Here is a 112,227-nt window from a genome sequence, read left to right on the forward strand (position 1 = left end):
CGTGCTCGGCCAATTGGTCGAGCAGGCGCGCGGCGCCAACACCGATATCGCGCAGGCGATCGGGCGCCTGCGGCAGGCGCGCGAGGCGCTGGTGCAGAGCCGCGCGTCGCTGCTGCCGACGCTGTCCGGGTCGGCAGGCTACCAGCGCAACGAGAACCTTCGCGGCGGTGGCCGCTCGTTCACCCTGCCCGACGGCACCGTGGTCGACACGGGTGGCGGCGGCACCAACAGCTTCTCCGCTGGCCTGTCGGCAAGCTATCAGGTCGGCCTGTTCGGCGAGATCCGCCGGACGGTGGAGGCGAGCCGCGCGCAATATGAAGCGAGCGGGTTCGACTATGCGACCGTGCTGCTGAGCGTCGAAAGCGAGGTCGCGCGCAACTACGTGCTGGCGCGCGCCTATCAGGCGCAGCTCGCCAATGCGCGCGCCAGCCTGGCGATCCAGGACGACAATCTGGAGATTGCGGGGTTCCGCGTGCAGGCGGGCCTCGTTTCGTCGGTCGATGTCGAACAGGCGCGCAGCCAGCGGGCGCAGACCGCGGCGAGCGTGCCGCAGATCGAACAGCAATATGCCGCCGCCGTCGCGCGGCTGGGCGTGCTGACCGGGCAGGCGCCGGGCGCGCTGCGCAGCGCGCTCGCGGCGCCGCGTGCCATTCCGAAAGGGCCGGCGAGCGTCGGCGTCGGCATTCCCGCCGATGCGCTGCGCCGCCGCCCCGACGTGCGCAGTGCTGAGCGCACGCTGGCCGCCGCCACCGCGCGGATCGGCGTCGCCAAGGCCCAGTTGTACCCGGCGCTGGCGATCACCGGGAACATCAACAGCAACGCGACCAGCCTCACGGGGCTCGGCGACGCGATTACCGGCGGGCTGTTTGCAGGGCTGACGCAGGCGATCTTCAACGGCGGGCGGCTGCGTGCGCAGGTGCGCAGCAACGAAGCGGCGGCGGATACGGCCTTCGCCAATTACAAGGGCGTGGTGCTGCTGGCGCTTGAGGATATCGAGAATGCCATCGTCGCGCTGGATTCGGCGCGGCGGCGCGAGACGCAGTTCGCGATCGCCTATGATGCCGCCAACGCCTCGGCGATCCTGAGCCGCAGCCAGTATCGCACCGGGCTTACCGACTTCACGACGCTGAACCAGCAGGAAGCCGCGTTGCTTTCGGCGCAGAACGGCCTGACGCAGGCGCGGTCCGATCAGGCGACGGCGCTGATCGCGCTGTACGATGCGCTCGGCGGCGGCTGGGACCCCAGCGTCGTGCCGCAGGCGCCCGAGCGCGGCGCTACCCCCATTTTCGCAACGGAACCCCGCTGATGGCCGACGCACAGCTCGACGATTTCCTCGGCGTGAAGCCGGTGCCGGTGTGGCGCCGCTATCTGAAATGGGGGCTGGTCGCGATCGGCGTGGTGCTGCTCGCGCTGCTGCTGAAGAGCTGCTTCGGCGGCAAGGCGGAGGCGGGCTATGCGACGCAGGGCGTGGAGCGCGGCAACCTGACCGTTACCGTCTCCGCGACGGGCAAGCTTGCGCCGACCAACCAGGTGACGGTCGGCTCGCAGCTGTCGGGCCTCGTCACCAAGGTGGTGGTCGACGTCAACGATCGCGTTCGGGCTGGCCAGCCGCTTGCGCTGATCGACCCGCAACAGATCGACGACCAGATTCGCCAGCAGCGCGCGCAGATTGCCGCCAACCAGGCGCAGGTGAACCAGGCGCAGGCGACCGTCGCCGAAAGCCGCGCGCAGCTCGCCCGCCTCGAAGAGGTGTACAAGCTGTCGAACGGGCGCGTACCGTCGGGCACCGAACTCCAGTCCGGCCGCGCCGATTACCAGCGCGCGATCGCAGCGCTGAAGACCGCGCAGGCGAACGTCAGCGCTTCGCAGGCGTTGCTCGCGCAGAGCCAGACGCAGCGGCAGCGCGCGATCATTCGTTCGCCGGTCAACGGCGTGGTGCTCGCGCGCCAGATCGATCCGGGCGCGACCGTCGCCGCCTCGTTCAACACGCCGACGCTGTTCGTGATCGCCGAAGACCTGTCCCAGATGAAGCTGGAGGTCGCGATCGACGAGGCGGACGTCGGCGAGGTGAAGACCGGGCAGAAAGCGACCTTCACCGTCGACGCCTTCCCCGGCCGCACCTTCCCTGCGACGATCAGCCGCGTCGATCTGGGATCGAACCTGACGGTCAATTCGGCGAGCTCCACCGCGACGACGGCGACCGCCGCCTCGTCGAACCAGGTGGTGAGCTATGCCGCCGACCTGACAGTCGCCAACCCGTCGTTGCAGCTGCGCCCGGGCATGACCGCGACCGCGGATATCGTGACGTCGGACAAGCAGAACGTGCTGCTCGTCCCCAATGCGGCGCTGCGCTTCAAGCCGAGCGACGGCGCGTCGGCTGGCGGATCGAGCGGCGGCATCGCCGGATCGCTGACCTTCCGCCCGCGGCGCGACCGGCCGGAACGGACTGCAACGCTGGGCCGCGGTGCGACGCAGACGGTCTACGTCAAGGGCGCCGACGGCCAGCCGCAGCCGGTGCAGGTGACGACCGGCGACACCAACGGCACGATGACCGAGGTGCTGAGCGGCGACCTGAAGCCGGGGCAGCAGGTGATCACCGGCCAGCTGGCGGGCAATGGCGACAAAGCCGGCGGATCGCGGCGCGGTGGCGGTGCGGGCGGTGGCCGTCGCGGGGGCGGGGCCGGTGGGCAGTAACTCGCCACACCGTCACCCCGGACGTGTTCCGGGGTCCACCGGGCAGCGGGGGCAACGCTTGAGCCTCCAGCCATTCCCCTCGCCGCGGAGTGGACCCCGGACCGAGTCCGGGGTGACGGCGGAGTGGGGGCTGCGTTTCGCGACCCATTGCCCGGGATGGTATCGGGGAGCGGCCCATGGCTGACCCGCTCATCTCCCTCCGCAACGTCACCAAGGTCTATGGCACCGGCGCGACGCAGTTTCAGGCGTTGAAGGGTGTCGACCTCGACATCCAGGCGGGCGATTTCGTTGCGGTCATGGGGCCGTCGGGGTCGGGCAAGTCGACGACGATGAACATCCTCGGCTGCCTGGACGTGCCGTCGGGCGGGACCTTCCTGTTCCGCGGCCACCATGTCGAAACGCTGGATCGCGACCAGCGCGCGCTGCTGCGGCGGCGCTACCTGGGCTTCGTGTTCCAGGGGTTCAACCTCTTGAGCCGCACCAGCGCGCTGGAGAATGTCGAGCTGCCGCTGCTCTATCGCGGCGAGGACAAGAAGACGCGGCGCGAGCTGGGTATGGCGGCGCTGGAGAAGGTGGGGCTCGATCGCTGGTGGGATCATACGCCCGCGGAACTGTCGGGCGGCCAGCAGCAGCGCGTCGCCATCGCGCGGGCGATCGTGACGCAGCCCGACGTGCTGCTCGCCGACGAACCGACGGGAAACCTCGACAGCGAACGATCGGTCGAGATCATGGAATTGCTGACCGACCTCAATCGTACCGCCAACATCACCGTGCTGATGGTGACGCACGAACCCGACATGGCGGCGTTCGCGCGGACGGTCGTCCACTTCAAGGACGGGCTGGTCGAGCGGATCGAGGCGCAGCACCGACAGGGCGAGGCGGTGGCATGACGGTCCCTCTCCCATCGGGAGAGGGAGGGAGCCGGCCGGAGGTCGGCGGAAGGGTGAGGGCGCTTGGGCGCAGGCGTCACGCTCCCACCCTCACCCCGCGCCGCCGACGGCGGCTTGCCCCTCTCCTGACGGGAGAGGGGAAGAAGGATCATCAATGCTAGGCACCACCTTCATCCTCGCGATCCGGTCGATCCGGCGGCATCTGCTGCGCTCGTTTCTGACCATCCTGGGCATCGTGATCGGTGTCGGCGCGGTCGTCACGATGGTGACGCTGGGCAAGGCGACGACGGCCGCGGTGCAGCAGCAGATCAGCGCGCTGGGCAGCAACGTGTTGCAGGTGCGGCCCGGCCAGGGCTTCGGCCGGGGTGGCGGCGGTCCGCCGCCGCCGCCGTTCAAGGTGCCCGATGCGGACGCGATCGCGACGCAGATCGCCGGCGTCACCGCAGTCGCACCGCAGACCAACGCCAGCGCCACCGCCATTTACGAAGGCGCGAACTGGTCCACCACGATCAACGGCACCACGCTGGCGTTCAACACGGTGCAGCCGTGGCCGCTGGCATCGGGGCGTTATTGGACGCGGGCGGAGCAGGAGGCGGGCAAGGCGGTGTGCCTGATCGGCAATACCGTGCGCAAAAACCTGTTCCCGTCCGGTAATGCGGTGGGCACGCGCATCCGGCTGGGCAATGTCAGCTGCGACGTCATCGGCGTGCTGACGACGCGCGGGCAGGGTGGCTTCGGCGATCAGGACGACGTGGTCGTCATGCCGATCAAGACGGTGCAGCGCCGCTTCGTCGGCAACGACGATGTGCGCGTGATGCTGGTCGGCGTCGATCCGGCCTATTCCAGTGCGACCGTGCAATCGTCGATCACCGCGCTGCTGCGCGAGCGCCGCCACCTGACCGGCGCGCGGCCGGACGATTTCAACATCTTCGACACCAAGCAGATTTCGGACACATTGACGGGCACGACGACCTTGCTGACCCGCATCGTAGCAGCGGTGGCGGCGATCAGCCTGGTCGTCGGCGGGATCGGCATCATGAACATCATGCTGGTGTCGGTGACCGAGCGCACGCGCGAAATCGGCATACGCCTGGCGATCGGCGCGGTGGCGCGCGAGGTGCTGCTGCAATTTCTGGTCGAGGCGGTGGCGTTGTCGTGCCTGGGCGGGATCGTCGGACTGATCATCGCGCAGGGCGTGATCCTGGCGCTGGTGCCGCTGATGCAGGTGCCCTGGACGTTCGATCCGCAGATCAACCTGATCGCGTTCGGCATATCCGCGGTGATCGGCGTGGTGTTCGGCTACTTCCCGGCGCGGCGCGCGGCGGCGCTGAACCCGATCGACGCGCTGCGCCACGAATGACGCGCGCGGCAACATGGACAAGATGAACGCCTGAATGGGTTGGGATGGGTTGCGTCCGACGCCGTCGCGGGGGCGAACCCGTCAACCTTCGTCATTCCCGCCTCCGCGGGAATGACGACTGGGTGAGGGGCGGGGAGCTACGCCGCTGAGTGTATCGTCACCCCGGACTTGATCCGGGGTCCCGCTATTTCCAGGTGTCGAAGAAGAAGCGGGACGCCGGGTCGAGCCCGGGGTGACGGGGAAGGTGCGGGTGCCTTACGGCCGTCGTAGGCGCGTGTAGGTTTCGGGGGCACCGACCAGCGCGCGGAGCCGTTCCAGTTCTTCGGGGGTATCGACGTCGATCAGTTCGGCAGGCGTCGTGACGACATGCTTGCCGCCGCGGACCATATCGCGGGCGCCCTGATCGCCCTCCAGAGCGAGGAGCGCGTCGAAGCGGTTGCGGCCGAAGACGGCGGGGGGCTTGGGGCTGATGCCGTCGCTGGAGGCGACGACGGCGTCGGGCCCGTCCGCGGCCTCGAGCAGATGCCAGATGTGCGTGGCGGTGACGCGCGGCATGTCGGCGAGCGCCACGACCACCGCCTGCGCGCCATGCGCCCGCGCGCAGTCGACGCCGAGCGCGACCGATCGACCCAGCCCAAGTGCGGGATCGTCGTTCCGCACGGTCGTATAGCCGTGCGCGGCATAATCGCATTGCGCCTTGCCGACGACGGCGACGCGTTCGCGGAACGGCATATCTTCGAGCGCGACCGCGACGTGCAGGCCAAGCGCGCGGCCGAGGAAGGGTTCGTCGAGCTTGCTGCCAAGGTCACCCATCCGCTGCGAACGACCGGCGGCGAGCAGCACAAGCACGCAGTCTTCAGCGGCGATCATGGAACGCCCCCACCATCGCCGCGGCGATCGACAGTGCGATTTCCGACGGGCCGATCGCGCCGATATCGATGCCGACGGGCGCGTCGATCCGGTCGATCTGCGCCGTGCTGAGCCCCTCCGCGGCCAGCCGTTCGCGGCGGGCGGCATGGCTGCGGCGGCTGCCGAGCGCGCCGACGTACGGCGCGTCGGTGGCGAGCGCGGCGATCAGCGCGGGATCGTCGATCTTGATGTCGTGGCTCAAGGTGACGACGGCGGTGGCGGGGCCGGGTTTCAGCGCGGCGATCGCCTCGTCGGGCCAGCGGTCGTCCAGCGTTACACCGGGAAAGCGCTCTTCGGTGAGGAAGCGCGCGCGCGGGTCGATCACGGTCGTCGCGATGCCGAGCGTCGTCGCCAGCGCGGCAAGGCTCTGCGCGATCTGCACCGCGCCGACGATCAGCAGGCGGCGCGGGGGATCGTAGCGGTTGACGAACACTTCGCCGGTTTCCTGCGGCCTGAGATCGCTGTGGCCGGTGGCGAGGTCGGTGGTGACGGTCAGCGCCTCACCGCGGTCGCGCGCGTCGGCGATGCGATCGAACAATTCGGGGTCGAAGCCGGCGGCGGAGACGGGCTGCACCATCACCGCGATCTCGCCGCCGCAGGGCAGGCCGACTTCCCAGGCTGCGGCATCGGCGACGCCGTAGCGCTTCAGCTGGAAGGGCGCGCCGGCGATGACGTCGGCGGCGGTCTGCAAAATGTCGCTTTCGACGCAGCCGCCCGACACCGATCCTTCGAACCGGCCGTCGCCATGGACGAGCATATGGCTGCCCTTGGGCCGCGGCGCGCTACCCCAGGTGGAAACCACGGTGGCGAGGGCAAGCGGTTCGCCTTTCCATTCGCGCGCGGCGGCGAGGACGCTGTCGTTTTCGGCCATGGTGTTGCGGTTCCTGCCTAGCGGTGATCGTGAGAGGTAAGGTTCATAGAAAGGCGCTTGCCACCTTCACTTCGTCACCCCGGACGTGTTCCGGGGTGACGGTGTGTGTTGGGCGGCTGGCAGTGGCAGGGCGGCGGCGTTTTCGGCCATATCATCTTTCCTTCAGTCCTCCCTCGCGTCAGCGGGGGAGGAGTTAGAGGGGTGGCAACCCCGGCAGCAGCGTGTCCAGCGTCACGGGGACGTCGCGCACCCGCACGCCGGTCGCGTTGTAGATGGCGTTGACCACCGCCGCGCCGGCGCCAGAAATGCCGAGTTCGCCGACGCCCTTCGCGCCCGCCGGGTTGGCGCTGTCGTCGATCTCCTCGACGAAATGCACCTCGATCTGCGGCACGTCGGCGTTCACCGCGACGTGATATTCGCCGAAGTCCGGGTTGACGAAATGGCCCGAGCGCGGGTCGACGACCGCCTCTTCGCTGAGCGCATAGGCGATGCCCCACACCATGCCGCCGATCAGCTGGTTCGCGGCAGTCTTGGCGTTGAGCACGCGGCCGACGTCGAACACGCCGAGCATGCGGCGCACGCGCACCTCACCGGTGATCGCATTGACCGCGACCTCAACGAAATGCGCGCCATGGCTCGCCTGGCTGGTGCGCTGGCTTTCCTTGCCGGGGGCGGTCTTGCCGCGGGCGACGATCGGCTCCCCGCGCAGCAGGTCGGGCAGCGCGACGCTGCGGCCGCCGGCAGTGACGCAGCCGTCCTTCAGCGTCAGGTCTTCGGGCGCGGCGTTCATGCGGCGGGCGAGGTCGCTGAGGATATCCTCGCAGGCGAGCGCCGCCGCGGCACAGGCGCTGCCCGCGCCGAACGATCCGCCCGAGCCGGCGCTGGGCGGCAGGTCGCTGTCGCCCAGGCGTACCTCGACCGCGGCGACGGGCAGGCCGAGCATCTCGCCGACGGTCTGCGCGAGGATGGTGTAGGTGCCGGTGCCGATGTCGGTCATGTCGCAGGCGACGACCGCGCGGCCGTTCGCCTCCAGCCGCACTTCGGCTTCGGCCTTGACGGTGAAGTTGCCGCGTAGCGCCGCGGCCATGCCATGGCCGATCAGCCATTCGCCCTCACGGCGCGCGCCGGGCGTGCGGTTGCGAGCTTCCCAGCCGAAGCGGCGCGCACCCTCGTCATAGCAATCGAGCAGGCGGCGGGTGGAGAAGGGCTTGCCGCTGACCGGGTCGACGTCGGGTTCGTTGATCCGGCGCAGCTCGACCGGGTCCAGCCCCAGCCGTTCGGCAAGCTCGTCCATCGCGCATTCGACGGCGAAGGTGCCGATCGCCTCGCCCGGTGCGCGCACCGCGCCGGTGGCGGGCAGGTCGAGCCGGACGAGGTCGGTGCGGAAGCGCCGGTTTGCGCCGCCGTACAGCGGCAGCGAGCCGAACGGGATGGGTTCGAGGAATCGCGCGTCGTCGTTCTGCGCGGCGACGCCTTCGTGGGCGAAGGCGGTAATGCGGCCATCCTGCGTGGCGGCGATCCGCATGCGCTGCGTCGTCGCCGAGCGGTGGTGGACCAGATAGGCGGTCAGCGCGCGGGGGAGCGCGACCTTGACCGGACGACCGGTCTTTTGTGCGGCGATGGCGGCGAGGATCACCTCCGGCCCGACGCCGGTCTTGCCGCCGAAGCCGCCGCCGACGAAGGGGGCGAGGACGCGGACCTTGTCCGTATCGAGGCCCAGCGCTTTCGCGATGGTGGTGCGCGCGGCGCCGATCACCTGATTGCTGGTGCGGACGGTGAGCGTGCCATCCTGCCACCAGACGGTGCTGGCATGCGGTTCGAGCGCGGCGGGAAAATGGACGGGGGTGGTGTAGGCGAGGTCGACCGTCACCGGCGCCTCGGCCAGCGCGGCGTCGAGGTCGCCCTTGTCGATCGCGGGCAGGAAGCCGAGGTCGTGGTCTTGCTCGACCGGCTGCTCCGCCATGGCGAGGCGGGCGGGGGCCTCTTCCACAGATACGACGACGCGGCTGGCGGCGTCGCGCGCGATCGCCTGATCCTCGGCGACGACGATCGCGACGGGCTGGCCGTAATGGAAGATCGTGTCGGTGCCGCTGTGCGCGGCGCCTTGCGAATTGCTGCCGCCGGTGACCATGCGCGGGTCGTCGTGGATGACCGCGACGACGCCGGGCATCGCCTCTGCCGCCGACGCGTCGATGCCCGTTACGCGACCGCGCGGCACCGGCGCGCCGACGATCGCGGCATAGAGCGTGCCGTCGGGCGCGTCCTCATAGGCGTAGGTGGCGGTGCCGCTGACCTTCGCTGGCCCCTCGATCCGCGCGATCGGCGCGCCGAGCACACCCTGCTGCCCATGCGCCAGCCCGTGTGGGCGATACGCGCGGTCCATCGTCATCTCGTTCATACAGGCTTCTGATCCTTGCCCGGGACCGGGTGAGGGCGAGTGTAAGGTGTTGGGCGGGTAGGGGAAAGGGTAGCCCTTTCATACTTCGTCACCCCTCCCGTCATTCCCGCGAAGGCGGGAATCCATAACCTCTGACAATCGCGAAAGAGGCGCGACGGTAGCGCGTCTGGATTCCCGCCTTCGCGGGAATGACGGTTGGGGTTCGGGGCGGCGGAATCACACCGCCGGCAGGCCCTCCAGCAATTTATCGAGCGTCACCGGGAAGTCGCGGACGCGCACGCCGGTGGCGTTGTAGATCGCATTGCCCACCGCGCCCGCCGCGCCGCAGATACCGAGTTCGCCGATGCCCTTCGCGTGGAGCGGGTTCGCCTGGATGTCGCGTTCGGGCAGGAATTCGACCTCCAGCTGCGGCACGTCGGCATTCACGGGGACGTGATATTCGCCGAGGTCGCGGTTGACGATCTTGCCGTTGCGCGGATCGTGGACCAGCTCTTCCGACAGCGCGCAGCCGATGCCGAAGGTCATGCCACCCAGGCATTGCGAGCGCGCGGTCTTGGCGTTGAGGATGCGGCCCGCGGTGAAGACGCCGAGCATCCGCTTGACGCGCACCTCGCCCGTCACCGCATGGACCGCGACCTCGCAGAAATGCGCGCCGTAGCTCGCCTGGTTGAAGGTCTTTTCCTGGCGGCCCGGGCTGACTTCGCCGGTCGCCTCGATGCCGTCGCCGACCAGCTGCGCGAGCGGCACGCTGCGATTGTCAGCGATGACGCGACCGTCCTTCAGCGTCATCGCGTCTTCGGCGACGCCCATCGCCTTGGCGATCTTGGCGCGCAACGCCTCGCAGGCGAGATAGACCGACGTGCCGGACGATCCCGCGCCCCACGACCCGCCCGACCCCGCGCCCGGCGGTGCATCGGTATCGCCGAGGTGGACGCTGACGTCCTCGATGGGCAGGCCGAGGATCTCGGCGGTGATCTGGCCCAGGATCGTGTAAGTGCCGGTGCCGATGTCGGTCATGTCGGTTTCGACATGCGCCTTGCCCTGCCCGTCGATCGAGACCTTGGCGGCGGACTTCATCAGCATGTTCGACCGCGCGGCGGAGGCGACGCCCATGCCGTACAGCCAGTCGCCGCGCCGATCGGTGCCGGCGGGCTTGCGGCTCGACCAGCCGAATGCTTCCGCACCCCGCTCCAGACAGGGGATCAGCGAGCGGGAGGAATAGGGGATGTTCTTTTCCGGATCCTTTTCGGGCTCGTTGCGGCGGCGCAATTCAATGGGGTCGATGCCCATCTTTTCCGCCAGTTCGTCGATCGCGCCCTCCAGCGCGATCAGGCCGACCGCCTCGCCCGGCGCGCGCATCGACCCCGCCAGCATCCAGTCGAGCCGGACGATGTCGTGCGTGATCCGCCGGTTGTCACCGGCATAGAGGAAGTGCGTCGCCATGCCGGTGGGTTCGAAGAAGTCCTCGCCCGGCAGGTTGCTGACCAGCGTCTCGTGGCCGATCGCGGTGAGCTTGCCGTCGGCGGTCGCGCCCAGCCGCATCCGCTGTTCGGTGTTCGAGCGGCGCACGGTCGCATCGAACACCTGCTGGCGCGCCATCACCGCCTTCACCGGGCGGTTCAGCCGCTTGGCGGCGATCGCCGCCGCGACGCTTTCGGGGGCGATGCCGAGCTTCGAGCCGAAGCCGCCGCCGACATAGGCCGCGACGATCCGCACCTTGTCCGCCGACACGCCCAAAGCCTTGGCGAGCTGCTGCTTGTCGGACGAGGGCATCTGGTAGGCGCCGTACAGCGTCAGCGCGCCGTCTTCCCACACCGCCAGGCTGGCATGCGGTTCCATCGCGGCGGAATTCTGCGAGGGCGTCGTGTAGGTGACGTCGACGGTGAAGGCGGCGTCGGCCATGGCCTGGTCGATATCGCCCTGATCGTGGTGCGGCGGGATCTGCTGCGGCTTGGGCTCTTCCGCCTCGCTCTTGTGCGCCTCGAAATCGTAGCGGCCTTCCGCGGCGTCATATTGCACATCGACGTGCAAGGCGGCGTCGCGTGCGGCCTCATAGCTTTCGGCGATGACGATCGCGATGATCTCGCCGTGATAGGCGACATCCTCGACGCCCTGCGTCGGCGCGGTCGTCTCGCCGCCCTGCTGGGGATTACGGATGAAGCTGGCGTAGTCGGTGATGACGTCGATCACGCCGGGCAGCGCCTTGGCGCGGCTTGCGTCGAGCGACGTGATCTTGCCCGCACCCACCGTCGCGCGGACGAGATAGCCGTACGCGACGTTGTCGAGCGCATATTCCGCCGCATAGGTCGCCTTGCCCGACACCTTCTTTGGGCCGTCGATCCGGTCGATCGGCTTGCCGATCACGTCCTGCGACGAGGTGTCGAGCAAGCTGTCGGGATGGCTTGCATTCATGGTGAGCGAATTGGTGTCGCCCTTGCCGAAACCGAACATGCCTTATTCTCCCGTCAGGTCGCGAAGCGTGGCGACGAGCACCCGGCGCGTCAGCGGGATCTTGAAGTCGTTCGAGCCATAGCCCTTGGCATCCGCCAGCAGCGCATCGGCGGCGGCGTTGAACGCGACGTCGGACGGCGCCTGGCCGATCAGCGCGGCCTCCACCGCCGGGTTGCGCCACGGCATCGGGCCGAGGCCGCCGAAGGCGAGCGATGCAGACGCGATCTTGCCGTCCTCCACACTCACCACGCCGGCAATCGACACGATCGCAAAGGCATAAGACGCGCGGTCGCGCACCTTGCGGTAGACCTGCTTGCCCTTGGGCGGCGCAGGCAGTTCGATGTGGGTGATCAGTTCGCCCGTCTCCAGCACCGTCTCGATGTTCGGTGTGTCGCCGGGCAGGCGGTAGAAATCGTGGATGGAGATACGGCGCTTGTCGCCGTCGGGGCGCTGCGTGATGATCGTCGCATCGAGCGCGCGCATCGCAACCGCCATGTCGCTGGGGTGCGTCGCGATGCACTGCTCCGACGTACCGAGCACGGCGAGGATGCGGTTGAACCCGCCGATCGCCGAACAGCCGGTGCCGGGCTCGCGCTTGTTGCACGGCATGGCGGTGTCGTAGAAATAGTAGCAACGCGTCCGCTGCAGCAGGTTGCCGCCCGTGGACGCCTTGTTGCGCAACTGGCCGCTGGCCCCGGCGAGCAGGGCGCGGCTCAGCACTTCGTACTTGGCGATGACGCGGGGGTCGGCGGCGAGGTCCGAATTGGGCACGAGCGCGCCGATCGTCAGGCCGCCGTCCTCGCGCTCTTCGATCTCGCCCAAGGGCAGTCGGCTGATATCGACCAGCTTTTCGGGCGTTTCGATCTGCAGCTTCATCAGGTCGAGCAGATTGGTGCCGCCCGCGATAAACTTGGCGCCGGAGCTGTGCGCGTCGCGCACCGCGGCATCGGCGCTGTCCGCCTTGGCATAGGTGAAGGTCTTCATGCCTCTGCCTCCGCCTTGGTGTTGCTATGGCGCAGCGCGACATCGACCGTGCCGTTCGCCTCCGCCACTTCGCGGATCGCATCGACGATGTTGGGATAGGCGGCGCAGCGGCACAGATTGCCGCTCATCCGTTCGGAGATTTCGCCATCGTCGAAGCGCGGCGCGTCGAGGTCGCCGGTGACGTGGCTGGGCCAGCCTTTCTTCACCTCGTCCATCATGCCGACCGCGGAACAGATCTGGCCCGGCGTGCAATAGCCGCACTGATAGCCGTCGTGGCGGACGAAGGCGGCCTGGAGCGGGTGGAGGTCGTCGGGCGTGCCGAGGCCCTCGATCGTCACGATCTCATCGTCCTGGTGCATCACCGCGAGGCTGAGGCAGCTGTTGATGCGGCGGCCGTTGACCAGCATCGTACATGCACCGCACTGGCCGTGATCGCAGCCCTTCTTGCTGCCCGTCAGCCCCAGATGCTCGCGACACAGGTCGAGCAGCGAGGTGCGGATATCGGGCTCCGCCTGATAGGACTGCCCGTTGATCGTGAAGTGCATGGAAACCCTCGCAGTTCGGGGGTGTCGCACCCCTGTCAGATTAGGGCCGTAACGCTCTGGGTCATGATGGTTTCCGCTTTGCGAATCGCTCTCACCGGGATGCTGCTGGCATCCGTTCCCGCAACCGGGCAGGATAGTCCCATGACGCATGCTCCCCTGTCGTCGCCGCCCCTGTCGCCCCCAATCGTGATCGCGCACCGGGGGGCAAGCGGATCGCGCCCCGAACATACGCTGGCCTCGTACGAGCTGGCGATCGAGCAGGGCGCTGATTTCATCGAGCCCGACCTAGTGCCGACCAAGGACAATGTGCTGGTCGCGCGCCACGAAAATGCGATCGGTGGCACCACCGACGTCGCGCAGCATCCCGAATTCGCCAGCCGCAAGACAACCAAGACGATCGACGGCCAGACGCTGACCGACTGGTTTACCGAGGATTTCACGCTCGCCGAATTGAAGACGCTGCGCGCGAAGGAGCGCCTGCCGCAGCTGCGCCCCGGCAATGCCGCCTATGACGGCAAATATCAGGTGCCGACGCTTGCCGAGATCATCGACCTCGCCAAGCGCCGGTCGAAGGAATTGGGGCGGACGATCGGCATCTATCCCGAAACCAAGCATCCGACCTATTTCGCCAGCATCGGCCACCCGACCGACGTCCTGCTGGTCGAACAGTTGCGCAAGGCGGGGTGGCAAGACGCCAGCGCGCCGGTGTTCATCCAGTCGTTCGAGGTCAAGAACCTGCAACGCATCCACGCGATGACCGGCATCCGCCTGATCCAGCTCGTCGCGGGCGAGGGGGCGCCGGCAGATGGCGCCGCGCCCTCCTATGCCGCGATGCTGACGTCCGCGGGGCTGAAGCAAATCGCGACCTATGCCTTCGGCATCGGTCCCGACAAGGCGCAGCTGTGGACGGACAAGACGGCGACCATGCCCTCCACGCTCGTCGCCGATGCGCATGCCGCGGGCGTCCGCGTCCACCCCTGGACGTACCGCGCCGAAAACGCCTTCCTGCCGCCGCGCTTCCAGCGGGGGACGGACAAGGCCGCGCATGGCGATATCGCGGGCGAAATCACGGCGGGGCTGGCGCAGGGGATCGACGGATTCTTCACGGATTATCCGCTAATTGGCGTAGAGACCCTTCGGTCGGCCAAGGATCATCCGTAAATGCGTATCGCCCCTGTTTCCTGCGTTGTTCTGATACCCTTAGCGCTCGCCACCACCGGCTGCGTCAGCACCGCCGCCACGATCGTGAAGGCGCCGTTCAAGGTCGCCGGCAAGGCGATCGACTGGACGACGACCAGCCAGGACGAGGCCGACCGCAATTACGGCCGCAAGATGCGCAAGCAGGAAGCAAAAGAGGGGCGCGAACGCCGCAAGGCCGCGGAGCAATGCCGCAAGCATCCCGACGATCAGGATGCTTGCCGCTATTCCGGGTATCGCGCGGGGTATTGAGGGGGGGGCGCTCCTTTCGTCACACCGTCTTGCGACACGCCCCTCCCGTGATCCCGGCGAACGCCGGGATCCACGAACACGGGCGACGGATGGTGCCCTGTAACAACGGCGTTCACCGCAACCATGGATCCCGGTGTCCGCCGGGATGACGAGAGTGGGGGAGTCGGCGCCTGAGCCCCCCACGTCCGTCATTCCCGCGAAGGCGGGAATCCAGAACCTCTAACGGTTGCGATGGAGCCGCACGGTCAGCCAGTCTGGATTCCCGCCTTCGCGGGAATGACGGGTGGTGGTGGGCAGGTCGTTCCCAAACGTCTCCTTACCGATCCTGCGCCACCGCGCCTTTCGCCAGCGCCGCGGCCACGGCGATCATCACCTCCGGATGGATATGCACGCCCAGGTGGCCGCTGTTCACCTGCACCGCCTCGGCGCTGGGATCGTGGCAGATGAAGCCGTTGACGAAGCCGTCGTGCGGGCTCCAGATCGCGGTGCAGGGCACCGGTAGCGGGGCGGCGATCGCTTCGCTGCGGGCGATGACGGCAGGGTCGTCGACGCGCTCGCCCGTCGCCCATTCGAACGCACGCCAGACGTTGGTGGCGCGGCCCCAGCCGGCATAGGGCGAGCTGACCGTCACCACGCGCCGCACCAGATCCGGCCGGCGATGCGCGACCAGCCGTGCCATGATGCCGCCGAGGCTGACGCCGACCAGCGTCACCGGCCCGTCCTCAGCCTCTAGCGCCTCGACCCGTGCGATCAGCCGCTCGGCCTCCGCGCCGACGCTTTTCACGCCCAGGTTTCGGCCCAGCCCCCAGCCTTCGGCGCGATAGCCGAGGCCTTCGAGGAAGCGCCGCAGCACCAGGCTGGAGCCGTCGGCATCGAACAGGCCGGGCAGGATCATCACCGTGCCGCCCGCGCCCTGCGGCACCGCGGCGAGCGCGGCGGCGTGGCGCCAGCGGGTCGCGAGCATCCAGGCGACGCGCGGCACCTCGCTCGCTGCGAGCGCCTTGGGCGGGGGCGGGGGCGCGTCGAAGCGGTCGCCGAAGCGGGCGTGCGACGGCGGTTCGCTGCGCCAGCGGGCGAGGCCCGTCTGCAACCGGCTCAGAACCATGACAGCACCGTGATCGGGAAGGGCGTCCAGCGCCCGACCCGCACGCCCGCGTTCGCCAGCGTCGCGCCGACCCAGGCGTTGCAGGTACGCCGCGCGCTGTAATGGCCGGTGCCGGCGTAGAAGACGTCGTTCGCGCCATAGCCGCGGAAGCTGCGGCGGACCGGCGCGGCGCTGGCGCGGATGCCGGCTGCCAGTCGGCGATATTCCTCGGGTCGCAGCGTCACAACGCGGATGCCATCGCTAGGTGCGGGCGCTGGCACGTGTTCGACGTGGAGCAGCGTCGCGTCGCTGCCGATCGCGGCGTGCAGGATCGTCGCCAGCCGCACGTCCGCCCACGTCGGCGTATCGAGGAAGAAGGTCCGTTCGCCCCAGCCGATCGCGATATGGTCATAACGGGCATAACGCGGATCGGCGAGGTCGGCTCCCGGCGCCCAGTCGCGCCAGTCGATTCCGGCCGCGACCTTGGGCAGCACCAGCGACACATGCACGCCGTTCGATTCGAGATAGACGGGTATGCCGCGCGTCGGCGGCCGCCAGCCGGCGTTGGCGGGGATCGCCCCACCGATCATCCCGGCGCCGGCATAGCCCGCGACGACGACGGCCAGCACGGCAAGCGCCACGAGCAGCCCCCGTCCCATCCGTCGTATCGGCGCATATAGTATCATCCGAAACCTTATGTTACGCCGTCGTCATGGCCACAGACACGCACGCGCTCGCTTCGCCCCCCACCGATGCCGCCGCAGACTGGACGATCCCCCAGAACTGGCAGCATTACACGGCGGAGGAGCATGCGACCTGGGATACGCTGTTCGCGCGCCAATCCCAACTGCTTCCCGGCCGTGCGTCCGACGCCTATCTGCGCGGGCTGGACGTGCTGAAGCTGTCGAAACCGGGCATCCCGGATTTTGAGGAACTGTCCGAACGGCTTATGAAGCTGACCGGGTGGCAGGTGGTGGCCGTCCCGGGGCTGGTGCCGGACGATGTTTTTTTCGATCACATGGCGAATCGCCGCTTCGTCGCGGGCAATTTCATCCGCCGGCCGGACCAGCTCGACTATCTGCAGGAACCCGACGTCTTCCACGACGTGTTCGGCCATGTGCCGATGCTCGCCGATCCGGTGTTCGCCGATTACCTGGAGGCGTACGGCCGCGGCGGGCAGCGCGCGATGCAGCATGATGCGCTGAAATACCTGGGCCGGCTGTACTGGTATACGGTGGAATTCGGGCTGATTCAGGAGCCGGAAGGCCTGCGCATCTATGGCTCGGGCATCGTGTCGAGCTATGCGGAAAGCCGCTTCGCGCTGGACGATCCCAGCCCCAATCGCATCGGCTTCGATATCGCGCGCGTGATGCGGACGGAGTATCGGATCGACGATTTCCAACAGAATTACTTCGTCATTCCGAGCTTCGACGAACTGCTGCGCGTGACGGTCGAGACCGACTTCGCGCCGTTGTACGAAACGCTGAAGGCGCAGGACGACATCCCGGTCGCGGCGATCGTCGACGGGGATGAGGTACTGACGCACGGCACGCAGGCCTATGCGCGGGGGAAGGCGGGCTGAGCGTTCCAGTCCCGTCATTCACCGTGGAGGTGGAAATAACGCGCAGGCCGGGGAAGATATTCAGTCAGCCGGCAATTCCTCCCCCGCCAGGGCGCATCGGGATGAACGGCCCCCGGCCGTTCAAGATCATGCCGGGTGCATGATCGACCCGAGGCGGTGGCATGCCGCAGGCATGACGGAGGGGGAGGGCTGGGTCACGCCCTGTTACCAGAGGCGTTCCTTTCCGCCCCCTCCGTCACCGCCGGCGGCGGCGCCACCTCCCCCTGGCGGGGGAGGAATGGACATGTTTCGATCGGCCGTTCATCCGCCCTTCGTGAACCCACGAGAATAGTCCCGCCTTCGCGGGGATGGCATTGGGTGGGGGAGCCGTTTCCCCATGAAACCCGTCACCCCGGACGTGATCCGGGGTCCCGCTCTTAGCAGGCCGCGGAAGAAGCGGGATCCCGGCTCAAGGCCGGGATGACGGAGGGGTCAGAGGTCCAGCGCCCAGCCGTCGCGGCCCTTGGGGTCGAAGGGCGCCGTCGGCACGTAGCGCTCCGCGCCGGCGGTGAGGCGCAGGACGGTCCAGTCGCCGCGGCGGTCGATCGCGTCGAGCGTGCAGCCGCAGGCGACATAGGCCTCAACGACGGTGTCGCGCTGCGTTTCCAGCAGGCCCGCCAGCACGATGGTCGCGTGCGGCGCGGCGATCGCGGCGAGTTCGGGCGCCATCGACACCAGCGGCCCCGCCAGGATGTTGGCGATCACGAGATCGTAGGGCGCGGCGGCGTCGATATCGGGGTGGCGCGCGCCATCGGCGACGAACAGCGTCACCGCGTCCGCGGCGATGTCGTTCAGCGCGGCATTGTCGCGCGTCACGTCGACCGCGACGGGATCGATGTCGGTCGCGACGACCAGCGCGTCGGGCCACAATTCGACCGCGGCGAAGGCGAGCAGACCGGTGCCGGTGCCGACGTCGATCGCGCGGGTGAAGGTCTTGCCCGCCACCGCCAGGCCATCGAGCATGGCGAGGCAACCGCTGGTCGTGCCGTGATGGCCGGTGCCGAAGGCCTGCCCCGCATCGATCAGGAAAGCCCGGCCGCCCGCGGGCGCTGCGACGGGATGCGCGCTGGTGTGGACGACGAAGCGGCCTTCGCGGATCGGCTCGAGCCCGGCCTGGCTCATCGCGATCCAATCCTCGTCGCCCAGCTGCGTGACCACCGGATCATGGCCGCTCGCGCTCGGCACCAGAGCGTGGATCGTCGCGAGCATCGCCGCATCGGGCGCATGCTCGACATAGGCGTCGAGCCGCCAGCGTTCGACGTCGTCCTCCACCTCTTCGGTGGTCATCAGCACCGCATCGATCGCGAGATCGGACGCGCTGTCGATCGCTTCCGCCTCGGCGCGGGTGCAGGGCAGGGTGATCCGCCAGCTCGTGCCGTGGGACTCAGCGGACATAGGAGGCTCCATTGATGTCGAGCACCGCGCCGGTCATCGAAGCGGGTGCCTCCAGCGCACAGAAGCGGGCGAGCGTCGCCACCTCGTCCGGGTCGGCGACGCGGCCCAGCGGAATGTCGGCGAGCAGTTTGTCGCCACCGCGGCTGGCCAGATAGTCGTCGGCCATGCCGGTCATGGTAAAGCCGGGGCAGATGGCGAAGGCGAGGATGCCGTCCTTCGCATAGGCGCGCGCGATCGTCTTGGTCATCGCGACCATGCCCGCCTTGGCCGCGGCATAATGCCAGTGCGCGGGGCTGTCGCCGCGAAAGGCGGCGCGGCTGGCGATGTTGACGATGCGGCCGCCGACCTTCCGGTCCTGCCAGTGCAGCACGGCGAGGCGGCACAGTTCGGCGGCGGCGGTCAGGTTGATGCGTTGCGTCCGTTCCCAGTCGGCGACCCAGTCGTCGGACGCGCGGTCAAGCGGATTGGCCTCAAACACGCCGGCATTGTTGATCAGCACGTCGATGGTGCCGCCCGCGCGGGCGAGCGCGGCATCCCACAGCGCGCGGGGGGCGGCGGGGTCGGCGAAATCGGCGGCGATGTCGGCCCCGCTGCCGGTGGTGGTCGCCTGGCCGATGACGGCATGGCCGCCGTCGCGGAGCGTCGCAAGGATGCTGGCGCCGATGCCGCGGCTCGATCCGGTAACGATGATGGTCATGGCCGCGGCCCTAACCGGCGGTGGCCGGGCGGGCAACCATCGGCAACAGGCGCGGAAATCCCGCGTCAGCCCACGCTGGCGGAGAAGCTTTCGGCGGAGCGTTGCAATTGCGCCAGCCGGTCGCCGACCTCGCTGAAGCCGGCGCCCAGACACACGATCTCGCCGACGACGGCATGCGTGTCGTCGCGGATCGTGTCGACCGTCGCCGCCATCGTGTCGGCGGCGAGCGCGCCTTCGTCGATCGCGGCGGTGATGGTGTCGACGGTGCGCGCCTGTTCCTCCATCGCGCTGCGGATGCGGAGCGCCGAGTTGCGCGCCGCATCCACCGTCTGGCGGATGATGATGTTGGTTTCGACGGTGGACCGCGTCGCCGCCTGGATCGCCGCGATCTTGGCGGCGATATCGTCGGTCGCGCGCGCGGTCTGGTTGGCGAGGCTCTTCACCTCCTGCGCGACGACGGCGAAGCCGCGGCCGGCATCGCCCGCCCGCGCCGCCTCGATCGTCGCGTTGAGTGCAAGAAGGTTGGTCTGCCCGGCAATATCGCGGATCAGGCCCAGGATCGATTCGATCGATTTGGCGTGATCGGACAGCGTCTCGCTGGCGCGCACCGCATCGACGGCATGCTCGCTGGCGCGCGTCGCGATGCCGGCGGCGGCCTCCACCTCGGTACGGGCGCTGTCGATCGCATGCGTCAGGCCGGCGGCGGTCTGCGCGGCGCTGCGCATCGCCAGCGCGGTTTCCTCGGCATTGCTGGCGACGATCCGCGCCTTTTCCATGACGGTGCGGGTCGATGTGGAGGCCGCGTCGGCCTGCACGCGGATACGCGCACCCAGCGCCACCGCCGATTCGATCGAGACGGCGATGCTTTCGCGGAAGGCGGCGGAGCGTTCCTGCCGTTCGCTGCGCGCCTCGTTCTCATGAACCTCGGCAAGATAGCCCGACATCAGATCGGCCTCGACCAGCGAGATGCGCTGCACCGCATCGCACATGCGCAGCAGGCGCGGCGTGTCGCCCGTGCAATAGCCTTCGAGGATCCGGACCGTGTGGCTGTGCGAATGGGCGAGCGCCGCCTGCAGGCTGGGCAGGGGGACGTTCGATCGCATGCACTGGTCGGCATGGCGGTGGGCGATCTTCACCCAGCCGTCGTCGAACGGGGCGCCATATTTCAGCCGGGCATAGTCGATGCTCTCGCGCATCCGGCGCTCCAGCCGATCGCCATGGAACAGGTGGCGGACCGATTGCGTCGCGGGCAGCGACAGATACTGGTCCCAGAAACAGCGCGCGATGTCGCGATAATCCGCCTCCGACAGCAAGGCGCAAATGTCGCGCGAGGTGTCGGCGAGCGTGCCGTCCCAGTCATATTCGCCCAGATGGTCGACGATGCGGCGTTGCATGATGCTGTCAGCCCCTCGGCGATCGGAGCGACGGAATGGCACGGGCCATCAGGCGGCGACCTTGGCGACGAAATCGCCGGCGCTGCTCTTCAGCGTCTGCAATCGCCCGTCGAGCCTGTCGAAGCCGCGGCCCACGCCGTCGATCTCGGCGGCGACGGTTTCGGTGTCCATGCGGATCGTGGCGATCGTGCTCGCCATCGAATCGGCGGCGAGCGCGGTTTCGTCGACCGCGGCGGTGATCGCGGTGACGGTCTGCGCCTGCGCCTCCATCGCGAAGCGGATGCGATCGGCCGATTCCTGCACCTCGGTCACCGTCGTGCGGATGCTGGCGTTGGTTTCGACGGTGGATTTCGTCGCCGACTGGATCGAGGCGATCTTGGCGGCGATGTCGTCGGTCGCGCGCGCGGTCTGGTTGGCGAGGCTCTTCACCTCCTGCGCGACAACGGCGAAGCCGCGGCCGGCGTCACCGGCGCGCGCCGCCTCGATCGTCGCATTTAGCGCCAGCAGGTTGGTCTGGCCGGCGATGTCGCGGATCAGGCCCAGGATCGATTCGATCGATTTGGCGTGGTCGGACAGCGTTTCCGACATGCCGACCGCATCGGTCGCCTGGCGCGAGGCGCGGCTGGCGATCTCGGCGGCGGCCTCCACCTCGGTCCGCGCGTCCTCGATCGCGCGGATCAGGCCTGCGGCGGTCTGTGCCGCCTCGCGCATCGCGACGGCGGATTGTTCGGCGGCGGCGGCGACCTCGCTGGTCTTGCCCAGCATGCCGCGTGCCGAGCCGGAGCTGCGCTCCGCCTGCGCGCGCAAGGTGCGGCCTTCGACGGTCGCGGTCTCGACAGCGTCGGCGATCCCTTCGCGGAAATCGCCCGCCAGCCGCTCGCGCGCCGCATGGGCGCTATAGCCGGCAAAGCCCGCGAACAGCGCGACGGTCAGCTCGGTTTCCATGCCGAACAGCCGCATCAGTGCGTCCACCAGTCCGGTGCGGTGCATCGTGTCTTCGGGCAGGCGCTTCTTCAGCGCCTTCAGGACGGCGCGATCGCTGGCGCAGGACATGGCGAGCAATTCCATCGTCTCGACGCCCGCGGCATAGGCGGCGGCGACCGAGCGTTCGAGCGATTCGACCCAGGCGATCCCTTCCAGATGGCAGAAGCGGTTGCGCAGATAGGCCACGCCCGCCGCGCGGCGACGCTCGCCTTCCATCGGCGTCCAGGTCGGCGCGCCCGGATTGGCGGCGCGCCAATGATCCCAATAGGCATCGACGATCTCGCCCGCATCGGGTTCGATGATCGTCCACAATTCCCGCGCCTGCGCGACCAATGTGTCGTCGCCGCCGTCGAACGCCTTGATTCGACTCGGCAGGTCGATCCTGGCGGCGATGCTGGCCGGGGGCGGCAGGGCGATGTCGGGCAAAGCTGAAGTCTCCGGCGAACGAGCGACGTGCCCGGTAAACGGGCCTCTCGACCGTCGTGCCGACCGCCCAAGTGGTTAATGCTCCGTTAGGAGCGGATGCTATGGGTTGCATCGGCGAACGCGTGGCCTAATAGGCACTGCAATCGATCTTGCCCGAGGACCGTTCATGGCATCCCGTACCCCGGCGCGCCCGCGCAGCCCGCATCTTTTCTCGGGCTTTCTGAAGCTCCACTACAGCTGGGGGCCGCATATGCTGGTCTCCATCCTCCATCGCGCGACGGGTTCGGGGATGGCGACGGTCGGCACGGTGCTGCTGGTGTGGTGGCTCGCCGCGATCGCGGGCGGGGCGGAAAGCTACGCGACCTTCCGCGACGTCTTCACGACGGACGCCGGCAACCTGAACATCCTGGGCTGGATCATCGGCGTCGGCATGACCTGGGCGTTCTTTACGCACGCGCTGAACGGCATCCGCCACCTGGTGATGGACGCGGGCGCCGCGTTCGAACTGAAGCGCAACAAGATGTTCAGCATGATCGTCATCGTCGGCGGCGTGGTGCTGACCGCGGCCTTCTGGCTCTACCTGGGGATGAAGTAATGGGTTCGGGCACCAGCATCGGCCGCGTCCGCGGCCTCGGCAGCGCCAAGGAAGGCGCGCATCATTGGTGGCGCCAGCGCGTCACCGCGGGATCGAACCTGTTCCTGACGCTCTGGTTCGTCTTCTCGCTGCTGCGCCTGCCGGGCTATGACTATGCCAGCGTCCACGACTGGCTGCGCAACAGCTGGGTCGCGGTGCCGATGATCCTGCTGATCGTGTCGGTCTTCTATCACTTCCGCCTCGGGCTGCAGGTGGTGATCGAGGATTACCAGCACGGCGAAAAGCGCGTCGCCTATATGATCGCGCTGAACTTCTTCACGGTCGCGACCGCCGCGATCGCCATCTTCGCGATCCTCAAGGTCGCCTTCGGAGCTGCGGCATGAACGCGCCTGCCTATAAGATCATCGACCACACTTATGACGCCGTCGTCGTCGGCGCGGGCGGTTCGGGCCTGCGCGCCGTCATGGAATGCGCGCAGAACGGCCTGAAGACCGCCTGCATCACCAAGGTGTTCCCGACCCGGTCGCACACCGTCGCGGCGCAGGGCGGCATCGCCGCGAGCCTCGGCAACATGGGCCCGGATCACTGGACCTGGCACATGTACGACACCGTCAAGGGGTCGGACTGGCTCGGCGACCAGGACGCGATCGAATATATGGTCCGCGAAGCGCCGGCGGCGGTGTACGAGCTGGAACATGCCGGCATGCCCTTCAGCCGTACCGACGAAGGCCGCATCTACCAGCGCCCGTTCGGCGGCATGATGCAGAACATGGGCGAAGGCCCGCCCGCGCAGCGCACCTGCGCCGCGGCGGACCGTACGGGGCATGCGATGCTCCACACGCTCTACCAGCAGTCGCTGCGCTACGACGCCGACTTCTACGTCGAATATTTCGCGCTCGACCTGATCATGGAAAACGGCGTGTGCCGCGGCGTGATCGCCCTGTGCATGGAAGACGGCAGTATCCACCGCTTCCGCAGCCACAACACGGTGCTGGCGACGGGCGGCTATGGCCGCTGCTATTTCTCCGCGACCTCGGCGCACACCTGCACCGGCGACGGCGGCGGCATGGTGCTGCGCGCCGGTCTGCCGCTCCAGGACATGGAGTTCGTCCAGTTCCACCCGACCGGCATCTACGGCGCGGGCGTGCTTATCACCGAGGGCGCGCGCGGTGAGGGCGGCTATCTGACCAATTCTGAAGGCGAGCGCTTCATGGAGCGCTATGCCCCGTCGGCGAAGGACCTGGCGTCGCGCGACGTCGTGTCGCGCTCGATGGCGATGGAGATGCGCGAAGGCCGCGGCGTCGGCAAGAACGGCGACCACATCTTCCTGCACCTCGACCATATCGATCCCAAGGTGCTGCACGAGCGCCTGCCGGGCATCACCGAGACGGGCAAGATCTTCGCCGGCGTCGACCTGACGCGCCAGCCGCTGCCCGTCACGCCGACCGTCCATTACAACATGGGCGGCATCCCGACGAACTTCCACGGCGAGGTCGTCAACCTGGTCGACGGCAATCCGGACACGGTCGTCCCCGGCCTGTTCGCGGTCGGCGAGGCGGCGTGCGTGTCGGTCCATGGCGCGAACCGCCTCGGCTCGAACTCGCTGATCGACCTCGTGGTGTTCGGCCGCGCGACCGGCAAGCGCATCGCCGACATCTGCAAGCCTAACACGACGCACAATCCGCTGCCCAAGGGTTCGGAAGAGCTGTCGCTGACGCGCCTCGACAAGTTCCGCAATGCCGCCGGCGCCACGCCGACCGCGGAAATCCGGGGCAAGATGCAGCGCACGATGCAGAAGCATTGCGCGGTGTTCCGCGACAACGCGCTGCTCAGCGAAGGCCAGGCGCTGATGAAGGACATCTACGCCTCGATGCAGGACGTGCAGGTCAACGACCGCAGCCTGATCTGGAACACCGACCTGATCGAGACGCTGGAGCTCGACAATCTGGTGGCGCAGGCGCTGGTGACGATCGATTCGGCGGCCAACCGCAAGGAATCGCGCGGCGCGCACGTGAACGAGGATCACCCGGATCGCGACGATGCGAACTGGATGAAGCACACGATCGCCACCTTCACCGGCTGGGGCGGCGTCGGCGGCGCGACTGCGATCGATTATCGCCCGGTCCACGACTACACGCTCACCGACGACGTCGAATACATCAAGCCGAAGAAGCGGGTGTATTGATCGGGTTAGGCCGGGCGCGACGACAGGGTCGCGCCCGGCCTTACCCGTCATGAGCCACGTCATCCCCGCGAAGGCGGGGATCCATAACCTCTAACGCTGGCGATCAAGCCGCACCGTCAGCCAGTCTGGATTCCCGCCTCCGCGGGAATGACGAGCGTGGAGGGCAATGCCCCCGCTCAAACCCCCATCACCAACGGCGCATGCCGATCGACCAGCACCGCGCTCGCGGCGTTGAGCCCGACCAGCTCCACCACCATCCCATGGCTGCGCATCTTGGCGACGACGTCGTCCAGCGCCGCGACCGCCGTCACGTCCCACAGATGCGCGTGCGTCAAATCGATCCGCACGCGCGCGGCGCTGTCGCGCAGGTCGAACCGGTCGGCGAACATTTCGGCGCTGGCGAAGAACACCTGCCCCGACACGGTGTAGACGCGCGTGTCGGTGCCGGCGTCATAGGCGACGTCGACGCGCATCATCCGCATCACCTTGAACGCGAAGAACACGCCACTCAGCAGTACGCCGACCGCGACGCCCGCCGACAGATCGTGCGTTGCCACCGTCACTGCGACGGTCGCGAGCATGACGACGCCCGACACCTTGGGATGGCGGGCAAGATCGCGCAGCGATCCCCAGGAGAAGGTGCTGATCGACACCATCACCATGATCGCGACCAGCGCCGCGACCGGCACCTGCGCGACCCAGGGGCGCAGCGGCACCATCACGACGAGCAGGAACACGCCCGCGACCAGCGTCGACAGCCGCCCGCGCCCACCATAGCGGACGTTGCCGACGGTCTGGCCGATCATGCCGCAGCCGGCGATGCCGCCGAACAGTCCCGCGGCGACATTGGCGAGGCCGAGGCCGGTCGCCTCGCGCGCCTTGTCGCTGCCGCTCTCGGTCAGGTCGTCGACGACGCGCGCGGTCATCAGCGATTCGAGCAGGCCGACCGCGGCCATCGCCAGTGCATAGGGCGCGACGATGGCGAGCGTGCGCCATTCGATCGGCACCGCGGGCAGCGCAAAGGCGGGCAGGGCGTCGGGCAGGCGCCCAAGGTCGGCGATCGTGCGCAGCGGCATCGGAAACGCGACGCTGACGGCAGTCAGCACGACGATGCAGATCAGCGGCGACGGAATGACGGTCGTCACCCGCGGCGTGAGGTAGATGATCGCGAGGCCGAGCCCGATCATCGCATAGGTGTGCCAGTCGACGCCGAGCAGCTGCGGCACCTGCGCCGAAAAGATCAGGATCGCGAGCGCGTTGACGAAGCCGGTGCGCACCGACTGCGACACGAAGCGCATCAGCACGTCGAGCCGCAGCAGGCCGAACAGCACCTGCAACAGGCCCGCGAGCACGGTCGCGGCGAGCAGATAGGGCAGGCCATGCGCCGTCACCAGCGCGGCCGCGACCAGCGCGACCGAACCGGCGGCGCCCGAGATCATGGCGGGGCGCCCGCCGAAGATCGCGATCACGATGCCGATGACGAAGGAGGCGAACAGGCCGACCTGCGGGTCGATACCGGCGACGAAGGAAAAGGCGATGACCTCTGGGATCAACGCGAAGGTGCCGACCATGCCGGCGAGGATGTCCCGGCGCGCGGCGGCGGCGCCGCTATACCATTCGGCGCGGTAGCGGGCGAAATCGAAGGTCATGTAACAAGGGTCCGTATCGACCGCGCAAGGTGAGGCATCACCGACAAAGGCAATGGTGTGAAGTGGCGCGGTATACGTTGTCCGGCGGATCGGCGGCCGGAATAGCCACCCGGAATTGCACCGGGTCCATGCGAATGCGGCGCGGTTAGCGCGAACTGCGTCGCGATGCAAATCCGGGGCGATGCAAATCCGGGACGATGGGGAGGATGGGGGACGGCGGCGGGATCGCCGCGGCCGCCCCATTCCCTCCGTCACCCCGGACTTGGTCCGGGGTCCACTCCGCGGCGAGGGGGGAGGCTGGAGGCGCGAACGCTCCCCCGCGGCCCGGTGGACCCCGGACCAAGTCCGGGGTGACGGATCGTGTGTAGGGCGACAGGAATGAGTCGCCGCCAAAGCGTGTTGGACGCCGGTCACAACCCGGTCGGCGCATCTCCTTGCCCACCAACCGGAAATCCCGCCGCCCGACCCACCCCCTGTCCTATTCCCCAAAACCATGATCCTCCCGCACGGTCACAGCAGGGGAGCGCATTATGACCATCCATGCCCTTATCGACCGGTTGATCGCCCGTGAGGGCGGCTATGTCGATCATCCCGCCGATCGGGGCGGCGCCACCAATTGGGGGATCACCACCGCGGTCGCCCGCGCCAACGGCTGGCAGGGGGCGATCCGCGATCTGCCCCGGGCGCGTGCCGCCGAGATCTACGAACGCGTCTATTGGCGGGGGCCGGGCTTCGACCGGATCGCCACGCGGGCGCCCGTGCTGGCGGGCGAGCTGTTCGACACCGGCGTCAACATGGGGACGGCGACCGCGATCGGCTTCCTCCAGCGTGCGCTCAACGCGCTCAACCGCGGGCAGGCCGATTATCCCGACCTCGCCGCGGACGGGGCGGTGGGCGCGCGAACGCTCGCGGCGCTCGATGCCTTTCTGGCGCGGCGCGGCAAGGCGGGGGAGGCGGTGCTGGTCAAGGCGATCGATGCCTTGCAGGGCGAACGCTATGTCACGCTCGCCGAGCGCCGCCCCGCCAACGAAGCCTTCCTGTACGGCTGGCTCGCGGGGCGCGTCTCGTGACGCCGCGCCAGCCGGTTGGGGAGGATCCGGGGGTGCGGCGTGCGCGCCCCGCCTTCCTCTACGTGATGTATGCGCTGATCCTGTGGACCATCCCGATGAGCCTGATCGCCGCGATCCGGCCCGATGTCGCGATCGCCATGGCGCGGGGGGCGGGTGCGTACCTCAATGCCATTCCTGAACCGCTCTACGCGCTCTTCGGTACGGGCTACCTCGGCTACACGGCAGCGCGGGCGTGGGGGAAGGCGAAGGGGGTGGAAAGGTGATTCACGCTAAGACGCTAAGACGCGAAGGAGAAGGGTGATTCACGCGGAGACGCGGAGACGCGGAGGTGTTGCGCTCAACGCGAAGCGTCTTTCACCATCACAGACCCGTATCGTCGAGGGCCGCTGGCGCGGCGAGCCTTCTTCTTCTTCTCCGCGTCTCCGCGTCTCCGCGTCTCCGCGTGAACCCCCTCTTCGCGGCTTCGCGTGAACAGCCCCCTTTGCACCCCCGGTGCGCGATCCTACATCGCGGGCCATGAGCGGGAACGATCCACACGCCATGCCGGTCTGGCATGGCACCACCATTTTGTCCGTCCGTCGCAATGGCAAGGTCGTCGTCATCGGCGATGGCCAGGTCTCGATGGGCCAGACGGTCATGAAGCCCAATGCGAAGAAGGTCCGCCGCCTCGGCAGCGAAGGGCAGGTGATCGGCGGCTTTGCCGGCGCGACCGCCGACGCCTTCACGCTGTTCGAACGGCTGGAGGCGAAGCTGGAGCGTCACCAGGGCCAGCTGATGCGCGCCGCGGTCGAGCTGGCGAAGGACTGGCGCACCGACAAGTACCTGCGCAACCTGGAAGCGATGATGATCGTCGCGGACAGGGACGTCACGCTGATTTTGACCGGCAACGGCGACGTGCTGGAGCCGGAAAACGGCGTCGCGGCGATCGGATCGGGCGGCAATTACGCGCTCGCCGCCGCCCGTGCGCTGGTCGATTACGAACAGGACGCCGAGACGATCTGCCGCAAGGCGATGGCGATCGCCGCGGAGGTCTGCGTCTACACCAACGACCGCACGACGATCGAAATGCTCGACAGCGCGAGCTGAAAAACACGCGCATCCGTGTGACTTTTGTGACCTTTCAGATCGCCAGATTCCGGCGAACAGGCAGATAATGAACGAAAATCTTACCCCCAAGGCGATCGTCGCCGCGCTCGACGCCCATATCATCGGCCAGGCCGACGCCAAGCGCGCGGTCGCGGTCGCAATGCGCAACCGCTGGCGCCGCCAGCAGCTCTCGCCCGACCTGCGCGATGAGGTGACGCCGAAGAATATCCTGATGATCGGCCCCACCGGCTGCGGCAAGACCGAGATCAGCCGTCGCCTGGCGAAGCTGGCCGATGCGCCGTTCGTGAAGGTGGAAGCGACGAAGTTCACCGAGGTCGGCTATGTCGGCCGCGACGTCGAACAGATCGCGCGCGACCTGGTCGAGGAAGCGATCCGGCTGGAGAAGGAACGCCGCCGCCTCGCGGTGAAGGACAAGGCGGAGGATGCGGCGATGAAGCGGCTGCTCGACGCGCTTGTCGGCAAGGACAGCAGCCAAGCGACGCGCGAAAGCTTCAAGCAGCGCTTCGCCGACGGCCATCTCGACCAGACCGAGATCGAGATCGAGCTGGAACAGGCGCCGTCGATGCCGTTCGAGGTGCCCGGTGGCGCGCCGCAGATGATCAATCTGACCGAGATGATGAAGTCCTTCGGCGGTGGCCAGCAGTTGAAGCGCCGCAAGCTGACCGTGCGCGCGGCGTGGGACAAATTGGTCGAGGAAGAGGCCGACAAGCGCCTCGACCAGGACGAGGTCAGCCGTACCGCGCTGGCCGACGCCGAGGCGAACGGCATCGTCTTCCTCGACGAGATCGACAAGATCGCGGTCAGCGACGTCCGCGGCGGTTCGGTGAGCCGTGAAGGCGTGCAGCGCGACCTGCTGCCGCTGATCGAGGGCACGACGGTCGCGACCAAATACGGACCGATGAAGACGGATCATATCCTGTTCATCGCCAGTGGCGCGTTCCACGTCGCCAAGCCGTCCGACCTGCTGCCCGAATTGCAGGGTCGCCTGCCGATCCGCGTCGAGTTGAAGGGCCTGACCGAAGCCGACTTCATCGCGATCCTGTCCGACACCAAGGCGTCGCTACCGGCGCAGTACAAGGCGCTGATCGCGACCGAGGGCGTCGACGTCACCTTCACCGACGACGGCATCGCCGCCATCGCCCGCATCGCCGCCGAGGTGAACGGGCAGGTCGAGAACATCGGCGCGCGCCGCTTGCAGACGGTGATGGAAAAGCTGCTGGAAGAGGTGAGCTTCGACGCCGAGGACCGTAGCGAACCGGTGACGGTGGATGCGGCCTATGTGGAGAAGCAACTGGCCGGCATCGCGCGCAATACGGACCTGAGCCGGTTCGTGTTGTAACCGGGACGACGCCGCACCCACCCCGTCACCCCGGACTCGTTCCGGGGTCCACCGTGCCACACGGGGGCGGTCAAGCCTCTAGCCGTCCCCCTCGCCGCGGAGTGGACCCCGGACCAAGTCCGGGGTGACGGCGGATGTGGGATAGGCGCATCCCGCACCCCGCGATCCGCCCGGAATGTGAGCAGGTGAAACCATCCCCCGGATGGTTTCAGCCGGGCCGTTGGCCCGGCAACCTGCTCACCCCTCCCGCGCCAACGCCTTCAGCCGATACAGCGTGTCCAGCGCCTCGCGCGGCGTCAGCGCGTCGACGTCGAGCGCCTCCACCTCCGCGCGGATCGCGTCGCACGTCTCTTCCTCCACCTGCGCGGCGGCGGCGAAGAGCGGCAGGTCATCCAGCCCCGCAGCCAGACCGCCGGTCTTCGCCCGGCTCGCCTCCAGCTTGGCGAGCACCGCCTTCGCCCGCGCCACCGTCGCCGGCGGCATGCCCGCCAGCCGCGCGACGGCCAGGCCGTAGCTGCGATCCGCCGGCCCCGTCGCCAGTTCGTGGAGCAGCACCAGCTCGCCCTTCCACTCGCGCGCGCGGACGTGGTGCAGGGTCAGCGCGTCGCAGCGTTCGGCAAGGCGGGTCAGCTCGTGGTAGTGCGTCGCGAACAGGCAGCGGCAGCGATTGTCCTCGTGGATCGCCTCCACCACCGCCCAGGCAATCGCGAGCCCGTCATAGGTTGAGGTGCCGCGCCCGACCTCGTCGAGGATGACGAAGCTTTGCGGTGTCGCCTGCGCCAGGATTGCCGCGGTCTCGACCATCTCGACCATGAAGGTCGATCGGCCGCGTGCCAGATTGTCCGACGCGCCGACACGGCTGAACAGGCGATCGACCAGCCCCAGCGTGGCGCTGGTCGCGGGCACGAAGCTGCCTGCCTGCGCCAGCACGGCGATGAGCGCGTTCTGGCGGAGGAAGGTCGACTTGCCGCCCATGTTGGGGCCCGTGACCAGCCACAGGCGGGAGTCGGGCGACAGCGTACAGTCGTTGGCGACGAAGCGCTCGCCGGCCTTGGCGACGGCGGCCTCGACCACCGGGTGCCTGCCGCCGACGACGTCGAAACAGGGATGATCGGCGATCGTGGCGCGCGCCCAGCCGCCTTCGGCCGCGCGCTCGGCAAGGCCTGCGGCGACGTCGATCCGGGCGAGCGCATCGGCGGTCGCGGCGATCGCCTCGCGCTGCGCCAGTGCCGCGGCGGTCAGCTCTTCCAGATGCGCCGCCTCAGCGGCGAGCGCATGCGCGCCGGCCTGCGACACCTTGGCCGCGACCTCGTGCAGCGCGGGCGTGTTGAAGCGCACGACGCCGGCCAGCGTCTGGCGGTGGGTGAAGCCGCTATCGGGTTGCATCAGCGCGTCGGCCGATCGCGCCGGCACCTCGACGTGATAGCCGAGCACGTTGTTGTGGCGGACCTTCAGCGTCGCGATGCCGGTTGCGGCCTTCATCTCCGCCTCCAGTGCCGCGATCGCGCGCCGCCCGCCCGCGCCGGTATCGCGCAGCGCGTCGAGCGCATCGTCATAGCCCGCCGCGATATAGCCGCCGTCGCTCGCCTCGATCGGCGGCGAGGGGACGAGCGCGCGGCGGAGCAGGTCGATCAGCGCGCCATGGCCGCGCAGCGCAGGCGCGATCCGGCGGAGCAACGCCAGCGGTGCGTCGATCTGGCCCAGCCGTTCGCCGAGGTGCCACGCGCCGTCCAGCCCGTCGCGCAGCTGCCCCAGATCGCGCGGCGAACCGCGCCCCGCTGCCAGCCGGCCGATGGCGCGCCCGATATCGGGCAGTGCCCGCAGCGCCGACCGCACCTGCTCGCGCTGGCCGGCCTGATCGTGGAAATGCTGCACCAGATCCAGCCGCTCGTCGATCGCACGGGCGTCCATCAGTGGTGCGCCAAGATCGCTCGCCAGCGCCCGTGCGCCCGCGCCCGTCACCGTCCGGTCGATACAGTCGAGCAGGCTGCCCTTGCGTTGGCCGTTGGTGGTGCAGGTGAGCTCCAGGCTTTCGCGCGTCGCGGCGTCGATCGCCATCGTCTCCGCGGCGCGGGCCAGCTGCGGCGGGCGGAGGAAGGGCAGGGCGCCCTTCGCGGTATGCTCCAGATAGGCGACGAGGCCGCCCGCCGCCGCCAGTCCTGCGCGGGAGAAGCTGCCGAAGCCGTCGAGCGTCGCCACGCCGAACAGCGCTTTCAGCCGCGCCTCCGCGCTGCCGCTGTCGAAGCCGCCGCGCGGCCGCAGGCTGGTCGCCGCGTCCGCATGGTCGCTGGTTTCGGAGGCCACCACCTCGGCCGCACCCAGCCGTGCGAGTTCCGCACCCAGCGCGTCGGCCGAACAATCGATCACCACGAACCGCCCGGTCGACACGTCCGCCGCCGCCAGCGCCACCGCGCCCGCCGCCTCGCCGATTGCGACGCACCAATTGTCGCTACGCGCGTCGAGCAGCGCTTCCTCGGTCAGCGTGCCGGCAGTGACGACCCGCACAATCGCGCGGTTGACCAGCGCCTTGCTGCCGCGGGCCTTGCGCGCCGCCTCGGGGCTTTCGGTCTGTTCGGCAATGGCGACGCGGTGGCCCGCCTTGATCAGGCGCTGGAGGTAGGCGGTCGCGGCATGGACGGGCACGCCGCACATCGGCACCTTCTCGCCGTCATGCTCGCCGCGGGCGGTGAGGGCGATGTCGAGCACCTGGCTCGCGATGCGCGCATCATCGAAGAACAATTCGAAGAAGTCGCCCATGCGGTAGAACAGCAGGCAATCCTCCGCCTCCGCCTTCAGGCCGAGGTATTGCGCCATCATCGGGGTGGGGGTGGTCATGATTCGTCAGTCGGCATCGGGTTGGCGTGCGCCATGCCGGATGGCGAGGATCGTGACCAGATCGCCGTGTACGTCGTAGCGTAGAATATAGGGCGGCACGTTCGTCATCTCGCGCTGACTGCCACCCGCGGGACGCCCGCGATGGGGGAAGTCGGCAAGGCTCTCGCCAAGGTTGAACAGCCGCGTACCGATCCTGTCCGCAGCCTGCGGATCGAACTGTTCGATATAGGTGATCGTACCGTTCAGGTCTGCGAGCGCCGCTGGGTCCCAGACGACCTCAGCCATTCTGGTCGTTGAGCCAGTCCTCGAAAGTCTTGCGACCGGGCTTGCCCCAGGTCAGCAGCCATTGTCCGACGACGACGTGCTCGACCGGAGCGCCCGCGGCGCACGCTGCCTTGGCACGCGCAAAGTCGCTCGCGTCCGGAATGCGGCGCGGTCGGGGGACGATGTCGGCCTCGTGCTTCATGCCGCGATCATACCTGCTCCGCCTTTGGGTTGAAAGCCTGTGCCGGAACGGCCAAGAGCCGTAGCGTCCTTCCCCGGCAGCGAGGTCCCCATGTCCGACACAGCGTCCGTCCAGTTTTCCGAGCGCGAGGCGCTGCTGTTCCATTCGGAGGGGCGCCCGGGCAAGATCGAGATCATCGCGTCCAAGCCGATGGCGACGCAGCGCGACCTCGCGCTTGCCTATTCGCCCGGCGTTGCGGTGCCGGTGCAGGCGATCGCCGACGATCCCGCCACCGCCTACGATTATACCGCCAAGGGCAACCTCGTCGCGGTCATCTCGAATGGCACCGCGATCCTCGGCATGGGCAATCTCGGCGCGCTGGCGTCCAAGCCGGTGATGGAAGGCAAGGCGGTGCTCTTCAAGCGCTTCGCCGACGTCGACTCGATCGACATCGAGCTGAAGACCGAGGACGTCGACCGGATCATCGATGCGATCGAACTGATGGAGCCGAGCTTCGGCGGCATCAACCTGGAAGACATCAAGGCGCCCGAATGCTTCATCATCGAGCAGACGTTGCGCGAGCGGATGAACATCCCGGTCTTCCATGACGACCAGCACGGCACCGCGATCATCTGTGCGGCGGGGCTCATCAATGCCTGCCTGCTGACCGGGCGTCGGCTGGACGAGGTGAAGGTCGTGGTCAACGGCGCGGGTGCCGCGGCGATCGCCTGCACCGAGCTGATGAAGGCGATGGGCGTGCGCCACGACAACGTCATCATGTGCGATCGCGAAGGCGTGATCTATCAGGGCCGCGAGGACATCAACCAGTGGCAGTCGGCGCATGCCGCCGCCACCGACCGCCGCACGCTGACCGAGGCGCTGAACGGCGCCGACGTCTTCCTGGGCCTGTCGGCCGCGGGTGCGCTGAAGCCCGAGATGGTCAAGGACATGGCGAAGGCGCCGATCATCTTCGCCATGGCCAATCCCGAACCGGAAATCCGCCCCGAACTCGCCAAGGCGGCGCGCCCCGATGCGATCATCGCCACCGGCCGGTCGGACTATCCGAACCAGGTCAACAACGTCATCGGCTTCCCTTTCATCTTCCGCGGCGCGCTCGACGTGCGCGCGACGGGCATCAACGATGCGATGAAGATCGCCGCCGCCAACGCCATCGCCGAACTGGCGCGCGAGCGCGTGCCGGAAGAGGTGGCGATGGCCTATGGCGTGCAGCACAGCTTCGGCCCCGAATATATCATCCCGGCGCCCTTCGATCCGCGGCTGATGGAGCTGGTGCCCTCCGCCGTCGCCAAGGCGGCGATGGATTCGGGCGTCGCGACCAAGCCGATCCTCGACATGGAGGCGTACCGCCAGCAGCTGCGCGCGCGGCTCAACCCGACGACGTCGGTGCTCAGCCTCGCCTATGAAGGCGCGCGGGCGCGGCCGAAGCGCGTGCTGTTCGCCGAGGGTGAGGAGGAAGTGGTGCTGCGCGCCGCCATCGCCTTCAAGGAGGGCGGCTATGGTACGCCGGTGCTGGTCGGCCGCGACGACGTGTACGATCGCCTGAAGGCTTTGGGTGTCTCCAACCCGCAGGAATATGAGGTTCACAACAGCCGCCATTCGCCGCTGGTGCCGAAGATGGTCGACTTCGTGTACAACCGCTTGCAACGCCGCGGCTATCTGCGCCGCGATGTCGAGCGGATGATCAACCAGGATCGCAACGTCTTCGGTTCGGCCTTGCTCCAGCTGGGCGAGGCGGATGCGATGATCACCGGCATCACCCGCACATGGGCGGAGTCAATGCGTCAGGTGAAGCGCGTGATCGATCCGGAGGCGGGGCGCACCCCCTTCGGCATCCACGTCCTCGTCGGGCAGAGCCACACCGTCTTCATCGCGGACACGACGGTGAACGAACGGCCGACCGGCGAACAGCTCGCCGACTTCGCCGAACAGACCGCGCAGGTCGCGCGCCGCATGGGCCACGAACCGCGGGTCGCGATGCTGAGCTATTCGACCTTCGGCAATCCGAAGGGCGCCTGGGTCGACAATATCCGCGACGCGGTGTCCGAACTCGACAAGCGCAATGTCGGCTTTGAATATGAAGGCGAGATGCCGCCCGACGTCGCGCTGAACCCCAAGCAGCTGGCGAACTATCCCTTCGCGCGCCTGTCGGGCCCGGCCAACATCCTGATCATGCCGGGCCTGCAATCGGCGCACATCGCCGCCAAGCTGTTGCGCGAACTGGGCGGTGACAGCGTGATCGGCCCGATGCTGATCGGCATGGAAAAGCCCGTGCAGATCGCACCGATGACCTCGACCGCGAGCGAGCTGGTGACGCTGGCGGTGCTGGCGGCGGGCGGCATAGCGCGCTGACCGGACACGGGCCGGCGGCGGGCGATAGCGTCTTGCCGCCGGTCTCGGCCTGCGTATGATCCGCTTCGGAACCAGTTCCGGGGGGGATGCATGAACAGGATGATGGTGGCTGCGAGCCTGCTCGCGGCGTGCGGCACGACGCATATGGCCTATGCGCAGGCGACGCTGCCGATGACCTATGGTGGCACCAAGCCGCCCGCCGTGGCGCAGACGCCCGCCGCCGATCCGCGCGATACGCCCGAAGAGATCGCCAAGGATGCGGCGCGCGATCTGAAGGACAGCCATTTCTACAATCGGCCGGGCGCGACGCGCGCGCAATATGATGCGGCCTGGCAGCGCTGTCGCCTGATCGCGCGCGGGTCGCGGACGCCGTCGGGGTCGATCCCTTATTACTACAACCCGGCGCTGATGTCGCCGATCGCCGCGGGGATCGGCGGCGGGATTGGCGGCTTGATCGCCGGCGCAATCGCCGAGGGGCAGCAGCGCCGCGCCAACCGCCGCAATTGCCTGCTGATCGACGGCTGGCGCGTAGTCGAGGTGTCGAAGGAGAATGCCGCGCGGGTCGGTGCGATGACCGACGCGGATCGTGACGCCTATTTCAACGGCATCGTCGGCGCGCAGACCGTCGACGGCACGATCACCGAACGCACGACCTTCGCGCAGCCCGAGGATCTGATCGCGCGCGTCGATGCGCCGCTCAGCGCGCCCGGTACGCTGTTCCTGGGCAAGAAGGTGGATGCCGCCGCGCCCTTCGTCCTCGCGCCCGGTGAGGCGGCGGTGGTCGTCGCCTTCCGCCGCCCGAATTCGGCGAGCGCAGGCCGGTCCGGCTTCGTGCAGCTGACGCGGTATGACACGAAGGGGCGGGACCTCGTCTATCGCCCCAAGGATTGGAAGAAGACGGGCGATAAGACCGTCTACGACCTCGCCGTCGGTAGCGCCGATCGCAAGGCGCCCTATGAGGTCCAGGTGCTGCGCGTGACGCCGGGCGACTATGTCATCGCCTCGACCGCCGTCATCACCAAGATGGCGACGACGACCAACTGCTTCGGCGCTCCGACTTTCCATGTCGAGGCGGGCGAGGTGGCCTATCTCGGCGACTTCATTCCGGTCGTCGACAGCAAGTCGGCGCTCGGCGTCTCGACCTCCGGCATCGCCTATGTCCGCCATGCCGAGGATGCGCAGAAGGCGCTGGCCGGATCGCAGCCGGCCCTCGCCGCGGCGATGAAGCCGGCGACCTTCCGCAACAAGGCGACCTATGCCTGTTCGGCGATCACTATGGATCGCTGGGACCTGCCCGGCGTCGAGGCGCTGCCCGATGCGCCTGCACCCGCCGAGACGGCTGCGGTCAGCGCTGCGGGGTGAAGGGACGTACTGGCCGGGACGGACATCGCCGTCCCGGCCGCCGCGCTCAGGCGTCGATGCTGGTGCCCAACGCGGCGTGGACCAGGCCGCCATCGACCGTGATCGTCTCGCCGATCACGTAATCGCCCGCGCGGCTGGCGAGGTAGATGGCGGCGCCGGCCATATCCTCATCGGTGCCGATGCGGCCGGCGGGTATGCCTTGCGCAACGTCATCGCTATGGTCGCGGGCGGCCTTGTTCATGTCGCTGGCGAAGGCGCCCGGCGCGATCGATGTGACGTTGACGTGGTCGCGCACCAGCCGCGCGGCCATGCGCTTCGTCAGATAGATCAGTGCCGACTTCGAGGCGTGGTAGCTGTACGTCTCCCACGGGTTGAGGCGCTGGCCGTCGATCGAGGTGATGTTGATGACCTTGGCCGGGCGGCCCGGTGTGCCGGCGGCCTTCAGCAGGCCGTGCAGCGCCTGCGTCAGGAAGAAGGGCGATTTGACGTTGAGGTCCATCACCTTGTCCCAGCCGCTTTCCGGGAACTCCTCAAACGGCACGCCCCAGGCGGCGCCCGCATTGTTGACGAGGATGTCGAGCTTGTCCTCATGCGCGGCGAGTTGCTCGGCGAGCGCCTTGCAGCCGGTGACGGTGCTGACGTCGCACGGCAAGGGGATGCAATTGGGCCCGAGTTCGGCGGCGGTGTCGTCGCAGGCCGGTCCCTTGCGGCTGGAGATATAGACCTTCGCGCCCTGGGCGATAAAGCCGGCGGCGATCATCTTGCCGATGCCGCGGCTGCCGCCGGTGACGAGCGCGACCTTGCCGTCGAGGCGGAAGAGGTTGGTGGTGTCCATGATGTTTCTCCTGGTTACGCGCCGCGGCAAAGCCGCGTCGTCAGTCGGGTTCGCGTGCCGCGACCCGCTGGCCGCGGTAGGCCGCCGAGCCGCGGATCAGCGGGGCTGATTCGCTGCGGCCTACCCCCCGCGTTTCATCGTTTCGCGCGCGATAATGACCTGCTGGATCTGGCTGGTGCCTTCGTAGATGCGGAACAGGCGGACGTCGCGGTACAGGCGTTCGATGCCGTAATCGGCGATATAGCCCGCGCCGCCATAGACCTGCACCGCCTTGTCGGCGACGCGGCCCACCATCTCGCTGGCGAAATACTTCGCCGCCGCGCTTTCCAGCACGACGTCCTCGCCGCGGTCTTTTTTGGCCGCCGTTTCCAGCACCATCGCGCGGGCGACGAGCGCCTCGGTCTTCATGTCGGCGATCATGCCCTGGATCAGCTGGTGTTCGGCAATCGCCTTGCCGAATTGCTGGCGGCCGGTGGCATAAGCGACGCTGTCGGCGATCAGCCGTTCGGCCACGCCGACGCAGACCGCGCTGATGTGCAGCCGGCCGCGGTCGAGCACGCGCATCGCGATCTTGAAGCCTTCGCCTTCCGCACCCAAGCGATTGGCGACCGGCACCGGCACGTCGTCGAAATGGACGTCGGCGACCTTCGCGCCCTTCTGTCCCATCTTCTTTTCGGGTTCGCCGATTGTGATGCCGGGCAGGTCCTTGGGCACCAGAAAGGCGGAGACGCCGCGCGCGCCCTTCTCGTCACCGGTGCGCGCCATCACGGTGAAGAGCTGCGCCTTGTCGGCATTGGTGATGTAGCGCTTGGTGCCCGACAGGCGATAGACGTCGCCATCTCGAACGGCACGCGTCTTCACGCTGCCGGAATCGCTGCCGACATCGGGTTCGGTCAGCGCGAAGCTGGTGACGATCTCGCCGCTGGCGATGCGCGGCAGCCATTCGGCCTTCTGTTCGGCCGTGCCCGCCATCACCAGCCCCTGGCTGCCGATGCCGACATTGGTGCCGAAGGTCGATCGGAAGGCCGGCGTCGTCCGCCCCATCTCGATCGCGACGCGGCATTCCTCGACCATGTCGAGGCCCAGACCGCCATAGTCCTCGGCGATCGACAGGCCGAACAGGCCCATCTCTTTCATCTCCGCGACGACCGCGTCGGGGATGGCGTCGGCGGCCTCCACATCGGCTTCGAGGGGGCGCAGCCGTTCGCCGACGAAGCGACGGACGGTGTCGATCAGCGCGTCGAAGGTTTCGGGGTCGAGGGCCATGCCGTATCCACTGCAATGCCCGGTGACGGGCGGGTTGTGACCTGATTATCCTATGATCTGGACGAAGCGGCTGCAAACCCGAAATTCGAAAGCGTGATTGACCACCCCCGGTGCGCGGCTATGATCCCCGACAAAACAGGAGCTTGCATGCGACCGGTGGCAGAGGCGACAGCAGGGACGGCGGCCGTACCGGCGGCACGGCGCCTGCGAAGCGGTGCGATGGGCAGCTACGCCTTCGGGGCGGTCGCCTATGGCGTGAAGGATGCCGGGTTCGGCACGTTCCTGCTGCTCTTCTACAACCAGGTCGTCGGCCTGCCCTCCGCCACCGTCGGTCTCGTCGTGATGGTCGCCTTGCTGATCGATGCCTTCGTCGATCCCGCCGTAGGATTTCTGTCCGATCGTACGCGCACGCGCTGGGGACGGCGGCACCCGTGGATGTATGGCTCGGCGCTGCCGATCATGGTCGGCTGGGTGCTGCTGTGGAATCCGCCGAGCGGCTGGGGGCAGGGCGCGACGCTTGGCTGGCTGTTCGCCTGCGCCGTCCTCGTCCGCACCGCGGTCAGTGCCTATGAGGTCCCCTCGGTCGCGCTGACACCCGAACTGTCGTCGGACTATGACGAGCGGACGCGGATCATGGCGTGGCGCTATCTGTTCGGGTGGGCAGGCGGGCTCACCATGCTGGTGTCCGCCTATCTTTATTTCCTTGCGCCGACGCCCGAGCATGCCAACGGGCTGCTCAACCGGCAGGGCTATATCGGCTATTCGATCCTCGGCGCTTTGCTGATGGGGGCGGCGATCCTGACCTCGGCGGCGGGGACGCATAAGGAGATCCCCAATCTGCCCAACCCGCCGATCGAGCGTCAGACGTTTCGTGAGAACCTGCGCGAACTGGCGGACACGGTGAAGAACCGCGCCTTCGCCATCCTGATGCTGGCGGGCCTGTGCGCCTATACGGTGCAGGGCATCAGCTATGCGATGTCGACCTATCTCTACACCTACGTCTGGGGCTTTCAGGGCGTCGTGTTCGTTTATGCGACGGTCGCGCTGTTCGGCGGCGTCCTGGTCGCCTTCGTTGCCGCGCCGCGCATCGGCAAACGGATGAGCAAGCCGCGCGCGGCGGCGGGCGCTGTGGCGATCGGCGCGACGCTCAACATCGCGCCGTACGCGCTGCGATTGCTTCATGTGCTGCCGGATGTGGGGCAGCCCGCGCTGCTGCCGATCCTGCTCGTCTTCTTCGCCGCCGCGACCGCGTGCAACGTCAGCGCGTTCATCCTGGGCGCGTCGATGATGGCGGACGTCGTCGAGGATTCGGAGATGCGCACCGGTCGCCGCTCGGAAGGGGTGTTCTTCGCGGGGTCCTTCTTCGTCCAGAAATGCACGTCGGGGATCGGCATCTTCCTGGCGGGCGTCATCCTGGCGATCGCCGGCTTCCCCGAAAAGGCGGTGCCCGGCACCGTACCGGTCGACACGATCAACCGGCTGACCCTGACCTTCGGTGTCACCTATCTGGTGATCGCCGGCTGCGCGGCGTTCGTCTTCACCCGCTTTCCGTTCGGCCGTGACGAACATGAAGCGCGGCTGGCACGACTTGGGGCAGCAAAACTGGCTGATTCCTGAGCATTTCGCCGTTCAGCGTGGCGACAGGATCGCGATTCACCGCTCATCCCATCGCTTCGTCGGCGCGCAAACACCGTTGGGCGCTTATGGTTCCCGCGCCTGTTGGCGAAAGCCGACCCCCTGTGTAGCGACATCCTCGACGAACGGGTTTTGACCGGGGGGTCAGCAAATGACTTTGAAGGCGTTGGCAGCGCGTTTTGCGCTGGTGGTATCGTGCGGCCTGATGATGGCCACCCCGGCCATGGCGCAGTTCTGGCAGTGCGCGCCCTATGCCCGCGAAATCTCGGGCATCGACATCCACGGCAACGCCAACACCTGGTGGAGCCAGGCCGCCGGCCGGTACGAACGTGGCCATGCGCCGAAGGTCGGTGCGGTCCTCGCCTTCCAGTCCACCCGCCGCATGCGCGTCGGCCATGTCGCGATGGTGTCGCGGGTCGTCAGCGACCGCGAAGTGCTCCTCACCCACGCCAACTGGTCGCGCCCCGGCGCCATCGAGCGCAATGTCCGCGCGATCGACGTCTCGGCGGCCGGCGACTGGAGCGAGGTGAAGGTGTGGTACGGCCCGACCGGCGGCCTCGGCACCTCGAGCTATCCCACCAACGGCTTCATCTACTCGGGCCATGCCCCGGCGATCGATGACGAGCCCGCCACGCCGACGGTCGACATGGACACCAGCATCATCGCCACCGCTGCCGCCGTGCCGGTGGTTCCGGTCGCCGCGAAGTAATCCACACTCACGGGCTTACCTTCAGCCCCATTGCGCCGTTCGCCCTGAGCCTGTCGAAGGGCAGCTATCCGCGGATGTGACGCTTGGGGCAGGGGCGCGCTTCGACAGGCTCAGCGCGAACAAAAGAGCACGGACGACTATCCCGCCCGGAACGTCATCGCCACGCCGTTCATGCAATAGCGCTTGCCGGTCGGCTTCGGCCCGTCGTCGAACACGTGGCCCAGATGCCCGCCGCAGCGGCTGCAATGCACCTCGACTCGCTCCATCATCAGGGATCGATCACTCCGCGTGCCGACCGCGCCCTTCAGCGGCGCATAGAAACTGGGCCAGCCGGTGCCGCTTTCGAACTTGGTCTTCGACGAAAACAGCGGCTGCGCGCAGCCCTTGCACGCGAAGGTGCCGGTGCGATGTTCGCCATTGAGCGGGCTGGAATAGGGCCGCTCGGTGCCCTCGTGCCGCAGCACGGTCCAAGCCGCATCGCCCAGTTTTTTGCGCCAGGCGGCATCGCTCATCTCCACCGGATAGCGTTCCGCGGCTGCGGCGGGCGCGTTGCGGCACCCCCACAGAAAGGCGCCGACGGCGCCGGTGGCGGCGAGGGATAGAAGCGAGCGGCGGCTGGGCTGATCGGTCATGATGAGGATGTAGGACGGGATCGGGCCGGTTTCACCCCCACCCATGCTATTGATTCGGCCGGGAACCTCGCTTCCCATTCGCGCGCTTGGCATGGCCGGGAGGTGATACCATGTCGTTCCAGCAGCTCGATCCGCCGCTTCCTGTCCACGTCCTAGACAAGGGGGCAGGCTATGCCTTCGCCGTCATCGATTACGGGCAAGAGCATAATCTCATCTGGGTCACCGCGATCAACGACACCGGCGAAATCTGGTGCGCGCCCAACCCGCGCGTGCGGATGCAGGCGAACTGGACGATGGGTCGCAAGAAGCCGGCTGCGGTTGCCAAGGCGGAAGCGGGCGATTGTTCGGGCGTGGCGCCGGTGAGCGTCGAGGTGGTGAAGCCGAACTGAGGGATGGCCCTAGGCATCCCTCCTTCGTCATTGCGAGCGAAGCGCGGCAATCCAGGGCGTCCTGGTGCGGCTCTGGATTGCTTCGCAACGCGCGCAATGACGGGAGGGGCAGCCATCAATACCGGCTGATCTCCACCGGCAACTGCCGGTAGCCATGCACGAAGCAGGCGGCGACGCGCGTCGGTTCGCCGACGACGTTCACCCGCATCCGCCGCTTCGCCATTTCCTCCATCAGGATGCCGATCTGCAACTCGGCCAGCCGCGCGCCCACGCAACGGTGGATGCCGTGGCCGAAGGCGAGGTGGCGGCGTGCATTCGGCCGATCGACCACGATCCGGTCCGCATCCGGGCCGAACACGCTCTCGTCTCGGTTGGCGGAGATATACCACAGCGCCAGCTTGTCGCCTTCGCGGATCGTCTGCCCCATCAGTTCGGTATCGCGCGTCGCGGTGCGGCGCATGTGCGCGAGCGGCGTCTGCCAGCGGATGATCTCCTGCGTCGTGTTGGCAATCAGCGACGGGTCCGCCTCCAGCTTCGCCCGCTCGTCGGGAAAACGATCGAGGCCATAGGCGAGCGCGGTCATCGAGTTGCGCGTCGTGTCGTTGCCGCCGACGATCAGCAGGATCAGGTTTCCGATGAATTCGAAATGATCCATGTGGCTCATCGCGTCCGAATGGATCATCATGCTGATCAGGTCGGGCGTCTGCGGCTGGCCGACCTTGGCGTTCCACAGATTTTGGAAGTACGCGCCGCATTCGTACATGTAGCCGAGGCGCTGCTTGCGCAGTTCTTCGTTCTTCACCAGCTCGATATCGCCCGCCCAGTCGGACCAGAAGGTGAGCTTGCGTCGATCCTCCCAGGGGAAATCGAACAGGATGGCGAGCATCTGCGTCGTCAGTTCGATCGAGACCGTATCCACCCAGTCGAAGCGCGTGTTCCACGGCAGGCTGTCGAGGATTTCCGCCGTGCGCCGCCGGATGTCGTCGCTCATCCGCACCATTTCGGATGGGGTGAACGCGGGCGCCACCGTGCGCCGTTGCCCGGTATGCACCGGCCGATCGCGCGCGATGAACATCGGCATGCGCACGTCGCTTTCCGGGATGAAGTCGGCGAGGGTGATTCCGCCGACCTCGGACGAATAGATATCGGGTAGCGACTCGACCTCGACGATCGGCTTGTAGGTTGAGACGGACCAGTACGGGCCGTAGTCGCTGTGCTCGCAGCGATAGACCGGGGCCTCGGCTCGCAATTGCGCGAAGGGCGCGTGCCAGGTGTCGTCGCGGTACAGTTCCGCGCGGCTGACGTCGAACGGATCGACCGCGGGTGCGGTCGCCTGCATGAGGGTCGCCATCATCACTCTCCTGTCTTTTGCCGACAGGAGATACCCGACTGACACTTATGTCAATTGGCTTTCGCGCGCTTCCAGAACGGCCGGGCGCTGCCCGATTGCAGCACGCCGCGCCGGAACAGCCTCGCGCCGAGCGTGATGAAGATCGACACCCACAACAGCTGCCAGGCGATCGCCGCGAGATGCGGCCAGATCGTCGGTGACGTTGCCGCGCGGCCAGCCATCGCGAAGGGCGAGGACAGCGGGAACAGCTCCGCCACGGTGGCGACCCAACCGGTGGGGTTGGCGGTGCCGGCCAGCGCCAGCGCCAGCATGCCCATCTGCAACACCGAAATCGGCAGCGCGAGCATCTGGATTTCGCGCGGGGTCGACGCCTGCGCGCCGACGACCAGGAAGGCCGAGCCGAGCAGCAGATAGGCCATGGTGAAATAGGTGACGAACAGCGCGACGAACACCGGCGTGCCGACCGCGGTCTGGATCGCCAGCGCCCGCGCCACGTCGGCGGGCAGGAACGAGCCGAGCTTGGCGATGATCGTTCCCCAGAAGCCGACGAACAGCAACGCGACGCCGAACATCCCGAGAAGCTTGCCCAGGAACACGCTTTCCAGCGGCACCGCGGCGGCGAGCACCTCGATCACCTTGTTGTTGCGCTCTTCGGCCATGGTGCCGACGACCTGGCTGGCGAGGAACAGATTCAACAGGAACACGCCGAACACCGCGAAGGAGGCGGACTGGCGGCGGTTGCCCGCCGATCCGCTCTGCCGTTCGAGCGGCGTCTTGGTCGCAACGACGCGCGGCACGGCGTTGCCGAGTTTGTCCGCGGTCAGCGTTTCCTGGGCCAGCACGCCCAGATAATCGGCGGCGCGCTTGCCGCGCGGTCCATACAGGATCTGCGGCCGGTCGAGCGGGCCGTACAGCACGGCGCTCGCCTCATACTCCTTGCTCTCGAACGCGGCGCGCGCCTGCGCCGCGGCGTCGCCGGTCGGCGTCAGCGTGGCGAGGGCGGGGGGCGCCTCTTCGTCACGGCGGAACACGTCGCGCAGGCGATCGTCCGCATCGGTCATCACGCGCGCCTGATGGGGCGATACGATGGCGACCATCCGCGTCTTGTCGGCGCGGCCATCGGCGACGCTCGCGGCACCCATGCCGCCGATCGCGCCGAACGATCCCATGATGACCGGCGCGAACAGGAACAGCAGGAAGATCGGCGTGAAGACGGTCGCGATGAAATCGCGGCGCGCGATGGTGAGCGCCTGGCGCAGCGTGCGGGCGAGGTTGGTCATGCGGCGGCTCCCCCATTCGACTGACTGGCGCCCGGCGGGTTGGCGGCGTCGCGGCCGACGATGCGGACGAAGGCGTCATGTAGGCTGGGCCGCTCGATGGATAGGCCACCGATGCCATAACCGCGCGCGATCAGCGTGCCGAGCAGCCCTTCGATCCCCTCGCCGGGCAGCCGGAAGCGCCAGCCCTCTCCGTCGCGGACGGCGTCATGCGGCAGCACCTCGGCGATCGCGGCGTCGGGATGCGTCGGCAGGTAGCGGACCTGGCTGGGCAACGTGCCCCGCGCCGCGTCCACCGTCCCTTCGAAGCGGCGCTTGCCGCCGGCGATGATCGCCAGCCGGTCGCACACGCGCTCGGCATGCGCCATGATATGCGTCGAAAACAGCACCGTCGCGCCGCGGTCACGCTCGGCGAGGATCAGCGATTCGAGCTTTTCCTGATTGACCGGGTCGAGGCCGCTGAACGGTTCGTCGAGCACCAGCAGGTCGGGGCGATGCACCACCGACCCCAGTAGCTGGACGAGCTGCGCCATGCCCTTCGACAGTTTCTTGATCTTCTCGTCCACCGCATGGCCCAGGCCCGCCGCCTCCATCATCTCGGCGGCCCGTGCGCGACCGGTACGGCGATCGAGCCCGCGCAGCGCGCCCATGAAGGCGATCGCGTCGCGCGCCTTCATCGACGGATACAGGCCGCGTTCCTCGGGCAGATAGCCGACGCGGTCGCTCGCCTCGCGCGGCGCGGCGTGGCCGAGGATCGATCGGTGCCCCTCGTCGGGTTCGATGATGCCGAGCAGGGTGCGCAGCGTCGTCGTCTTGCCCGCGCCATTGGGGCCGAGCACGCCATAGATCGCGCCGCGCGGCACCGACAGGTCGACGCCGTCGACGACGCGCCGCTCGCCGAAGCGCTTGACCAGATGTTCGGCAAAAACCGCCGGTTCGCTTGATCCCGGCACTCGTTCGTTCCCCACGCAAACCCCCGTTCGCCCTGAGCCTGTCGAAGGGCATGCGACTCAACCGTGCTTCGACAGGCTCAGCACGAACGGCAGGCCTGTGTCTCCGGCTGGATTGTGGTAGCGGGCGCGTGTGGCGAAAGACAAGCCTTCCCCGACCCCTATCGAAGCGCGGATCAAGGCCGAAGCGGCGGCGCTCGGCTTCGTCGCGTGCGGGATCGCGCGCGCCGATGCTGCGCCCCGCAGTGGCGAACGGCTGCGCCAATGGCTCGACGAAGGCCGCCACGGCGGCATGATCTGGATGGAGGAGCGTAGCGCCCAGCGCGCCGCCCCGGCCGCCCTGTGGAGCGACGTGCGCAGCGTGATCGCGCTCGGCATGAGCTACGCGCCCGCACGCGATCCGCTGGCGCTGGCGGGCGAGGGGGAGCGCGGCCGCATCTCCGTCTATGCGCAGGGCGGCGATTATCACGATGTCGTCAAGCGCGCGCTAAAAGCGCTGGGCCGCTGGCTGGCGCGCGAGGCGGGGTGCGACCTCAAGGTGTTCGTCGACACCGCGCCGGTGATGGAAAAGCCGCTGTCCGAGGCGGCGGGCCTCGGCTGGCAGGGGAAGCACACCAATCTCGTCAGCCGGGATCACGGCAGTTGGCTGTTCCTCGGCGCGATCTACACGACGCTCGACCTCGCGCCCGACACGCCGGGGCGCGACAGTTGCGGATCGTGCGACGCCTGCCAGCGCGCCTGCCCAACCGATGCCTTTCCCGCGCCCTATCGACTCGATGCGCGGCGCTGCATCTCCTACCTCACGATCGAACATGCCGGGCCGATTCCGGAGGAGTTTCGGACGGGCATCGGCAACCGCATCTATGGCTGCGACGATTGCTTGGCGGTGTGCCCCTGGAACAAGTTCGCCGCCAGCGCCGCGGCCAACATGGCGTTCCACCCGCGCGCCGAGCTGACCGCGCCGGCGCTCGCCGATTTGCTGGCACTGGACGATGCGGGATTCCGACAGGTCTTCTCCGGATCGCCGATCAAGCGCATCGGTCGCAATCGCATGGTGCGCAACGCCGCGATCGCCGCGGGCAATAGCGGGTCACCGGCACTGATCCCGGCGCTCGACCGGTTGCTCGGCGACGAGGACCCGGTGGTGGCGGAGGCGGCGGCCTGGGCCCGCGCACGGCTTGACCGCACGGGGAGCGGCGGCTAACCGCGCCGCCAGCATCAAGAGTCGAACGACGTTCGACGCCAACCTGCTCCCCGAGCAAGGTGGCGCCCCCGGCAACGGGGGGATGTGGCCGGACCGGCAACCAAACGGGACCTCACGCCACATCGTCGTTCGTTTCCGGGTGCAGACCGTTTTGCACAAGGACCCGACGCCGTGACCGCCCATGCCCAGCAATTCGCCAGTGACAATTATGCGGGCGCCTGCCCCGAGGCGATGCAGGCGATGCTTGCTGCCAATGCCGGGTCTGCGGTCGCCTATGGCGACGACGACTGGACGCAGGCGGCCGCCGACCGTCTTCGCGCGCTGTTCGCGAAGGATGCCGAGGTGTTTTTCGTGTTCAATGGCACCGCGGCCAATTCGCTGGCGCTCGCCTCGCTGTGCCAATCGTACCATAGCGTCATCTGTTCGTCGGCGGCGCATGTCGAAACCGACGAATGCGGCGCGCCGGAGTTCTTCTCGAATGGGTCGAAGCTGCTGCTGGCGCCGTCCGCCGACGGCAAGCTGACCCCCGACGCAATCCGCGCGCTGGCGACCAGCCGATCGGACATCCACTTCCCCAAGCCGCGCGTCGTCACGATCACCCAGCCGACCGAGACGGGGCAGGTCTATACGATTGCCGAGGTGCAGGCGATTTCCGCGGTGTGCCGCGAACTGGGGCTGAAGCTCCACATGGACGGCGCGCGCTTCGCGCATGCCTGCGCGGCGCTGGGATGCTCGCCCGCGGCGATCACATGGGAAGCGGGCGTCGACGTGCTGTGCTTCGGCGGGACCAAGAACGGCTTGGCGATCGGCGAGGCGGTGATCTTCTTCGACCGCAGCCTTGCCGAGGATTTCGACTATCGCTGCAAGCAGGCGGGGCAACTCGCGTCCAAGATGCGCTTCCTATCGGCGCCGTGGATCGGGCTGATCGACAGCGGCGCGTGGCTGCGCAACGCCGAGCACGGCAATGCCGCGGCGCGGCGGCTGGCGGATCACGTGTCGGGTCTGCCGGGTATCGACCTGCTGTTCCCGGTCCAGGCCAATTCGGTGTTCCTGATCGCGTCCGAACCCGTGCTCGATACGCTGCGGCAGCGCGGCTGGCGCTTCTACACCTTCATCGGCGGCGGCGCGCGCTTCATGTTCGCCTGGGATGCGGACCCGGCGCGGGTCGACGCACTGGCAGCGGATATTCGCGAGGCGTGCGTCGGCTCAGAGGTGGAACTGGCGGCGTAGCGGCCCCGCCATCGTCGTCATCCCAGCCCGCGCTGGGATGACCTATCTCCAGGATCGATCGACATTCATTCACGCCAAGATGCGAAGACATGAAGAAAAGACGGTTCACGCGGAGGACGCAGAGGTGTGGGGGCTGCCGCGCGAGCGGCCTGTCTATCTCGGTCGAGGTCAAGGCGAAGCGCTGCCACGCGCGTGACACCTCCGCGTCCTCCGCGCCTCCGCGCGAACAAAACTCTTTTTCGTCAGGCCGTTCCGCTCGTCGGGAAATGCATCACGACGGTGAATGTCGATCGGCCTTGGCTTACCCCAAACGGCGCCCGAAGCCGCCGCCCGCCGGCCGCCGCGGCACGAGCGGGTTTGCCTCGCGCTCCAGCAGCGCCAGCGTTTCGAAGAACAGCGGGCGCAGGCGCACGACATGCTCCAGCGCCTCTTCGCAGGTTTCGTGGCGCTCGACGCAGTCGCGCGCGAATTCCTCGATCGTCTCGGCCAGCATTGCCAGCGGCTCGGCACCGAACTGACGCGCCTCGCCCTTCAGCGTGTGCGCCGGAATCACCATTGCGGCGGCGGTCTGCGCGCGCATCGCCTGTTCGATCGCCGACACCGATTTCACGCCGTCTTCGCGGAAATAGCCCAATATGCGCACGAAGCCGGCGCCCAGTTCGGCGCGCGCCTGGGCGAACGCCGCCCAATCCACCAACGTGCTGCCTTCGAACGACACGGCCTTCTCCCCTCAGGATCAGGCCAACCATATTGAGCAGCGGTAAACAGCTGGTTGCCGATGCGGCCGATTAGGGCGGACCCTAATCTTTGGTGTCGAAAGGATTCTTCGGCGCGCGGAAGGTCAGGCGAACAGGAACTGCCCCAAATCCCAGATCCTTACGCATGGAATTGACCAGATAGCGTTCATAGCTCGCCGGCAATTGATCGACGCGCGTGCCAAAGATTACGAAGCTGGGCGGCCGCGTCTTGATCTGCGTGACGTAGCGCATCTTGATCCGCTTGCCGCCGGGGGCGGGCGGGGGATTCGCCTCGACCGCGCGTTCGAACCAGCGGTTGAGCTCGCCAGTGCCGACGCGCTGCGACCAGGCCTCGCGCGTTTCGAAACAGGCCTGGATCAGCTGGTCGATACCCTTGCCGGTCGCCGCCGACACGGTCATCACCGTGACGCCCTTCACCTGGGACAGGCCGTCCTCCAGTGCGCGCTTGACGCCGTTGAACAGCGACGAGGCGTTTTCGGCGACGTCCCATTTGTTCAGCGCGATGACGAGCGCGCGGCCTTCGGACAGGACCTTGTCGGCGATGCGCAGGTCCTGCGCCTCCAGCCCCAATGTCGCATCGAGCAGCAGCACGACCACCTCGGCGAAGTCGACCGCGTGCAGCGCATCGGCGACCGACAGCTTTTCCAGCTTGTCCTGCACCTTGGCGCGCTTGCGCATGCCGGCGGTGTCGATCAGGCGGACGGCGCGGGGGATGTTGTCGCGGTCGTACCACGTCCAATCGACCGCGATCGAATCGCGCGTGATGCCGGCTTCCGGCCCGGTGATCATCCGGTCCTCGCCCAGCATCTTGTTGATGAGGGTCGACTTGCCCGCATTGGGACGGCCGACGATGGCCAGCTTCAGCGGCGCGTCGGGGGACTCGTCGTCCTCTTCCTCCGGCATCGCTTCGATCGCCGCTTCCAGATGCGGCAACAAGGCCTCGAACAGGTCGCCCATGCCCTCGCCATGTTCAGCCGACAGTTGCACCGGATCGCCGAAGCCCAGCGCCAGTGCTTCGAGCACGCCCTGTTCGCCGGCCTTCCCCTCCGCCTTGTTGGCGGCGAGCACGACGGGGGTGGACGACGAGCGCAGCCAGCGCGCGATCTCTTCGTCCAGCGGCACGACGCCCGCGCGCGCATCGACCAGGAACAGCGCGACGTCCGCCTGGCCGATCGCCGCCTCGGTCTGCAGGCGCATGCGGCCGGGCAGCGTCTGGGCGTCGTGATCCTCATAGCCGGCGGTGTCGACGACGCGGAAGTCCATGCCGATCAACGTCGCATCGCCTTCGCGCCGGTCGCGCGTCACGCCCGGCCGATCATCGACCAGCGCGAGTTTCTTGCCGACGAGGCGGTTGAACAGCGTCGACTTGCCGACATTGGGACGGCCGACGATCGCGACGATAGGAAGACGGGACATGGCCGTGCTTTAGGGGAGGCGGGTGCAAACACCAAGTCCCGGGGGACACGCCTATCGCCCGTCGCCGTCCGCCTCCAGCCGGTCGGCACGCTCGCGATCCTTCTGCGCGCCTTTGGCATCGCCGCGTGCGGCCCGAATATCGCTGCGCAGGCGATAGGCGCGGGCGGAGCGATCAAGGCGGATCGCGCGGTCCATATCCTTTTCCGCCCGCGCCAGGTCGCCGCGCTGCCGATAGGCTTGCGCGCGGTTCAGGTATGCGCTCGCCAGGTCGGGGCGTAGTGTGATGGCGCGGTCCAGCGCGCCGATCGCGGCGGTGGAATCGCCGGCCTCCAGCGCGGCGAGGCCGGTGCGCAAGGCCGTATCCGCGGGATCGGCGGCAATGCTGGAGGCGCGTTCCGTGTAGCGACCGACGCCGGTGCGGCGCGCGACGCGCGATCCCGTAACCACGACGTCCTGCGCCTGAGCCGGGGCGGACATCGGTGCCGCGGGCGCGGGGGGCGGGGGCGGCGGTGGAGGCGGCGCAGGTTCCACCACGGCTTCCGGCACCGGCGCGGGCGCGAATGCGGACACGGGTGCGGGCGCGGATACCGGCGCGGGCGCAGGGGGCGGCGGCGGAGCGGCATCCTCCTGCGTATCCGTCGCGCGGCGTGCCGTTGCGGCGGGGGTGGGGGTCGGTTCGGCCTTCACGGCGGATGGCGGCGCCGGCGTCGTCCGGTCCGCCACGATCCGTTCCGGCCGTGCATCGCCGTTGGGTTGTTGGCGCGCGACCTCGCTTGGCACGTCGCGATGATCGAGCGCCATCGGGATGCCCACCAGTGCGACGAGCGCGATCGAGGCGAGCGCCCCCACCGGCCCCGGCCGCAAGCGCCAGCCGGCACGTGCGGGCGGGTGGCGGCGGGGCGGAGTGGGCGCCTCCACCCCATCGAACCGCGCCATCGCCGCATCCAGCGCCGCCCGCCGCGCGGCGGGGCGCGGCGGCGGTGGGTCGGGCAGCTGGCGGGCGAGATCGTCGTCCATCGCGGCTCAACCGGCCGGGCAGGGGGGAAGGACGCGCGCCATCCCCCCAACTATAGCGGCATCGACGCGGCCACCGAAAGCGTCAATGCCGCCCGCCATCGCTCAGCGCACCAGCGGCGGCATCGCCTGCGCGGCGCGCGCCTTGGCGACGAGGTCGATGAACTCGGCGCGATAGCCGAACGGATCGGCCCCCTTCGCTCCCGCCGCGATGCGCGCGACATCGTCATAGCCGAACCGCCCTTCATAGGTGCCGCCGCGCAGCAGCTCGGCGAGCCCGGCCACCGCGGTGGCAAAGCGCGCGTCACGCGGCGCATCGGCGAACCGCGCGGCATGCGCGGTCGGGATCGGCCGCGCGATCAGCCGGCTGGTCGACGCCTTCGGCAGTTTGTAGCGGATCTTGACGAAGCCCAGCTCGGCGGCGCGCACCTTCGCCGCGCTGGCCTTGGCGCCCTTGCCATAACGCAGCGGATCGACCGTGCGCGGACCGCCGACCGGCACCACTTCGTACAGCGCCGTCACCGTCCGCCCGGCGCCGACATCGCCGGCATCGACCTTATCGTTATTGAAGTCCTCGCGCGCCAGCAGCCGGTTTTCGTATCCGATCAGCCGATATTCGGCGACCGCGGCGGGATTGAACTCCACCTGCACCTTCACGTCCTTGGCGATCGGGAACAGCGACGCACTCGCCTCCGTCACCAGCGTTTTGCGCGCCTCGTTCAGCGTGTCGATGTAGGCGGCGACGCCATTGCCGTTCTGCGCCAGCGTCTGCATCAGCGCATCGTTGTAATTGCCCATGCCGAAGCCGAGCACGGACAGATACACGCCCTTCGTCCGCTCCGCCTCGATATAGCCCTTCAGCTGGTCCTGATCGGTGATGCCGACGTTGAAATCGCCGTCGGTCGCCAGGATCACGCGGTTCACGCCCTTGGGATCGAAGTCGCGTTCGGCGAGCGCATAGGCCTGGCGGATACCCTCGGCGCCCGCGGTGCTGCCGCCCGCTTCCAGCCGGTCGAGCGCGGCGAGGATGCGGGTCCGGTCGCTGGCGGGCGTCGGCTCCAGCACGGTGCCGGCCTGACCCGCATAGGCAACGATCGCCACCCGATCGTCCTCGCCCAGGCTGTCGAGCAGCAGCGTCAGCGACTGTTTGACCAATGGCAGCTTGTTGGGCTCCATCATCGACCCCGACGTATCGACCAGGAAGACGATGTTCGCGCGCGGCCGGGTGGTACGGGTGAGGTCATAGCCGCGCACGCCGACGCGGACGATCAGCCGCCCCGGCGCCCAGGGGCTGGGAAAGACCGACAGATCGGTGCTGAACGGCTCCGCCGCGCTCTTCGCGGGGGCATAGTCATAGGGGAAATAGTTCACCAGCTCTTCGGTCCGCACCGCGTCGCGCGGCGGCAGCGTGCCGCGGTTCAAAGACGCACGCACGAATGCATAGGACGCGGTGTCGACATCGAGCGAAAAGGTGGAGACGGGCGCCTCGGCGACGCGCTGGAAGGCATTCTGCTTGATCGGCGTGAAGCGGTCGCGGCCGGTCATCGAAAAGGGCGGCGCGTGCGGCGGCAAGGGCATGCCGATACGCTGCGCCGACATCATCATGACCGGTGCAGGCACAGGAGGCGGCGGCGGCGGGGGCGGCGGTGCCGGCTCGTTGGGGGCGATGACGCGCGACCCCGTCAGGACGATATCGTTGGCCGCCTCCTGCGCGACAGGCGCCGGAGTCTCGGCACCGGTCCGCTGCGTGGTATCGGCGCATCCAACGACGAACAGTGCGGGCAGGCCCAGCGCGGCGAGCAGGACGGGGCGGGCGAAGCGGGCACGGGTCATGGCAGTCTCCTCGAAGAACGGGCGGCACATCGTCCGCCTGTTCCTTCGACGCGGCAGCCCGCATGATCCTTGGGAGCGCCCGTGCATTTTTTTACACGCCCCCGCCCAACCGCTTGCGCGCCTCGTGCAGGCGCCACGACACCGTCGCTTCGGCGACACCCAGGATCGCGGCGGCTTCGGCGTGGGTCAGCTGCTGCCCCGCAACCAGCACCACGGCGTCGCGATAGGCGGCGGGCAGCTTCATCACCGCGCTCTTCACCCACATCGCATCGTGCAGGTCGGCATGGCCCGTCCCGCGTCCGATGCCTGCGACCACCGCCAGCCGTTCGGTCAGCCCACGAAACGCCCGCCCGCGGCGCCGCGCATCGCGGCAGGCGTTGAAGACGATGCCGCACAGCCAGGTCGAAAAGCGCGCTTCGCCGCGAAAGCTGCCGATCCGCCGGACGAGCGCACAGCACACGTCCTGCGCGATATCCTCCGCATCGCTGCGCGATCCGGTCAGCTGCCAGGCGAGCGCGTGGATCCGGTCGTAATGCCGATCGATCAACGTCCCGAACGCGTCTTGATCCCCCGCTATCGCCGCAGCGACCAGATCGGCGTCGGGGTCGCCATGGGAGCCTGGCGCTGGCGCAGGGGCCAACGACGCACCGTCCGATCGCGCCTGCCCATCAAGACCGTCCCCCGCCATGCCCGCTGTCTGCCCGATCGCGCCGCGCGACGCCATGGCCGGTGTGCAGGACACCCGTTTTCGCCAGCGGCGGGGCGACATCGTGGGATGAGAGCGATGTGCTCCGTCATTGCGAGCGCAGCGAAGCAATCCAGAGCCGGACCAGGACGCCCTGGATTGCCGCGCTGCGCTCGCAATGACGATCGGGGGTGTTCTGCGATGCCGTCTCTGGCGTCGCCAAGAGGTTCGGGCCGGCTATGCATGGATGACCGCGGCCGCTGCGAATTGGACGAATACGCCCCCCTAATCGCTGCGCAATCCGCGGCGTAGCGCGGTCAGGTCGATGCCATGCCGCTGCACCTTGTAGTAGAAGGTCTTTCGCGGCAGCCCCAGCCGCTCCATCGCGATGCTGGCGTCACCGCCCGCCGCGCGGATCGCCTCCACCATCGCTTCGCGTTCGAAGGCGGCGACGCGGTCGGGCAGCGTCGCGGAGGATACGGCAGGGGCGCCATCGCCCGGTTCCAGGTCGAGCACGACGCGATCGGCGAAATGCGCCAGCTCGCGCACGTTGCCCGGCCAGTGATGCTCCGCCAGCCGCTCGCGCGCCATCGCGGTTAGCGGCGGCACCGGCATGCGCAGCCGCGCGGCAGACGCGTCGACCAGATGCGCGAACAGCAGGGGAATGTCCTCGCGCCGCTCGCGCAGCGGCGGCAGCCGTAGGCGGACCGCGGCGAGGCGATAGAAGAGCTCGGGGCTGATCGCCGCCGGCCCATGCTCACCCGCTTCGCCGCCCGCCGCGATGATACGCAGGTCGATCGGCGCGGGCGCCCGCGTGCCCGTCCGCACCGCGCGCTCTTCGATCAGCGGCACCAGCCGGGCCTGCAGGCGCGGGGAGGCACGATCGATATCGTCGAGGAACAGCGTCCCCCGGCTCGACGCGATGACGCCCGTGTCGCCGGGGCCGAACAGTTCGCCGTCGATCAGCTCTTCGGGAATCGCGGCGCAGGCGACGGGGACGAAGCGGTGCCGCCCGCGGCGCCCGGCCCGGTGGATCAGCCGCGCGAGCAATTCCTTGCCCGTGCCCGTCTCGCCCTCGATAAACAGGTCGATGTCGGCATTGGCCAGCACCGGCACCATTTCGCGCAGCCGCCGGATCGCCGGGCTGCGGCCGACCAGCGCCGCGGCGACGCCGCCGCTCTCCGCCTCCTCGGCCGCGGCGCGCAATTGCCGGTTTTCCAGCGTCAGCGCGCGCGCCGTCGCGGCGCGGCCGACGGCGGCGACCAGCGCGTCGGGATCACACGGCTTGCTGAGGAAATCCCACGCGCCCGCCTTCAGCGCGCCGACCGCGGTCGCCACATCGGCATGGCCGGTCACCAGGATCACCGGCAGCGCCGGGTCGCGCGCATGCAACGTCGCGAACAGCTCCAGCCCGGACATGATCGGCATGCGGATATCGCTGACCACGACGCCCGGATAGTCGGCGCCCAGCGCGTCGAGCACGGGCGGCGCGGCGGCGAAGCTGTCGACGGTGAAGCCGGCCAGCGACAGCCACTGCGCGGTCGCGGCGCGCAGATCGTCGTCATCGTCGACCAGCGCGACGCGGGGCGTGATCTCGCTCATGCGCGCCGCATCGCGATGGCGAAGGCGGCGCCTTGCGTACTCGGCACCAGCCGCAGCGATCCGCCAAGGTCGTGCATGATATCCTGCGCGATCGTCAGCCCCAGTCCCAGCCCGGTGGGGCGGCTGGTGGCGAAGGGGGTGAACAGCCGTTCGGCGATGTCCGGCGCGATGTCGGGGCCGGTGTCGGCGATCGTCAGCACCACGCACTCGCCCTGATCGTCCAGCGCAATCGTGATCGCGGGTGCGGGCTGGCCATCCAGCGCCTCGACCGCATTCTGCAGGATGTTGACCACCACCTGTTCCAGCCGCACGCGACCGGCGACGACCATCAGGCCGGGCGGCAAGGTGGGCCAGCGCACCGCGACGCGCGACAGCCGCTCCTTCAGGATCAGCCGCGCGCCGTCGAGGACTTCGGCGAGTGCCACCGGGCCGATCGTGCCCGACCCCTTGCGCGAGAAGCCGCGCAGCTCCGCCGTCACCGCGCCGATCCGTTCGGTCAGCCGCGCGATGGCGTGCAAATTGCCGCGCACCTCCTCCAGTGCGCCGCGATCCAGCAGCGCCTCGCCCGCAGCGGCATAGGTACGGATGGCCGCTACCGGCTGTGCGGTCTCATGCGCGACGCTGGCGGTGATCTGGCCCAGCGCGGCGAGGCGGTTCGCCTGGCGCAGTCCCTCGCGCAGGTCGTCGGCGCGCGCCTCCGCCGCGGCGCGTTCGGCGATTTCGCGGCTCAGGTCCGCGGTGCGTTCCGCCACCGCCGCCTCCAGCGCCTCGGTCCGTTCCGCGCGGCGGCGGGCACGCTCGCGCAACGCCCAGCCCATCGCGACGAGCGCCAGCATCGCCAGCGCCGCCGCGCCGGCGGCATTGCGCATCGCCGCGGTGATCGCGCCGCGCGTCGGCATCGCCAGCGTCACCCGCCCGCCGGCGGCATCCGCCGGGCTGGTCGCCATCATCAGCGTCTCGCCACTTGCGCCATCGGTCAGCCGGCCGTCGGCATCGCGCCAGGGACGGGGGCGCAGCGCCGCGATGCCGAAGTCGGCGCGGGCCGCGGCGGCGGCGGCGGGCGCCAGTGGGCGCGTCTCCGCGAAGCGCCACGATCCGCGGCTGGTGACCAGGATGACGTCCTGCGGCCCCGTGGCAAAGGTGATGCCGCCGGCCTGCCGCCATTCGCGTTCGACCCGGTCGAGCTCCAGCTTTACCACCACGACGCCGCCGTCGCGGGTGCGCCTGGACAGGTACAGGCCCGGCCGATGGCTGACGGTGCCGAGCGCGAACTGCTCGGCCTGACCGGTCCGCGCGGCCTGCGCATAATAGCGGCGGAAGCGATAATTGTTGCCGACGAAACTGTCGGGCATGCGCCAATTGCTCGCCGCCAGCGTGTTGCCGTCGCGGTCGATCACATAGATCACCGCCGCGCCGGTGCTCGTCGCCAGCCCCTCCAGCTTCCGGTTCAGCGCCGCCGCCATGCCGGGCGTGCCGGCCAGCGTGCCCACGACATCGCGATCGTCCGACAGCGCTTCGGGCAACAGGCGGAACCGGGCGATCTCGCTGGTCAGCAGCGATTGGCGCAGGCGGACATCGGCGGTCAGCGCGGCCTCGAACCGCGCGCGTGCGTTGCGTTCGGCGACCATGCCGATTGCCAGTGCCGCCAGCACGCTGGCCGCCAGCGCGGCGAGCACCCATCCGATCCGGCGCACGATTCTCGAATCCCGCATGCCGGGACCGTACGCCGGTGACGGCTCGTGTGCAATTTTCGGCACTGGATGATGCGGAGACGGCGAATAGTGACACGTCGCGCAACGGATGACCTGTGCTAAACCGCTATAACTGAACGATTAAAATATAAGCGGTGTACTGTTTCAGTCCGCGTGGATCGTCCGGCAACACTGCTCCCAACCACACCGCGACGCACGCGGGTCATTCGAGAGGAGCCGCATCCATGACGATCTATCCGGCCACCAGCGGAACGCCGCATGCGGTTCCGCCCGCGGCACGCCCCTGGTACGCCCACCTCTATGTGCAGGTGCTCGCCGCGATCGTCGCGGGCGTGCTGCTCGGCCATTTCGCGCCCACCACCGGCGAAGCGCTCAAGCCGCTGGGCGACGCCTTCATCAAGCTTGTGAAGATGGTGATCGCGCCGGTCATCTTCCTCACCATCGTCACCGGCATCGCCGGGATGCGCGATCTCGCCTCGGTCGGCCGCGTCGCGGGCAAGGCGTTCATCTACTTTCTGTTCTTCTCTACGCTGGCGCTGATCATCGGCATGGTCGTCGCCAATGTCGTCCGGCCGGGCGCGGGGCTCAACATCGATCCCGCGACGCTCGATACCAGCAAGATCGCCGATTTTGCCGAAAAGGCACATGAAACGACACTGGTCGGCTTCCTGATGAGCATCATCCCCGACACGTTCCTGTCGTCGATGACGGAAGGCAACATCCTGCAGGTGCTGCTCGTCTCGATCCTGTTCGGCGTGGCGCTGGCGCTGGTCGGCGATCGCGGCGCGCGCGTGCTCGACCTGCTCGAAGACGTGTCGATCGCTTTCTTCAAGCTGGTCGGCATCGTCATGAAGGTCGCGCCGATCGGTGCGTTCGGCGCGATGGCCTTCACCGTCGGCAAATACGGGATCGTGGCACTGAAGGGCCTCGCCTGGCTGGTCGGCAGCTTCTATTTCACCTCCTTCCTGTTCGTCGTCGTCGTCCTCGGCATCGTCGCGAAGCTCGCCGGTTTCTCGATCTTCACGCTGATCCGCTATCTGAAGGCGGAATTGCTGCTGGTGCTCGGCACCTCGTCGTCGGAAAGCGCGCTGCCGGCGCTGATCGAAAAGATGGAGCGCGCGGGCTGCCCCAAGTCGATCGTCGGCCTGGTCGTGCCGACCGGCTATTCGTTCAACCTCGACGGCACCAACATCTACATGACGCTGGCGGCGCTGTTCATCGCGCAGGCGTGCAACGTCGACCTGACGATCGGCCAGCAATTGCTGCTGCTGGGCGTCGCCATGTTTTCGTCGAAGGGTGCGGCGGGCGTCACCGGGGCCGGGTTCATCACGCTGGCCGCCACGCTGTCGATCGTTCCGTCGGTGCCGGTCGCCGGCATGGCGCTGATCCTGGGCATCGACCGCTTCATGTCGGAATGCCGCAGCCTGACCAATTTCATCGGTAACGCCGTCGCCACCGTCGTGGTCGCGCGGTGGGAGGGCAAGTTCGACCAGCAGCAGTTCGACCTGGCAGTGGCCGGTCGTCTGCCTCGCGTCGAGGATTTGCCCGCGGGTGCCGTCGCGGCCGAATGACCGCACCAGGCGGCGGCGCCGGTGATGCGCCGCCGTCCCACCACCGACTGAAAGATCGATCCCATGTCGAACATCGCGCGCCAATTGGTCGCCACCGCCACGCTCGCCCTTCTCACCGCCACCCCGGCGCTGGGCGAGACCCCCGCCGCCCCGGCAACTGCAACCGCTGCCACCCCCGCCGGACAGGCGCTGCCGCCCAAGGAGCGTGGCAATCAGGTTCCGGCCTCTCCCGTCTCCGAAGCCTATCCCGCCGAAGCGATCGGCGATGGCGTCACCAGCGGCGGCTACAACCAGTCGCGCTGGGTGGAGGACTGGCGCCGCTATCGCGACCCCAAGAAGCGCGACGACATCCTCGACCGGTTGAAGTTCATCCCGCTCGACGGCACGGGCGACATCTATCTGACGCTGTCGGGCGAATTGCGCTTCCGCGTCAACGAAACGACCAACCCCAATCTGCGCGCGGGCGAGGCGCAGCGGCAGGACATCACGCGCATCGTAGGCGGCGCCGATCTGCATCTGGGCAGCCACGTCCGCCTGTTCGGCGAACTGGCGCATGGCGGCCTCGCCGGGCAGAATCTCGGTACGATCACCCCGCAGATGCGCAACGATCTGGTCGTCCAGCAATCCTTCGTCGACCTCACCGGTACGGTCGCGCAAGCCGACGTCGGCATCCGCTACGGTCGCCAGACCTTCGCCGACGGCCCGAACCTGATGGTCGTGCCGCGCGACAACAACACGATCTTCACCGTCTACAACGGCACCCGCGCCTGGGCGCGTGCGAAGCAGGTGCGCGTCGATCTGTTCGATTTCCATACGACCCAATTGGGCGTCGGTGGCACGGGCGACGACATCAGCGATCGCGGCCGCCGCTTCTCGGGCATTTCCGGCGGTATCGTTCTGCCCAAGACGCTGTTCGGCGGCTCGAAGCTCTACCTCGACCCCTTCTTCTGGCGGCTGCGCAATAGTGCCGCCACCTGGGGCCGTACGACGACGCGCGAGGAACGCTTCTTCTACGGCCTGCATACGCTGGGGGACATCGGCCCGGTCAACCTCGACTGGACGGTCAATCATCAGGGCGGCCATTTTGACGGCCGGCCGATCAGCGCCTGGCTGCTGCTGTTCGCGCAAAACTATCGCCTGGGCAAGGATCGCAGCGCACCCCGCGTCGGCTTCCACGCCGATTACGCGTCGGGCGGCGGCGCCTATACCGGCGGCACGCTGCGCAATGCGCTCGCGCCCTTCGGCAACAACATCTATTACAGCTACCAACTGTACGCGACGCCGACCAATTTGATCGCGCTCGCGCCGACCTTCACCTTCAACCCGCTGAAGACCGTGCGCCTGTCGGCGGAATATCAGCTGAGCTGGCGCGATACGGTCCGCGATGCGGTGTATCGCGCGAATGGCACCGCCTTCGCCGGCACGCAGAATGTCCCCGGCCGCAAGATCGCCGACACCGCGCGCCTGCAAGCGGTCTGGACGATCTCGCCCCGCGTCAGCGTCACCGGCCGCTACGAACATCTGATGGCGGGTCCGGCGCTGAAGAACGCCGGCTACAGCAGTTCGGACTTCCTCGCCGGCTGGCTCAGCCTGCGCTTCTGACCGCGCGGGGCCCAATACGACGATAGGCCACGTTCCGAGGGGAACGTGGCCTATCGTCGTCTCGAACGAGATACACGCCGCCGCTCATCGTCGGCTGAACGAACCACCTGAACAAGCAAGTGGCGGAGACGGAGGGATTCGAACCCTCGGTACGGTTTCCCGTACGACGCTTTAGCAAAGCGTTGGTTTCAGCCACTCACCCACGTCTCCGAGCTGCGGCGTCGGGCGGCTATAGCGAGGGTCTTTCGGGGGATCAACGGGGTTGAGGCCCGCATTCGATCGTAATTTCGGCGCCGCCAGCCGTTCGTTCATTGCCGGGCAAGCGCCGGGGTGGTTAACGAGGGGCGGCGCCGTGTGGCGCGACGAGGGGGAATGGTGATGCGGGTGATCGGTTTCGCGCTGGCGGCGAGTGCGCTGGTGGCAGCAAGTGCGCCCGCACAGGTGACGACGATCGATCCCAATCGCGCGATCGACGGCGATCTGTCGACGCAGGGGCGGACGACATCCTCCACCCCGCGCACGGCGCCGCGCCCCACGCCGACCCCGGCTCCCTCGGTGGAGCGGGACTGGGCGGCGCAGCCGGAGACCACGGCCGGCGCGTCCGGTGCCGGCTTCACCCAGGCCCCCGCACCCGCCTATGCCGGCCAGACGACCGAGGCGCAGCAGCAGGCGCAGGCCGACGCCACGCTGAAGGCCGCCTCCACCTATCAGCGCGAAGACCTGCTTGCCGCGGGCGAGGGCGTGTTCGGCAAGGGCGCGGCCGGCCTCGCCGGCATGCTGGAAAAGGTGCTGAAGGAGCAGGGCGAGCCCAACGCCTATATCGCGGGCCGCGAGGCGGCGGGCGCGTTCGTGCTGGGCGTGCGCTATGGCTCGGGGATCATGAGCCACAAGGTGGAGGGGCAGCAGCCCGTCTATTGGACCGGCCCGTCGGTGGGCTTCGACGTCGGTGGCGACGCGAACAAGGTGTTCGTCCTCGTCTACAACCTCTATGATACCGAAGAGCTGTTCCGCCGCTTTCCGGCGGTGGAGGGGCGGCTGTATCTGGTCGGCGGCTTCGCCGCGACCTATCTGCGCCGCGGCAATATCGTGCTGATCCCGATCCGCCTCGGCGTCGGTTACCGCGCGGGCGTCAACGTCGGCTATATGAAGATCACGCACAAGGCGAAGTGGCTGCCGTTCTGATCGGTCGGGCGAGCGCTGTACTTACGTCGCAGCGACGCGCCATCCGTAATGCTTAGGCCCCGTCGTCATTGCTTCGCTGCGCTCGCAATGACGACGGGGACCGTAGCCCTTTGCGGTGAAGCTCAGGCGAGCAGCGTCGCGATCCGCTCCATCCGTTCGCCAGCGTCGGCGATCCGCTCGGCCAGGATCAGCCGGCCGTTCTTTTCCTCCAGCCCGTCGATCTGCGCGGCGATATCGCTGTCCGCCCGCGGCGTCAGCGCCACTGCGGCCGGGCCGGCATCGATCCGTGCAACGCCATGCGCGCGGGCCAGTTCGCGCACGCGGGCCAGCGCGATCAGCCGCAGGGCGGCGTCGGGCACGTCGCCGAACCGGTCGCGCAATTCCTCCTCGAACGCCTCGACATCCTCCACATCGCGCAATCGCGCGAGCCGGGCGTAGAGCGACAGCCGCAAATCCTCGTCCGGAATCCAGTCCGCCGGCAATTGCCCTTCCAGCCCCAAATGCAGTTCGGGCGTCCAGCGCTCCACCGTTTCCCCGCGCGCGGTGCGTAGCGCGCCTTCGAGCAGCTGCTGGTACAGTTCGACGCCGATCAGCCGCATATGCCCCGCCTGCGTCTCGCCAAGCAGGTCGCCCGCGCCGCGCATGTCGAGGTCGCGCCCGCTGATCGCGAACCCCGCGCCCAGCCGATCGAACGCCTCCAGCGTCCTGAGGCGCTTCAAGGTGCGCGGCGCGATGGCATGCTCGCCATCGGTGAACAGCAGCACCTGCCCACGCCGATGCCCGCGCCCGACGCGCCCGCGCAGCTGGTGCAACTGGGCAAGGCCGAAGCGGTCGGCATGGACGATCGCCATCGTATTGGCGCGCGGCACGTCCAGCCCAGCCTCGATGATGTTGGTCGCCAGCAAGACGTCGCCGTCGCCGCGGCCGAAGCGCACCATCGCCTCGTCGATCTCGGCGGCGGGCATCTTGCCATGCGCCTGCAACAGCTCGAGTTCGGGCACCAGCTTGGCGAGCTGGTCCGCGAGCGGCGCCATGTCGGCGATGCGCGGCACGACGACGAAGCTTTGCCCGCCGCGCGCGCGCTCCCGCAACAGGGCCGCGCGCAGCGTCTCGGGCACGAAGGCGGAGACGGCGGTGCGGATCGGCTGGCGGCGCGCCGGGGGCGTCGCGATCACCGACAGCTGGCGCAGGCCGACGAGCGCCGCTTGCAGCGTGCGCGGGATCGGCGTCGCCGACAGCGTCAGCACATGGCCCGCCGACCCGTCGCCGGCGGACAACGCCTGCAGCTTCGCCTTGTCCGCGGCGCCGAAGCGCTGCTCTTCGTCGACGATCACCAGCGCCAGGTCGCGATAGGCGACGCCCTTGCCCGCGACCGCGCCCGTGCCGATCACGATATGGATGCTGCCGTCCTTCAGCCCCGCCTTCACCCTGCGCGCCTCGGCGGCGGTCGACAGGCGCGACAGGCCGGCGACGACGATATCCGTGCCGGCGAAGCGCTGCGTGAAACTGTCGAGATGCTGGCGGGCGAGCACGGTCGTCGGCGCGGCGAGCGCGACCTGCTTGCCCGACAGCGCGGCGATGGCCGCGGCGCGCAGCGCGACCTCCGTCTTGCCGAAGCCGACGTCGCCGATTACCAGCCGGTCCATCGGGCGGCCGGAGGCGAGGTCGCTGCGCACCGCCTCGATCGCGAGCAGCTGGTCGGGCGTTTCGGAGAAGGGAAAGCCCGCGGCGAAGCGTTCGTAGGCGGCGGGATCGGGATCGAGCACCGGCGCCGTCCGCTCGCCGCGTTCGGCGGCGAGGTTCGTCAGCCCGCGCGCGGTTTCGGCGATCGCGGCGTCGATGCCGACGCGGCGCTCGTGCCAGCTCTTGCCGTCGAGCGTATCGAGCTTCACCGCATCGTCCTCGGCGCCATAGCGCCACAGCCGGTCGGCGTCGGCGACGGGCACCAGCCGCACCGCGTCGCGCGCATAGACCAGCTTGATCGCGTCGCCGCCGGTCTCCCCGTCCTCCGCTAGAGTCTCCAGCCCCGCGACGGTGCCGATGCCGTGATCCTCATGGATCACCGTATCGCCGACGCGGATCTCGGTGGTCTGGAGCAGGTCCGGATCGACGCGCCGCACCGCCCCGTCGTCGCGATCCGCACGGCTGCCGATCAGGTCGGCGGCAGCGACCGCCAGCACGCCCTTCGTCGCAAACCCGCGATCGGCGGGGGCGGCGAGCGTGAGCAGCGATCCCTTCGGCGCCTTGGCCACGGCGGTCCAGTCGTTCAGCGCGGTCGCGCTCGCGTCCACCGCTTTCTCGATCCGTTTGGTCAGGAAGCGCAGGTCGCGCGCGCTGCCCAGCAGGACGACCCGCGTGCCCGCGGCCAGCGCCGCCTTGGCGACCTTCGCGAAGGCGCGCATCGGCCCGCGCTGTTCGACGAAGCGGGGCGGGGGATCGCCCGCCTTGGGCAGAGCCTTGACGGTCCGCTCTGCCATCGCCGCGGTCCAGGCGTCCTCGTCCACCACCTCGCGCGCCGCCCGGCGGGCGCCCCGCGCGGCGGCATCCGCGCTCAGCAGCAGCAAGCGGCGGCGGCGGTCGTCCGCCGCTGGCGACACGACGATCGTCGCATCGGGCAAATGGTCGATCAGCGTGCAGCGTGCCTCGCCCAGCGGCGGTTCGGCGACGCGGCCCAGCTCGCGCTGCGTGACGTCGCCCGTGCTACGCTGGTCGGCGGGGTCGTAGGACCGGATCGCGACGACATGGCCATCGCCCACCTCGATCCGCAGCGGCGCGTCCGCATCGGCGGGAAACACGTCCAGCACCGCGCCGCGCAGCGCCAGCTCGCCCGGTTCGTCGACCCGCTCGTCGGTGATATAGCCGAGGTCGGTCAGCGTCTCGGCCAGCGTCGCCAGATCGCATGCGCTGCCGACCGTCACCCGCGGCGGTTCGGCATCGAAGGCTGCGGGGGCAGGGCAGGCGCGGGCGAGCGCCTCGCCGGTCGTGATCAGCGCGATTCGCGGCCGCCGGCGCTTGGCGAGCGTGCAGCGGATGGTACGCAAGGCCGATACGCGCTGCCCGACATTGGCGGGGGAGGCGGGCGCCTCGTCCCCGGGCAGCGCGTCAGTGCCGGGACAGACCACCACCGTCGCCGCGGGCATCATCGCGGCGAGCGCGCGGGCCAGCGCCGCCGCGCGCACCTCGTCCGCTTCTGCCGCCAGCACGTCGCTTTTGCGCAGCAGTCCGGCCAGCCCCGCCGCGGTTTCGGCAATGCCCAGCCGTCCGTGGGGCCGGTCGTCGCCGGGGGCGAGGGTCGCGATCTCCGCGGCGGGCAGCGTACGCATGAACTGGGGCATCCTGTTGAAGGATAACCGGAAACACCCGCCCGCCCATCGCCGTTCCGCGCGTGGGCAAAAGAAGATCGCCCGCATGCCCGCGGATCGCCCTGCGCAGATGATCGTTGGCAGCGCGTCCGCGTCGCGGCATCAGACCCGCAGACACTCCTCCCTTTCACGAGAGACGCCATGACCCAGACCGCCCTCATCACCGGCGCCACCGCCGGCATCGGTGCCGCCGCCGCCCAGGAATTCGTCGGCGCCGGCTGGCGCGTCATCGCCACCGGCCGCCGCGCCGACCGGCTGGACGCGCTGAAGGCGGAACTGGGCGATGCGGTTCACACGCTCGCCTTCGACATCGCCGATGACGCCGCCACCGCCGCCGCGCTCGACAGCCTGCCCGCCGAATGGTGCGACATCGACCTCCTCATCAACAACGCCGGTCTCGCGCTCGGCACCAAGCCCGCGCAGGAGGCGAAGCTCGACGACTGGCGCACGATGATCGCGACTAACGTCTCTGCGCTCGTCGCGCTGACGCACCGGCTGCTCCCCGGCCTGATCGAACGCCAGGGCGCGATCATCAACCTGTCATCGGTCGCCGCGACCTATCCCTATACCGGCGGCAACGTCTACGGCGGGACCAAGGCGTTCGTGGAGCAATTCTCGCTGGGGCTACGCTCGGACCTGCACGGCACCGGCGTGCGCGTCACCTCGATCGAGCCGGGCATGGTCGAAACGGAATTCACCGTCGTGCGCACCGGCGGCGATCAGGGCGCGTCCGACACGCTCTACAAGGGCGCCGACCCGATGACCGCGGAGGATATCGCCGCGACGATGCTGTGGGTCGCGACGCTGCCGCCGCACCTTAACATCAACCGGCTGGAATTGATGCCGGTCAGCCAGTCCTTCGCCGGCTTCCAGGTCGCGCGGAAGGGGTAGGGGGGCGGACCAAAAACTCCGTTCGCCCTGAGCTTGTCGAAGGGCTGGGTGCTCCGCGCGGTGCGGTTCGTGCGTACAGGCGTGCTTTGGCAGGCTCAGCACGAACGGGGGATATATGGCCCGTTAATCCCGCCCCGCGCACGGATCGCGCAGGTGCTGCGACAGAAAAGCGATCAGCGCCTCGACGCGCGCCGGGCGCAGCGCGCTGGGCGGGGTAACGATGTGCAGCCCGATCGGGGCCGGCGCCCAGTCCGCCAGCAGCGGCACCAGCGCGCCGCTCGCCAGGTGCGGGCCGACGATGAAGGCCGGCAGGCGCGCGATCCCCAGGCCGGCGAGCAGCGTCGGCACCAGCGCCTCGCCGCTGTTGGCGATCAGCGGCCCCTGCGGCCGGATCGCGACGTCGCTGCCGTCGGCGTGCTGGAAATGCCACGGCCCCGTGACGTTCGAATAGCCGAGCAGCCGATGCGCCGACAGCTCCGTCGGGTGCGCGGGCGTGCCATGCTCCGCCAGATAGGCTGGCGACGCGACCAGATGCGCCGCGATATCGCCCAGCCGCCGCGCGCGCAGGCTGCTGTCGGCCAGCTCGCCGATGCGCAGCGCGACGTCGAACCCTTCGGCAACGATATCCACCCGTGCGTCCGAACAATGCAGGTCGATCTCGACGCCCGGATGCTCTTTCAGGAACGTCGCGAGCAGCGGGGCGACGTTGCTGATGCCGAAGCTCATCGGCGCCGCCAGCCGGACGCGCCCGGTCGGTACGCTCGCGGCATCGCGCGCTGCTTCCTCCGCGGCGCGCGCCTCGCCCAGGATGCGCGTCGCATGGTCGGCGAGCGGTCGCCCCGCCTCGGTCAGCGCCAGCCGGCGCGAGGTGCGGTGGAACAACGACTGGCCGATATGCGCCTCCAGCCGGCTGATCGCCTTGGAGACGGTCGCCTTGCTCAGCCCGATCGCGTCGGCGGCGCCGCTGAACGAGCGATGCTCCACTACCGCGGCGAAGATCGCCCAGGCTTCCAGATCCGGCAGTCGCATCGATCCCCCCACAGGTTGCAACCGCCAGCCTTATCCAAAGGAACCGCTTGAGGAAACGATCGGTTTCCAGCGTTTCCGTTTACGCGCCGATGGGCCGACGCCATCTTGGCGGCCAAGACAGATGGAGACTTCGCGATGACCAAGGTTCTGGTGCTCTATTATTCCTCCTACGGCCATATCGAGAAGATGGCCGACGCCGTCGCCGAAGGTGCGCGCGAGGGTGGGGCAGAGGTCGCCATCCGCCGCGTTGCCGAAACCGCGCCGGACGAGATCGTCAAGGCGGCCGGCTTCAAGACCGACACCGCGCACCCGCTGATCGAGGGCCCCGATGCGCTCGCCGACTATGACGCGATCATCGTCGGCGCGCCGACCCGCTACGGCCGGATGCCCAGCCAGATGGCGGCCTTCTGGGACACGACGGGCGGCCTGTGGTTCAAGGGTGCGCTGATCGGCAAGGTCGGCGGCGCCTTCACGTCGACCGCCAGCCAGCATGGTGGGCAGGAAACGACGCTCTTCTCGCTCATCACCAATCTGATGCACCACGGCATGGCGATCGTTGGCCTCGACTACGGCTTCCAGGCCCAGATGGGCGTCGATGAAGTTCGCGGCGGCTCGCCCTACGGCGCCACCACGATCGCCGGCGGCGACGGCTCGCGCCAGCCCCACGCCGAAGAACTCGCCGGCGCCCGCTACCAGGGCAAGCGCATCGCCGAGACGGCGGCGAAGCTGAAGGCGTAACGGCCGCCAGACCCACCCCGTAACCTCGTTCCGGGGGGGGCTGCCTGGTGAAGGTCCGGATTTGGCTGTGCGCTCATTCCTCCCCCGCCAGGGCGCCTCGGGATGAATGGCCCCCGGCCGTTCAAGATCATGCCGGGGGCATGATCGACCCGATGCTGTGGCGCCGCCGAAGGCGGTGACGGAGGGGGCGGACGGGGGTGTCTTCGATCATTGGGCGCGTCGTTACCTCCCCCTCCGTCATGCCTGCGGCATGCCACCTCCCCCTGGCGGGGGAGGACTATGCCGATGCGCTGCAACGGTAAGGCTGGAGAGTCCAGCCTCCCCCTTGCGGACCGGTGGACCCCGGAACGAGTCCGGGGTGACGGGGCATTTGGGGTAAGCGTCACGCCCCCCACGCCATGATGACGCCCGCCCGCCACCGCGCTACCACCCGCGCATGACCCAAACGCCCACCCCACGCCCCCGTCTCGCCTTTCACCACACGCCCGGTACCGGTCCGACGATCGTCTTCCTCCCCGGCTACGCCTCCGACATGACCGGCACCAAGGCGCTGGCGCTGGAGGCCTGGGCGGGCCGCACCGGCCGCGCCTTCCTGCGCTTCGATTACGGCGGCTGCGGCGTGAGCGAAGGCGACTTCGCCGACCAGACGCTTGCCGGCTGGCGCGACGATACGCTGGCGATGATCGACCAGATCGTCGCCGGACCGGTGGTGCTGGTCGGCTCGTCGATGGGCGGCTGGCTGATGCTGCTCGCCGCCAGGGCACGGCCCGATCGCGTGCGCGGCCTCGTCGGCATCGCGCCCGCCCCCGATTTCACTGACTGGGGTTTCACGCTCGACGAAAAAATGGCGATCCTGCAGCAGGGCAAGCTGGAGCGTGCCAACCCCTATGGCCCGGAACCGACGCTCTACACCCGTGCCTTCTTCCAGTCGGGCGAAGCCAACCGATTGATGTTCGGCACCATTCCCTTCGACGGTCCGGTGCGGCTGGTGCAGGGGCAAGCGGACCCCGACGTGCCGTGGCATCGCACCGTGCATCTGGCCGACCTGATCCGTTCAGCCGACGTGCAGACGTGGCTGGTCAAGGACGGCGACCACCGCCTGTCGCGCGACACCGACGTCGCGCTGATCGTCCGTGCGGTCGAGGACGTGCTGAGCCGCTTATGATCCTGTTGTTCGCCGCCGCCTTACAAGCCGCCACCGCCCAACCTGCCGATCCGAGGGAGGCGCGCTTCGACCGCTGCGTCGCGCTCGCCCGCACCGACCCCGCCGCCGCCCGTGCGGAAGCGGTCCGTTGGGGCGCCAGCGGCGGCGCCTGGTTCGCGCGCCAATGCGCCGGCCTCGCCTATACGCAGGAAGGCAATTTCCCCGCCGCCGCCGTCGAATTCGAAGCGGCGGCCAAGGCCGCGGAAACCGCGCACGACAAACGCGCTGCCAATTACCGCGCGCAGGCGGGCAATGCCTGGCTCGCGGCCGGTGACGTGCCCAAGGCGCGGTCCAACCTCGACACCGCGCTGATCGCGGGGACGCTGGAGGGGCTGGCGCTCGGCGAGGCACAGCTCGACCACGCCCGCGTGTTGGTCGCGGCCGGCGAGCCCGAGGGCGCGCGCCGCGATATCGACATGGCGCTCAAGACCGCGGGCGACGATCCGCTGGCGTGGCTGCTGTCCGCGACGCTGGCACGGCGCGAGGGCGACGTGATCCGCGCCAAGATGGACATCGCCGAGGCGCTGAAACGCTCCGCCGACGACGGCTCGGTGCAGCTCGAGGCGGGCAATATCGCCGCACTCGCCCGCGACGAGGCCGGCGCCCGCGCCGCCTGGGCCGAAGCCGCGCGCCTCGCCCCAAATGCGCCGGCGGGCAGGGAAGCCCGCGCCGCACTCGCCCAGTTCGGCGACGTGCCGGCGGCAAAGGCGGCACCGACAGGCCGCTGACGCCAGCCCCACTCCGTCATGCAACAGAAGGGCTGATTGACGATCCGCGTGGCCCTAAGTCCTCCCCCGCCAGGGGGAGGTGGCATGCCGAAGGCATGACGGAGGGGGAGGTAAGGGTGACGCTTCATCGCTCGAGACCGCCCTTTCCTCCCCCTCCGTCACCGCCTTCGTCGGCGACACCTCCCCCTGGCGGGGGAGCAACAAGGTCGCCACCCCCACTCCGTCACCCCGGACTTGTTCCGGGGTCCACTGCCCCGCGGGGGCAACGTCAAAGCCTCTTGCCGTCCCCCCGCCGCCCGGTGGACCCCGGACCGAGTTCGGGGTGACGAAGTGGCCCCCCTCGACGGCACCGACGCCGTCCCTTACGCGTTGGGGCACGATCGTTCCCCAAGTCCAAGGGCAAGGCATGCATTACCTCCACACCATGATCCGCGTCAGCGATCCCGACGCGACGATCGCCTTCTTCAACGTGCTCGGCCTCCACGAAGTCCGTCGCATCGACAACGAGCAGGGCCGCTTCACGCTGATCTTCCTCGCGACGCCCGAAGACGCCAAGCTCGGCGAACGCCGCGCCGAGGTGGAGCTGACCTACAATTGGCCGGCACAGGACGGCAGCGCGCCCGAAAGCTACACCGGCGGCCGCAACTTCGGTCACCTCGCCTATCGCGTCGACAATATCTACGACAGCTGCCAGGCGCTGATGGACCACGGCGTCACGATCAACCGCCCGCCGCGCGACGGAAACATGGCGTTCGTGAAGACCCCCGACGGCATCTCGATCGAGCTGTTGCAGGCGGGCGATCCGCTGCCGTCGGCCGAGCCCTGGGCGTCGATGCCCAACACCGGCAGCTGGTAACGCCATGACGCTGGAGATCGTCCGCGTTCCCGTGCTCAGCGACAATTACGCCTGGCTGATCCATGACGATGCCAGCGGCGAGACGGTCGCGGTCGATCCCGGCGAGGCGGCGCCGGTGCAGGCTGCCGCCGCGCAGCGCGGCTGGCGGATCGATCAGGTGTGGACGACGCACTGGCACCCCGATCACGTCGGCGGCAACGAGGCGTTGCGGGCGGCGGGCGCCCGCATCACCGGTCCGGCGCGCGAGGCCGCGAAGATCCCGACGCTCGACGCGACGGTGGACGAAGGCGACGTAGTCCACATCGGCGGATCGGTCGCGCAGGTGCTGCACGTCCCCGGCCACACCGCCGGTCACATCGCCTTCCACCTCGCCGACGATCAGGCGATCTTCACCGGCGACACATTGTTCGCGCTCGGCTGCGGCCGGTTGTTCGAAGGCACGCCGGCAGAGATGTTCGCGAACATGCAGCGCTACGCCGCGCTGCCCGACGCGACGCGCGTCTATTGCGGCCACGAATATACGCAGAGCAACGGCCGCTTCGCGCTCAGCGTCGAGCCGGACAATGCGGCGCTGGTCGAGCGGATGCGCGACATCGACGCGGCGCGCGCGGCCGGCGAGGCGACCGTGCCCACCACCATCGGTCTGGAGCGCGCGACCAACCCGTTCCTGCGGGCAGGGGATGCGGACGAATTTGCCAAGCTGCGGGCCGGCAAGGACAATTTCAAAGGCTAAGACGTTTTACCCGGCGACAGGAGCGACATATGGCGATCAGGACACCCCTTGCGATGGCGACGCTGCTGCTGGCGGCGGCCTGTGCCCAGACGCCGCAGCAACGCCTTGCCGCCGAACAGGACAGCGCCGCCGCGGCCAGCGGCTTGCAGAAGGAGCTCGCCGGCCTCACCCCCGGTCAGCCGATAGCGTGCATGCCGCGCTTCAACAATACGCAGGTCAAGGCGTTCGGCCCGACATTGGTCTATTCGGTCAGCCCTACGCTCAAATACCGCACCGATACGTCGGGCGGCTGCGAACGCGTCGCGCGCGGCGACATCCTCGTCACGCAAAGCCCGATGAGCCAGGCGTGCCAGGGCGATATCGCGACCACCGTCGACCAGGGATCGCGGATGATGTCGGGCAGTTGCTCGCTCGGTCCATTCGTCCGCTACGAACGGCGGGCACGATGAAGGCGCTGGCGTTGCTCACCCTCGCGCTGCCGCTGATGGCGGCCCGGTCGGACCCGCTTGCCGACCGCATCGCCGGGCAGCCGGCCGACTGCATCTCGCTGTCGAGCACCAACGGCCCGGAGATCGTCGATGCGCACACCATCCTCTATCGCCAGGGCGCGGGCCGCACGGTGTGGAAGACGGGGCCGGTCGGCGCCTGCCCGTCGCTCGCGCCGCTCAACACGTTGATCGTCGACGTATGGGGCGGGCAACTCTGCCGCAACGACCGCTTCCGCGTGCTGACGCCGGGTACGTCGATCCCCTCGGCCTATTGCCGCTTCACCCGCTTCACGCCCTATACGCTGCCGGAAAAGCGCTGATTCACCTGTAGACGTCACCCCAGCGCAGGCTGGGGTCATTCGCGGCTCCTGCCGCGCGTCTCAACCGAACGATCCCAGCCTATGCCGGGATGACGGCCGGATCGGATGATGGCGACGCTGGCACCGGCACCACGATCCCCCTATCGTGCTGGCATGATACGCCCGTTCCACCTCGCCTTTCCCGTCCACGATCTTGCCGCCGCGCGCGCCTTCTACGGCGGCACCCTGGGCTGCGCGGAGGGCCGGTCGAGCGATGCCTGGATCGATTTTGACCTGTACGGCCATCAGATCGTCGCCCACCTCGATCCCGCGGCGCGCGCGGTGCGGGTCGAAAATGCCGTCGACGGCCATGACGTGCCGGTCCCGCATTTCGGCGTCGTGCTGACCATGCCGGACTGGGAAGCCCTGCGCGACCGCCTCGTCGCGGCGGGCACGCAGTTCGGCATCGCCCCGCATGTGCGCTTCGTCGGCCAACCGGGCGAGCAGGCGACGATGTTCTTCTACGACCCATCAGGCAACGCGCTGGAGTTCAAGGCGTTTGCCGACGACGCGATGCTGTTTGCCACCACGAAGGACCCCGCATGACCGCGCCGATCGAGATCAACATCCCCCACCAGCTCGGCAAGCAGGGCGTGCGTGACCGGCTGGACGGCGGCATCGGCAAGATCGGCCGGCTGATCCCCGGCGGCGCGCAGGTCGATCACCGGTGGGAGGGCGACACGATGCACTTCACCGTCGGCGCGATGGGCCAGCAGATCGGCTGCCGCGCCACCGTGTCGGACAGCAACGTCCACGCGATCGTCGACCTGCCCGGCTTTCTGGGCCTGTTCGCCGGCAAGATCCGCGACGTCATCCAACAGGAAGCACCCAAGCTGCTGAAGTAGAAAAACTCCTCCCCCGCCAGGGGAGGGGGACCGTTCGGCATCAGCCGAATGGTGGAGGGGGAGGTAAACGGCGCACCGCTTTGTCACGCGTGCCGCTTACCTCCCCCTCCGTCACCGCTACGCGGTGCCACCTCCCCCTGGCGGGGGAGGACCGGGATCACCTCATGTGCCGCTTGTCGAGCTTCCGCGCCAAGGTCCGCCGGTGCATCCCCAGCCGCCGTCCGTCATGACTTAGGGCTTTGCTGGCCCCCGCCGTCACCGCCGCCGAAAGTCCTCCCCCGCCAGGGGGAGGTGGCGCGCCGAAGGCGTGACGGAGGGGGAGGTTAGCGGTCCGCGTCACGTGGAAGCGCAACTGCTGCCTCCCCCTCACCACTCGGCTTACGCCGACCGGTCCCACGCATCGGTCGACCAAGCCCCCGGCATGATCGTCAACGGCTGGCGGCCGTTGATCCCGATGCCCCCTGGCGGGGGAGGACCGGGATCACCCCATATGCCGCTTGTCGAGCTTCCGCGCCAACGTCCGCCGGTGCATGCCCAGCCGCCGCGCTGCTTCCGAAATGTTGAAGTCCACGTCGGCCAGCGTCTGGTGGATATGCTCCCATTCCAGCGTCTTGATCGACGTCGGCGGGGCAGGGGCGATCGTCGCGTCGGCATCGCCTTCGACGCGCGCGAACGCCGCCTCGATATCGTCGGTATTGGCGGGCTTGGTCAGATAGTTGGTCGCGCCCAGCTTGATCGCCTCCACCGCGGTCGCGATGCTGGCGAAGCCGGTGAGGACGACGATCTTGATCCCCGGATCGAGCGCATGCAGCGCCGCGACGCAGGTGAGGCCCGATGCGCCGCCCAGCCGCAGGTCGACCACCGCATGGTCGGGCTTGAACGCCGTCGCCGTCGCCTCCAGCGTGTCCGGCCCGTCGATCATCGCGACCGCATAGCCGCGCCGCTCGAACGATCGGCCCAGCGTGCGCGCGAAATTGGCGTCGTCCTCGACGATCAGCAGGCGGCGGGCCTCGCTCATCCGCGCGCCTCCAGCGCCAGGCTGGCGATGGGTAGCCGCAGCACCGTCTCCGCGCCGCCCTCCGCCCGGTTGCGCGCTTGCAACGTGCCGCCCAGCGTCCGCAGTACGTTCGTCGCGAGGAACAGACCCAGCCCCGCGCCGCGCCGCGCCTTGCTGGTGTTGTACGGCCGCCCCAGGCTGTCCAGCACCTGCGGGGGAAAGCCGCTGCCGTCATCCTGTACCGTCAGCACCAGCATCGCCTCCTCCATCCGCGCCGTCAGCGCGATCCGCACCGCCCCCGCCTCGACTGCATTGTCGAGCAGGTTGGTCAGCGCCTGCCCCAGCGCGCGATCGGCCACGATCGGCGTATCGTCGGACAACGCATCGTGGAAGGCGACGGTGCCCGGCCACGCGTCGATCAGCTGGCGCAGGAACCGGCGCACCGTCGTGCGTTCGGGCGCGACGCCGGTCACCTCACCCGCGGCGAACAGGATGCCCGACACGATCGTCTTGCAGCGCATCACCTCGGCCTGCATCTCCGCGACTTCGGCGGCGAGGCGGGGATCGTGCGTGACGGCCGGATCGGCTTTCCAGTCGCCCAGCAGCACCGCGATCGACGCCAGCGGCGTACCCAGTTCATGCGCCGCGCCGCTGGCCAGCAGGCCCATGCGCACGATCTGGTCCTCCTCGGCGGCGCGGCGACTGAGGTCGGCGAGATAGGCGTCGCGCTCGCGCAGATTGGCGGCGATCCGCGTCACGAACAGCACCAGCAGCACCGCGGCGAGCACGAAATTGCACCACAGCGCCAGCACATAAACCGGCGACAGATGCGTCGCGAACCATGGCGGCAACGCCAGCGGCGGGCTGACCGCGGCAACCACGGCAAAGGCGACGGCAGTAAACCCGACCAGCGCCCAGCTCGACCAGGCATGCAGCAGCACCGCGCCCATCACGACCTGCAACAGGTACAACGACACGAACGGATTGTTCGCGCCGCCCGACAGATACAGCTGCACCGACAGCGCGAAGACGTCGCACACCAAGGTGCCGAACAGCTGGAAATTGGTGACCGGCCAATGCGGATGCCCCAGCCACGTCATGACGTTCAGCATCACGAGCCCGGCCAGCACGACGAACATCTGCGCGATCGGCAGCGTGATGCCGAAGCCGTAATGCACCGTCAGGATCGTCGCGAGCTGCCCGCCCACCGCCATCCAGCGCAACAGCACCAGCTGCCGCATATTGCGCGCCGCGGCATCGTCAGGCGCAGGCGGTGGCAGGCGGACGGCATGGCTCATAGCCCCGTGGTAGCGCGCGCCGCCCCGCCCGTCATCCCGGCGTAGGGAAACGGCCGGAACGCACGCCCCAAGCAATCCGTCACCCCGGACTCGTTCCGGGGTCCACCGTGCCGCACGGGAACGGCCTGAGCCTCCAGCGCCCCCCTCGCCGCAGAGTGGACCCCGGACCAAGTCCGGGGTGACGGGGTGGGCGGGGAAACGCCCCACACGGCCGCCAGCCGACAAGAGCCGCCGTACGAGCTGTATGTCCTACGCCGCCACCCGGTCCCACCCACCCACTGCGTCACCCCGGACTTGGTCCGGGGTCCACCCCGCCACACGGGGATGGCCAGAGCCTCCAACTCCCCCGCGCCGCAGAAACCCCGCAGCAACGGAGCAAACGCCCCCCCCCTCAGAACCGCCAGTCGACCCTCTCCGTCTCGCCCTTGCAGATCCCGCGCAACGCCGCCCACTCGCGCGCGTCCAGCGCAGGCGTATACACCGCGCCCTTCACGACGCTCGCCCGGAACCGCTTCGCCCGGTCCGCGGACATCGGATGGCTGGCGATATAAGCGAACATCCGCTCCGTCCCGCCCGCGCCCTTGCCCAGCCGGTCGAAGAAGCGCGCGGTCGGCACCGGCGACAGCTTGGCGTCGCGCAGCATCTCGATCGCCCGGCCATCGGCGCGCGCCTCCGCATCGCGCGAATAAGCGGTGGCGAGCAGCGCGTTGGTATAGCCGCCGACATGCCCCTCCATCCCGCCGAGCAGGACGGACAGACCCATCTGCCGCAGCAGCGATTCCATCACGTCGCGCCCGCGGACGTGGCCGATCTCATGCGCGATCACGCCCGCCACCTCGTCGGGCGATTGCGCCGCCTGGATCAGCCCGTCGAACACCACGATCCGCCCGCCGGGCAGCGTCACCGCATTGACCATCGGCAGTTTGACGACATGCACCTCCAGCGTGCGATCGTCGGGGTCGATGCGCTGCACCAGCGTCGCCAGCGCGGCGCGTCCGGCGGGATCGGAACAGCCCTTGCGACCGAAATCGCCCATCATCACGTCGCCAAGCCGCTGTTCGGCCGAGGCGGGGATCAGCCGCGCGAGCAGGGCAGGGGTGCGCAGGACGACGACCACGACGATGGCCGCCAGCACCGCAAAGACGCCGACCGCGCGCCACAGCCCCAGCCGGTCGACCCAGCGGCCGTAGCGATGCGCGCCCGGCAGCGCCGCGGCCAGTTCGGCCGGCACCGCGCCGTCGAAGGTGATGCGCCAGCCCGGGTGCCCCTTGCGCCCGAAGCTCGCATGGCCAGCGTCGCCGTCGCCCGGCGTCAGCTCGGCGAACGGCACCCGCACGCCGGCCTGCCCGTCGTCCACCAGCGTGAAGCCATCGCCCTCGGCGACCAGCTCCACCCGGCGGCGCAGCGCGGTGACGCCGTCGTAATGCCAGACGCCTGCGCGCATGGGGTCAGAACGCGCCGACGTCGAACGCGTCGAGCAGCCCTTCGCCCTGGCCCGGTTCGCGCGTGCGCGACTGGGTCAGCGTGTCGATCTCCACCTCGCCATAGGCCGCGAGGTGACGGATGAAGAACGCCCAATTGCGGTACGGCACGAAGATATAGCCGACGCCGAAGGTGACGACCGTCAGCCCCAAATTGCCGAGGTACAGCTTCACCCAGTCCATCGTCGACGCCTCGAACCCGAACTCCAGCTTGCCCAGCGACGTCGCGCCGATCGCCTCGCGGAAGAAGGCGGCGTAGAAGGCCATGGCGATCAGGCCCAGCACGCCGAAGAACAGCACGTAGAAGCCGACGACGGCCAGCACCACCGTCGCGATCACGCCCGCCGTCGGCGGCGTACCGGGCTTCATCCCGGCAAACGCCCCCGCGAACAGGAAGCCCAGGATGCCGGCCGCCACGACGATGAGGATCGGCGCGACGTAGAACAGCAGGAACCGCTTGAACACCGGCTGCCAGCGCGCCTCGCTGCGGAAGGGCAGCGAACCGAAGCTCATCGCATTCCACCGCTGGTTCCACAGCCTGGCCATCGCCCAGGGCGTCATCAGATAGATGGTCAGGAACGACAGCAATGTCCGCCAGAAATAGCTCCAGCCATAAGCGACGCCCTGGTCGTCGCTGCCGCCGCGGATGCCATGCCACAGCGTGCGGCTGAGGCGGTAGCGCAGCGCCCGGAACCGCGCGACGCCGAACAGATACAGGATCGCGAGATACAGCAGCCCTACCATCAGCCCCGCCGCACCCTGATGCCCGCGCATCATCACGCCCTGCAGGACAAGGTTGATGACGCCGAGCGGCAGGACGAACAGGACGAAGGCGAGCAGATAGCCGACGAACAGCTCCAGCCCCGTGCCCGTCCATTCCAGCCGGTCGTCGATGAACTGCGTCCGGCTCCACAGATACCGCCGCGTCCGCGTTCGCGCCCAGAAGACGTAGACGCCCAGCGTGACGATCGTCAGCAGCAGGTTGGTGAAGGCGATCGGCGCATAATCCTGCCACCGCCCGGTAAAGCGGAACGCCCGCGTCGCTGCCTGTTCGTCACTCATGTCCGTCCCCCTCGCGGGGCAGTGGAGCCGAGCGCCGGGGACGGGTCAACGACAATCTAAAGTGAGGGCCGGGCAATCCCCCCGCCGACGCGCCGCCCCGCACGGCTAGCCGGCGCCTAAGCGCCTCACGACGCTCGCCTTCGTCGTCCGGATGACGATCCGACATTTTTGCCATTGAGGCGGGACGACGGCTCGGGTCCCGGGTCCCGCTTTCTCGCGCCGAGAGCAGAAGCGGGATCCCGGCTCACGGCCGGGATGACGGGCGCGTTGGCGAAACGGACCGTCCCCCCACACCCCCTCCGTCACCCCGGACGTGATCCGGGGTCCCGCTTCTCCACCACGGCCGCTCACATCAGAGCCGAACCAGCATCACCCCGCAAACCCCTCCACCGCCGCCTGAAACGCCGCGGGCTGGTCGAGCATCACGAAATGCGCCGCATCGCCGATTCCCACGAACCGCACGTTCGGCGCACCGGCATAGGCCGCGGTGTACAGCGCCTTCGCCTGCGCCTCGCTCGGCCCCGACGCCGCCCAGGGATAGACGAGCGTGATCGGCGTCGCGATTGCCTTCATGGCAGGGCGCAGGTCGGTGGTCATGTCCTCGTACATCGCCTGCGCCGAAACGCGCGGATCGGCGGCCATCGCCCAGGCCGTCACCTTCGCACGCGCTTCCGGGCGCAGCGCCAGCCGGTCGGCGATCGCGGTCGCGGCGGCGGCATCGGCCGGCTTGCCATAGCTCGCCGCCTGCATGTCGCGCATCGCCTTCGCGCGCGGTTCGATCATCGCGACGGTCGCGGTCGGCGCGAACAGCGTGCCGATGAAGGGGAGCGAATCGACGATCATCAGCTTGCCTGCATCGCCCGGATGCGCCTTGGCCAGCATCAGCGCGGCGAGCCCGCCCATCGAATGGCCGACCACCGCGGCGCCGGTGATCTTCTCCCTGACGATCAGCGCGTGCAGGTCCGCGACCACACCGTCCAGCACCCCCGGCGACAAATTCGCCCCCGGTGCATCGCCGCCGAAGCCGTTGACCTGCACCACATAGACGCGATGGGTCTTCGCCAGGCCCGGCACCACGCCGTCCCACACCGCGCGGGGGGACGACAGGCCGGGGATCAGGATCACCGGGCTGCCCTTGCCGGTCGCCACGACCGAGATATGCGGCATCCGCGTTTCGGCCGCCGGCGTCGCGGCATGGCTCGGCGCCGGCTGCAGGACGACGCCCAGCGTTAGGGCGGAGGCGGCAAGGCGCACACCGAGAAACCGGATCATATTACTTCTCCTTGGACGGACTGACGAAGACGTCTTCGATGGCAAGCTCGAACAGCTCGGCGATGCGGAAGGCGAGGGGGAGCGAGGGATCGTACCGCCCCGTCTCGATCGCATTGACGCTCTGCCGGCTGACCTCGAGCTGTTCGGCGAGATGCTGCTGGCTCCACCCCCGCGTCGCCCGCAGCGCGCGCAGGTGGTTGTTCATGCACCATCCCCGGCAAGGCGGTCGCGCAGTCCCATCACGCACTGCCACAGGCCGAAACAGCCGCACCAGACGGGGAAGGTCAGGAAGGTCGGGAAGTGCCCGACCGCGCCGCCGTTCTCGAGGAACCCCCAGACGGTGGTGATGACCAGCATGACGCCGAGCCCGCCCAGCATCGCCGTGGCCAGCCGCGTGCGGATGAACTCGTCGCGCTCCTCGATCAGATAGGCGCCCATCACCAGGATCGCCGCCACGATCGGCAGCGCCGGCGCCACGGACAGAAGCGCGAGCAGCGCCCCCTGCGGCTTCTGATCACGGATCATGGCCGTGCAGGCGAACAGCACCAGCACGTACATCGTCATCGCTGGAAAGAAGCGGCGCAGATAGCGGCGCTGCGCCGGGTTCAGCTTTTCGCTGCGTCGAATCGAAAACATCACAGCCTCCTTCGTATGTGAAGGAGGCTTTACATGGAAAGCTCGCTTTACGTCAAGCGCCCTTTACATCAGATGACGAACTCCACCGATCGCCGCTGCGCCTCGTCGGCGCGCTTGGCGACGATTTCGGCGTGGAGCGCGCTGATCGTGCGGCTGCCGGTGGTGGTGAACAGGAACGGGAAAACGCCATGCGCCAGCGCGCCGAGCCCGCCCGCGATCATGCGCAGGCCGAACCGCGTCGCGACGCCCAGATGCTGCGTATAGCTTTCGCCGACCGAGGCGGGGTGGTGGGTAAAGGGGTTCATCGGGCACCTCCTGCCCCGGATGCTATCCCTTCGCGCGCAGGCTTTCCAGCATCTCGGCGGCGAGCAGGCTCAACGTATCGTCTCTAGCGCCCATCACGACAATTCGGTCACCCGGCCGCGCCTCGGCGACCAGCAGCGCCGCCGCCTCGGCCCGGTTTGCGACATGGCGCGCGTCGCGGCCGGCGGCGGTCAGGTCCGCGACGATGTCGGCGCTTGTCACCTCGCGGGTCACGGTGCCGCCGTGATAGACCGGATCGGGGAGGACGAGGATGTCGTCCGGCCGCAGCCGCTGCGTCAGGCTCTCGACAAGCTCGCGCCGCATCACCTTCAGTGGGCCATAGCCGTGGGGCTGGAACAGGATGCGCAGGCGCCCGGGAAAGGCGTGCAACGTATCGAGCGTCGCGGCGATCTTGTCGGGGTTGTGCCCGAAATCGTCGATCACCGCGACCCCGCCTGCTTCGCCGACGAAGTCGAACCGGCGCCTGAGGCCGGTGAAGCCGCCGATGGCCTCCACCGCCTGCTCCGGCGGAATGCCGGCCGCAACGACGGCGGCAATCGCCGCGAGCGCGTTGGCGACATTGTGCCGGCCGGGCACGGCGAGTTGCACGCGCAACCGCGTCTCACCCTCACCCTTCCGCGCCTCCGGCGCTCCCTCCCTCTCCCGCTGGGCGCGGCGGGTGAACAGCGCCCCGCGCTGTTCAGGACATGCCGGGGGCATGTCCGACCCGTCGAGGGAAGAGGGCGCGAAGCGCCCGAAGGGTGAGGGTGTGGCGATCACGAGATCGAACCCAATCGCAAACGGCTCCGGCACCAAATTTTCGGCGCGAAGATCCGCCTCCGCCTCCACCGCAACCCGAACCACATTCGCCATCCCGGCGACCAGCGCCGCCGTTTCCGCATCCCCGACATTGGCGATGACGACCTCCGCCTTGCCCGCAAAGTCCGCGAACAACCGCCGCAACTCGTCCAGCCCCTTGTGATCCAGGCTGACGTTGTTCAGCACCGCAACCCGCGGCACGTAGCGCGCGATCGACCCGTCGCTTTCGTCCACCTCGCTGACGAAGGCATCGCCCCCCTCCTTTCTATTGGCCCCCACCAGCGCGCTCGCGAACGGCGCATCCGGTGCCGCGAAGTTCTTCATCACCGCGCCGTTCATCACCGTGGGGTCGCGCCCCGCCGCGTGCAGGATCCAGCCGATCATGCCCGTCACGGTCGACTTGCCGCTCGTCCCCGCGATGCCGATCGGCAGTTCGCTCGCGTTGAACAGGGCGCTCAGCAGCTCGGCACGGCTCATCCGCGCGCAGCCCAGCCGCGTCGCGGCGACGATATCCGCCACCGTGTCCTCGACCGCGGCGGAGGCGACGCCGGTCTGGTCCGCCGATACGATCCCGCTGCCGTCCTGCGGGTGCAGGCGGATGCCGCGCGCGATCAGGCTGTCGAACTTGGCAGGTACGCGCCCCTGGTCCAGCCCGCGGTCCGATCCTTCGACGATCGCGCCGCGTCCGGCCAGGATCGTCGCCAGCGGCAGCATGCCGGATCCGCCGATGCCGACCAGAAAGAAACGCTGACCCTGTACCGTCTCGGAAATGTTGCCGTTCGCCATCGGCCCGCGCTATCGCCGGGCATCGGCAGGCACAAGGCTCTGTCGGCGAGCGGGGATACGCGCATGCGGATTGGAGTGGTGGCGCCGGCGAGCATCGGCAACAAGGATGCCGAAGCGCCGTTCATCGCCTTCACCGCTTTGGCCTATCCCGAGGTCGACCTGATCGTTCACCCGCAATGCTGGGAAACGGACGGCCATTTCGCCGGCAGCGACCGTCGCCGCGCCGACGCCTTCCTGGAATTCGCCAACGATCCCGGCTTCGACGCGATCTGGTTCCTGCGCGGCGGCTATGGCTCGAACCGCATCCTGCCGCTGGTCATGCCGCAGCTGGGGCCGGCGGCGCGGCACAAGACGTATCTTGGCTATTCCGACATGGGTTTCCTGCTCGGCGCGCTCTATGCCCGGCGGATCGGCCGGCCGGTCCATGGTCCAATGGCGAGCGACATCCGCCGCACCCATGGCGACCAGACGATCGCGCGCTCGCTCGGCTGGCTGGCGCGCGGCGACCGGCAGGGGCTGGAGCCGGGGCTCGATGGGCGCCCGGCGGCGGCGTTCAACCTGTCGATCCTCGGCGCGCTGATCGGCACGCCCTATCTGCCCGACCTCACCGACCACGTCCTCATCATCGAGGAAGTGTCGGAACCCATGTACAATATCGACCGGCTGCTGTTCCACATGGGCCATGCGACGCAGCTGAAGGGCATCGCCGGCGTCCGCCTCGGCAGCGTCACCGCGGTGACCCCGAACGAGCCGCAGTGGAACGAAGACATCGAATATATGGTCCGCCGCTGGTGCGGCGACCTCGGCGTGCCGTACCTCGGCCGCGCCGACGTCGGCCACACCCAGACCAATCGCGTGGTGCCGTTCGGGATCGTGTGAGGCGCGACACCCGCCCCACTCTCTCCGTCACCCCGGACTTGGTCCGGGGTCCACCGGGCCGCGCGGGGGAGGCAAGAGGCTCGAACCACTCCCCTGGCCGCCGAGTGGACCCCGGACCAAGTCCGGGGTGACGAAAAGAGGCCCTGTCCTATACGCCCCATTTATGCCTAGGCTCCCCCCGATGGCCCACGTCGCGCCTCCGCCCATCACGTCGGCACCGCCGCGATGGGACAGCACGGGTAGCGCTTCCGACCATAACCTATCGTCCACTTCGTCCACTTCGTCCACTTCCAGCGCGCCGAACGGCCGCCGCGCCCCCGAATCGCCCCCGCGACTCGCCTTGCGTCCTTCGCTCCCCCGCGTGCATAAGGCGCGCTCTCAATACCCAAGGAAGCCTTGAACCCATGTCTGTCATGTTCCGTATCACGCTGCCCGACGGTTCCGTCCGCGAGGTTGCGCCGGGGACTACCCCCGCGGACGTGGCCGCCGCCATCGGTCCGGGCCTCGCCAAGGCGGCGCTCGCCGCGCGCATCGACGGGCAGGTGCGCGACCTCAACCGGCCGTTCGACGGCGACACGCAGCTCGCACTGGTGACCGCGAAGGACGAAGCCGACGCGCTCGAACTCGTCCGTCACGATCTCGCGCACGTCATGGCCGAGGCGGTGCAGCATCTGTTCCCGGGCACGCAGATCACCTTCGGTCCCGCAACCGACGACGGTTTCTACTACGACTTCGCACCCAAGGACCGGCCCTTCACCGAGGACGACCTGCCCGCGATCGAGGCCGAAATGCGCCGCATCATCGCGAAGAACGAACCGTTCACGCGCGAAGTGTGGAGCCGCGAACAGCTCATCGAGACGTGGACCCGCCAAGGCGAGACCTTCAAGGCCGAATGGGCCGCCGAACTGCCCGAGAACGAGGAACTGACGATATACCGTCAGGGCGAATGGCTCGACATGTGCCGCGGGCCGCACATGGTTTCGACCGGCAAGCTTGACCCCAACGCCTTCAAGCTGACGCGCGTGTCGGGCGCCTATTGGCGCGGCGACCAGAAGAACGCGATGCTCAGCCGGATCTACGGCACCGGCTGGCTCAACAAGAAGCAGCTCGACCAGCACCTCTTCATGCTGGAGGAAGCCGCCAAGCGCGACCATCGCAAGATCGGCGCGGAGATGGACCTGTTCCACCTCCAGTCCGAAGCGCAGGGTTCGGTCTTCTGGCACCCCAAGGGCTTCGTCCTGTGGCGGCAGATGGAAGCGTACATGCGCCGCCGTCTCGACGCCGCCGATTATGCCGAGGTGAAGACGCCGCAGCTGATGGACGCACGCCAGTGGGAACAGTCGGGCCACTGGGGCAAGTATCGCGAAAACATGTTCGTGGTGCCGGACGAGATTCCGAACACCGAGGACGAAGGCGCGATCCTGTCGGGCGATGCCGACCTGATGGCGCTGAAGCCGATGAACTGCCCCGCGCACGTCCTGATCTTCAAACAGGGGATCAAGAGCTACCGCGACCTGCCCATCCGCATGGCCGAATTTGGCTGTTGCCACCGCAACGAGCCGCACGGCGCCCTCCACGGCATCATGCGCGTCCGCCAGTTCACGCAGGACGACGCGCATATCTTCGTGCGCGAAGACCAGTTGGTCGACGAAGTGCGAAAATTCTGCGAACTGCTCCACTCGGTCTATCAGGACCTCGGCTTCACCGATTATGCGGTGAAGCTCGCGCTGCGCCCCGAAAAGCGTTTCGGCTCTGACGAAATGTGGGACCAGTCCGAACAGGAACTGCGCGACGCGGTGCAGGCGTCGAACCTGCCTGAGGACATCAAGGCCAAGTTCGAGGAACTGCCGGGCGAGGGCGCCTTCTACGCCCCCAAGCTCGAATTCCACCTGACCGACGCGATCGGCCGGACGTGGCAGGTCGGCACCATCCAGTCCGACCGCGTACTGCCCGACCGGCTCGACGCGAGCTATGTCGGCGAGGACGGCAACCGCCACCGTCCGATCATGCTCCATCGCGCGATCCTCGGCACGTTCGAACGCTTCATCGGCATCCTGATCGAACATCACGCCGGCCGCTTCCCGCTCTGGCTGTCGCCGGTGCAGGCGGTCGTCGCGACGATCGTCTCGGATGCGGATGATTATGCCGAGGACGTCGCGGCGCGCCTGCGCAAGGCGGGCCTGCGCGTCGAAACCGACCTCCGCAACGAGAAGATCAACTACAAGGTCCGCGAACACTCCGTCGCCAAGGTCCCGGTCTTGCTCGTCGTCGGCAAGCGCGAAGCGGAGGAAGGCAAGGTCGCAATCCGCCGCCTCGGCAGCCAGGCGCAGCAGATCGTGACCGTCGACGAAGCGCTCGCTATGCTCCGCGATGAGGCACTGGCGCCGGACATGCGCGGCTGAAGGAGACGGCGCGTCTTTCAAAAGGCGCGCCGATCCCTTATATACGTTCGCAAACCACCACAGGAGCAATACCCATACGTCCTCCCATGATGCGCCGGCCGAACCAGGCGCCGCCGATGAACGGTCCTCGTTTCAACGAATGGATCCAGAGCCCCAAGGTCCGCGTCATCGACCATGAGGGTGAGAATCTTGGCGTGATGTACACGCGCGAGGCGATGGCGCAGGCGCAGGAAGTCGGCCTGGATCTGGTCGAGGTGTCGCCGAACGCCGATCCGCCCGTCGCCAAGTTCCTCGACGTCGGCAAATTCAAGTACGAGGCGCAGAAGAAGGCGAACCTCGCGAGGAAGTCGCAGAAGACGCAGGAGATCAAGGAGATCAAGATGCGTCCGAACATCGACGACCACGATTACGACACCAAGATGAAGAAGGTCGCCGAATTCATCGAGGATGGCGACAAGGTGAAGGTCACCATGCGCTTCCGCGGTCGCGAGCTCAGCCACGGGCAGCTCGGCATGAACGTGCTGCAGCGCGTTGCGGAGCAGGTGCAGGAGATCGCCAAGGTCGAAGCCTATCCGCGTATGGAAGGCCGTCAGATGCTGATGGTGCTCGCGCCGAAATAAGCATCCGGCCGGATCGGCGCTTTCCGTAGCGTCATCTGAAATCGGTCTTTTTGAACACCGGGTCCGGCAACGGGCCCGGTGTTGCGTATGGGAGACACTGCATTCGAAAAGCATGACGCCATTATGAAAATAGTGGACGCTCACGCCTGCGACCACCTAGCCTCAAAAGAAAACCCGATATTCGAAAACAATCGAAATCGATCTGGAGAGGAAGCCCATGCGCCTTACCGCGTACCTGCTGTCGGCAGCGACGATCGCCATCGCCTCGCCCGCGATGGCCCAGAACAACAGCCCCGAACCCTCGAGCGCGGCGACGCAGACGACGACGCCCGCCGCCGCAGGGTCGGTGACGCAGGACGACCAGATGGGAGCGGACATCGTCGTCACCGCGCAGGGCCGCGCGCAGGCGCTGGCCGACGTGCCGGTCGCGATCTCGGCCGTCTCCGCCGAAACGCTGCAGAATTCGGGCGCCAGCGACATCCGTCAGCTCAACCAGCTCGCGCCGTCGCTGCTGGTCTCCTCGACCGGATCGGAAGCCAACGGCTCGGCACGCATTCGAGGAATCGGTACGGTCGGCGACAACCCCGGCCTCGAAAGTTCGGTCGCGGTGTTCATCGACGGTGTCTATCGCTCGCGCTCCGGCATCGGCCTCACCGAACTCGGTGAAATCGACCGGGTCGAGGTGCTGCGCGGCCCGCAGGGTACGCTCGGCGGCCGCAACTCGTCAGCGGGCCTGATCAGCATCGTCAGCAAGGCGCCGTCCTTCTCGGGCTTCAGCGGCGGCGCGGAAGCGACCTACGGCAACTACAATTTCTACCGCTTCGCCGGGAACCTCAATCTTCCGTTGAGCGAAACGATCGCGGCGCGTGTCGATGGCGTCTACGTCAAGCGCGACGGCTTCTACCGTGATTACACCAACAACACCGACGTCAATAACCGCGATCGCTACTTCCTGCGCGGCCAGCTATTGTTCGAACCGAGCAGCGACGTCACCTTCCGCCTGATCGGCGACTATACGCATCGCGACGAAAAGTGCTGCGCGGCGACCTATGTCGATCGCTCGGTCAACGAAGCCGTCGGCAACCTCAACGATCCGGTCGCTTCGGTAAACGCGGGTCTGGCCGCGGGCAGCAACGGCAACAACATCGTCAACGTCATCCGCGACCTTGGCCAGCCGCTCAACTACGTCAACGCCGCCGGCTACAGCCGCGACGTGTCGGTCAGCCCCGGCCGCAGCTTTGCCGGCATCACCAAGGATTGGGGCGTGTCCGGCCAGCTCGACTGGAATATCGGCGGCACCAAGCTGACCTCGATCACCGCCTATCGCGATTACGATTCGAGCCAGGGGTCGGACACCGACTATAGCCGCGTCGACATCCTGTATCGCGCCGCCAACGGCAATTCGGCGCGTCGCTTCCGCACCTTCACGCAGGAGGTCCGCCTGAACGGCTCGCTGTTCAACGACAAGCTCGACTGGCTGGTCGGCGGCTTCTTCGCGAACGAAGACCTGCGCGTCCTCGATAACCTGCGCTTCGGCAGCCAGTACGGCCGCTTCGCAACCTGCCGCCTGGTGTCGGGCAGCGCGCTCGCGCAATTCTATGCGCCGGGTAACGCAGGCTGCCTGAGCGCGACGGGCCGTGCGGTGCTCAGCGGCGTGGTGCCGGGCGTCGCCTCGCCCTTCGGCGCGGCAGGTCCGACGATCGTCGGCGCGATCGATACGCTGGATGCGATCAACGACAAGGGTGCGACGCGCGACGTCTACAACCAGAACAGCCGCAACTGGGCGCTGTTCACGCACAACATCTTCCACGTCACCAGCACCGTCGATCTGACGCTGGGCCTGCGGTATACCAACGAACGCAAGCGCTTCGACGCGACCTTCACCAACGACAACGTCGGCTGCGTCGCCAACCAGCGCGCGCTGCTGCCCTTCCTGTCGAACGCCGGCCTCGCCGCCACCGCGGGCGGCATCATCGGCCTGTCGTGCCAGGGCAATTCGACCGCAGAGCTCAACGGCGTGTCGATCAACAGCGTCCGCAAGGAAGACCAGTTCACTGGCACCGCGGTGCTGTCGTGGAAGCCGATCGACGACCTGCTCGTCTACGGCAGCTATTCGCGCGGCTACAAGGCGGGTGGCTTCAACCTCGACCGTTCGGCGCTGAAGTCGCCGATCCTGCCCTTCTCGGCTTCGGGTGGTGCGCAGGCGCTGGTCAACGCGCTGCAATTCGCGCCGGAAACGGTCAACGCCTATGAAATCGGCGCCAAATACGCGACCGGCCCGTTCACGCTGACCGCCGCGGCGTTCCTGCAGGACTTCAAGAACTTCCAGCTCAACACGTTCAACGGCACCGTCTTCCTGGTCCAGAACATCAACGGCTGCTCGTCGAACCTCAACGGCGGCGATCGTGACCAGAGCAAATTCGCCGCGGCCGGCAATTACAATGCCGCGGCGGCGACCACCGGCGCCTGCCCGTCGGGCGACGTGGGCTGGGGCGTCCGCTCGAAGGGTGTCGAGCTGGAGGCCTCGCTGGTCCCGGCGCGCGACTTCCGCGTCACGCTGGGCCTGACGCTGACCGATACCAGTTATCGCGACCAGCTGGTCGGCACCGACGCGGGCGCGCCGCTCGACCAGGCGCTGCGCAAGCTGCCGGGCAATCGCATGTCCAACTCGGCGGACGTGGTCACGACCGCGTCGGCGGCCTGGACCCCGCAGCTCGGCAATGGCTATTCGGCGCTGTTCTACGTCGATACGCGCATGACCAGCGACTATAACACCGGGTCCGATCTGTTCCCGCAGAAGGTGCAGGACGGCTATGCGATCGTGAACGCCCGCATCGGCCTGCGCACGCCGGACGAGAAGTTCAGCCTGGAATTCTGGGCGCAGAACCTGACCAACGTGAATTACGCGCAGGTCGCGTTCAACTCGCCGTTCCAGGAAGGCGCTGCGACCGCGGCGTTCCAGGATCCGCAATATCCGGGCGGCCGCCAGCTGTTCTCGCAATATCTCGCCGAACCGCGCACCTACGGGGCGACGATCCGCGCCCGCTTCTGATCTCAAGCCAAGGCAACGACCCCTGGGCCGGCCGCAGCGATGCGCGCCGGCCCGTTTCTTTTGCGGCACGGCTGGCCCGGCCGCAGGCTCGGTGCGTCGCAAGCGTTTTGACGGGGGGCAGGGAACCGGCACCCGCTATCGCCGATTGGAGCGATGAAGGGGACGATCGCTGATCTTCGAATCGATGCTGGTCAAATTCGCGCTGATCGGCCTGCTCGGCATCGGCGCGCAGTGGATCGCGTGGCGGACGGGCAAGCCCGCCATCGCGCTGATGCTGATCGCCGGCGTATTGGCGGGGCCGGTGACGGGCTTGATCGATCCGCAACGCGATTTTGGCGCGCTGCAACAGCCGATCATCAAGCTCGCCGTGGCGGTGATCCTGTTCGAAGGCGGCCTCAGCCTCAACTTCCGCGATCTGCGCCACGCCGGCCCGGCCGTGCTGCGGCTCGTGGTCATCGGCGTGCCGGTCGGGCTGGTGCTCGGCACCGCGGCGGCCTTCTACGGTGCGGGACTGCCGCTTGGCATATCGGCGCTGTTCGGCGGCATCCTCGTCGTCACCGGCCCGACGGTGATCGGGCCGATGCTGCGATCCCTGCGCGTCCCCGCACGGGTGCGCGACACGCTCAAATGGGAAGGTATCGTCAACGACCCGATCGGCGCGCTGCTCGCCGTCGCGATCTACGCCTATATCACCTATATCGGCCCGGATCGCAGCGCGGTGGCGATCGGGCTGGACGTCGCCGCGGCGACGCTGATCGCGGGTGCGATCGGCGTCGGCCTGGGCTTCGGCCTGACGACCGCGTTCCGCCGCGCCTATATCCCCGAATATCTCAAGGCGCCCACCGTCCTCGTCGCGGTGATCGCCGGCTTCGTCGCGGCAGACCTGATCAAGCATGAAACCGGCCTCATCACCGTCACGCTGATGGGCGTCGTCATGGGCAATCGGCAAACGCAGTCGACCGCCGCACTCAAGCATTTCAAGGAAGATCTCGCCGTCCTTCTCATCTCGGGTGTCTTCGTCATCCTGTCCGCGACGCTGCAATGGGAGGTGGTGGAGCGCTTCCAGGCGCGGTTCCTCATTTTCCTGTTCCTGCTGCTGTTCGTCGTGCGGCCGTTGACCGTCATCGCCAGCCTCGCGTTTTCGGGCATGCCGTGGCGCGAGCGGCTGTTCGTCGCGTGGATCGCCCCCCGCGGCGTCGTCGCGATCGCGGTCACCAGCCTGTTTGCGCTGCGGCTGGAGGATTTCGGCATGAAGGATGCCGACGCGCTGGTGCCGTTGGTATTCGGCGTGGTCGTTGCGACGATCTTCGCGCACGGCTTTTCGGCGGGCTGGGTCGCGCGGCGGCTGGGGGTCGACAAGGGGAAGGGCGAGGGCGTGCTGCTGGTCGGCGCCAACGCCTTCACCACCGCATTGGGCGGCGCCTTGCAGAAGATGGGGCTGACGGTGATGATCGCCGACACCGCCAAGTTCGCGCTCCGCGCCGCGCGCAAACAGTCGCTCGATGTCCATCAGGGCGACATCCTGGACGAGGTGACGCAGGACACGCTCGACATGCAGCAGTTCCAGCACGTCATCGCCGCCACCGACAACGATTCCTACAACAGCCTCGTCTGCGCAGACCTCGGCCCCGAAGTCGGGCAGGACAAATTGACGCAGACCGGCGTCGACGAAACGCGCCTCAGCCGCCGTCGTGCGCGCATGTTGCTGGAAGGCGGCGAGACGGTGGACGAATTGCAGGTGCGCGTCGCCGCCGGGTGGGCGTTCGGGCGGACGCGCATTACCAGCGTCTTCCCCTACGAGGCCTATCGTGCACGCCTCGCCCCCGAGGCGGAGCCGGTCGCGGTGATGAAGCCCGACCGCCGCCTGCTGCTCTTCTCGACGACGCAGCGACCGGTGGTGGAGCCCGGCGACACGATGCTCACCTTCGCCCCGCCCGAACCGGTGTAACCGGACACCTTCGTCATACGGCGGTTCCCTACAAACCTCCGTCACCCCGGACTTGATCCGGGGTCCCGCTTCTTCCGCCGCGAGATAACAGCAGGACCCCAAATCACGTCCGAGGTGACGGTGAAAGGGCCCTAAGCCGTTACGTCCTCCGTCTCGCCCGCCGCGGCGGTGCGTAGCCGCCGTTCCAAAGTCTTCAGACGCGCCGGCTGGGTGATGCGGTCGCCCGTCAGATCAGTGACGTAGAAAGTGTCGACCGCCCGCTCTCCATAGGTCGCGACATGCGCCGAATGCAGCGTCACCTTCGACTGGAACAGTGCATGCGCCAGCTGGTTCAGCAGCGCCGGCCGGTCGCGGGCGTTGACCTCGATGACGGTGAAGCGGTTCGACGCATGATTGTCGATCAGCACGTTCGGCACGATTTCGAACGCATCCGCCCGCGTCCGCGCCGCGGGCTTGGCGACCAGCCGGTCGGCGAGCTTGCCGCGATTGGCCAGCGCATCCTCGATCGCCATCGTCAGCCGCGTCAGCTGGCTGGCGTCGTCGAACGGGCGGCCGAACGGGTCCTGCACCAGGAAATTGTCGATCGCCATGCCGTCGCGCGTCGTATGGATGCGCGCGTCGATGATGTTGCCGCCCGCGACATGGATCGCACCGGCGATGCGATAGAACAGCCCGGGATGGTCGGCGGCATAGATCGTCACCAATGTCGCGCCGCGCGTCGCATAGACCTGCGCATCGATGGAGAGCTGCGCGTCGCCCGCGGCGTCGATGAAGCGCGCGTTATGGGCCAGCACGTCGTCCGGCTCGGCGATCCAATAGGCCTCGGGAAAGCGCCGGACGAAGGCGGCGAAGCGCGCATCGTCCCACCCCAGCGTCGCCTGCAGTGTCTCCTGCCGCGTGGCGATCCGCTCGGCGCGGCCGCGCTGCTTGTGGCCCAGACGCAGCACCTCTTCGGCGGCTTCGAACAGATCGGCGAGCAGCTGCCGCTTCCAGCCGTTCCACGTGCCCGGCCCCACCGCGCGAATGTCGACGATGGTCAGCACCAGCAGCAGGCGCAGGCGTTCGGGGCTTTGCACCACCTCGCAGAAATCGAGGATCGTCTTGAAATCGCTCAGGTCGCGCTTGAACGCGGTCGCCGACATCAGCAGGTGCCAGCGCACCAGCCACGCCACCGTCTCCGTCTCGGCGGGTGACAGGCCGAAGCGCGGGCACAGCCGCTCGGCCACCTCCGCGCCCAGGATCGAATGGTCGCCGCCGCGTCCCTTGGCGATGTCGTGCAGCAGCACCGCAACATAGAGGACGCGGCGCGAAATGATGTGCTTGATGATCGCGGAGGACAGCGGATGGTCCTCCTTCAGCTCGCCCTTGTCGATCCGGCTCAGCAGGCCGATCGCGCGGATCGTATGCTCATCCACCGTATAATGGTGGTACATATCGAACTGCATCTGCGCGACGACGCGGCCGAAATCGGGCACGAAACGGCCGAAGACGCCGGCCTCGTTCATCCAGCGCAGCACCAGTTCGGGATCGCGCGGCGACGTCAACACGTCGAGGAAGAAGGCGTTGGCGCGCGCATCGCGGCGGTGCCCGTCGATCAGCTTGGCATCGCGCTTGGCGGCGCGCATCGCCAGCGGGTGAATCTCGACGCCGTGCAGGTCGGCGAGCTGGAAGATCTCGATCAGCCGCACCGGGTCTTCGGCGAAATAGTCGTCGCGGGGCAGTGCGAGGCGTCCGCGATCGAGGACGAAGCCGTGCAGCTTGCCCGGCCGGCGCCGGATCGTCGGCAGGCCGAACCGGCGCCCGCGCGCTGCGAACCGCTCGTCCAGGTGCGCCAGGAACACGCCGGTCAGGTCGCCGACGGTGCGCGCCTGCAGGAAATAATATTGCATGAACCGCTCGACCGCGGGTTTGCCCGGGCGATCCGAGAAGCGCATCCGCGCCGCCACTTCGCGCTGCACGTCGAACGTCAGGCGATCCTCCGCGCGGCGGGTGATACTGTGCAGGTGGCAGCGCACGGCCTGCAGGAAATTGTCGGCGCGGTGGAAGAGCTTATATTCCTCCGGCGTCAGCAGGCCGACGCCGACCAGATCGGCGCCGCGCTGCACGTCGTAGATATATTTGCCGATCCAGAACAGCGCGTGCAGGTCGCGCAGGCCACCCTTACCCTCCTTGACGTTGGGTTCGACGACGTAGCGCGTGTCGCCCATCTTGCGATGGCGGGCGTCGCGTTCGGCGAGCTTGTCGGCGATGAACTCGCGTTCGGTGCCGTGCTGCACCTCCGCCTTGAAGCGCCGCGCCGCCTCATCATACAGCGACTGGTCGCCGATGACGTAGCGCGCCTCCAGCAATGCGGTGCGGATCGTCACATCGGCCTTGGCCTGGCGCACCATCTCGTCGAGCGAGCGGCTGGAATGGCCGATCTTCAGCCCCAGGTCCCACAGCGCGTACAGCATCGATTCGATGACCTGCTCGGCCCAGGGCGTCTGCTTGCCCGGCGTCAGGAAGCCGATATCGACATCCGAATAAGGCGCCATCTCGGCGCGGCCGTAGCCGCCGACCGCGATCAGCGTCATCCGCTCGCCCGCGGTAGGGTTGGCGAGCGGGTGAAGCCGCTGCGTCGCGAGATCGTAGAGCAGGCGCAGCAGCTGGTCGGTCAGATACGCCTGCGCGTTCGATGCCTCCAGCCCGCGTGAGGGATGCGCGGCAAGGCGGCGCTGGATTTCGGTGCGCCCATCGGCGAGCGCGGCCTTCAGCAACTGCGTCGCCTGCGCGCGCAACGGCGCATCGGCGGCATCGATCGCCGCGATCCGATCGGCAAGAGCGCGACGATCGATGATCGCGCGGCGATTGGGGATATGGTCGAAACGGCCCTGCATGGCGGCGGTCATAGCGGAGACAGGGTTAACGCGACATGGGCTTGGTGGGGTGGCCGCGCTCACCTGTCCTGGGCGCCTCGCGCCGGCGACGTCCGCATTTTTCGCTGTCCTACACGACCCGACTATGCCTACCCTCCCATCGCTCTTTGATACCGTGAAGCCGGCTTTTGCGCGTGCCAACGGACGGGAGGGCATTCCGACGATTACGTACCGTCCACTTCGTCCACTTCCGCGGTGCATCGGAGCCTCGGGACGTCGAAGCGAGCCCGCGAATCGGTGAGTGGCGGATGCGCGACGCGGCCACAAATCCCCCGTCACCCCGGACTGGTTCCGGGGTCCACCGGGCCGCGAGGGGATGGCCGGAGGCTCGAACCACCCCCCTCGCCGCAGAGTGGTCCCCGGGACCAGTCCGGGGTGACGCTTGGGGGTTGAAAGGCCTGGGACAAGCCACCAGCGGTACAGTAAAGCGCCGCGCATGATCGCCGCTGTGTCCCGCCGTCCCGCGCTAACCGCCCTCCTGCTTGGCGTCGTCGCCGCCACCGGCTTCGCGCCGTTGCAATTTTGGCCGCTGACGCTCCTCGGCCTCGCCGGCCTCGCAGCGCTGGTGCAGGCTGCGCCCACCGGCCGCCGCGCCGCGTGGATCGGCTGGTCGTGGGGCGTCGGACATTTCACGATCAACAACAATTGGTTCCAGCACGCCTTCGACTTCCAGGACAAGATGCCGCCGGTGCTCGGCTATTTCGCGGCGGTCGGGCTCGCGCTGTATCTGGCGGTCTTTCCTATGCTGGCGTCGCTGGTCGGCTGGCGCTTTCGGGGGCGCGGCGGCGTGGATGCGGCCTTCGCCCTGGTCTTCGCCGCGGCGTGGATCGGCAGCGAATATCTGCGCGCCACGCTGTTCACCGGCTACGCCTGGGACCCGATCGGCGTGATCTGGGTGCCCGTCATCGGCATCGCGCGGCTGTCGGCATGGATCGGCACCTATGCGCTGTCCGGCGTGACCGTGCTGTTCGCGGTAGCGCTGCTGATGGCGGTGCGGCGGCACTGGCGGCTGGCGGCGGGCCTCGCAGTGGTGCTGGCCGTCGCGGCGCTATCCGCGCTGTGGACCCATGCGCCTTCCGCAGCGGCGGATGCGCCGATCCTGCGTGTCGTGCAGCCCAATATCGGCAACGACGTGCGCGGCGAGAATGCGGGCGAATATGCGCTGGCGACGTTGCTGCGCGGTACGCGTCATCCCGCCGGTGCGCCCCGGCTGGTGCTGTGGCCCGAAGGGCTGCTGCGCGACCTGCTGGAAAGCGGCTATCCCTATTGGGTCTATGGCGATCGGCCGTCGTCGTGGACGCGCCGCCGGATCGCCGCCGCGCTGCGCCCGGGCGACATCCTGATGACCAGCGCCGACACCTTGTCCTTCGACGCGCGCGGCGAGGTGTCCGGCGCCGCCAATTCCGTGCTCGCGATCGATGCCGTCGGCCGGATCGTCGGCCGCTACGATAAGGCGCACCTCGTCCCCTATGGCGAATATCTGCCGATGCCATGGCTGCTGCGCCCGCTGGGCCTTGCCCGGCTGGTGCCCGGCGACATGGACTTCACGCCCGGTCCCGGCCCGCGGACGCTCAGCCTGCCCGGCTTCGGCGCGATCGGCGTTCAGGTCTGTTACGAAACGATCTTCTCGGGCGAGTTGATCGAGACGGGCAACCGCCCGCGCCTAATCTTCAACCCATCAAACGACGCATGGTTCGGCAGCTGGGGATCGCCGCAGTTCCTGGCGCAGACCCGCATGCGCGCGATCGAGGAGGGGCTGCCGATCGTCCGTGCGACGCCCACGGGGATCAGCGCCGTCATCGCCGCCGACGGGCGTCTCGTTGCGACGATCCCGCATGAGCGGGCAGGGGTATTGGAGGTGCGGATGCCGCCCGCGTTGCCGCCCACTTTGTTCAGCCGGCTGGGCAATTGGGCGGCGCTGATCGTCGCGCTCGCCTTCCTGGTGGCGGCAATTGCCAACCGCCGTTCAGCGCGGTAAGGACGACATATAAAGGTATCTTTATATCGTTATGAGGCAATGATGCGCGGCAATTACATCTTCACGTCGGAATCGGTTTCGGAAGGTCATCCGGACAAGGTCGCGGACCAGATCAGCGACACGATCGTCGATCTGTTCCTGTCGAAGGACCCGGAAGCGCGCATCGCCTGCGAAACGCTGACCACGACCAATCTCGTCGTGCTGGCCGGCGAAATCCGCTGCAAGGGCGTGTATGAGAACAATGCCTGGGCCGATGGCGCGCTCGCCGAGATCGAGGCGGCGGTCCGCGCGACGGTGAAGCGCATCGGCTACGAACAGTCGGGCTTCCACTGGAACGAGTTCACGTTCGAGAACAACCTGCACGGCCAGTCCGCGGAAATCGCGATGGGCGTCGACGAAGGCTCGAACAAGGACGAGGGCGCGGGCGACCAGGGCATCATGTTCGGGTATGCGACCGACGAGACGCCGGGCCTGATGCCGGCGACGCTCTATTACAGCCACAAAATCCTCGAAACGATGGCGGCCGACCGCCATTCGGGCAAGGCGCCGTTCCTGGAGCCGGACGCCAAGAGCCAAGTCACGCTGCAGTATGAAAACGGCGTGCCGGTCCGCGCGACCGCGCTGGTCGTCTCGACGCAGCACAAGGCGGGCTATTGCCTGCAGGGCCAGAACGCCGATCCGGCCAAGTATGAGGAACTGCGCGCCTATGTCACCGGCGTGCTGACCGACGTGCTGCCTGACGGTTTCGTCACTGACGAGACCAAGGTGTACATCAACCCGACCGGCGCATTCGAAATTGGCGGCCCGGACGGCGACGCAGGCCTCACCGGCCGCAAGATCATCGTCGACACCTATGGTGGTGCAGCCCCGCACGGCGGCGGCGCGTTCAGCGGCAAGGATCCCACCAAGGTCGATCGCTCGGCCGCCTATGTCGCGCGCTATCTCGCCAAAAACGTCGTCGCCGCCGGCCTCGCCAAGCGCTGCACGATCCAGCTGTCGTACGCGATCGGCATCGCCGAGCCGCTGTCGGTCTATGTCGACACCCACGGCACCGGCACGGTCGCCGAGGACAAGCTGGAAGCGGTCCTGCCGCAGCTCGTGCGCCTGACCCCCAAGGGCATCCGCCAGCATTTGAAGCTGAACGCGCCGATCTACGTCAAGTCGGCCGCTTATGGTCACTTCGGCCGCGAGCCGGAAGGCGATCTGTTCACCTGGGAAAAGACCGATCTGGTCGACGCGCTGAAGGCCGCCGTCGCCTGACGATCACGCATCCTACGGTTGCATGATAGCGCCCTTCCCCGTCGTATGATGGGGGAGGGCGTTTCGGTTTGGGGTCCGAGACTCCCTGAGCGTCAGCGGTAGGGGTTGTTGAGCTCGGCGATCCAGCCGGCACGGGGCGTGACGCCGACGCCGCGCGGTTTGCGCGCCTCGTCGAGGTCGATCAGCTCGTTGAAGCTCAGTCCGGCGAGCCGGTCGCTGACCCACCGCACCGTGGCGACCAGATCGGGCATCGAACCCATGTGCAGCATGACCGTCGCGCCGGTGGTGAGGTCGTTGTCATGTTCGATACAGGCGCCATGCCGCGACAGATTGCGGACGCGGCGCTCGCGCGATCGACCATCGGCGGTCATCACGATGGCGCGGACGATGACACTGTTGCGCTTTTCGCGCGCGGGTTCGGGTATCGGTTCCATGGCGTGCGCGGATCGATCTGACAGAGATTAGTCACCGGTTTGTAAACGACCCGATGTGGGGTGGTTGCCCCTAAATTGGGGCTATTTCGGCGCTGTTTCGCGGTCGGGGACTAAGTGGTTGAGCGCGCTATCGATCGCGGCTTCCGCCACCCATCCTACCAAGCCCGCCACGATCGCTTCCGACAGCGGCGAGGGCGACCCAGCGGTGTGCTCCGCATGTTTCGCGGCATGCGTTCGCTGCCGAATCGCCGTACGGACTGCGCTGGCGACGACATGCACGGCGAGCATCCGCGCCCCGCCACGCATCAGGTCGGGCCGGCGGGTGACCAGCCCGGCGGCGATCGTGCCGACCGATGCCGCGACCAACTGGGGCTGCTGCGCGACCTCGCCCAGAAATGCCGGCAGACGTCGCGTGGTGTCGTTTGCCGGTACGATAGCTTGGCTCACCGATTGTCTCCCTGCGGCATTTCGCCGCGAACCTGTGCGTGGGCAAGCAGTGCGAAGATGCCGGCGCCGCCGAACAGATTGCCAAGCACGGCCGGCGCGATCAATCCACCCAGCGTCTGCCACGCCCCGGTCTGACCGGCGAACCATAATAGAAATGCCTCCGCTGACCCGACGATCGAATGGCTGAAGCTGCCGATCGCCAGAACATAGGTGAAGATGCCGATGACCGTCACGCTCTGTTCCCGCGCATTGGGCAGCGCCCAGGCGAGGACGGCGATCAGGAAGCCGGCCGGCACCGCATTGACGAAGGTGCGCCCCGGCGACAGCTCGGTAATCCCCTGTGAGATGGTCAGTGCCGCATCGTGAATCGCCGCATTGCCCATGGCACCGCTGGCGATTGCGAAGGCTGCGATGGCGGTGCCGCACAAGTTGGCGGCGAGTACGATGCCCCACAGGCGCAACGTTCGTGCCAGCGCCCACCGCGACGGCCGCGTGACGAGCGGCAGCATCGCGGTGATCGTGCTTTCGGTGAACAGTTGCATCCGGCCGAGGATGACGACGATGAACCCGACCGGATAGCCGAGCCCCACGACCAATTCACGCCAGGGCATGGCGGGCAAGACCGCATGTAACGCGGCCTCGGCCAGCAGCGATACCGTGATCGCAATGCCCGCCGCCAGCCCGGAAAAGAACAGCGATCGGATCGGGCGGCGCAGTTCCTCCTCACCCTCTTCGCGGACAGTGCGGTGCAGATCCTTGGCGTCCGCCGCCTTCAGATCGTCATCGTCGGAGGTGTCTGAAGGGGCGTCCATCGTGACGTGCAACGGTCGGTGGCGGCGCTTGGCTCCCGCGTGCCCGGGCGATTGGGGCGTTTCCCTCTTCCCCCATCTGTTCTAGGGCGCGGCGCCATGAACGATCCCGCCACCATCCGCCGCCTGTACGGCCGCCGTCAGGGCCATAAATTGCGCGTCGGTCAGGCCGCGCTGGTCGAGGAGACGCTCGACGCGCTCAGCGTTCCCGAGACGGGACCGATCGAAGGCAAGGCGCTGTTCGGCGACGACCGGCCGCTGGAGTTGGAGATCGGTTTCGGCGCGGGCGAGCATCTGGCGGGGCAGGCGACGGTGCGGCCGGAAACGGGCTTCATCGGCTGCGAACCGTTCCTGAACGGCGTGGTCGGCGCACTGGGTCATATCCGCGATGGCGGCCTCACCAACGTGCGGCTGCACATGGGGGATGCCCTCGACGTGGTGGAGCGGCTGCCCGATGCCAGCCTGTCGCGCGTCTATCTGCTCCACCCCGATCCATGGCGTAAGGCGCGCCATGCCAAGCGCCGCATGGTCAACCATGGCCCGCTTGACGCCATCGCTGCCAAGCTGAAGCCGGGCGCCGAATTCCGGCTGGGCACCGACGATCCCACCTATTGCCGCTGGGCGATGATGGTGATGGACCAGCGCCGCGACTTCGAATGGCAGGCGCGCGAGCCGGCCGACTTCCTGGTCCGCCCCAACGACTGGCCCGAAACCCGCTACGAGCGCAAGGCGCGCAGGCAGGGCCACGAGGTGTGGTACTTCCGCTACGTCCGACGGTAGGCGTCAGCGGCGGCGCTTCGTCTTTCCCTTTTGGGGTGGGGCGACCCAGGTCGGCACTGCGACGTAGACCACCGGCGTCACGCGGCCGATCGTCCTGACCGGGTCGACCGCGGGGTCGGCGGGGAACTGGCCGCGCGCGCGGGCGAAGAGAAAGCGGGCGCGGGCGGCGCCCGGCGCGGTCGCGCTGGTGCCGACCCAACGCCAATGCCACGGCTCCCACTTCACATTCTGGCGATTGCCCCCCGGGAAGGACAGCTCGAATCCGAAGCGCGGCGCATTGGCGAGCAGCCAGCGCGCGGCCGGGGTCGCTGCCATACATGCTTCGGCATCGGGACAGCCGTTCGCGGGGGGACCGCGAAATCGAGCGCATAGCCCGTCGCGTGTTCGCTATGCCCGGGGGGCGCCACTGAAATCGCACGCGTGGCATCGGCGTTGACGGCGCTGTCGGGATGTTCGCGGCAGAAGACCGACGCCTGGCGCAGGATCGAACGATGGCAGGACAGGCCACGTAGCGTGCCCATCACCGCGGGATCGCCCTTTGCCGCGGCGAGCAGGCGTTCGAGATCGGGGATGACGTCGCGCCGCAACAGGCAGCCGTGCAGCCCGAAGCCGCGCGGCGCCTCGACCAGATCGTCCGGCGGCGCGTCGCCATAGGCCAGGTGACCATAGACGCGACCGTCGTTCGCCATCGCCGCTGCGGCACCGGCTCAGACCTGCGCACCGGCGGGCGAGGCCAGGGACAGCAAAGCGAGAAGGGCGGGGAGGCGCATCGCGGCTGCCTCTGGCGCGAAGACCGATGGAGTGGCAAGGCGTTTCGCATGCATGGCGACCGCGTATTGTTCATCGACGGCGAGGCCCTGGTCATCGACAAGCCCGCCGGGCTGCCGGTGGACAAGCCCCGTGACGGCTCCCTCAGTCTCGAGAACCATCTCGATTCGTTGAAGTTCGGCTTCCAGCGCTGGCCGCAGGCGGTGCATCGGCTGGACCGTGACACCAGCGGCTGTCTGCTGCTGTCACGCAATCCGAAAGCGCATGCGCGTTTGCAGCAGGCGTTCGAGCGCGGCGAGGTCGAGAAGCGCTATCTCGCCATTCTGGCGGGTGTGCCGGGCGAATCGGCGGGCGAGATCGATCTGGCGCTCGCGAAGGTCAGCACGCGTGAGACGGGCTGGCGCATGGTCGCCGATCCGGCCGGCAAGGCCGCGCATACCGCATGGCGGACGCTCGCGGTGCGGGACGGGCGCGCCTTGGTCGAATTCCGGCCGACGACGGGGCGCACGCACCAGATCCGCGTTCACGCGGCAAGCGGTCTGAGTCTGCCGGTGGTCGGCGACCCGGTCTATGGCGGGGGCGAGACGGGCGGCATGATGCTGCACGCCGCCGCCCTGACCGTGCCGCGCGCCAACAAAGAGCCGGTGCGCGCCGAGGCGCCGCTGCCCGAGCGGTTCGGCGCCTGGCCGGATCTCGCCGAGGTCTGACGGTGCCCCCGTGCCGCTGATCCACGTTACCCGCGCCATCGCGATCGACGAGCGCGAGGTGGAGGAGAGCTTCACCCGCGCGTCGGGTCCCGGCGGCCAGCACGTCAACACCACTGACAGCGCGGTGCTGCTGCGCTTCGACGTGTGGGGATCGCCCAATCTGCCCGATCTGGTGAAGCAGCGGCTGACCGTGCTCGCCGGATCGCGGCTGAGCAAGGATGGCGTGCTGACATTGCGCGGCGACGGATCGCGGTCGCAGGAACTGAATCGGCGCGAGGTGCGCGAACGGCTCGTCGCGCTGATCCAGGAGGCGACGATCGTCCCCAAGAAGCGCCGTCCAACCAAGCCGAGCCGATCGGCCAAGGCGAAGCGCGTCGACGAGAAAAAGGGCCGCAGCACGGTGAAGGCAAACCGCGGTCGCGTGCGGCTGGATTGATGCGCGGCGCTTGCCTACATCGCGGGCCATGTACCAGTTCGATATCACCGCCGGCTCGAAGGCCGATCTGTACCGCGACCTGTTGGGGGCGCTCGACGCGCTGACCGCCGACGAACCCGACGCCATCGCCAACATGGCCAATGCCGCCGCGCTGGTGTGGCAGTATCTGCCGGACCTTAACTGGGCAGGCTTCTATCGCATGGTCGGGGGCGAGCTGGTGCTGGGGCCGTTCCAAGGCAAGGCGGCGTGCATCCGGATCCCGTTGGGCAAGGGCGTGTGCGGCACCGCTGCGGCGACGCGCGAGACGCAGCTGGTCGAGGACGTTCATGCCTTTCCCGGCCATATCGCCTGCGACGCGGCAAGCCGGTCCGAACTGGTCGTGCCGATCGTCCATGACGGGCGACTGATCGGCGTACTCGACCTCGACAGCCCCGAGCCCGCCCGCTTCGATGCGGAGGACGCGGCAGGGTGCGAGGCGCTGTGCGCGCGGCTGGCCGCGCGGATCGCCTGAACCGAATCGGGACAGGCCACCCCACAGCGCAGGGAACCCGCGCTCTGGCGACTCCGTTTGGCGCGTGATACGCCGCAAGGTGAATAACGTGTTAATATCCGGGGCGAAGGCATGCGCCTCGGCAACAGGGAGACGACGATGCGCAGCGTGCTGATCGCGACCGCAACTCTGGCGCTGACCGCTACCGGTGCGGGCGCGCAGGAGCGCGTGGTGATGCAGGGACCGGGGGCGAACTTCCCGGCACCGCGCGCCGGCATGGCACCGGCTCCGGCGATCCAGGGGCGCGGCGCGTGGCAGCCGGCGCCGTGGCAGCGCGGCGGCTACCCGGGGCAGCCCGGACCGGCGCCCGTCGTGCGCCCCGTCCCGCCGCAGCCACAGCCGCAGTGGAACGGCCCGGCGGGGCAACCGCCGCGGGTGCAACTTGGCCGGTCGCGCTGGGGCAGCAAGGTGGATGGCCGCTGGTGGGGCGGGGCGAACGCGCCCGGCGGCTGGCGGGCTTACCGCCGGCCGTATCGGGGCTATGCGCTGCCCAGCTATTGGGTGTCGCCGCGCTTCTACATCACCGACTGGCAGACCTATGGTCTGACGCAGCCGACGGCGGGCTATAATTGGGTCCGCTATTATGACGATGCAGTGCTCGTCGACGGGCGCGGCGCGGTCTACGACACGCGGCCCGGCATCAATTGGGATGCCTATGACAGCGATTATTACGCCAGCGACGACCGTGTCTATGCGGATAGCGGCTACGATCCCCGTGGCTATGGGCACCGCGACAATGGCGTCGGTGGCGCCGTGGCGGGCGCGGTTGTCGGTGGTGTCGCAGGCAACCTGATCGCCGGGCGCGGCAATCGGCTGGGGGGCACGCTGATCGGCGTGGGCGTTGGGGCCGCAGCGGGCTATGCGATCGACAAGGCGGAGGACCGTGGCCGCCGCCATCGCCGCGACGATCCGGGCTATGCGATCCCGGTCGCGCCGGATTATCCGCCGCCCCCACCGCCGCAGGCCTATGCGCCGCCGCCACCTCCGCCGCCCGCTTATGCCCCGCCCCCGCCCCCGCCGGTCGGTTATGTCGACAACGGTCGCGCATGGCGCTCGGCCGACGGGGTCACCACGGTGACGACCAGCGCGGGTGGCTCGGGCTATTACCAGGGCGGCTATTATTACCCCGGCGCGACGACCACGACGGTCGTGGTGCAGACCGCGCCCGTGGTCACCACGACCACGACGACGGAGACCTATGAGGACGCGGTGACCTATACCCGCCGCGCCAAGGCCGTGCGGCGTCCGATCGCGGCGCATACGAAGACCAAGCGCGTCTGGCGCCCGGCGCCGACCTGCGCCTGCCAATAAGCGAAGCACGGCGCGATGCGGCGATCCGCGTCGCGCCGGCTTTCTCCTGAGGCGTTATCCGATCCCCAAATCCGCCGGTCCGAATGCGGCGGGCAGCAGTTCCGACAAACGGTAGGTCGCGATCGCGTCACCCTCGGCAGCGCCGCAGTGAACCAGCAGGTCGCGACCGCCCAATTGTGCTGCTTCGTTGAGGACCTGGCGGCAGCGGCCGCACGGGCTGACGGGGGCGGTGCCCGTCGCGCGGCCCTCGGCGTCCATCGCGCCGCCGATCACGCCCACCGCGACGACCTCGCGCAGCCGCCCGGCCGCGCTGGCCGTGGCGATCGCTACCGTCTCCGCGCAGAGCGACAGGCCGTAGCTCGCATTTTCGACATTTGCGCCGGTGACGAGGCTGCCGTCGGTCATCAGCAGCGCCGCGCCCACCGCAAAGCGCGAATAGGGTGCATGGGCGCGTGTCGCCGCTTCGCGTGCAGCGGCGATCAGATCGGCGGGGGTGGTTTCGGTCATGGCGCGACTACGTCCCAATTCACGGGGCCTTCGATGCCGTCGATGCGACGCACATCGCTTGCCCGCCACATCTGCCACGGGCGGGCCGGATAGGTGGGGGCGAAGAAGGTGCGCATCGCCCAGATGGGGCGCTCGATCGCGGCGGCGAGTTGGTAGGTCGATTCGACGGGTTTGCTGACCCGCAGCATTACCGGCTTGGCGGTATGCGTCTCGACCATATGAATGAACGTCTTCAGGTCGGCGATCAACGCGTCGCGATCCGGCCGGGCGGTGCAATCGCCGCGGAAGCTGACGTCGACGGCCATCGGCAACGCGTCGGCGGTGCGGGGCACGAAGGCGTTGACCGCGTTCGCCTGATCCTTCGCTGGCTGGCAGAGCGAATACAGATGGATCGCGCCACGGCGCAGCCCGGCATCGGGCAGCGCCGCCCAATTCCCCTCGAACCCCGGATCGCGGCGATCGGCGCCGGAGGTGGCGACCAGATAGGCGAAGTCGGCGCCGCGCGCACGCACCGTGCCCCATTCGATCGGTCCGGGGCGCTCGTCCAGATCGATGCCCTGCAACGGATATTGGCTCACCTTGGGATGCCAGGCCGTCGCATAGCTCCACCCACCGATACCGATCGCACCGGCAACGACCATCGCGCCCACCGCTTTCAACATGCCGTACGCCATCAGCCGCGCAGGTGCAGGACGGAGATCAATGTGAACAGGCGGCGTGCGGTATCGAAATCGACGTCGATCTTTCCCTCCAGCCGTTCGCGCAGCAACGTGGCGGCATCGTTGTGGATGGCGCGGCGGGCCATGTCGACCGTCTCGATCTGCTGCGGTGTCGATGCACGGATCGCTTGGTAATAGCTGTCGCAGATCGCGAAATAGTCCTTGATCGCGCGCCGGAATCGCCCGAGCGCCAGCACCAGCGTCTCCAGATGGGTATCGTCGGCGCGATGGATGTGGATGCCGAGGCGCCCCTCCGCCGATTCGATTTTGATTTTGTAGGGGCCGGCATAGCCGTCCGCGTGCTGGCGCTGGGGGGCGAAATGATTGCCCTCCAACAGGTCGAAGATCGCGATCCGCCGCTCCTGCTCGACATCGGCCGAGCGCCAGCCGATGCTGTGCTCGTCCAGGGTGATGTCGATGATCCGCGGGTCGGCCATACGGTCCGATAGTCGGGTTGAGGCGATCCGACAAATCGTGTCGTCGCGCGAAATTTCGGGTAAGAGCGTCTCCCATGGCGACTCTAGCATTTCCCACCCCGGCGGCCCCCGCCGAACCCCTGCAGCTGCCCCGCAACGTCGAAGCCGAAGCCGCGATGCTGGGCGCGATGATGATCGACAACCGGCTTGCCGACGACCTGATCGACCGGCTGGAACCCGCGCATTTCTACGAACCCGTCCACGGCCGCATCTTCGCCGCGATCAAGACCTTGCGCGTCAACGACATGCTGGCGACCCCCGTCACGCTCAGACCCATGTTCGAAGCCGACGAGGGGATGAAGGAGCTGGGCGGCCCGTCCTATCTCGCCAGCCTGACCGGATCGGGCGCCGGCCTGATCGGCGCGCGCCAGTTCGCGACGCAGATCTACGACCTCGCGATGCTGCGTGCGCTGGTGCAGGTTGGCCGGACGCTGGTCGAACGTGCGATGGATACGTCCGAGGAGGTCAATCCGCGCGCGCAGATCGAGCTGGCCGAGGAGGAATTGTACAAGGTCGCGGGCGATGGCGGCGCGGAGAATGCCACCAAGACTTTCGCGCAGGCGACGACGATGGCGGTCAAGATGGCCGAGCGTGCGCTGAACAGCGGCGGCAACCTGTCGGGCGTCACCACGGGCCTCGATTCGGTCAACGCCAAGATCGGCGGCATGCACCATTCCGACCTTATGATCCTCGCCGGCCGTCCGGGCATGGGCAAGACCTCGCTCGCCACAAACATCGCCTTCAACGCGGCGCGGCGCTGGATGCGCGACATGGAGGATGGCATCCCGCCGAGCGAATCGGTCGGCGCGAAGGTCGTGTTCTTCAGCCTGGAAATGAGCGCCGACCAGCTGGCGACGCGTATCCTGGCCGAACAGTCGCAGATCAGTTCCGAATCGCTTCGCATGGGCAAGATCAGCAAGGCCGAGTTCGGCCAGCTCGCCGCCGCCGCGGCCGAGCTCGAAAAGCTGCCGCTGTTCATCGACGATACCGGCGGCCTGTCGATCAGTGCGCTGCACACGCGCGTGCGCCGCCTGCAACGCCGCCACAACAACCAGATCGGCCTGGTCGTGGTCGACTACCTCCAGCTGCTGACCAGCGGCGGCAAGGGCGGCAAGGAAAACCGCGTGCAGGAAATCTCCGAAATTTCGCGTGGGCTCAAGACGCTAGCCAAGGACATGAACGTGCCGGTGCTGGCACTGTCGCAGCTGAGCCGCGCGGTCGAAAGCCGCGAGGACAAGCGGCCGATGCTGTCCGATCTTCGCGAATCGGGGTCGATCGAGCAGGACGCCGACATGGTGTGGTTCGTGTTTCGCGAGGATTATTACACCGCGCAGCGCGAACCTAAGCGCCCGATGGAGGGTGACGAGGCCAAGGTGTTCGAAGATCATGCGAAATGGGCGAGCGACATGGAGCGCGTCTATGGCCTGGCCGAGATGATCGTCGCCAAGCAGCGTCACGGTGCGACCGGCAAGGTGGTGCTGAAGTTCGATCCGACGATCACGAAGTTCAGCGATTACGCGGGGTATTGAGGCAAGCTCCCCATTCCTCCGTCACCCCGGACTTGGTCCGGGGTCCACTCTGCGGCGAGGGGGGCGGCCGGAACCTCCTGCCATTCCCTTGCGGCCCGGTGGACCCCGGACCAAGTCCGGGGTGACGGGAGGGGTGGGGCGGGCGGTTCGCCGCCCCCGTCGGCAAAATAAACCATGCCCAAGCCATGGCCACGCGCATCGCGTTCAGCCTAGAGCGAGGTAGCCGGTGCGACAGCGCCGGTGACGCATACCCCGTAGGGACACGACATGAGACGAACGATCGCGGCGGCTGCCATGGCGGCCACCATCCTGTCTGCACTGCCCGCGACGGCGCAGGTGGCGCCCCCGACCGTACAGCCCACGATCCAGCAGGTGCCGGTGCCCGCCAGTGCCGCGGCGCCGGTGGTGCTGCCGCAGATCAGCGAAGCGCAGGCGACGCAGCTGGCGGCGTTGCTACCCGCCGACACGATCGCGCAGGGGCTGAGCCTGAACCCGCGTCCCGAGGACCCGGCGGCGCGCGAGCAGCTGGTACGCGACGCGCTAGACCATGCGCGCGCAGTGCATTCGGGGCGGCTCGCCGAAGAGGATTTCCAGCGCGACTGGGGCCTGCGGCCGCCGGCTTATGACCCGCTGCCGGGCTTCGCCGAAGCCGTGCGGACCGACCGGATCGCGGCGTGGATCGCCTCGCTGCCACCACCGTATGCCGGCTATGACGGGCTGAAGGCGGGCCTGGTCCGCTATCGCGCCATCGCCGCGGCGGGCGGCTGGCCGACGCTGGCGGCGGGTCCGGACCTGACTCTGGGATCGAGCGGTGCGCGCGTGATTGCGCTGCGCCAGCGCCTGGCGGTCGAGGACAAGGACGTCGCGACCAGCGGCACCACCTTCGACGCTGCGTTGCTGGAGGCGGTGCGCCGGGCGCAGCGCCGCTATGGCCTCAATCCCACCGGCACCGTCGCCGGGCAGACGCTGGCGGCGCTCAACGTGCCGGCGATCGCGCGCGTACGCCAGATCATGGCGAATATGGAACGCTGGCGCTGGTTGCCGCAGGAGCTGCCCAAGGATCGCGTGCAGGTGAATATCGCCGCCGCGGTGATGACTGTGTTTGACGGCGATGCACCCGTGCTGTCGATGCGCGCGGTGACGGGGCGGCCGGGCGACGAGACGCCGATGCTGTCGTCGATGATCCACAGCGTGGTTATCAATCCGCCGTGGAATGTGCCGACGTCGATCGCGACCAAGGAGCTGTGGCCGAAGGAAAAGAAGAGCCCCGGCTATCTGAAGCGCAACGGCTTCAAGGTGATCGACGGCACCAGGCTGCAACAGCAGGCGGGCGACCAGAGCGCGCTCGGCCGCTTCAAGTTCGACTTCGACAACAATTTCTCGGTCTATCTGCACGACACGCCGTCGCGGGCGAAGTTCGCGAGCTTCAGCCGGCTCGCGAGCCATGGCTGCGTGCGGCTGGAAAAGCCGGAGCAGCTCGCCGACCTGTTGCTGAAGGGCGATCCGACCTGGACGCCCGAGGCGATCGCCGCGCAGGTGCAGAAGGGCGAGACGGTCCGCGCGCGGCTGCCCAAGCCGGTAGCCGTGTACCTGCTCTATTGGACTGCCTTTGCCAGCGGTAACGGGCAGATGAACTTCCGGGACGATCCCTATGGTTGGGACGCGGCACTCGCCGCGAAGATCGAGGCGCGCTCCGCGCGCGCCGTTCTGGCCAGCCGCTGACGAGGAAGGACGCAGATGACACGACGTACGATTCGGATGACGACGCTGTTGGCGGCGGCGGGGCTGCTGGCGCTGGCCGCCTGCTCGCGCCCCGAGCCGGAACAGCCGGCTGGCGAAGACAATGTGGTCGAGACCATGCCGACCGCGGATGCGACGCCCGAGGCGCTGCCCTCCGCCGAGCCGGTGGCCACGCCGACGCCGATCGCCAATGTCGCGGACGTGCCGCCCGAAAAGCCGGTCGCGCCCGATGCGCAGATGATCGAGGATGCCGACGCGACGGGCATGACCGCGCGCGTCTCGCGCGATGATGCGCCGGCCGCCGCGGGCAACGACGCGGCGCCGCAATAAGCGACGGTCGCGCCATGACGCGGATGCCGAACCGGCGCGCGCTTCATCGCTGGGGCGTGGCGCTGGCCCTGACGGGACTCGTCGGCGGGAGCGTGCCGGCGCTGGCGGCGCCGCGTCCGGTGTCCGAGATCGTGATGGACGCGCGCGACGGTAGCATCCTGTATGCGGAAAATGCCGGCATCGTCCGGCGGCCGGCATCGCTGACCAAGATGATGACGCTATTGCTGACGTTCGATGCGATCGACGACGGCAAGCTCGATCCCAGCGGGTCGATCCGCATCTCGCGCTATGCCGCGAGCCAGCGACCCTCGCGCGTCGGGTTCAAGCCGGGCGCGCGCATCGGGGTGGAGGACGCGATTCGCGCGGTCGCGGTGCTCTCCGCCAACGATGTCGCGGTAGCGCTGGCAGAGGCGGTGGGCGGCACTGAGGATCGGTTCGCCCGGATGATGACCGAACGCGCCCGGGCGCTGGGCATGACGGACACGTCCTTCACCAACGCGACCGGCCTGCCCGGCGCGAACCTCAGCACGGCCGAGGATATGGCGAAACTGTCGCTGGCGCTGCTGCGCGAACATCCCAAACGCTATGCGGTGTTTTCGACGCGCTCGTTCAGTTGGGCCGGGCGGCGCGTGCAGAATCACAACCATCTGCTCGGCGCGTTCGAAGGCGCGGACGGGATCAAGACGGGCTATACCGCCGAGGCCGGATTTGCGCTGGCCGCATCGGCGAAGCGCGCCGGCCGTCGACTGATTGCGGTGGTGATCGGCGAACGATCGATCCAGGCGCGCGACCGGCGGGTCGAAAGGCTGCTCGACCAGGGGTTTGCGGAGCTCGCCGACGCGCGCAAGGGCGGCGCGAAGGGCTGATCGCCGGCCGCCCGGTCAGCGCCGGACGGCACGCCCCCCGAAGGTCGGCACGCTCTCGCTGCCGTCCGCCGCCAGCGCGGAGACGGCGAAGAAGGTGTCGTCGACCGGCACCTGCGCGATCGTCGTCTGATCCCCCTGCACGTCGCGCGCGGTGCTCCAATCCTGCGTGTCGTTCGCGCGCCAGCGGACACGATAGCCCGCGGCGCCCGGCACCGGCGTCCAGCTGACCTTCGTGTCGCGCGACAGGTCGCCCGACAGCGTCACGGCGGCCGGCGCAGCGGGAGCGGCGGCGAGGCGGGCGATCGTCGCGGCGTTGATCGCGGTCACCTTGGCCAGATAGGCGAAGTCCATGCGGTCGATCGTATCGCCATAGGTCACGCCCGCTTCGGTGCGCAGGTCCTGATGCTGCGCGTCCCAATTCTCCGCGCTGACCGAGAAGCGGACCGCGGGATAGCCGCGCTTCAGGAACGGTTCGTGGTCGCCACCGCGGCCGAAGCGATCGGGACGGCGGTCGATCACCACGTCGAGGCCGCCGGGGATGCGGCGGGCGATGCCGTCGATCACCTTGGCAAGCGCGCGGCTGGGGCCGTCATCCTCGCCGCCATCGCCGCGGCGGCGCATCTGGCCGGGCAGGTCCTCGGCGGCGCGAATGCCTTCGGAAAAGACGCGGACGCGGCCGGCGTCCTTCACGCCGCCCTGGCCGATCGAATTGCCGACGATATCGTTGTTGAGCATCGCGCTGACCTGCCACCCGCGCTGCTGCGCGGTATCGGCGAGCAGTTCGGCGCCCCACAGCCCCTGTTCCTCGGCCGAGAAGGCGACGTAGATGATCGTCGCGTCGAACTGCCGCTTCGACAGCAGGCGCGCGGTCTCCAGCACCAGCGCCACGCCCGAGGCATCGTCATTGGCGCCGGGGGCGTCGTGCGTCGCGTCCATCACGTCGGTGACGCGGCTGTCGATATGGCCGCCGACGATGATGACGCGATTGGGATCGCGGCCGGGCTGGATGCCCAGCACATCCTCGACCACGACGCCATTGGGTGCGCGCGGACCGGTGAAGCGGCGGCTGATCCGTTCGACCCGGATGCAGCCGCCGCACGTCTTGCCGATCGCGGTGAGCTGCGCCGCCATCCAGTTGCGCGCGGCGCCGATGCCGCGCTTGGGGTCGGTGGTGGATGACAGCGTGTGGCGTGTGCCGAAGCCGACCAGCGCGGTCACGTCGCCGCGCAGGCGGGTGGCGCTGGGCATCGGCGGTGCGGGGGGCGGTGCGGGGGGCGTGGCGGCCGCAGCGGCGGCGGCGAGAAGCGGCGCGAGGATCATGTCCGATGGTGTGGACCGCCGCGCGGGTCGGCTCAAGAGGGAAGGCGCGGATTTATCCGGCACACCAGCGGCTTGGCCGGTGCGCCGTCCGAGTCGTCAGTGGTGCAGGTGCGAGGGGACGTCGCCGCGCTGGCTGATCATGTCGATCACGCCGCTGAGGTGCGCGGCGGCGATGCCTTCGCCCAGTTCGTCGAGCGTCTGCAGCGCCTGGGTCAAGAGCGCCAGCGTGTCGATGTATCGCGCCACAGGTATCATGCTGGTCTCCAAGATGTCCTATTTTATGCTATTCAAAAGCAAATTTCCATTGTTTTTTCATTGGGTTCAGCTGAGGCGATCGATGGCCTCACGGGTCAGCGAGCCGGGGATGATCATGACCGGGACGGGCAGGGCGCCCGCGTCGGTCCCGGTGAAATGCGCGACGAGCTTGCCCGGTGCGCCGCCGGCCGCCGCGCCCAGCACCAGCGCGGCGATATCGGGATTGGCGGCGATGATCTCGCGGATGATCCGGGGGCCGTCGCCCTGGCGGACGGTGATCGCCGGCTTCAGGCCGGATTCGGCGACCAGCGTGCCCGCGGCCGCGGCGACCAGTCCCTCCGCATGTTGCAACGCCTCTTCCTCGATCGTCGCCTGCACGCCGCCGAAGGCAATGAACTCCTGCGGCGGGATCAGTGTCAGAATTTCGACGCCGCCGCCCGTCTTCACCGCGCGGCGCGCGGCAAAGCGCAGCGCGATCTCCGCCTCCGGGCTATCGTCGATCACGACCAGGTAGATCCGCATGGCTGCTCCCCTTTTCCGTTACGTGCCGCGTGGATGAAGCGCGTGCAAGGGTTGACCCCCCGGCTTTGCGGCGCGAAGGAGCAATCCGCTCCCCAGGCAAGAGGACCTGCATGTCGATCGAGATCAAGATGCCCGCGCTGTCGCCGACGATGGAGGAGGGTACGCTGGCCAAATGGCTCGTCAAGGAAGGCGACACCGTCAAGAGCGGTGACATCATGGCCGAGATCGAGACCGACAAGGCGACGATGGAGTTCGAGGCGGTCGACGAAGGCACGATCGCCAAAATCCTGATCGCCGAAGGCACCGACGGCGTGAAGGTCGGCGCGGTGATCGCGATCCTGGCCGAAGAAGGCGAGGACGCCGCCTCCGTATCCGCCCCGACGAAGAGCGAGACGCCGCAGCCCGCCGCGAAGGAATCGGAGGCCAAGCCCAACCCCGCCGATCCCAACAAGACCGGCAGCGAGGCGAAGCCCGTCGAACGCACCGTCACGCAGGCCGAGGATCATGGCCGTCCTGCCGATGCCGGCGCATCCGATAAGGGTGGCCGCGTCAAGGCGAGCCCGCTCGCGCGCCGTATCGCCGCGGACAAGGGCATTGACCTGTCCGGCCTGAGCGGTTCCGGGCCGAACGGCCGCATCGTCAAGGCGGACGTCGAGGGCGCCAAGCCCGGCGCCGCGCCGGCCGCCGCAAAGGCCGACGCCGCCCCCACCGCCGCTGCTCCGGCGTCGGCCGCCGCGCCCAAGCCCGCCACCGTGCCGGATATCCCGCACGAGGCGACCAAGCTCAGCAACATGCGCAAGACGATCGCGCGCCGCCTG

General features: G+C 68.3%; 103 protein-coding genes, 1 tRNA gene, 1 riboswitch and 1 other annotated feature (2 of these 106 cut by a window edge). Of the genes, 51 read left to right on the plus strand and 53 right to left on the minus strand.

Going from position 1 to position 112,227, the window contains the following annotated elements; translation table 11 throughout:
* The 4 genes from GGR47_RS09405 to GGR47_RS09420 all read left to right on the plus strand — a co-directional run.
* Window positions 1-1,306: the 3' portion of an efflux transporter outer membrane subunit gene (locus GGR47_RS09405; RefSeq protein ID WP_183949524.1), read on the plus strand. It extends 188 nt beyond the left edge of the window; only the last 1,306 of its 1,494 coding nucleotides appear in the window; its start codon lies off the left edge, out of view; the stop codon is at window positions 1,304-1,306.
* On the plus strand, window positions 1,306-2,694 hold the full coding sequence (locus GGR47_RS09410) for an efflux RND transporter periplasmic adaptor subunit (RefSeq protein ID WP_147036945.1): 1,389 nt from the start codon (window positions 1,306-1,308) through the stop codon (window positions 2,692-2,694). Before GGR47_RS09405 ends, GGR47_RS09410 begins: the two co-directional genes overlap by 1 nt.
* Before the next feature lie 176 nt (window positions 2,695-2,870).
* A complete protein-coding gene (locus GGR47_RS09415) occupies window positions 2,871-3,584 on the plus strand; it encodes an ABC transporter ATP-binding protein (RefSeq protein ID WP_017979713.1) in 714 nt (237 codons plus the stop codon).
* A 154-nt stretch (window positions 3,585-3,738) separates the two neighbouring features.
* A complete protein-coding gene (locus GGR47_RS09420; protein ID WP_147036944.1) occupies window positions 3,739-4,944 on the plus strand; it encodes an ABC transporter permease in 1,206 nt (401 codons plus the stop codon).
* A gap of 255 nt (window positions 4,945-5,199) precedes the next feature.
* On the opposite strand, the gene GGR47_RS09425 is transcribed toward GGR47_RS09420, so the two are convergent.
* From GGR47_RS09425 to GGR47_RS09450, 6 genes are all read right to left on the minus strand, one after another.
* Window positions 5,200-5,814 carry a nucleotidyltransferase family protein gene (locus GGR47_RS09425; RefSeq protein WP_147036943.1) on the minus strand — a complete coding sequence of 205 codons (615 nt, stop codon included), beginning with the start codon at window positions 5,812-5,814 and terminating at the stop codon, window positions 5,200-5,202.
* Window positions 5,801-6,724 carry an XdhC family protein gene (locus GGR47_RS09430; protein ID WP_147036942.1) on the minus strand — a complete coding sequence of 308 codons (924 nt, stop codon included), beginning with the start codon at window positions 6,722-6,724 and terminating at the stop codon, window positions 5,801-5,803. The genes GGR47_RS09425 and GGR47_RS09430 overlap by 14 nt, the downstream gene beginning before the upstream one ends.
* Before the next feature lie 193 nt (window positions 6,725-6,917).
* Window positions 6,918-9,122 carry a xanthine dehydrogenase family protein molybdopterin-binding subunit gene (locus GGR47_RS09435; protein WP_147036941.1) on the minus strand — a complete coding sequence of 735 codons (2,205 nt, stop codon included), beginning with the start codon at window positions 9,120-9,122 and terminating at the stop codon, window positions 6,918-6,920.
* Window positions 9,123-9,338: 216 nt separating this feature from the next.
* Window positions 9,339-11,573 (minus strand): xanthine dehydrogenase family protein molybdopterin-binding subunit, encoded by a 2,235-nt coding sequence (locus GGR47_RS09440; protein ID WP_147036940.1) that lies wholly within the window; start codon window positions 11,571-11,573, stop codon window positions 9,339-9,341.
* A 3-nt stretch (window positions 11,574-11,576) separates the two neighbouring features.
* Complete coding sequence (locus GGR47_RS09445; RefSeq protein WP_147036939.1) at window positions 11,577-12,557, minus strand: FAD binding domain-containing protein; 981 nt, start codon at window positions 12,555-12,557, stop codon at window positions 11,577-11,579.
* Window positions 12,554-13,102, minus strand: a complete 549-nt coding sequence (locus tag GGR47_RS09450; protein WP_082049304.1) for a 2Fe-2S iron-sulfur cluster-binding protein — start codon at window positions 13,100-13,102, stop codon at window positions 12,554-12,556. Before GGR47_RS09450 ends, GGR47_RS09445 begins: the two co-directional genes overlap by 4 nt.
* Before the next feature lie 141 nt (window positions 13,103-13,243).
* On the opposite strand from GGR47_RS09450, the gene GGR47_RS09455 reads away from it, so the two are divergent.
* Window positions 13,244-14,263 carry a glycerophosphodiester phosphodiesterase gene (locus tag GGR47_RS09455; protein WP_244305212.1) on the plus strand — a complete coding sequence of 340 codons (1,020 nt, stop codon included), beginning with the start codon at window positions 13,244-13,246 and terminating at the stop codon, window positions 14,261-14,263.
* Window positions 14,264-14,551, plus strand: coding sequence for a hypothetical protein (locus GGR47_RS09460; protein ID WP_063685986.1), 288 nt, complete (start codon window positions 14,264-14,266; stop codon window positions 14,549-14,551).
* A gap of 316 nt (window positions 14,552-14,867) precedes the next feature.
* Here GGR47_RS09460 and GGR47_RS09465 read toward each other — a convergent pair whose 3' ends face one another.
* Together GGR47_RS09465 and GGR47_RS09470 are read right to left on the minus strand one after the other, a co-directional pair.
* The gene (locus tag GGR47_RS09465; RefSeq protein ID WP_017979701.1) at window positions 14,868-15,656 is read right to left on the minus strand and encodes an alpha/beta fold hydrolase; all 789 of its coding nucleotides are present in this window, start codon (window positions 15,654-15,656) and stop codon (window positions 14,868-14,870) included.
* The gene (locus GGR47_RS09470) at window positions 15,647-16,321 is read right to left on the minus strand and encodes a DUF2459 domain-containing protein (protein WP_244305257.1); all 675 of its coding nucleotides are present in this window, start codon (window positions 16,319-16,321) and stop codon (window positions 15,647-15,649) included. Before GGR47_RS09470 ends, GGR47_RS09465 begins: the two co-directional genes overlap by 10 nt.
* 26 nt (window positions 16,322-16,347) lie before the next feature.
* Between GGR47_RS09470 and phhA the strand changes: the two genes are divergently transcribed.
* Entirely contained in the window at window positions 16,348-17,217 is an 870-nt protein-coding gene (gene phhA / locus GGR47_RS09475) for a phenylalanine 4-monooxygenase (protein WP_147037101.1), read from the plus strand.
* A gap of 471 nt (window positions 17,218-17,688) precedes the next feature.
* Here phhA and GGR47_RS09480 read toward each other — a convergent pair whose 3' ends face one another.
* The 4 genes from GGR47_RS09480 to GGR47_RS09495 form a co-directional block, all read right to left on the minus strand.
* Window positions 17,689-18,651 carry a 50S ribosomal protein L11 methyltransferase gene (locus tag GGR47_RS09480; RefSeq protein ID WP_147037103.1) on the minus strand — a complete coding sequence of 321 codons (963 nt, stop codon included), beginning with the start codon at window positions 18,649-18,651 and terminating at the stop codon, window positions 17,689-17,691.
* Window positions 18,641-19,348, minus strand: a complete 708-nt coding sequence (locus GGR47_RS09485; RefSeq protein ID WP_147037105.1) for an SDR family NAD(P)-dependent oxidoreductase — start codon at window positions 19,346-19,348, stop codon at window positions 18,641-18,643. Before GGR47_RS09485 ends, GGR47_RS09480 begins: the two co-directional genes overlap by 11 nt.
* A gap of 65 nt (window positions 19,349-19,413) precedes the next feature.
* Window positions 19,414-20,742 carry a methyl-accepting chemotaxis protein gene (locus tag GGR47_RS09490; protein ID WP_147037106.1) on the minus strand — a complete coding sequence of 443 codons (1,329 nt, stop codon included), beginning with the start codon at window positions 20,740-20,742 and terminating at the stop codon, window positions 19,414-19,416.
* 48 nt (window positions 20,743-20,790) lie between these two features.
* Complete coding sequence (locus GGR47_RS09495; protein ID WP_017979696.1) at window positions 20,791-22,152, minus strand: methyl-accepting chemotaxis protein; 1,362 nt, start codon at window positions 22,150-22,152, stop codon at window positions 20,791-20,793.
* A 166-nt stretch (window positions 22,153-22,318) separates the two neighbouring features.
* Between GGR47_RS09495 and sdhC the strand changes: the two genes are divergently transcribed.
* The 3 genes from sdhC to sdhA are packed head-to-tail and all read left to right on the plus strand — an operon-like array spanning window position 22,319 to window position 24,932.
* Entirely contained in the window at window positions 22,319-22,747 is a 429-nt protein-coding gene (sdhC, locus tag GGR47_RS09500; RefSeq protein WP_147037107.1) for a succinate dehydrogenase, cytochrome b556 subunit, read from the plus strand.
* Complete coding sequence (gene sdhD, locus GGR47_RS09505) at window positions 22,747-23,130, plus strand: succinate dehydrogenase, hydrophobic membrane anchor protein (RefSeq protein ID WP_017979694.1); 384 nt, start codon at window positions 22,747-22,749, stop codon at window positions 23,128-23,130. The genes sdhC and sdhD overlap by 1 nt, the downstream gene beginning before the upstream one ends.
* Entirely contained in the window at window positions 23,127-24,932 is a 1,806-nt protein-coding gene (gene sdhA, locus GGR47_RS09510; protein WP_043060382.1) for a succinate dehydrogenase flavoprotein subunit, read from the plus strand. Before sdhD ends, sdhA begins: the two co-directional genes overlap by 4 nt.
* 176 nt (window positions 24,933-25,108) lie before the next feature.
* Here the strand turns inward: sdhA and GGR47_RS09515 are convergent, their stop codons facing one another.
* Window positions 25,109-26,581, minus strand: coding sequence for a SulP family inorganic anion transporter (locus GGR47_RS09515; protein WP_183949525.1), 1,473 nt, complete (start codon window positions 26,579-26,581; stop codon window positions 25,109-25,111).
* A gap of 75 nt (window positions 26,582-26,656) precedes the next feature.
* Window positions 26,657-26,712, minus strand: a sequence feature (sul1 is cis-regulatory element that is thought to sense ions involved in sulfur or methionine metabolism; They are found in Alphaproteobacteria).
* Between the two features lie 399 nt (window positions 26,713-27,111).
* On the opposite strand from GGR47_RS09515, the gene GGR47_RS09520 reads away from it, so the two are divergent.
* From GGR47_RS09520 to hslU, 4 genes are all read left to right on the plus strand, one after another.
* On the plus strand, window positions 27,112-27,651 hold the full coding sequence (locus GGR47_RS09520) for a glycoside hydrolase family 108 protein (protein WP_147037410.1): 540 nt from the start codon (window positions 27,112-27,114) through the stop codon (window positions 27,649-27,651).
* Between the two features lie 32 nt (window positions 27,652-27,683).
* A complete protein-coding gene (locus GGR47_RS09525; RefSeq protein ID WP_020486567.1) occupies window positions 27,684-27,914 on the plus strand; it encodes a 3TM-type holin in 231 nt (76 codons plus the stop codon).
* Between the two features lie 277 nt (window positions 27,915-28,191).
* Window positions 28,192-28,737, plus strand: coding sequence for an ATP-dependent protease subunit HslV (gene hslV, locus GGR47_RS09530; RefSeq protein ID WP_147037408.1), 546 nt, complete (start codon window positions 28,192-28,194; stop codon window positions 28,735-28,737).
* A 67-nt stretch (window positions 28,738-28,804) separates the two neighbouring features.
* Entirely contained in the window at window positions 28,805-30,097 is a 1,293-nt protein-coding gene (gene hslU / locus GGR47_RS09535) for an ATP-dependent protease ATPase subunit HslU (protein ID WP_116461667.1), read from the plus strand.
* Between the two features lie 237 nt (window positions 30,098-30,334).
* Here hslU and mutS read toward each other — a convergent pair whose 3' ends face one another.
* The 3 genes from mutS to GGR47_RS09550 are packed head-to-tail and all read right to left on the minus strand — an operon-like array spanning window position 30,335 to window position 33,398.
* Complete coding sequence (mutS, locus tag GGR47_RS09540; protein WP_147036568.1) at window positions 30,335-32,914, minus strand: DNA mismatch repair protein MutS; 2,580 nt, start codon at window positions 32,912-32,914, stop codon at window positions 30,335-30,337.
* Window positions 32,915-32,938: 24 nt separating this feature from the next.
* On the minus strand, window positions 32,939-33,217 hold the full coding sequence (locus GGR47_RS09545) for a type II toxin-antitoxin system RelE/ParE family toxin (RefSeq protein WP_147036565.1): 279 nt from the start codon (window positions 33,215-33,217) through the stop codon (window positions 32,939-32,941).
* Window positions 33,210-33,398, minus strand: coding sequence for a hypothetical protein (locus GGR47_RS09550; RefSeq protein WP_147036564.1), 189 nt, complete (start codon window positions 33,396-33,398; stop codon window positions 33,210-33,212). The genes GGR47_RS09545 and GGR47_RS09550 overlap by 8 nt, the downstream gene beginning before the upstream one ends.
* 90 nt (window positions 33,399-33,488) lie before the next feature.
* Between GGR47_RS09550 and GGR47_RS09555 the strand changes: the two genes are divergently transcribed.
* Together GGR47_RS09555 and GGR47_RS09560 are read left to right on the plus strand one after the other, a co-directional pair.
* Window positions 33,489-35,747, plus strand: coding sequence for an NADP-dependent malic enzyme (locus tag GGR47_RS09555; protein WP_017979684.1), 2,259 nt, complete (start codon window positions 33,489-33,491; stop codon window positions 35,745-35,747).
* Between the two features lie 99 nt (window positions 35,748-35,846).
* On the plus strand, window positions 35,847-37,109 hold the full coding sequence (locus GGR47_RS09560) for a hypothetical protein (protein WP_147036563.1): 1,263 nt from the start codon (window positions 35,847-35,849) through the stop codon (window positions 37,107-37,109).
* Window positions 37,110-37,155: 46 nt separating this feature from the next.
* Here GGR47_RS09560 and GGR47_RS09565 read toward each other — a convergent pair whose 3' ends face one another.
* On the minus strand, window positions 37,156-37,944 hold the full coding sequence (locus tag GGR47_RS09565) for an SDR family oxidoreductase (protein WP_147036562.1): 789 nt from the start codon (window positions 37,942-37,944) through the stop codon (window positions 37,156-37,158).
* 120 nt (window positions 37,945-38,064) lie between these two features.
* Complete coding sequence (locus GGR47_RS09570) at window positions 38,065-39,210, minus strand: acyl-CoA dehydrogenase family protein (protein ID WP_147036561.1); 1,146 nt, start codon at window positions 39,208-39,210, stop codon at window positions 38,065-38,067.
* 219 nt (window positions 39,211-39,429) lie between these two features.
* On the opposite strand from GGR47_RS09570, the gene GGR47_RS09575 reads away from it, so the two are divergent.
* Both GGR47_RS09575 and GGR47_RS09580 read left to right on the plus strand, forming a co-directional pair.
* Window positions 39,430-40,827: an MFS transporter gene (locus GGR47_RS09575; protein WP_147036567.1), complete on the plus strand. Its 1,398-nt coding sequence runs from the start codon at window positions 39,430-39,432 to the stop codon at window positions 40,825-40,827.
* Window positions 40,828-40,996: 169 nt separating this feature from the next.
* Window positions 40,997-41,554, plus strand: a complete 558-nt coding sequence (locus GGR47_RS09580; protein WP_063685947.1) for a CHAP domain-containing protein — start codon at window positions 40,997-40,999, stop codon at window positions 41,552-41,554.
* Window positions 41,555-41,691: 137 nt separating this feature from the next.
* Here GGR47_RS09580 and msrB read toward each other — a convergent pair whose 3' ends face one another.
* Window positions 41,692-42,231, minus strand: a complete 540-nt coding sequence (gene msrB, locus GGR47_RS09585; RefSeq protein WP_147036560.1) for a peptide-methionine (R)-S-oxide reductase MsrB — start codon at window positions 42,229-42,231, stop codon at window positions 41,692-41,694.
* 65 nt (window positions 42,232-42,296) lie between these two features.
* Here msrB and GGR47_RS09590 point away from each other — a divergent pair, with 65 nt between their 5' ends.
* The gene (locus tag GGR47_RS09590) at window positions 42,297-42,575 is read left to right on the plus strand and encodes a hypothetical protein (protein WP_063685943.1); all 279 of its coding nucleotides are present in this window, start codon (window positions 42,297-42,299) and stop codon (window positions 42,573-42,575) included.
* Window positions 42,576-42,690: 115 nt separating this feature from the next.
* Here GGR47_RS09590 and GGR47_RS09595 read toward each other — a convergent pair whose 3' ends face one another.
* Genes GGR47_RS09595 through GGR47_RS09605 form a run of 3 tightly spaced genes read right to left on the minus strand, consistent with a single transcriptional unit; the run spans window position 42,691 to window position 46,156 of the window.
* Window positions 42,691-43,926, minus strand: a complete 1,236-nt coding sequence (locus GGR47_RS09595) for a cytochrome P450 (protein WP_147036566.1) — start codon at window positions 43,924-43,926, stop codon at window positions 42,691-42,693.
* Between the two features lie 50 nt (window positions 43,927-43,976).
* Window positions 43,977-45,206 carry an ABC transporter permease gene (locus tag GGR47_RS09600; RefSeq protein ID WP_147036559.1) on the minus strand — a complete coding sequence of 410 codons (1,230 nt, stop codon included), beginning with the start codon at window positions 45,204-45,206 and terminating at the stop codon, window positions 43,977-43,979.
* Window positions 45,203-46,156 carry an ABC transporter ATP-binding protein gene (locus tag GGR47_RS09605; protein ID WP_147036558.1) on the minus strand — a complete coding sequence of 318 codons (954 nt, stop codon included), beginning with the start codon at window positions 46,154-46,156 and terminating at the stop codon, window positions 45,203-45,205. The genes GGR47_RS09600 and GGR47_RS09605 overlap by 4 nt, the downstream gene beginning before the upstream one ends.
* 130 nt (window positions 46,157-46,286) lie before the next feature.
* Here GGR47_RS09605 and queG point away from each other — a divergent pair, with 130 nt between their 5' ends.
* Both queG and GGR47_RS09615 read left to right on the plus strand, forming a co-directional pair.
* On the plus strand, window positions 46,287-47,357 hold the full coding sequence (gene queG, locus GGR47_RS09610) for a tRNA epoxyqueuosine(34) reductase QueG (RefSeq protein WP_147036557.1): 1,071 nt from the start codon (window positions 46,287-46,289) through the stop codon (window positions 47,355-47,357).
* 6 nt (window positions 47,358-47,363) lie between these two features.
* A riboswitch (SAM-I-IV-variant riboswitch) is annotated at window positions 47,364-47,471 on the plus strand.
* Between the two features lie 57 nt (window positions 47,472-47,528).
* A complete protein-coding gene (locus tag GGR47_RS09615) occupies window positions 47,529-48,587 on the plus strand; it encodes a threonine aldolase family protein (protein WP_147036556.1) in 1,059 nt (352 codons plus the stop codon).
* Window positions 48,588-48,888: 301 nt separating this feature from the next.
* On the opposite strand, the gene GGR47_RS09620 is transcribed toward GGR47_RS09615, so the two are convergent.
* The 7 genes from GGR47_RS09620 to GGR47_RS09650 form a co-directional block, all read right to left on the minus strand.
* Window positions 48,889-49,305: an Hpt domain-containing protein gene (locus tag GGR47_RS09620; RefSeq protein ID WP_043060370.1), complete on the minus strand. Its 417-nt coding sequence runs from the start codon at window positions 49,303-49,305 to the stop codon at window positions 48,889-48,891.
* A gap of 82 nt (window positions 49,306-49,387) precedes the next feature.
* Window positions 49,388-50,761, minus strand: coding sequence for a ribosome biogenesis GTPase Der (gene der / locus GGR47_RS09625; RefSeq protein ID WP_147036555.1), 1,374 nt, complete (start codon window positions 50,759-50,761; stop codon window positions 49,388-49,390).
* A gap of 51 nt (window positions 50,762-50,812) precedes the next feature.
* Complete coding sequence (locus tag GGR47_RS09630; protein WP_183949526.1) at window positions 50,813-51,778, minus strand: tetratricopeptide repeat protein; 966 nt, start codon at window positions 51,776-51,778, stop codon at window positions 50,813-50,815.
* 102 nt (window positions 51,779-51,880) lie between these two features.
* Window positions 51,881-53,608: a vWA domain-containing protein gene (locus GGR47_RS09635; protein ID WP_244305303.1), complete on the minus strand. Its 1,728-nt coding sequence runs from the start codon at window positions 53,606-53,608 to the stop codon at window positions 51,881-51,883.
* 91 nt (window positions 53,609-53,699) lie between these two features.
* Complete coding sequence (locus tag GGR47_RS09640; RefSeq protein ID WP_147037365.1) at window positions 53,700-54,332, minus strand: RNA polymerase sigma factor; 633 nt, start codon at window positions 54,330-54,332, stop codon at window positions 53,700-53,702.
* Window positions 54,333-54,578: 246 nt separating this feature from the next.
* Window positions 54,579-55,895 (minus strand): sigma-54-dependent transcriptional regulator, encoded by a 1,317-nt coding sequence (locus GGR47_RS09645; RefSeq protein ID WP_147037364.1) that lies wholly within the window; start codon window positions 55,893-55,895, stop codon window positions 54,579-54,581.
* Complete coding sequence (locus tag GGR47_RS09650) at window positions 55,892-57,607, minus strand: sensor histidine kinase (RefSeq protein WP_183949527.1); 1,716 nt, start codon at window positions 57,605-57,607, stop codon at window positions 55,892-55,894. Before GGR47_RS09650 ends, GGR47_RS09645 begins: the two co-directional genes overlap by 4 nt.
* A 224-nt stretch (window positions 57,608-57,831) precedes the next feature.
* On the opposite strand from GGR47_RS09650, the gene GGR47_RS09655 reads away from it, so the two are divergent.
* Both GGR47_RS09655 and GGR47_RS09660 read left to right on the plus strand, forming a co-directional pair.
* Window positions 57,832-59,178 carry a dicarboxylate/amino acid:cation symporter gene (locus GGR47_RS09655; RefSeq protein ID WP_063685920.1) on the plus strand — a complete coding sequence of 449 codons (1,347 nt, stop codon included), beginning with the start codon at window positions 57,832-57,834 and terminating at the stop codon, window positions 59,176-59,178.
* 63 nt (window positions 59,179-59,241) lie between these two features.
* Entirely contained in the window at window positions 59,242-60,780 is a 1,539-nt protein-coding gene (locus GGR47_RS09660) for an alginate export family protein (RefSeq protein WP_147035539.1), read from the plus strand.
* A gap of 120 nt (window positions 60,781-60,900) precedes the next feature.
* On the opposite strand, the gene GGR47_RS09665 is transcribed toward GGR47_RS09660, so the two are convergent.
* Window positions 60,901-60,990, minus strand: a tRNA-Ser gene (locus GGR47_RS09665).
* A gap of 162 nt (window positions 60,991-61,152) precedes the next feature.
* On the opposite strand from GGR47_RS09665, the gene GGR47_RS09670 reads away from it, so the two are divergent.
* On the plus strand, window positions 61,153-61,962 hold the full coding sequence (locus GGR47_RS09670; protein ID WP_017979662.1) for a DUF1134 domain-containing protein: 810 nt from the start codon (window positions 61,153-61,155) through the stop codon (window positions 61,960-61,962).
* Window positions 61,963-62,084: 122 nt separating this feature from the next.
* On the opposite strand, the gene GGR47_RS09675 is transcribed toward GGR47_RS09670, so the two are convergent.
* Entirely contained in the window at window positions 62,085-65,285 is a 3,201-nt protein-coding gene (locus GGR47_RS09675; RefSeq protein WP_147035540.1) for a TRCF domain-containing protein, read from the minus strand.
* A gap of 180 nt (window positions 65,286-65,465) precedes the next feature.
* Between GGR47_RS09675 and GGR47_RS09680 the strand changes: the two genes are divergently transcribed.
* Window positions 65,466-66,215 (plus strand): SDR family NAD(P)-dependent oxidoreductase, encoded by a 750-nt coding sequence (locus GGR47_RS09680; protein ID WP_147035541.1) that lies wholly within the window; start codon window positions 65,466-65,468, stop codon window positions 66,213-66,215.
* A gap of 123 nt (window positions 66,216-66,338) precedes the next feature.
* Here the strand turns inward: GGR47_RS09680 and GGR47_RS09685 are convergent, their stop codons facing one another.
* Complete coding sequence (locus tag GGR47_RS09685; RefSeq protein ID WP_147035542.1) at window positions 66,339-67,244, minus strand: LysR family transcriptional regulator; 906 nt, start codon at window positions 67,242-67,244, stop codon at window positions 66,339-66,341.
* A gap of 135 nt (window positions 67,245-67,379) precedes the next feature.
* Here GGR47_RS09685 and wrbA point away from each other — a divergent pair, with 135 nt between their 5' ends.
* The 9 genes from wrbA to GGR47_RS09730 all read left to right on the plus strand — a co-directional run bounded on the left by wrbA (window position 67,380) and on the right by GGR47_RS09730 (window position 73,195).
* Window positions 67,380-67,982, plus strand: a complete 603-nt coding sequence (wrbA, locus tag GGR47_RS09690) for an NAD(P)H:quinone oxidoreductase (RefSeq protein ID WP_147035543.1) — start codon at window positions 67,380-67,382, stop codon at window positions 67,980-67,982.
* A 436-nt stretch (window positions 67,983-68,418) separates the two neighbouring features.
* Window positions 68,419-69,147: an alpha/beta hydrolase gene (locus tag GGR47_RS09695; RefSeq protein ID WP_147035544.1), complete on the plus strand. Its 729-nt coding sequence runs from the start codon at window positions 68,419-68,421 to the stop codon at window positions 69,145-69,147.
* Window positions 69,144-69,914: a tetratricopeptide repeat protein gene (locus tag GGR47_RS09700; protein ID WP_147035545.1), complete on the plus strand. Its 771-nt coding sequence runs from the start codon at window positions 69,144-69,146 to the stop codon at window positions 69,912-69,914. Before GGR47_RS09695 ends, GGR47_RS09700 begins: the two co-directional genes overlap by 4 nt.
* Window positions 69,915-70,320: 406 nt before the next feature.
* Window positions 70,321-70,770, plus strand: coding sequence for a VOC family protein (locus tag GGR47_RS09705; RefSeq protein ID WP_147035546.1), 450 nt, complete (start codon window positions 70,321-70,323; stop codon window positions 70,768-70,770).
* A gap of 4 nt (window positions 70,771-70,774) precedes the next feature.
* On the plus strand, window positions 70,775-71,503 hold the full coding sequence (gloB, locus tag GGR47_RS09710; RefSeq protein WP_147035547.1) for a hydroxyacylglutathione hydrolase: 729 nt from the start codon (window positions 70,775-70,777) through the stop codon (window positions 71,501-71,503).
* 29 nt (window positions 71,504-71,532) lie between these two features.
* Window positions 71,533-71,952 (plus strand): hypothetical protein, encoded by a 420-nt coding sequence (locus tag GGR47_RS09715; protein ID WP_244304984.1) that lies wholly within the window; start codon window positions 71,533-71,535, stop codon window positions 71,950-71,952.
* Complete coding sequence (locus GGR47_RS09720; RefSeq protein WP_147035548.1) at window positions 71,949-72,311, plus strand: hypothetical protein; 363 nt, start codon at window positions 71,949-71,951, stop codon at window positions 72,309-72,311. The genes GGR47_RS09715 and GGR47_RS09720 overlap by 4 nt, the downstream gene beginning before the upstream one ends.
* 153 nt (window positions 72,312-72,464) lie before the next feature.
* Window positions 72,465-72,896: a VOC family protein gene (locus GGR47_RS09725; RefSeq protein WP_147035549.1), complete on the plus strand. Its 432-nt coding sequence runs from the start codon at window positions 72,465-72,467 to the stop codon at window positions 72,894-72,896.
* Window positions 72,893-73,195 (plus strand): polyhydroxyalkanoic acid system family protein, encoded by a 303-nt coding sequence (locus GGR47_RS09730; RefSeq protein ID WP_017979649.1) that lies wholly within the window; start codon window positions 72,893-72,895, stop codon window positions 73,193-73,195. The genes GGR47_RS09725 and GGR47_RS09730 overlap by 4 nt, the downstream gene beginning before the upstream one ends.
* Window positions 73,196-73,676: 481 nt before the next feature.
* On the opposite strand, the gene GGR47_RS09735 is transcribed toward GGR47_RS09730, so the two are convergent.
* The 9 genes from GGR47_RS09735 to GGR47_RS09775 all read right to left on the minus strand — a co-directional run bounded on the left by GGR47_RS09735 (window position 73,677) and on the right by GGR47_RS09775 (window position 81,849).
* Window positions 73,677-74,213 (minus strand): response regulator transcription factor, encoded by a 537-nt coding sequence (locus tag GGR47_RS09735; RefSeq protein WP_017979648.1) that lies wholly within the window; start codon window positions 74,211-74,213, stop codon window positions 73,677-73,679.
* The gene (locus GGR47_RS09740; RefSeq protein ID WP_147035550.1) at window positions 74,210-75,490 is read right to left on the minus strand and encodes an ATP-binding protein; all 1,281 of its coding nucleotides are present in this window, start codon (window positions 75,488-75,490) and stop codon (window positions 74,210-74,212) included. Before GGR47_RS09740 ends, GGR47_RS09735 begins: the two co-directional genes overlap by 4 nt.
* A gap of 391 nt (window positions 75,491-75,881) precedes the next feature.
* Window positions 75,882-76,934 (minus strand): M48 family metallopeptidase, encoded by a 1,053-nt coding sequence (locus tag GGR47_RS09745; RefSeq protein ID WP_147035551.1) that lies wholly within the window; start codon window positions 76,932-76,934, stop codon window positions 75,882-75,884.
* Window positions 76,935-76,938: 4 nt separating this feature from the next.
* Window positions 76,939-78,033, minus strand: coding sequence for a YjgN family protein (locus GGR47_RS09750; RefSeq protein ID WP_147035552.1), 1,095 nt, complete (start codon window positions 78,031-78,033; stop codon window positions 76,939-76,941).
* Between the two features lie 369 nt (window positions 78,034-78,402).
* On the minus strand, window positions 78,403-79,305 hold the full coding sequence (locus GGR47_RS09755; protein ID WP_147035553.1) for an alpha/beta fold hydrolase: 903 nt from the start codon (window positions 79,303-79,305) through the stop codon (window positions 78,403-78,405).
* A 1-nt stretch (window position 79,306) separates the two neighbouring features.
* Window positions 79,307-79,510 carry a helix-turn-helix transcriptional regulator gene (locus GGR47_RS09760; protein ID WP_017979643.1) on the minus strand — a complete coding sequence of 68 codons (204 nt, stop codon included), beginning with the start codon at window positions 79,508-79,510 and terminating at the stop codon, window positions 79,307-79,309.
* On the minus strand, window positions 79,507-79,941 hold the full coding sequence (locus tag GGR47_RS09765) for a hypothetical protein (protein WP_147035554.1): 435 nt from the start codon (window positions 79,939-79,941) through the stop codon (window positions 79,507-79,509). The genes GGR47_RS09760 and GGR47_RS09765 overlap by 4 nt, the downstream gene beginning before the upstream one ends.
* Window positions 79,942-80,009: 68 nt before the next feature.
* Complete coding sequence (locus GGR47_RS09770) at window positions 80,010-80,246, minus strand: DUF6356 family protein (protein WP_017979641.1); 237 nt, start codon at window positions 80,244-80,246, stop codon at window positions 80,010-80,012.
* A 22-nt stretch (window positions 80,247-80,268) separates the two neighbouring features.
* On the minus strand, window positions 80,269-81,849 hold the full coding sequence (locus GGR47_RS09775) for a glutamate ligase domain-containing protein (RefSeq protein ID WP_147035555.1): 1,581 nt from the start codon (window positions 81,847-81,849) through the stop codon (window positions 80,269-80,271).
* A 63-nt stretch (window positions 81,850-81,912) separates the two neighbouring features.
* Here GGR47_RS09775 and GGR47_RS09780 point away from each other — a divergent pair, with 63 nt between their 5' ends.
* From GGR47_RS09780 to GGR47_RS09800, 5 genes are all read left to right on the plus strand, one after another.
* The gene (locus GGR47_RS09780; protein ID WP_024310392.1) at window positions 81,913-82,728 is read left to right on the plus strand and encodes an LD-carboxypeptidase; all 816 of its coding nucleotides are present in this window, start codon (window positions 81,913-81,915) and stop codon (window positions 82,726-82,728) included.
* Between the two features lie 404 nt (window positions 82,729-83,132).
* Window positions 83,133-85,130, plus strand: a complete 1,998-nt coding sequence (thrS, locus tag GGR47_RS09785; protein WP_147035556.1) for a threonine--tRNA ligase — start codon at window positions 83,133-83,135, stop codon at window positions 85,128-85,130.
* A gap of 86 nt (window positions 85,131-85,216) precedes the next feature.
* Window positions 85,217-85,750: a translation initiation factor IF-3 gene (gene infC, locus GGR47_RS09790; RefSeq protein WP_017979637.1), complete on the plus strand. Its 534-nt coding sequence runs from the start codon at window positions 85,217-85,219 to the stop codon at window positions 85,748-85,750.
* Window positions 85,751-85,967: 217 nt separating this feature from the next.
* Window positions 85,968-88,802 carry a TonB-dependent receptor gene (locus GGR47_RS09795; protein WP_147035557.1) on the plus strand — a complete coding sequence of 945 codons (2,835 nt, stop codon included), beginning with the start codon at window positions 85,968-85,970 and terminating at the stop codon, window positions 88,800-88,802.
* A gap of 184 nt (window positions 88,803-88,986) precedes the next feature.
* Window positions 88,987-90,750, plus strand: a complete 1,764-nt coding sequence (locus tag GGR47_RS09800; protein WP_147035558.1) for a cation:proton antiporter — start codon at window positions 88,987-88,989, stop codon at window positions 90,748-90,750.
* Window positions 90,751-90,881: 131 nt separating this feature from the next.
* On the opposite strand, the gene GGR47_RS09805 is transcribed toward GGR47_RS09800, so the two are convergent.
* Window positions 90,882-93,626 (minus strand): [protein-PII] uridylyltransferase, encoded by a 2,745-nt coding sequence (locus GGR47_RS09805; RefSeq protein ID WP_183949528.1) that lies wholly within the window; start codon window positions 93,624-93,626, stop codon window positions 90,882-90,884.
* Window positions 93,627-94,101: 475 nt separating this feature from the next.
* On the opposite strand from GGR47_RS09805, the gene lnt reads away from it, so the two are divergent.
* Together lnt and metK are read left to right on the plus strand one after the other, a co-directional pair.
* Window positions 94,102-95,643, plus strand: a complete 1,542-nt coding sequence (lnt, locus tag GGR47_RS09810) for an apolipoprotein N-acyltransferase (protein WP_147035560.1) — start codon at window positions 94,102-94,104, stop codon at window positions 95,641-95,643.
* 42 nt (window positions 95,644-95,685) lie between these two features.
* A complete protein-coding gene (gene metK / locus GGR47_RS09815) occupies window positions 95,686-96,903 on the plus strand; it encodes a methionine adenosyltransferase (RefSeq protein ID WP_024310397.1) in 1,218 nt (405 codons plus the stop codon).
* A 92-nt stretch (window positions 96,904-96,995) separates the two neighbouring features.
* On the opposite strand, the gene GGR47_RS09820 is transcribed toward metK, so the two are convergent.
* From GGR47_RS09820 to GGR47_RS09830, 3 genes are all read right to left on the minus strand, one after another.
* On the minus strand, window positions 96,996-97,337 hold the full coding sequence (locus tag GGR47_RS09820; RefSeq protein ID WP_063685880.1) for a PilZ domain-containing protein: 342 nt from the start codon (window positions 97,335-97,337) through the stop codon (window positions 96,996-96,998).
* Window positions 97,338-97,418: 81 nt separating this feature from the next.
* On the minus strand, window positions 97,419-97,784 hold the full coding sequence (locus GGR47_RS09825) for a hypothetical protein (RefSeq protein WP_244304985.1): 366 nt from the start codon (window positions 97,782-97,784) through the stop codon (window positions 97,419-97,421).
* Window positions 97,781-98,596 carry a formate/nitrite transporter family protein gene (locus GGR47_RS09830; RefSeq protein WP_183949529.1) on the minus strand — a complete coding sequence of 272 codons (816 nt, stop codon included), beginning with the start codon at window positions 98,594-98,596 and terminating at the stop codon, window positions 97,781-97,783. The genes GGR47_RS09825 and GGR47_RS09830 overlap by 4 nt, the downstream gene beginning before the upstream one ends.
* Window positions 98,597-98,692: 96 nt before the next feature.
* On the opposite strand from GGR47_RS09830, the gene trmB reads away from it, so the two are divergent.
* Window positions 98,693-99,373, plus strand: a complete 681-nt coding sequence (gene trmB, locus GGR47_RS09835) for a tRNA (guanine(46)-N(7))-methyltransferase TrmB (RefSeq protein ID WP_147035562.1) — start codon at window positions 98,693-98,695, stop codon at window positions 99,371-99,373.
* Window positions 99,374-99,376: 3 nt separating this feature from the next.
* On the opposite strand, the gene GGR47_RS19285 is transcribed toward trmB, so the two are convergent.
* Both GGR47_RS19285 and GGR47_RS09840 read right to left on the minus strand, forming a co-directional pair.
* Complete coding sequence (locus tag GGR47_RS19285; protein WP_276509304.1) at window positions 99,377-99,688, minus strand: D-alanyl-D-alanine carboxypeptidase family protein; 312 nt, start codon at window positions 99,686-99,688, stop codon at window positions 99,377-99,379.
* On the minus strand, window positions 99,595-100,062 hold the full coding sequence (locus GGR47_RS09840) for a D-alanyl-D-alanine carboxypeptidase family protein (RefSeq protein WP_276509305.1): 468 nt from the start codon (window positions 100,060-100,062) through the stop codon (window positions 99,595-99,597). The genes GGR47_RS19285 and GGR47_RS09840 overlap by 94 nt, the downstream gene beginning before the upstream one ends.
* A 129-nt stretch (window positions 100,063-100,191) precedes the next feature.
* Between GGR47_RS09840 and GGR47_RS09845 the strand changes: the two genes are divergently transcribed.
* The 4 genes from GGR47_RS09845 (at window position 100,192) to GGR47_RS09860 (ending at window position 103,145) form a co-directional block, all read left to right on the plus strand.
* Window positions 100,192-100,848 (plus strand): RluA family pseudouridine synthase, encoded by a 657-nt coding sequence (locus GGR47_RS09845; RefSeq protein ID WP_147035563.1) that lies wholly within the window; start codon window positions 100,192-100,194, stop codon window positions 100,846-100,848.
* A gap of 10 nt (window positions 100,849-100,858) precedes the next feature.
* Window positions 100,859-101,284, plus strand: a complete 426-nt coding sequence (gene arfB, locus GGR47_RS09850) for an alternative ribosome rescue aminoacyl-tRNA hydrolase ArfB (protein WP_017979625.1) — start codon at window positions 100,859-100,861, stop codon at window positions 101,282-101,284.
* 28 nt (window positions 101,285-101,312) lie between these two features.
* A complete protein-coding gene (locus GGR47_RS09855) occupies window positions 101,313-101,795 on the plus strand; it encodes a GAF domain-containing protein (RefSeq protein WP_147035564.1) in 483 nt (160 codons plus the stop codon).
* 111 nt (window positions 101,796-101,906) lie between these two features.
* Window positions 101,907-103,145, plus strand: coding sequence for an RcnB family protein (locus GGR47_RS09860; protein ID WP_183949530.1), 1,239 nt, complete (start codon window positions 101,907-101,909; stop codon window positions 103,143-103,145).
* Window positions 103,146-103,199: 54 nt separating this feature from the next.
* Here GGR47_RS09860 and GGR47_RS09865 read toward each other — a convergent pair whose 3' ends face one another.
* The 3 genes from GGR47_RS09865 to GGR47_RS09875 are packed head-to-tail and all read right to left on the minus strand — an operon-like array spanning window position 103,200 to window position 104,808.
* On the minus strand, window positions 103,200-103,652 hold the full coding sequence (locus GGR47_RS09865; RefSeq protein WP_043060336.1) for a cytidine deaminase: 453 nt from the start codon (window positions 103,650-103,652) through the stop codon (window positions 103,200-103,202).
* The gene (locus GGR47_RS09870; protein WP_244305309.1) at window positions 103,649-104,314 is read right to left on the minus strand and encodes a GH25 family lysozyme; all 666 of its coding nucleotides are present in this window, start codon (window positions 104,312-104,314) and stop codon (window positions 103,649-103,651) included. The genes GGR47_RS09865 and GGR47_RS09870 overlap by 4 nt, the downstream gene beginning before the upstream one ends.
* Window positions 104,315-104,325: 11 nt before the next feature.
* On the minus strand, window positions 104,326-104,808 hold the full coding sequence (locus GGR47_RS09875; protein WP_017979620.1) for a UPF0262 family protein: 483 nt from the start codon (window positions 104,806-104,808) through the stop codon (window positions 104,326-104,328).
* Window positions 104,809-104,882: 74 nt separating this feature from the next.
* Between GGR47_RS09875 and GGR47_RS09880 the strand changes: the two genes are divergently transcribed.
* From GGR47_RS09880 to GGR47_RS09895, 4 genes are all read left to right on the plus strand, one after another.
* On the plus strand, window positions 104,883-106,376 hold the full coding sequence (locus GGR47_RS09880) for a replicative DNA helicase (protein ID WP_017979619.1): 1,494 nt from the start codon (window positions 104,883-104,885) through the stop codon (window positions 106,374-106,376).
* 267 nt (window positions 106,377-106,643) lie between these two features.
* Window positions 106,644-108,098: a L,D-transpeptidase family protein gene (locus GGR47_RS09885; protein WP_371859761.1), complete on the plus strand. Its 1,455-nt coding sequence runs from the start codon at window positions 106,644-106,646 to the stop codon at window positions 108,096-108,098.
* A gap of 15 nt (window positions 108,099-108,113) precedes the next feature.
* Window positions 108,114-108,446: a hypothetical protein gene (locus GGR47_RS09890; protein ID WP_241769188.1), complete on the plus strand. Its 333-nt coding sequence runs from the start codon at window positions 108,114-108,116 to the stop codon at window positions 108,444-108,446.
* Window positions 108,447-108,460: 14 nt separating this feature from the next.
* Window positions 108,461-109,312, plus strand: coding sequence for a D-alanyl-D-alanine carboxypeptidase family protein (locus GGR47_RS09895; RefSeq protein ID WP_147037325.1), 852 nt, complete (start codon window positions 108,461-108,463; stop codon window positions 109,310-109,312).
* 15 nt (window positions 109,313-109,327) lie between these two features.
* On the opposite strand, the gene GGR47_RS09900 is transcribed toward GGR47_RS09895, so the two are convergent.
* From GGR47_RS09900 to GGR47_RS09910, 3 genes are all read right to left on the minus strand, one after another.
* Window positions 109,328-110,632, minus strand: coding sequence for a M20/M25/M40 family metallo-hydrolase (locus GGR47_RS09900; RefSeq protein WP_147037326.1), 1,305 nt, complete (start codon window positions 110,630-110,632; stop codon window positions 109,328-109,330).
* 96 nt (window positions 110,633-110,728) lie between these two features.
* The gene (locus tag GGR47_RS09905) at window positions 110,729-110,878 is read right to left on the minus strand and encodes a hypothetical protein (RefSeq protein WP_183949531.1); all 150 of its coding nucleotides are present in this window, start codon (window positions 110,876-110,878) and stop codon (window positions 110,729-110,731) included.
* Between the two features lie 75 nt (window positions 110,879-110,953).
* Window positions 110,954-111,409, minus strand: a complete 456-nt coding sequence (locus GGR47_RS09910) for a universal stress protein (protein WP_017979613.1) — start codon at window positions 111,407-111,409, stop codon at window positions 110,954-110,956.
* Window positions 111,410-111,519: 110 nt separating this feature from the next.
* Between GGR47_RS09910 and GGR47_RS09915 the strand changes: the two genes are divergently transcribed.
* A protein-coding gene (locus GGR47_RS09915) for a pyruvate dehydrogenase complex dihydrolipoamide acetyltransferase (protein WP_183949532.1) crosses the window boundary here: on the plus strand, window positions 111,520-112,227 show its 5' portion. Its footprint extends 633 nt past the window's final position; only the first 708 of its 1,341 coding nucleotides appear in the window; it begins with the start codon at window positions 111,520-111,522; the stop codon falls past the right edge of the window.

This window comes from Sphingomonas aquatilis (assembly GCF_014196115.1).
Taxonomy (GTDB): Bacteria; Pseudomonadota; Alphaproteobacteria; order Sphingomonadales; family Sphingomonadaceae; genus Sphingomonas; species Sphingomonas aquatilis.

Excerpts from the sequence above, each read along its gene's own strand:
- metK (WP_024310397.1), top strand. The coding sequence starts at position 95,686 with ATGCGCGGCAATTACATCTTCACGTCGGAATCGGTTTCGGAAGGTCAT.
- hslV (WP_147037408.1), top strand. The coding sequence starts at position 28,192 with ATGCCGGTCTGGCATGGCACCACCATTTTGTCCGTCCGTCGCAATGGC.
- GGR47_RS09420 (WP_147036944.1), top strand. The coding sequence starts at position 3,739 with ATGCTAGGCACCACCTTCATCCTCGCGATCCGGTCGATCCGGCGGCAT.
- GGR47_RS09875 (WP_017979620.1), bottom strand. The coding sequence starts at position 104,808 with ATGGCCGACCCGCGGATCATCGACATCACCCTGGACGAGCACAGCATC.
- GGR47_RS09885 (WP_371859761.1), top strand. The coding sequence starts at position 106,644 with ATGAGACGAACGATCGCGGCGGCTGCCATGGCGGCCACCATCCTGTCT.
- GGR47_RS09805 (WP_183949528.1), bottom strand. The coding sequence starts at position 93,626 with ATGCAGGGCCGTTTCGACCATATCCCCAATCGCCGCGCGATCATCGAT.
- GGR47_RS09635 (WP_244305303.1), bottom strand. The coding sequence starts at position 53,608 with ATGACCCGTGCCCGCTTCGCCCGCCCCGTCCTGCTCGCCGCGCTGGGC.
- GGR47_RS09565 (WP_147036562.1), bottom strand. The coding sequence starts at position 37,944 with ATGGACACCACCAACCTCTTCCGCCTCGACGGCAAGGTCGCGCTCGTC.
- GGR47_RS09795 (WP_147035557.1), top strand. The coding sequence starts at position 85,968 with ATGCGCCTTACCGCGTACCTGCTGTCGGCAGCGACGATCGCCATCGCC.
- GGR47_RS09740 (WP_147035550.1), bottom strand. The coding sequence starts at position 75,490 with ATGAGCCATGCCGTCCGCCTGCCACCGCCTGCGCCTGACGATGCCGCG.
- sdhA (WP_043060382.1), top strand. The coding sequence starts at position 23,127 with ATGAACGCGCCTGCCTATAAGATCATCGACCACACTTATGACGCCGTC.
- GGR47_RS09595 (WP_147036566.1), bottom strand. The coding sequence starts at position 43,926 with ATGGCGACCCTCATGCAGGCGACCGCACCCGCGGTCGATCCGTTCGAC.
- GGR47_RS09545 (WP_147036565.1), bottom strand. The coding sequence starts at position 33,217 with ATGGCTGAGGTCGTCTGGGACCCAGCGGCGCTCGCAGACCTGAACGGT.
- GGR47_RS09470 (WP_244305257.1), bottom strand. The coding sequence starts at position 16,321 with ATGATACTATATGCGCCGATACGACGGATGGGACGGGGGCTGCTCGTG.
- GGR47_RS09460 (WP_063685986.1), top strand. The coding sequence starts at position 14,264 with ATGCGTATCGCCCCTGTTTCCTGCGTTGTTCTGATACCCTTAGCGCTC.
- GGR47_RS09750 (WP_147035552.1), bottom strand. The coding sequence starts at position 78,033 with ATGAGTGACGAACAGGCAGCGACGCGGGCGTTCCGCTTTACCGGGCGG.
- GGR47_RS09445 (WP_147036939.1), bottom strand. The coding sequence starts at position 12,557 with ATGAAGACCTTCACCTATGCCAAGGCGGACAGCGCCGATGCCGCGGTG.
- GGR47_RS09735 (WP_017979648.1), bottom strand. The coding sequence starts at position 74,213 with ATGAGCGAGGCCCGCCGCCTGCTGATCGTCGAGGACGACGCCAATTTC.
- GGR47_RS09415 (WP_017979713.1), top strand. The coding sequence starts at position 2,871 with ATGGCTGACCCGCTCATCTCCCTCCGCAACGTCACCAAGGTCTATGGC.
- GGR47_RS09580 (WP_063685947.1), top strand. The coding sequence starts at position 40,997 with ATGACTTTGAAGGCGTTGGCAGCGCGTTTTGCGCTGGTGGTATCGTGC.
- GGR47_RS09775 (WP_147035555.1), bottom strand. The coding sequence starts at position 81,849 with ATGGCGAACGGCAACATTTCCGAGACGGTACAGGGTCAGCGTTTCTTT.
- GGR47_RS09770 (WP_017979641.1), bottom strand. The coding sequence starts at position 80,246 with ATGAACCCCTTTACCCACCACCCCGCCTCGGTCGGCGAAAGCTATACG.
- sdhC (WP_147037107.1), top strand. The coding sequence starts at position 22,319 with ATGGCATCCCGTACCCCGGCGCGCCCGCGCAGCCCGCATCTTTTCTCG.
- GGR47_RS09820 (WP_063685880.1), bottom strand. The coding sequence starts at position 97,337 with ATGGAACCGATACCCGAACCCGCGCGCGAAAAGCGCAACAGTGTCATC.
- GGR47_RS09720 (WP_147035548.1), top strand. The coding sequence starts at position 71,949 with ATGAAGGCGCTGGCGTTGCTCACCCTCGCGCTGCCGCTGATGGCGGCC.
- GGR47_RS09860 (WP_183949530.1), top strand. The coding sequence starts at position 101,907 with ATGCGCCTCGGCAACAGGGAGACGACGATGCGCAGCGTGCTGATCGCG.
- GGR47_RS09575 (WP_147036567.1), top strand. The coding sequence starts at position 39,430 with ATGGGCAGCTACGCCTTCGGGGCGGTCGCCTATGGCGTGAAGGATGCC.
- GGR47_RS09650 (WP_183949527.1), bottom strand. The coding sequence starts at position 57,607 with ATGCGGGATTCGAGAATCGTGCGCCGGATCGGATGGGTGCTCGCCGCG.
- GGR47_RS09745 (WP_147035551.1), bottom strand. The coding sequence starts at position 76,934 with ATGCGCGCAGGCGTCTGGCATTACGACGGCGTCACCGCGCTGCGCCGC.
- GGR47_RS09450 (WP_082049304.1), bottom strand. The coding sequence starts at position 13,102 with ATGCACTTCACGATCAACGGGCAGTCCTATCAGGCGGAGCCCGATATC.
- GGR47_RS09590 (WP_063685943.1), top strand. The coding sequence starts at position 42,297 with ATGTCGTTCCAGCAGCTCGATCCGCCGCTTCCTGTCCACGTCCTAGAC.
- GGR47_RS09830 (WP_183949529.1), bottom strand. The coding sequence starts at position 98,596 with ATGGACGCCCCTTCAGACACCTCCGACGATGACGATCTGAAGGCGGCG.
- GGR47_RS09845 (WP_147035563.1), top strand. The coding sequence starts at position 100,192 with ATGCATGGCGACCGCGTATTGTTCATCGACGGCGAGGCCCTGGTCATC.
- wrbA (WP_147035543.1), top strand. The coding sequence starts at position 67,380 with ATGACCAAGGTTCTGGTGCTCTATTATTCCTCCTACGGCCATATCGAG.
- thrS (WP_147035556.1), top strand. The coding sequence starts at position 83,133 with ATGTCTGTCATGTTCCGTATCACGCTGCCCGACGGTTCCGTCCGCGAG.
- GGR47_RS09480 (WP_147037103.1), bottom strand. The coding sequence starts at position 18,651 with ATGTCCGCTGAGTCCCACGGCACGAGCTGGCGGATCACCCTGCCCTGC.
- GGR47_RS09520 (WP_147037410.1), top strand. The coding sequence starts at position 27,112 with ATGACCATCCATGCCCTTATCGACCGGTTGATCGCCCGTGAGGGCGGC.
- GGR47_RS09640 (WP_147037365.1), bottom strand. The coding sequence starts at position 54,332 with ATGGCGTCGCGCGGCGCGATCGGGCAGACAGCGGGCATGGCGGGGGAC.
- GGR47_RS09890 (WP_241769188.1), top strand. The coding sequence starts at position 108,114 with ATGACACGACGTACGATTCGGATGACGACGCTGTTGGCGGCGGCGGGG.
- GGR47_RS19285 (WP_276509304.1), bottom strand. The coding sequence starts at position 99,688 with ATGGCAGCGACCCCGGCCGCGCGCTGGCTGCTCGCCAATGCGCCGCGC.
- GGR47_RS09425 (WP_147036943.1), bottom strand. The coding sequence starts at position 5,814 with ATGATCGCCGCTGAAGACTGCGTGCTTGTGCTGCTCGCCGCCGGTCGT.
- GGR47_RS09660 (WP_147035539.1), top strand. The coding sequence starts at position 59,242 with ATGTCGAACATCGCGCGCCAATTGGTCGCCACCGCCACGCTCGCCCTT.
- GGR47_RS09725 (WP_147035549.1), top strand. The coding sequence starts at position 72,465 with ATGATACGCCCGTTCCACCTCGCCTTTCCCGTCCACGATCTTGCCGCC.
- GGR47_RS09780 (WP_024310392.1), top strand. The coding sequence starts at position 81,913 with ATGCGGATTGGAGTGGTGGCGCCGGCGAGCATCGGCAACAAGGATGCC.
- GGR47_RS09670 (WP_017979662.1), top strand. The coding sequence starts at position 61,153 with ATGGTGATGCGGGTGATCGGTTTCGCGCTGGCGGCGAGTGCGCTGGTG.
- gloB (WP_147035547.1), top strand. The coding sequence starts at position 70,775 with ATGACGCTGGAGATCGTCCGCGTTCCCGTGCTCAGCGACAATTACGCC.
- GGR47_RS09765 (WP_147035554.1), bottom strand. The coding sequence starts at position 79,941 with ATGTTTTCGATTCGACGCAGCGAAAAGCTGAACCCGGCGCAGCGCCGC.
- GGR47_RS09760 (WP_017979643.1), bottom strand. The coding sequence starts at position 79,510 with ATGAACAACCACCTGCGCGCGCTGCGGGCGACGCGGGGGTGGAGCCAG.
- GGR47_RS09695 (WP_147035544.1), top strand. The coding sequence starts at position 68,419 with ATGACCCAAACGCCCACCCCACGCCCCCGTCTCGCCTTTCACCACACG.
- phhA (WP_147037101.1), top strand. The coding sequence starts at position 16,348 with ATGGCCACAGACACGCACGCGCTCGCTTCGCCCCCCACCGATGCCGCC.
- GGR47_RS09755 (WP_147035553.1), bottom strand. The coding sequence starts at position 79,305 with ATGATCCGGTTTCTCGGTGTGCGCCTTGCCGCCTCCGCCCTAACGCTG.
- GGR47_RS09840 (WP_276509305.1), bottom strand. The coding sequence starts at position 100,062 with ATGGCGAACGACGGTCGCGTCTATGGTCACCTGGCCTATGGCGACGCG.
- mutS (WP_147036568.1), bottom strand. The coding sequence starts at position 32,914 with ATGATGGCGCAATACCTCGGCCTGAAGGCGGAGGCGGAGGATTGCCTG.
- GGR47_RS09730 (WP_017979649.1), top strand. The coding sequence starts at position 72,893 with ATGACCGCGCCGATCGAGATCAACATCCCCCACCAGCTCGGCAAGCAG.
- GGR47_RS09435 (WP_147036941.1), bottom strand. The coding sequence starts at position 9,122 with ATGAACGAGATGACGATGGACCGCGCGTATCGCCCACACGGGCTGGCG.
- infC (WP_017979637.1), top strand. The coding sequence starts at position 85,217 with ATGATGCGCCGGCCGAACCAGGCGCCGCCGATGAACGGTCCTCGTTTC.
- trmB (WP_147035562.1), top strand. The coding sequence starts at position 98,693 with ATGAACGATCCCGCCACCATCCGCCGCCTGTACGGCCGCCGTCAGGGC.
- GGR47_RS09865 (WP_043060336.1), bottom strand. The coding sequence starts at position 103,652 with ATGACCGAAACCACCCCCGCCGATCTGATCGCCGCTGCACGCGAAGCG.
- GGR47_RS09440 (WP_147036940.1), bottom strand. The coding sequence starts at position 11,573 with ATGTTCGGTTTCGGCAAGGGCGACACCAATTCGCTCACCATGAATGCA.
- GGR47_RS09715 (WP_244304984.1), top strand. The coding sequence starts at position 71,533 with ATGGCGATCAGGACACCCCTTGCGATGGCGACGCTGCTGCTGGCGGCG.
- sdhD (WP_017979694.1), top strand. The coding sequence starts at position 22,747 with ATGGGTTCGGGCACCAGCATCGGCCGCGTCCGCGGCCTCGGCAGCGCC.
- GGR47_RS09900 (WP_147037326.1), bottom strand. The coding sequence starts at position 110,632 with ATGATCCTCGCGCCGCTTCTCGCCGCCGCCGCTGCGGCCGCCACGCCC.
- GGR47_RS09895 (WP_147037325.1), top strand. The coding sequence starts at position 108,461 with ATGACGCGGATGCCGAACCGGCGCGCGCTTCATCGCTGGGGCGTGGCG.
- hslU (WP_116461667.1), top strand. The coding sequence starts at position 28,805 with ATGAACGAAAATCTTACCCCCAAGGCGATCGTCGCCGCGCTCGACGCC.
- GGR47_RS09910 (WP_017979613.1), bottom strand. The coding sequence starts at position 111,409 with ATGCGGATCTACCTGGTCGTGATCGACGATAGCCCGGAGGCGGAGATC.
- GGR47_RS09880 (WP_017979619.1), top strand. The coding sequence starts at position 104,883 with ATGGCGACTCTAGCATTTCCCACCCCGGCGGCCCCCGCCGAACCCCTG.
- GGR47_RS09685 (WP_147035542.1), bottom strand. The coding sequence starts at position 67,244 with ATGCGACTGCCGGATCTGGAAGCCTGGGCGATCTTCGCCGCGGTAGTG.
- GGR47_RS09630 (WP_183949526.1), bottom strand. The coding sequence starts at position 51,778 with ATGGACGACGATCTCGCCCGCCAGCTGCCCGACCCACCGCCGCCGCGC.
- GGR47_RS09870 (WP_244305309.1), bottom strand. The coding sequence starts at position 104,314 with ATGTTGAAAGCGGTGGGCGCGATGGTCGTTGCCGGTGCGATCGGTATC.
- GGR47_RS09645 (WP_147037364.1), bottom strand. The coding sequence starts at position 55,895 with ATGAGCGAGATCACGCCCCGCGTCGCGCTGGTCGACGATGACGACGAT.
- GGR47_RS09485 (WP_147037105.1), bottom strand. The coding sequence starts at position 19,348 with ATGACCATCATCGTTACCGGATCGAGCCGCGGCATCGGCGCCAGCATC.
- lnt (WP_147035560.1), top strand. The coding sequence starts at position 94,102 with ATGATCGCCGCTGTGTCCCGCCGTCCCGCGCTAACCGCCCTCCTGCTT.
- GGR47_RS09555 (WP_017979684.1), top strand. The coding sequence starts at position 33,489 with ATGTCCGACACAGCGTCCGTCCAGTTTTCCGAGCGCGAGGCGCTGCTG.
- msrB (WP_147036560.1), bottom strand. The coding sequence starts at position 42,231 with ATGGGTGGGGGTGAAACCGGCCCGATCCCGTCCTACATCCTCATCATG.
- GGR47_RS09550 (WP_147036564.1), bottom strand. The coding sequence starts at position 33,398 with ATGAAGCACGAGGCCGACATCGTCCCCCGACCGCGCCGCATTCCGGAC.
- GGR47_RS09705 (WP_147035546.1), top strand. The coding sequence starts at position 70,321 with ATGCATTACCTCCACACCATGATCCGCGTCAGCGATCCCGACGCGACG.
- GGR47_RS09465 (WP_017979701.1), bottom strand. The coding sequence starts at position 15,656 with ATGGTTCTGAGCCGGTTGCAGACGGGCCTCGCCCGCTGGCGCAGCGAA.
- GGR47_RS09490 (WP_147037106.1), bottom strand. The coding sequence starts at position 20,742 with ATGCAACGCCGCATCGTCGACCATCTGGGCGAATATGACTGGGACGGC.
- GGR47_RS09800 (WP_147035558.1), top strand. The coding sequence starts at position 88,987 with ATGCTGGTCAAATTCGCGCTGATCGGCCTGCTCGGCATCGGCGCGCAG.
- GGR47_RS09410 (WP_147036945.1), top strand. The coding sequence starts at position 1,306 with ATGGCCGACGCACAGCTCGACGATTTCCTCGGCGTGAAGCCGGTGCCG.
- GGR47_RS09680 (WP_147035541.1), top strand. The coding sequence starts at position 65,466 with ATGACCCAGACCGCCCTCATCACCGGCGCCACCGCCGGCATCGGTGCC.
- GGR47_RS09655 (WP_063685920.1), top strand. The coding sequence starts at position 57,832 with ATGACGATCTATCCGGCCACCAGCGGAACGCCGCATGCGGTTCCGCCC.
- GGR47_RS09600 (WP_147036559.1), bottom strand. The coding sequence starts at position 45,206 with ATGACCAACCTCGCCCGCACGCTGCGCCAGGCGCTCACCATCGCGCGC.
- GGR47_RS09455 (WP_244305212.1), top strand. The coding sequence starts at position 13,244 with ATGACGCATGCTCCCCTGTCGTCGCCGCCCCTGTCGCCCCCAATCGTG.
- GGR47_RS09515 (WP_183949525.1), bottom strand. The coding sequence starts at position 26,581 with ATGACCTTCGATTTCGCCCGCTACCGCGCCGAATGGTATAGCGGCGCC.
- der (WP_147036555.1), bottom strand. The coding sequence starts at position 50,761 with ATGTCCCGTCTTCCTATCGTCGCGATCGTCGGCCGTCCCAATGTCGGC.
- GGR47_RS09675 (WP_147035540.1), bottom strand. The coding sequence starts at position 65,285 with ATGCGTACGCTGCCCGCCGCGGAGATCGCGACCCTCGCCCCCGGCGAC.
- GGR47_RS09570 (WP_147036561.1), bottom strand. The coding sequence starts at position 39,210 with ATGGCCCTCGACCCCGAAACCTTCGACGCGCTGATCGACACCGTCCGT.
- GGR47_RS09700 (WP_147035545.1), top strand. The coding sequence starts at position 69,144 with ATGATCCTGTTGTTCGCCGCCGCCTTACAAGCCGCCACCGCCCAACCT.
- GGR47_RS09430 (WP_147036942.1), bottom strand. The coding sequence starts at position 6,724 with ATGGCCGAAAACGACAGCGTCCTCGCCGCCGCGCGCGAATGGAAAGGC.
- GGR47_RS09855 (WP_147035564.1), top strand. The coding sequence starts at position 101,313 with ATGTACCAGTTCGATATCACCGCCGGCTCGAAGGCCGATCTGTACCGC.
- GGR47_RS09560 (WP_147036563.1), top strand. The coding sequence starts at position 35,847 with ATGATGGTGGCTGCGAGCCTGCTCGCGGCGTGCGGCACGACGCATATG.